The following is an 86,244-nucleotide window of genomic DNA, read 5'->3' as shown; positions in this document are numbered from 1 at the left end:
AGCCGTGGTCGAGGCGGCGCGCACGGGAAAGCCGGTCGAGGTCGACGGATCCATCGGCCTCATAGACAACAACGTCACCAAGCCACTGTCGATCGACGAGATGAACGAGGCCATCACCGAAGGCTGGGCGGGCGAGCGCTGAAGCTCAGCTTCAGCGCTCGCCCGACAGAAGCGTTGTGATTAACCGGGGATGCCCCGCACATGCGGGCAGCCGCGGCCAGGATCATCTCGGACATCCGGGCCAGTACGGATAGATGTCGCATATTCCGGGCGAGGCGCTCGACGTGCTCGGGGCCGGCACGGCACCGAACCCAATCGCAAGCAACATGGCAATGACGCAGACAAGAGAACGCAGAAGGGCTACACGCATACTGCGCATGATCGGCTTCCAATCCGACCTGCCACGTCGAGCGTTGTCCGTCCGGGCGACTCAGGGCCAGCAACTACCTGATCGGATAGCCAATGAATCGCGGCTCACGGGCAACCCCCCAATGAGCGAGCTGTTTGAGTAGCCTGATGCGCTGACAAGATCGGGGTGAGGGAGGTTCCGCGTGACCGCCGATTTGAAGTGGCCGGCCAGAGCGCTGCAACGGCACTTTGATGTCCTCCTCGCCGGGCTACTCGCGTCGCTGACGCTTGCCTTCGGCACGCAGCACGGCAATTGGGGCGCGGTCACCGTCGACCTGAGCGCCTTCCTTGCCGCAGCGCTCACCTCTTGCTGGCCACGGTGGGCGGGAGCCAGCCTAGCGCTTGTGCTTGCAGGGCTGGTCTTCATGCCGACCGGATGGCCATCGCTCGCGGAGTATGCGGCTCTGATCCCGATCTTGGGGACCGGCGTACGTGGCGAACGCCGAGAACGTCTCTGGATGACAGGCGCCTACGCTGCACTACTAGCCGCCCTGACATACAAGGATTCGCAGGGCCACCCGGCATGGCCCATCGCCATTGCCGCATGGGCCGTGCTGATCGGAACCATGTGGGTCATTGGCGATCTGTTCACTTCATACCGCCAGGCGCTCCAGCGAGCCCAAGCCGCCGCCATCCAGGGGCAAAGGATCGAGTTGGCTCGGGGTCTACACGACACCGTCGCACGCGAACTCGCCCGCGCCTCGCTCCGGGTACAGGCCGCCCGCAGTCGAACTCCTTCGCATGAGCTCGATGCCGCCGTCGAAGGAATCCAACGAGCCTCAACTGAACTGAGATGGATGCTCTCCCTGCTCCGCGACGCGACACAGGGTCAACTCGTCACCACCTCCGCGCCTGGGGCTCCCTCCAACCTTGTTCAAGCTGTAAATCAGCTCCGGGCACATGGCATCACCGTAGACAGCACGGTCGAGGGTGACTTCGACGCCATTCCAGGCACCCTTCTACCGACGCTTCATGCCGTTATCGGCGAGATGTGTGCCAATATTGAGCGGCACGCCGATGCCACGCGCCCCTGCGCCATCATCGTCAGCGCAGAAGAGCGCGCATTGGAGGTGGTGTTCATCAACTACCTACCCGCAGAACTGCCGATCACGTCGGCGACTCCCGGCCTCGGCCTTGCCGGCACTCAAGAACGGCTGGCACTTGTTGACGGCGAATTGATCACCGAGCGAACCGAGTCTCAGTGGATCAGTAAAGTCAGGATTCCCTTATGAGAGCATTCATCACGGTGATGATCGTCGACGACGACCTCCTAGTACGCCGCACCGTTCAACAGCTTCTGCGCGAGCACCCCGACATGCGCGTGCTCGCCACATTCGCCAACGGCCACGATGCCCTTGCCGCGCTGTCGACGAGCCAGCCCGACATTATGCTGGTAGATATGGCAATGCCATACCTTAGCGGCGGCGAGTTGACTCGCATGATCAAGAAAGACTACCCAGAGATCCACATCCTCGCCTACACATCGTTGTCTGATCAACAGTCGGTTGCGGACATGCTAACCGCAGGCGCAGCCGGCGTCGTCTACAAGGAGGCATCCATTGATGCCGTGGCGGATGCTATTCGTGCGACGTGCGCCGGCCTGGCGGTTCTTTCGCCGCGGTTCAGCCAGAAACTCAAACGACCCTATGTCGACACCCCACTTTCCGATACCGAGGTAGAAATCTTGCGCCTTCTCACCCGCGGCATGAGCAATGAGCAAATCAGCACCCAAGTGCGTCTAAGCGCTAACACGGTCAAATATCATCTCAATAGACTCTGCGAGAAGCTTGGTGCGCACAACCGGGTGACACTTGCCGTTGCAGCGACGCGTCTCGGCGTCGACACATAATCCGACCGACTGGGGGTCCGCACTCAAGCCAATGCCTGGGAGCGGCACTGATAGTCGCGGGTAAAGGCATGCCTGTCAACGACGACTCAGCAGCTCTTCAGCGCGCTTCTCCGCCTCCCGCTCCAGTTCTTGGAAGCGAAGGATTGTCCCCTCATTGACCCGACCCACAACTTCTTGATGCTCGTTGAGCAAGGATTGGTACAGCGGGCCGATGCCAAGTGACACCTCACATCGCGCCGAACTCGTCGCGACCGCGATCTCCCGTTCTTTGAGAGATCCGCTCTTCCCACCTTCAAGGTCGATGGCCTTGAGGAGCTCTTCAATCTGTTCTTGGCGGCTCTTGGCACCGTACCCAGCTTCCCGCATACATGAGGCCCATCCAGTCATGGCTTCGACGTACCGCGGATCTGACTCAACAGCCCGGATCACATCGTTGCGCATCGACTGCAGCTTGCCGTCAACCGCACTCCACTCGACCAGATCTCCTTCGACCGCCTGCCTTCCCGCCGCAATGCAGGAATCCTTACGAAAATAGACAACGCCATCCTCACCGTTGTCGATGACGACTATCGACTTATCTGCAGACTGACCATTGGCTATCTGCTGCGGGTCGATCCGGCGGCCAAAATATGCTTCCGTCCACGCCGCAGCCGCCGCGGGGCCGAGAGTTCTTAGTTCATCCGGCGATTGCGACACCAAGGGGGGCCCATCTGGCGACAATCCGAATCCTTCGCGGGTCGCATACTGTTCATCACCAATTCTTCGGGACTCTCTCAAAGGCTTGACGTAGTCTCGCGGACGATAGTCGAAACCACGACTCTTCATGCAGGCAGCCGTAGCCAACTCGCGCGCATCGTGGAGCTCGCGATCATGTTGATAACGGATCGCAAACAGCTCGTTGAACGGCTCAGCGATGACTGTGGCTGACGCACTGGCCGAGGACACAGACGAAATCGTCCCACTACTCGGACCTGTGGGCTCTGTGGAGCAGGCTGCCAAGAGAAGAGCAAGGGCCGCAACGACGCCGTGCAGCCTCGGCCCACGCCGGAAATTCAGTGCTGGCACCAGCGGTTCGACTTGCCATAGTTGCTTCGCATCAAAGACTGCCCTAGCAGGAGAATCGTAAAACTCCCTCCGAAGTCTGTATTGGCATGGATGTCGACATTGCATTGTGTGCCCATATTGTCGAAAACATCAGCGCGATTACCCCATCCCCCCGTCAGATTGGCCCAGTTGCGCACATTTCCGGGAATCCGCCCTCGCGTGCTCGTCTGAATATCGTAGATACACAGATCACCCGCGACACACGTGACGGCTGCATGAGCAGGCACAGCCGGACTCGCCACCAACCCGCCCGCAGCCAATCCCGCCACTGACACGCCTGCCACTATCCGCTTCAAACCCATCTGCTTTCCTGCTTCCTTGACCTAGATATTGAACGTGCCAACTATTTTGATGACTCGCGGCCGAGCCGTCCACGCCTGGTGCGTCAGCGTCCTCGCGATCCGCGCCCAACTGGCCAACTAGCAGGACGGCCGATTACCCGATCCGGTAGCGAGCGACTCGGACGAGATAGCGCCACAGACGAGGACGCGGAGCCTTGGATGCTGGATGCTTCTCGCGACACGCGCCTATCCGTTCGACCGCAACGTGTCTATTGGTTCGATGCGGCCAGCTTGAAGCGCGGGGTACAGGCCGGCGAGCAAGCCGATAACCGCACCAACCAGCGGACCTAGGATGGGTACTAGTGTCGGCATCGTTGGTGGCCACTGCTGAATAGTCGCCACGGTCGCAGTGACTATCATTCCGACACTGTCGCCAGCGAGCGCACCGATAATCGCCGTAGCTACGCTGGACAACAGAAATTGCGAGATAATATGGCGGCGACGTGCACCGATGGCCCTGCGTAGTCCGATCTCGGGAGTGCGCTCGAGAACAGAGACCAGTGTCATATTGGCGATACCAATGCCGCCGATGATGAGGCTGATCGCGCCGAGCGCGAGAAGCAGGTTCTGGGTATCGTCGGCGACCTGCTGCCGAGTGAGCTCTGGAGAGGGCGGCGCATCCGCTCTGATGATGTCCGGCTGGTCCGGGCGGATCGCAAGCCCCACCTGATCAGCAACAACTTCAGCCGCACCTACCTCGGTCTCTACCAATAACGTCGCAGCCCCAACTAGCCCTAGCTTGGACTCCGCGTACCCCTGCGGCACGATAGCCGCCTGCAGCAGGATTGAATGACGGGGAGCTGCGTCCAGGATCCCCGTGACGGTGACTGGCTGGCCGTTGATGAACACGACGGGCCGCCCGCTGACGTCAGCGATGCGCAGACGCTCCGCCGCACCGCGCCCGAGCACCACGACCGGCTGCTTCGTCGCGTCGTGCCAGCTGTTGAAATAGACTCCGCGCATCACCCCCTGTGCGATATCGACCATTGCTGGGCTGCTCGCGAACACCGTGATGTCGCTGCTCGCCGCAGCCGTTGGGTCGTAGCCAGGGGTCCCCGTGACTCGTGTGGCAGTAGTGATCTCTGACAGAGTAGCGGCGGCCACCGTGCCATGAATGCGCAGAACCCGATCAACTGCATCGACGGGAATCGCACTGTAGTGCTCAGGCAACGCAGATTTCGCGGCGATCTCCGTCGCAGAGAGTGCGTCGAATCGCGCCGCAATCTGCGCGTCAAGGCTGGCTGCCAGGCCGAGCGTGCTGACCAGCACAGCAATTCCGACCATAGTGCCCAGCGCGGTGAGTGAAGAGCGTCCAGGGCGTGCCTTTAGGTCGAGCCAGACCTCCTTCGCAATGTCACGGAAAGACAGCCGAGAGAGTTCAATCACAGCTACTCCATCAGGATGCCGTCCATCATGACGAGACGGCGTTCTGCCCGCCGGGCTACCTCCGGGCTGTGCGTCACCACCACCAAGGTGAGCCCGTCGGTGTGAAGTTCTTCGAACAAGGCCAAGATCCGATCCCCTGTCGCGGAGTCGAGATTCCCGGTGGGCTCATCCGCTAGCAGCAACTGCACGTCGGAAGCCAGCGCACGGGCGATCGCGACTCGCTGACGTTCACCACCTGACAGCGTCGCCGGGCGGGCATTCATGCGATGCTCGAGACCCACTCGGGCCAGCGCGCTCCGGGCTCGGTTGCGGCGTTCGGCGCGTGGGATTGATCGGTACATCATGCCCAGTTCGACATTCTCAGTGGCCGTGCGGCTGCCAAGCAGGTGGAAAGCCTGGAAGATGAACCCGATCGTGCTTCCACGAATGGCCGAACGCAGATGATCAGCTATTCCATCGACGGATTGGCCTGCGACCCGCACACTGCCAGCCGTGGGCCGATCAAGGAGTCCAACCACGTTGAGCAACGTCGACTTTCCGGATCCCGACGGACCAGTCACCGCCAGGTAGTCGCCGGCATTGATGATCAGATCGGTTGGGTGCAGTACGTCGAGATCACCAAACCGACGGCTCACCTGCCGCAACTCCAGCAGAGGATTACTGTCCGACAACGACCTCATCTCCCACCCCCAGTGCGCCACCTTGAACTGCTGCGATCTCGACGTAGCCGTCCGCAACAAGACCCGCGCGAACCACGATTTCGCTCATACCCGCCGGTGTGACCTTCTGAACTCGGGCGAGACCACTCGCTGTCCCCGATACTGCGGCCAGCGGCACCACCAGCACCTCACCAGCGGTTGAGCCGACCGTGATAGAGACCCGCAGGTTTGCACCCTGGTCGGCATGGTCGAAGGCCACCTTGGGCGTGACCTCGACTGTCGCCTGGCCATGATCGTCATTCATGGCGGTCACGGTTCCATGCAGATCCTCTGTGGCTCCATCAGCGCGGAAGGTGACCGGGGCACCCATCTGCACCAACGTGGCATCACTCTCGGTCAACTCGCTACGGACCAGCAGCTTGCCAGGTGCAAGCTTCGCCCAGACATCTGTCGGAGACGTCGTAGGGTCATCTCCCGAGTTGTTCGAGGCCCCAGTTTTGGTGACCGTCACCGGGAGCTTCCGAAGGAAGATGACCTCGCAGTACGGCACCGATACCCCCGTCGCGGCGGTTGCGGTGGCGAGATCCTGTTTGGCACTGAGACGAGCGGCTGTAGCGCTCCTCACGGCCGCCTTGGCCGCCGTGAGATCAGGACCCTTTCGGAGCTCTCGGTCCCTGGCTCGCGCGATCTCCAGCTCACGGAGGGCGAGCCTTCTGCCGTCCGCCGTCGCAGCCTTTCGAACCTGCTCTCTTGCTTGATCCACTGCCACTCTCGAACTCAGCAGTTCGCTGCGAGATGGCCCTGCCCGCAGATCACGTAGCGCGCCGGTTGCTGACTGGACCTGGGCATCGGCCTGACTGAGCGCATCGCGCGCCGAGCGCAATGCGGCCGATTCTTCGATCGTGGGCCCGATGACGGAGAACCCGGCCGCCGCGTACCAGCGCATCAATGCCCTCTGAGTGCTCGCGCCCAAGACGCCCTTCTTGTCACTGATCCGGTAGCCGAGACGCTTCAGGCCCGATTGGAGTTGCTGGACATCCACCCCAGAGACGCCCGGGCGCATCGTCCTGAAGGCTGCAGTCTTGCCGCGGAGCACCAGCACCGGGCGACCATTGACCGCCGCGAGCAGATCGCCCTCGCGTAGTGACGCTCCCTCTGTCGCCGGCTTGGTAAACACAGTCACGTCACTGCCGGCGGATACAGGCATACATGAAACCGGGGTGTCGCCGATCGGGCTCACCGTTCCTCGGGTGACGACACTAGACACCAGCGCTCGGCGTTCAACCGGTGCGGAAAGAACAGTTCGGTTCGGCTTTCGCTGCTCGGCCGTCTCTGGTGATCGAACAACTGCAATCGATGCGATGACCGCCCCCAGTGCAAGAAGAACGCAGAAGATGATCGACCACCGGCGCCAGGTCCAGCGCGATGCTGGCGGATCGGATGCCGATTCCGCTCCGGTATCGACTCCACTTGAGTTGGCAGCCCTGCGCCCAAACACGGCGCCGGCTACCATGCCCCGGCTGGGCACACATTGCAGTTTGACCCGAGAGCCAGCCAGACAGGACCACTCGCCACATGGGCGCCGCTCACAAAGCGCATGTACTGAATCATCACCTTCGGATCTCGTGACTCCTCAGGCATGACTCGCATGACCTGCCAAGCTGGGCAACGTATCCTTCAAGAACTACCCGTCCGGGTAGTGGTACTCAGCCAATTCTCACCGAGATCGGGTCTTCCGCCTCGGGGGATACGCACTCTGAATGACCCCATGACCAGCTCACGTAGCCAGCGACTGCCCGGCTCGTTGTCGAAGCGCGGATGCCAGTACTGGGCCACCTCGAACCGTTCGACCGGCAGCGGGCGGGGCCACAGCGCCAGATCATTGCCGTGGGCGAGCGTGGTGCCGATGTGCCGCGGCAGGGTCGCCAGCAGGTCGGTGCTGCCGATGATCGCGCCCAGGCCGAGGAAGCCGGGGAGTTCCAGGACGATCCGACGCTCGATCCCCTGCGTGGTCAGGGCGCGGTGCAGCAGCGTCGCGCCGGTGCCGGCGGTGATCGCCACATGCCCTTCGGCGACGTAGCGGCGGCGTCCGAGTCGTTCCCGGACGCGAGGGTGCCGGGGACTGGCCAGGCAGACCCAGTCCTGCTCGAACAGGGGCTGCGTCGCGATCACGCCACCCAGCCAGGGCGCATAGCCGGTCGCCAGATCGGCATCCCCAGTAGTCAGCGCCTGTTCGGTGGCACTGTCGACGCGGGTCACCTTCAGCCGGACGCCGGGCGCCAACGCCCGCACCCGCTCCAGTAGAGGCGGCAACAGGGTGATGTGACTGCAGGCCGACCGCGTACTGTTCGCGGCGTCATGACCGATCACTACGCCCTGTTCGGGCACCCCGTCGGCCATAGCAAGTCGCCACTCATCCACGGCTGGTTCGCCGAAGCCACCGGAGCGGATCTCGACTACCGCGCCATCGACGTATCGCCGCAGCCACCTGCGGCGTTCGCCGACGCGGTGACCTCGTTCATCAGCAGCGGCGGTAGGGGCGCCAACGTCACGGCGCCGTTCAAGCAGCAAGCCCTTACCCTCGCCGGACGAGCCAGCCGGACGGCGCGACTGGCCGGCGCCGCCAACGCGCTGCGTTTCGAGCACGGCACGATCCACACCGAGAACTTCGACGGTGCCGGATTGCGGCGTGACATCGAGAGCAACCTGGACGTCCCGATGGCCGGGTTGCGGGTCCTGCTGATGGGTGCCGGGGGCGCCGTCCGGGGAGCTTTGCTGCCGTTCCTGGACGCCGCTCCCGCCGAACTGGTGCTGGTCGAGCGCACCGTCGCGAAGGTGGAGGCCCTGGCCGCCGAAGTCGGGCACCCATCCGTCCTGCACGCGTGCGGCTACCCCGATCTGGATGGAATGGGCGACTTCGACCTGGTGGTCAACGCCACCTCAGCCAGCCTGTCCGGCGAGTTGCCACCGGTTCCGTCTTCCGTCTTCCGGGAGTCCGGGACGGCGTACGACCTGGTCTACGGCACGGGCTCGACGCCGTTCCTGACCCTGGCGCAGCGGGCCGGCGTCGGACGGCTCGCCGACGGCGTGGGCATGCTGGTCGAGCAGGCCGCCGACTCCTTCGCCTGGTGGCACGGCGTCCGCCCGCCCACGCGATCCGTCATCGAACGCCTCTCCGCAGCGCGATAGCCGATCGAGAACGTCCCCTCTGCTCGCCGCGAAGACCCGTCGCGTGACGAGCGCCAACCGTCGCCACTAGTAGAGTGTCGCTCCTAATGGTTTGGTAATGGGTGGGATTGGCTTGTCCTGATTGATGCTTGATCGGGAGGAGTCGTATCGTGCCCAGGCTGAAGGATCATGTCGTCGCGTTGACGGCTGAGGATCGTGTGAAGCTGACGAGGGTCGTGTGGGTCTGTCAACTTAACGGTGTAACTGGGGTTGTGTTGTTGGGTTCGGGCAGCGCTGCCGAGACTCCCATTCTCTGTCGAAATGCTGAGTCCGTTCTGGAAAAGTCTGGCCGACTCAATTCTTCACTCAGCATCGTGCCGAGTGAAGGCGTCCCCTTGCGATTGAACTCGCTCACGTAACACCGCCAGCTCCGCTCCAGACACCACCGCCGAGGCACTCACATTCGCGACGACCCACTCCAGACCGAGTGTGAGTGGGAACTCAAGCGGCTAAGGCACTCGGAAGTCAACCTCGCGGCGAAGAAGTTCGTCGTCTACAGTCGCATAGCCTCCTACAATCTCGACGGGAAGGTCAACCTCCGTCGCGCGCACCCAGATCTTGCCTTGCCGCGAGTCGTCTCCGTCTCCTGAGACATCAAAGAAGTCACTCAACTTCACGCGATTTGCGGGTGACATCAACAAGGTCAAACGACAACGCAAGCCACGCGCGTCAACGGTTCCTGCCGAAACATAAGCGAGCAGGATCCGGACGGTCAACCAAGACGGCGTCGAGGTCTGCCGTTGTCACTTCATGCATGCACTCCCCCAATATTCTTGTCAGCTATAGAAACATCTGGTGTCACTGCCACTACGGCCGTAGCAGGGTGAAGTCTTTGCACCATTTGACGCCGCGTTCGCGATGGTACTCAAGCGTCTATTGTGCATCTGCCGCCCCAGGGGTCTCCGACCTCGACAGTTCCTTAAGTGCGTCTGCCCATGATTGTCCATCTGTGCGCACGACCCACACCTGGAGATCATTGCCGGGATCCGCTTGTGCAAGGCTAACCTGAGTGGCGAAGAGCACAGAACATCCGATTACCAGTGAAACGAGACGGTATAATAGCTTCCGGTGCATCGCAGGCTTCCTCGTCGAAACCATGTCGGTGCCCGAAGTCCAGCCCAACCGAACCCTCATTGTCAAGTATCTTTGGGATCTTTAACTCACCGAGCAGCCGTTGCTGCTGTCCACCGCTTCGGACGCCGTCCCCGAGTCTCGGGCGCACGACGGACAGCGAATCGGCCACCCATCTGGACACCCGCAACGCCGACACTGCGCAGCACTGGGAGCAGGTATGACCGTGGTGTGGATGTTCGGCTGGGTGACTCTGGTGCTGGCCCTCGGGCTGTTCGGTTGGCCCCGCTGGCGGACGGATCGACCCAAGTGGCCCACGATCGCTTGCGCGGTGGGCTTCACTACTCTTCCACCGCTTGAGCAGTGGGTGATCTATCGCGTCGCCTATGTCGCCTCGGGCGAGCCTGTCGGAGGACTCATCGGGGGTTCGATCGTTGCCATGGCCATGTGGAAGTACTACGCGGCACCGTTCGTCGCACTGTGGGTTGTGTATCTGATCGTCTTGGTCCGACGACGCCGCTGTCGCGTGCGGTCCGGCACGGTGGGCGGCATCCGATAGGAGCCAAAAGTGAAAACATGGGACTGGCCACGAACTAGCGCACCGGCCACCGAAAGGGTGTTGTCGCATGTGTTGTCAAGAACAGCGTGAGTGTTGTCAGTTTCACAAATGCTCTCGATCCGCCCTTCGTCGGCTGAAATCTGTCAGAGCGGGTGCCTACCGTGGTTTTCATGAATCAGTCGATCAGTCTCGCTACGGGATTCATTCCCGGACGGCTGGTCGCGAAAACTGTCAGTGGCGACGTTTAGGGTCCAGGTATGAATATCGGAGCAGAAGTCGGGACGGCGGTGGCAGATTTCGCCACGGCCGTGGCCGCTCTGCTCGATCGCCTCGACTACGACATGGCCTTGTTGACGGATCGGAAGCAGTTGAAGCTGGTCGCTGATCTGCTCACGGTGCAGTCGCGGTTGTCGGGCGTGGTGCACACCGTGCTCGGCCAAGTCGACCGGGCCGAAGCAGCCATGACCGCCCACGGCATCCCCACCACCAGTTGGCTGGCAGCCGAGCTGCACTACACCCATGGCCAGGCTTCAGCGATGGTGCACCACGCCGCCGATCTGCACCGGTTCACCCAACTTGGGGACGCGCTACGCGACGGCCGCGCGAACGACCGGCAAGCCCAAGCAGTCACCCAGGTGCTGAAGAAGCTGCCCGCCGATCTGGGCGTCGAAGCCGAAGCAAAAGCACAAGTGACGATGGTCGGCCATTGCGACCAGTTCGACAGCCACTATCTGGCCGGCCTGTCCCGCCACCTGCTGGAGGTGGTCGCCCCCGAAGTAGCGGAAGAGGCGGAGGCGAAACGGCAGGAACGGGAACTGCGCGACGCCCAACAAGCCCGGCATTTGAACTTTTCCGACGATGGGCACGGTTCCACCACAATCAAAGGCAGCCTGCCTACTGCGGATGCTGCCCTGATCAAGGAACAGATCGAAGCACTCGCGCAACAGATGCACCGCACCGCCCTGGAACTCCGCGATCCAGGAGTGCCGCAACCATCGTGGCCGCAACGTCGCGCTGATGCGCTGGTGGAGTTGGCCCGCCGGATCGCGATCCACCGCGACGCTCCCCGGCATGGTGGCGACCGGCCGCACCTGACGATCCTGATCGACTACAACGACCTACTCGGCGACTGCCACGGCGCCGGACTGGCCGACGGCACCCGACTGACCGCCGGCCAGTTGCGTCAGTTCGCCTGTGATGCCGGTGTGCTACCCGTGATTCTGGGCGGCCCTTCCGGCGTGCTCGACGTGGGCCGCGAACACCGCCTCGTCACTCCCGATATCCGGCACGCTCTCCATGTCCGAGACCGGGGATGCGTGTTCCCCGGGTGCGATCGACCCGCGGCTGACTGCGACGCCCACCACATCGTCCCCTGGGCCCGAGGTGGAGCGACGGCGTTGTCGAATCTGTGTTTGTTGTGCAAACATCACCATAATTTGCTGGAACCCGACCGGAAACGGGTTCCCGGGTTGCAATGGGAGATCCAAATCTCACCCGATGGGACACCAGAGGTACTTCCACCCCGTTTTGTCGACCGACACCGGCGGCCTCGACGTCACCAACGGTACCGATCACCTGAACAGTCGGAGATATCAATCACTGCAACGGAGCCGCCGCACACCGCAGGCCGGGCAGGAATGGATGTCGGACGACTATCGGCCTCGTCGGAATCATAAACCGAAGAGCGCACAACCCGAGTCGCACAGCAATTTCGCAGCCCCCATTCGTGGTCGTTCCATGGCTGATTCCGAGCTCGCGTCACCGATCATGCGGATTCTCCGACCGGCCGCCTTGTGCCGCATGGCCGCAGTACGCGCGGCACGTGCATGCGCCTCACCTGACCGCCGGGCAGAGGCCCGTCGCGATGGCGCCCGGAGCGCCTCCTCGAATAGTTGCTGGCAGGGCATGGCCATCTCGCCTTCGCCTTCGAGTCAGCACACCTGCTGCTGCGAGCTTCGCTACCGCGCGCCAACCGGCTAGCGAGCAGGGCGACAGCCGAGGCCGGGCCAGCAAACCTCGCGGGCCGATTCAGAGGCCAGGCAACTCGCTCCGAGCCGCTGAGGACAGCGCCGGCCAACGCAACCACCGCTGGTTGAGCCAATCGAAACTCCTTGCCGGAGACGCATCTTTGAGGTCTCGACAGGCTCGACCAACGAGAATCAGCGACTCCTCAGGGCAGGGCAGCGCTGATCAACCAGACCCCCTTTGGTTGAGCGACGTCGAAACCCCTTGCCAGCCAGCACACGCCGAGGTCTCGACAAGCTCGACCAACGAAACTCAGCGCTTCCTCAGATCCCAGCCCGTCAACCGGGGCGACGCTCGGAAGCCTCGCGTCGACAACCTGCTTAACTAACCAGATGGTTCACAAACGACCAATTTCTATGCATACTGATCCCCACGACCTCGCGATTCACACTTGGGAGACGCACTGATGGCATCGACGACGAGCCAACCGAAGCCCCTGCGGCCCGAGCAGCAGCAGGAGCTCGACGACCTGCTGGCCAAAGCGCGCGCCGCGCAGAAGGTCATCGAGACCTACGACCAGGAGAAGGTCGACCGGCTCTGCCAGGCGATCGCCTGGGCGGTGGCCAACAAGGTGACCTTCACCCGGCTGGTGCACGAGGGCATCGAGGAATCCGGCCTGGGCGACCCGGTCAGCCGGATGGGCAAGCGGATGAAGATCCGCGGCGTGCTGCGCGACGCGCTGCGCCAGCCCAGCGTCGGCGTCATCGAGACCGATGAGGCGAAGGGCCTGGTCAAGTACGGCAAGCCGGTCGGCCTGATCGGCTGCATCGTGCCCACCACCAACCCCGACCTGACCCCGGCCGGCAACGCGATCTACTGCGTCAAGGCCCGCAACGTGATGATCTTCTCCCCGCACCCGCGGTCGAAGAAGACCACCTTCGAGACCGTCCGGCTGATGCGCGAAGCGCTCGAGCGCGAGGGCGCCCCGGCCGACATCCTGCAGTGCATCACCCAACCCAGCGTGGCCATGTCGCAGGCACTGATGGCGGCGTCCGACCTGGTCATCGCGACCGGCGGGCAGCCGATGGTGCGCGCCGCCTACAGCTCCGGCACCCCCGCCTACGGGGTCGGCGCCGGCAACTCGACGATGATCATCGACGAGACCGCCGATGTCGCGATCGCCGCCCGCAACAGCCGCATCTCGAAGACCTCCGACTTCGGCTCCGGCTGTTCGGCCGATGGCAACCTGATCATCCACGAGTCGATCTGGGACGACATGATCGCCGCGCTGCAGGCCGAGGGCGGCTACCTCGCCGAGGGTGAGCAGCGTGCGGCGCTGGCGAAGGTGATGTGGGACGACGAGGCGCACCGGCTGCCCGACACCGTTGCCATCGCGCCGTCCGAGCTGGCCAAGCACGCCGGCTTCGAGGTGCCCGAGGGCACGACGTTCCTCTTCGTCAAGGGCGACGGCATCGGCGACGAGTTCCCGTTCTCGCGCGAGAAGCTGACCACCCTGCTCACCGTGCACCGCTACTCCGGCGAGTTCGAGAACGCCCTGGACGCCATGCGCACCGTCTACGAGGTGGGCGGCAAGGGCCACTCCTGCGGCATCTACTCCCACGACGACGACCACATCCACCGCCTCGGCCTGGCCGCGCCGGTCTCCCGGATCATGGTCCGCCAACCGCAGTCGAAGGCCAACGCGGGCGCGTTCAACAACGGCATGCCGATGACCTCGTCGATGGGTTGCGGTACCTGGGGCGGCAACATCACCAGCGAGAACGTGCACCTCAAGCACTACCTGAACACCACCTGGGTGGCCCGTCCGATCCCTGAGGACAAGCCCAGTGACGAGGAGCTGTTCGGCGACTTCTACGACCCGGCCCTCGAGCCCGCGGACGCCTGAGGCACCCCGATGACCCAGTCCCCCGAGGAGTTGGTGGAGGCCGCCCACAACTGGTGGTCGACCGACATCATCGACATCCACCCCGGCACGATCGGCGTCCGGGGCTACCCGATCGAGCAGCTGATCGGCCGGATCAGCTTCCCGCAGATGATCTGGCTGATGCTGCGCGGCGACCTGCCCAGCGCCGACCAGGCATCCCTGCTGGAAGCCGCGCTGGTGGCGTCGGTCGATCACGGGCCGCACGCCCCGTCGATCGCGATCAGCCGGATGTCGGTCACCTGCGGGCTGCCGCTCAACGGGGCGATGGCGTCCGCGATCAACGTGCTGGACGACGTGCACGGCGGCGCCGGCCAGCAGTGCATGGAGCTGTACCGCGACATTGATGCCGAGCTGACCGACCAGGGTCACGGCCCGGACGCCCCGCTCGCCGAGGCCGACGCGGTCGCAGCAGCCACCACCGTCTGGGCCCGCTGGAATGAGCGCGGCGTCAGGTACGCACCCGGCTTCGGGCACCGCTTCCACCCACTCGACCCGCGCGCGTCGCGACTGCTCGGCCTGGTCGACGACCTGGCCGCGAAGGGCGCGGTGAGCGGCCGGTTCGCCACCATCGGACGCGCCGTCGAGGAGGCCATCTCGGCCGGACGCAGCCGCCGGGTCCCGATGAACATCGACGGCGCCACCGCGGTGATCTACTCCGAGCTCGGCTTCGCCCCCGAACTGGGCCGCGGCATCTTCATCCTGTCCCGCTCGGTCGGCATCCTCGCCCACGCCTGGGAGCAGACCGGCCAGGGCGGCCGGATCAAGGGCCCGATGACGCCGAAGATCCCCTACCGCTACACCGGCGAACCCCGCCGCGACCTGCCGGACGCCGACCCGAGCGGCACGGAGGGACGGTTCTTTTCGGTCCATTCCTCGGCCGCGTCGTCCGGCCCCACCACCGCCCAGCCCACCGAACCCGCCTGAGCACCCGAAACCAGGAGTCACCGATGACCACCGACCTGATCTCGCACCAGCTCGTCCGCTACCTCGAGTACCGCGACGTGAAGCACGTCTTCGGACTGTGCGGGCACACCAATATCGCGGTGCTCGCGGCCCTGTCGAAGTCGGGCAGCATCGAGTTCGTCAACACCCGGCACGAACAGCTGGCCGCCCACGCCGCCGACGGTTACGCCCGGGCCACCCACCGTGCCTCGGTGGTGCTCTCCCACCTCGGCCCCGGCCTGACCAATGCCGCCACCGGCGTGGCCAACGCCGCCCTCGATTCGGTGCCGATGGTGGTCATCGCCGGCGACATTCCCTCGCACTACTACGGCAAGCACCCGCACCAGGAGGTCAACCTGCACGCCGACGGCGCGCAGCACGAGATCTACCGGCCGTTCGTGAAGCGGGCCTGGCGGGTCGAGTCTGCGCACCTGTTCGCCGAGATCCTCGACAAGGCGTTCCGGCTGGCGCAGAGCGGACGCCCCGGCCCCGTCCTGGTCAGCGTGCCGATGGACATCTTCTCCGCCGAGGTGGACGTCGCCACCTTCGACAAGGCGATGGCCGGCACCACCGAACTGGCCAAGCCGGGCCTCGACCCGGCGGTCGCCGAGCAGATCGTGACCAACCTGCTGGCCGCTGAGCGTCCGCTGCTGCACGTCGGCGGCGGCATCGTGCTGGCCGACGCCGCGGACGAGCTGGCCGCGCTGGTCGACCACCTGCAGGTTCCGGTCAGCCACAGCCTGATGGGCAAGGGCGCGGTCGCCGACGACAACCCGTGCGTGCTGGGCATGACCGGCTTCTGGGGCACCGAATTCGTCAACGCTGCGACCCGCAACGCCGACTGGATCCTGGCCCTGGGCGTCACCTTCGCCGAAGCCGACAGCTCGTCGTGGGAGGAGAAGTACACCTTCCGCATCCCCGACACAAAGCTGATGCAGATCGACATCGACCCCGAGGAACTGGGCCGCAACTATCCGCTGCAGGTCGGCGCCGTCGCCGACCTCAAGCCGGCCATCGCGGCACTGGTCGAGGCCGCCAAGCGGTTGGCTCCGGACGGCGTCCAACGGCCGGAACTGCTGGCCGAGATCAAGCGGCAGCGCGACGACTTCCGCTCCCGAAACGCCGAGGCGGTGGCCAGCGATGCCTGGCCGATGCGTCCGGAACGGATCCTCGCCGAGGTCCGCGAGGTGCTGCCCGCCGACGCGATCATCACCACCGACGTGGGGTGGAACAAGAACGGGATGGCCCAGCAGATGGACATCCTCACCCCCGGCTCGGTGTTCACCCCCGGCGGCTTCGCCACCATGGGCTTCGGCGCCCCGGCCGCCCTCGGCGCCAAGATCGCCTGCCCCGAGCGGGTGGTGGTGTCGCTGGTCGGCGACGGCGGCTTCGGCGCCAACCCGAGCCTGCTCTACACCGCCCGCGAGAAGGGCATCGCCGCGGTCTGGGTGGTGATGAACAACAACGCGTTCGGCACCATCGCCGGGCTGGAGAAGGCACACTTCGACACCACCTACGGCACCGTCTTCGAGAACGCGGACGGCCCGGTGACGACCGACTTCGGCGCCATCGCCCGCGCCTACGGCGTCCAGGGCGTCACGCTGACCAGCGCGGACGAGTTCAAGCCGGCCCTGGCGAAGGCGATCGCGGCCGGCGTCCCGGTGGTGATCGACGTGTCGATGATCAACGTGCCGACGCCCACGTCCGGGCATTGGAACATCATGGACATCTACTCCCCCGGTGCCGGCATCCACCACGCCGCCACCTCGTGAGCGTCCGATCATGACCGCCGCGCTCAGCGTCGAGCAGCAGGCCCAGCAGTACGCGCTGGGGCACCTGACGATCATCGACACCCCGACCCCGGAACTGGTCCGGATCGCCGCCCGCACCGGCTACGACTACGTCAGCCCTCGGCTGATCTGCGACGGGCTGCCCGGCACGGACCACTCCCTGGCCCGCAACCCGGCCCTCCTGCACGCCACCCGCGAGGCGCTGGCCGAGACCGGTCTGCCGGTGCACGACATTGAACTTGCCCGGATCGCCGACGATGTCGATCCGGACAGCTATGAGGCCGAACTCGCCATCGGCGCCGCCATCGGCGCCGGCCACCTCCTGTCGAGCATCTGGAGTTCCGACCACGGCTACTCGGTGGACGCCTTCGGACGGCTCTGCCGGCTGGCCGCGCAGTACGGCTTGACGGTCAACCTGGAATGGCTGGCGCTGGCCGCCGTCACGACCATGGCCGACGCGGTCGCGGTGCTGCGCGAGGTGGACGAGCCGAACGCCCGGTTGATGATCGACCTGCACCACTTTCACCGTTCGCGCGAGCGGGTCGCCGACCTGGCCGCCATGCCGCGGGAGTGGTTCGAGTTCGTCCAGATCTGCGACGCCCCCGGCCCGATCCCCACCGACGTCGACGAGATGGCACGGATCATCCGCGAGGGCCGCAACTATCTCGGCGAGGGCGGCACCGACCCCGCCGCGGTGCTGGACGCACTGCCGCCGCTGGTCTATTCGGTGGAGATCCCCAGCGCCACCGATGTCGCACGGCTGGGCGCCGAGGGGCACGCCCGGCGCTGCCTGGAGACCTCGCGGTCCTATCTCGCCCGCGAATGCCGCACCGAACGAGAGGCCGTCCGATGACCGGAACCGAGTCGATCGGCAGCCGCCTCGATCAGGCACTGCTGACCCGGCGGCCCGACCCCGAGACCGGGGCCCCCTGGCCCGCGCCGGGCGCCGACCGGTGGCCGACGGTCAGCCGGACCACCGGTTGGGGCGCCGGCGCACGGCCCGCCGTCCATCGGCTGTTCCTGCTCGGCGAGGGCATCGGCGCCTCCCGGACGCCCGGGCTGCACGAATACGAGGGCCGGGAGCAGGGGCTGTGGTTGTCCTACCGGACTCTCGACAGCCTGGAATGGGCCATCACCGCGGCCGACCTGCCCGCCGTGATCGAGTGGGCGCGGGCGTCCGGATTCTCCGGCTTCAACGTCACTCATCCGTTCAAGCAGGCGATCATTCCAAGCCTTGACGAACTCTCCGATCGGGCGCGCGCACTCGGCGCGGTGAACACCGTGGTGCTGCGTGAGGGCCGCGCCATCGGACACAACACCGACTGGTGCGGCTACCAGACGCCCTTCGCCGACGTTCTTCCGGATGCCTGCCGGGGCACCGTCGTGCAAATCGGCGCCGGCGGCGCCGGCGCCGCGGTCGCCTACGCGACCCTGGATCTGGGCACGCCGCTGCTGATCATCCACGACATCGACAGCGAGCGGGCTCGGCAGTTGGTGGAACGGATGCGCGGAATCTTCGGTCCCGATCGGGTCCAGGTCGGGGTCGACCTGGCTCGCTCGCTGGCCGAGGCCGAGGGGGTGGTCAACGCGACTCCGGTCGGCATGGCGACCCACCCCGGCTGTGCGATCGACGCCGGCCTGCTGCGACCGCAGCTGTGGGTCTCCGAGATCGTGTACTTCCCCCTTCACACCGAATTATTGGTCCGCGCCCGTGCTGCTGGGTGCCGGACCGTCGATGGCGCCGGGATGGCGGCCGAACAGGCCGTCCGGGCGTTCGAGCTGTTCACGGGAGTCACACCCGACGCCCCGCGAATGCACGCTCGGGTACGGGCAATGGTTGCCTGAACCCCAACCTCCGGTGGGGCCGTCCACTACCTCGGGCGTTCACCGGCCACGCATCGAAGGCGATGCGTTCAACGGCCCTCCGGGCCCCTGAACGAGAGGTTCTCATGTCCGCAGTAACTACACACGAAAAACAAACCGGAAAAGCAACAGCCAGCGGCTGGATCGGCAGTGCCCTGGAGTACTACGACTTCTTCATCTACGCCCAGGCCGCCGCGCTGATCTTTCCGACCATCATGTTCGACAGCCGGGATCCCCGGATGGCGATCATCGGTGCGCTCGGCACCTACGTGGTCGGCTATGTGGCCCGCCCGATCGGCGCCTTCGTCCTGGGTGCCTGGGGTGACAAGCACGGCCGCAAGAACGTCCTGGTGCTCTGCATGCTGCTGATGGGCATCTCGACCATGCTGGTGGCGGTGCTGCCCACCTATCAGCAGGTCGGCATCCTGGCGCCCGCGATGCTGATGGCGCTGCGCCTGGTGCAGGGCTTCGCCGTGGCCGGCGAGATCTCGGGCGCGAGCTCGATGATCCTTGAACACGCGCCGTTCGGACGCCGTGGCTACTTCGGCAGTTTCACCCTGCAGGGCACCCAGTTCGGCCAGATCCTGGCCGCCGCGGTGTTCCTGCCGCTGGCCCACTACCTGTCCGAGGACGCCTTCCACACCTGGGGTTGGCGGGTGCCGTTTGCCCTCAGCGCCGGTGTGGTCGTCGCCGGGTACCTGATCCGTCGCAAGGTGGACGAGACCCCGGCCTTCCAGGAAGAGCAGGCAGAGGGCACCGTCGCCGAGTCGCCGATCAAGCAGGCGTTCCGGGAGAACCCGGGCACCATCGGCCGGGTGTTCTGCATGGCCCTGACCAACATCGTCGCCGTGACGACGTCCATCTTCGGCGCCACCTACGCCACCAACAAGAGCTACGGCATCGGCTTCCACCCCGACGTCTACCTGTGGATCCCGCTGCTCGGCAACGTGGTCGCCTGCATCGTCATCCCCTTGGTGGGCAACCTGTCGGACAAGATCGGCCGGCGCATCCCGATGATGCTCGCCCCGGTCCTCTGTGGCCTGATGTCGTACGGCTACCTGTGGTCGATCAGCCAGTCGAACGTGCCGCTGGCGATCGTCTTCTCACTGGTCATGTGGGGCGCGGTGTACCAGGGCTACAACGCCGTCTTCCCGGCGTTCTACCCCGAGTTGTTCCCGACCAAGACCCGGGTCACCTCGATGGCGATCGCCCAGAACCTGGGCACCGTCGCCTCCTCGGCCATGGTGCTGGTGTTCCCGCTGGTGGCGCCGCCAGGGTCGACCAACGTGGTGATGACCGTGGGCACCCTCACCCTCGCGCTCTGTGTGATCGCTTCGGTCGCCGCCTGGAAGTCTCCTGAGACCTTCCGGTTGCGTGGCGACGACCTGGGCGTGCCCGGGGCACAACCCGTGCCGGAGGCTGAATACAATCGCCTGCGCGAACAGGCCATCGCCGACGCCAAGGCCGCCAAGGCCGCCGCCTCGGCGTAGCGCCGGCGTCCCTATTCTGGGTGGGCGGCCACCACCGCCGCCCACCCAGTCAGGAGCTTGTGATGAAATCGAGCACCAGTCCCGGAATCGGCGTCGCGATGGCCGTCCTGCTGCTGCTGGCCGGTTGGTACATGGCCACCTCCGGAGTCGGCACAGCCCAACTGTTCGGCTGGCTCTTCCTCGGCGTCGGCGCGGTCTCGGGCCTGATCAACGTCGTACTGCTGCTGCGGCAGCGCCGATAGATGAACGCGATGTCGCACGAACGGCGCAGCGTACAGTGACGCTCATGTCGGCCGAGCCAGCGCCCCCACCCGCCCCCGCGCCCGAGCCTGCGGCCGCACCTGCACGCAAGAGACGCAGCGCCAAACGCTCCAAGAACGAACTGCTGGCGATCGCCACCGCCGAGTTCGCCCGGGTCGGCTACTTCGGGGCCCGGGTCGACGAGATCGCCGCGAAGAGTTCCACCACGAAGCGGATGATCTATTACTACTTCGGCGACAAGGACGGGCTGTTCACCGCCGTCCTGGAACGCGCCTACGCCGACATCCGGGCCGCCGAGAAGGCGCTCGACCTGAGCGGCCTGCCACCCCGCGCGGCCCTGGCCCGGCTGATCGACCACACCTTCCGCTGGCACGCCACCCACCCCGAGCTGGCCCGGCTGGTGTCGTCGGAGAACGCACTCGACGCCATGCACCTGCGGCAATCCGCACGCCAGGCCGGGACCAACCTGCCGATCTTGCAGACCACTGCCCGCATTCTGGCCCGGGGCCTCGCCGACGGCAGCTTCGTCCGCGAGGTCGATGCCGTCGACCTGCACCTGTACATGAGCGCGATCGCTCTGTTCAGGGTCACCAACGCACCGACCATCGCCGCCACCTTCGGCGTACTGATGAACACCGACGAATCACTGGCCGCCGCCATCGCCGACCTCACCGAGATGATCTGCGCGTGGCTCGCCACACCGGCGTAAAGTGGGACGTCCGGCAGAAATCGGCAAGCAGGAGCTTCCTTGACCCAGCCAGCCTCGGCTTTCGACCGCGAACTCGCCACTGAACAGGCGCACGTCGACCTGGTCTATGCCCAACTCGACAAGGCGACCGCCTCGGCGCGGCGCAGCGCCACCGCCGGCCGATCGATCTACACCTCCGATCGTGGCACCTGGATGCGCGAAGAGGACGGCACGGCGATGTTCGAGCGGGACGCCTTCGCCTTTCAGGCCGCCAAAAGGCTGGCCACCCTCGACGCCGAGCACGAGGGCCTGGTCTTCGGCCGGCTCGACCTCACCGACGGCGACATTCGCTACATCGGCCGGATCGGCGTGCGCGACGACGAGTACGAGCCGCTGGTGATCGACTGGCGCGCTCGGGCCGCCGAGCCGTTCTACCGCGCCACCCCGTCCGACCCGATGGAGGTCGCCCGCCGGCGGGTGCTGCGCTGTCGCAACGACCGGGTGATCGGCATCGAGGACGACCTGCTCGACGCCGCCGACGCCGGCGACCTGGTGATCATCGGCGAGGGCGCGCTGATGGCGTCGCTGCAGCGGGCCCGCGGCGCCCACATGCGCGACATCGTCGCCACCATTCAGGCCGAGCAGGACGAGGCGATCCGGGCCGACGTGCCGGGGGTCACGATCATCTCCGGGGGCCCGGGCACCGGCAAGACCGTGGTCGCCCTGCACCGGGCCGCCTACCTGCTGTACAGCAACCGGCGCCGGTTCGAACGGGGCGGCATTTTGGTGGTCGGCCCGTCGGCGCTGTTCATGAACTACATCGAGCGGGTGCTGCCGTCGCTGGGCGAAGACTCGGTCACCCTGCGCTCGATCGGCGCGGTGGCCTCCGACCTGCTTGGTTTCTCGGCCGACCGCAACGACGACGCGGCCGCGGCCACGATCAAGGGCTCGCTGCGCATGGCCCCGCTGCTGAAGCGGCTGGTCGACCTGCCGCTGGTGGACGGCGGCGGCGAGAGCACCCGGCTGCTGCTCACCGTCAAGGGCGAACCGGTGGGCCTCGACTCGGCCGCCCTGGGCCGCATTCGCAGTGAGGTACTGGGCCGGTTCACCGTGAACCGCGCTCGCGATGCCGCCGAGAAAGCCCTGCTCACGGCGCTCGCCGCCCAGGTGCCCGAGCACCTCGAACTCGATCGCGAGACCATCGACGAACTGATCACCGGCAGTGCCCAGTGGCGCATGTTCGTGAACGCCTGGTGGCCCACGCTCAGCCCCACCGAGGTGCTGCGCCGTCTGGACGACCCGGCGATCACCCGGCGGGTCGCGGTCGGGCTGCTCGACGCCACCGAGCAGCAACTGCTGACCGAGTCATTGAGGCACCAGAACTGGTCGGTGGCCGACATCGCGTTGCTCGACGAACTGGCGAGCCTGCTCGGCCCGGTGCCCGCCGACGCTGACGCCGAAGACCCGGTGTTCATTGAGGGCGGCGCGGTGGCCGAGTTGGTCACCGTCGCCGACCGGTTGTCGCACCGGGTGGCTGACGACCCCGACGAAAGCGCCCACGACGAGTTCGCCCACCTGCTGATCGACGAGGCACAGGACATCACGCCGATGCAGTGGCGCATGCTGCGCCGGCGCGGCGCCCACGCCTCGTGGACCATCGTCGGCGACCCGGCCCAAAGCAGTTGGCCCGACCTGGCCGAGTCTGAGCAGGCGCTGGCCGAGCTGATCGGGAACGCCGCGAGCCGACGGCACCGGCTGAGCGTCAACTACCGCTCCCCGGCCGAGGTATTCACCCTGGCCGCCCGGGTGGTCAGCAACGCCTTCCCGGGTGCCGACCTGCCCGAAGCCGTGCGTAGCACCGGCATCGAGCCCGACTTGGTGGGCGTCGAGCCGGAACAGTTGCTGGGGGCCGTCAAGCGCTGGGCGGCCCAGTTGCTGGGCGAGCTCCCCGGCACCGTCGGGGTGATCGCTCCCCCCTCGCGCCTGGCCGCCGTCGCGGCGACGCTCGCCCCCCTGGCCGACCCGCGCGTGGTGCTGGTCACCCCGTTGCAGGCCAAGGGCCTGGAGTACGACGGGGTGATCGTGGTCGCGCCCGACGACATCGTCGCCGAGTCACCGGGCGGCGAACGCGTGCTCTACGTGGCCCTGACCCGTCCGACCCAGCGGCTGGTCACCGTCGATCCAGACCCAGCCGGCGGAGGTTGGCGAGAATCGCTGACGTAGCCCGCGACCGGTTGAGTGTGAAGAACTGCAGCCCGGGCGCTCCGCCGCGCAGCAATTCGGCGCTGAACTCGGTGGCGATCTCGACCCCCACCCGTCGCACGGACGCCGGGTCGTCGGCCACCTGCTGCAACCGGCGTACCACCCGGTCGGGCAGTTCGGCGCCCGACAGCGCGGCGAACCTGCTGACCTGGGCCAGGTTGGTGACCGGCTGAACGCCGGCCACGATCGGCAGCGTGCAGCCGATGGCCCGGCTGCGTTCGACGAGCCTGAAGTAGGCACCGGCGTCGAAGAACAACTGGGTGACCGCGAAGCTCGCCCCGGCCTCTTGCTTGGCCAGCAGCAGCCGGGCATCCAGGTCGGGGTCACGGTTTTGTGGGTGCGGGTCGGGGAATGCCGCCACCCCGATGCCGAAGTCGAAGTTGTCGGCGATCAGCCGAACCAGTTCGGTCGCGTTCGCCAGTCCGTCCGGGTGCCGCACCCAGGGCACTGTGGGACCCCCCGGCATGTCGCCGCGGATCGCCAGAATGTGCCGTACGCCGGCCTCGGAGTAGGCCGCGAGGGTCTGCAGCAGTTGGTCGCGGGACTGGCTGGCGCAGGTCAGGTGGCCCACCGTCTGGGCCCGAGTCTGGGTCTTGATGAACCGCGTCGCGGTGATCGTGCGGTCGCGGGTGGCGCCGGAGGCGCCGTAGGTGACCGATAGCCAGTTCGGGCGGGCGTGGTCGAGCTCGACGATGGTGTTGCGCAGCACCTCGACCCCGGCCTCATCGGCGGGCGGGAAGAACTCGAAGCTGAACGTCGGATGGCTCGCATCGGCCAGCAACTCGGCGATGCTCGGCAGGTTCGCGCGCTCCGCGGGGGAGAAATCTGGGGCGCCGGGCCCTGCAGCGTGGTTCACAGACACGATCACCCAGCTTACGCCTGCCCGGACTGGCGCTGCCCCAAGGACTTACCGATCAACGCGACCGACCGCTCGATGAGCGTATCGAAACCCCTAGTGAGAGCACTCTATTCGAGGTCTCGCAGGTGAGATCGGTGCCGACCGGCGGGAATTCGTCCGGCGCCGGGCCAGGGACGCGCTGATCAATACGCCGAAGGCACCCTAGGCTCAGGGGGTGGGCATCTTCGCTATGGACGACCCGATCGGGGCACCCTTCCGGGAGGCGGTCGGGGGCGCACTGCAGAGCTTCGTCGCCGAACGGTCGGCCGGCCTGGCCCGTTTCGGGGGGCAGGCCCCGCTGCTGGGTGAGCTGGCAGCGGCGTTCACCGCCGGGGGCAAGCGGATTCGGCCCGCGTTCTGCTGGTGGGGGCACCAGGCGGTGGCCGAAGCCGCCGACGCAAAGGCCCTGCTGCGGGCCTGCGCCAGCCTCGACCTGCTGCATGTCTCGGCGCTGGTTCACGACGACGTGATGGACGCCTCTGACGTCCGCCGCGGGGTGCCCGCGGCGCACCGCCAGTTCGAGGCTTGGCACGCCGAGCACGCGCTGCTGGGCTCAGCCGAGGCTTTCGGACGGGCCGGCGCGATTCTGCTCGGCGATCTGCTGCTGGTCTGGTCGATGGAACTGTTCACCGCGTCCGGCCTGCCCGGGCAGGCACTGCGGCGTGGGCTACCGCTGCTGGATGCCATGCGCACCGAGGTCACCTGTGGGCAGTTCCTCGACGTGGTGGCCCAGGCCGAGCCGATCGGCGCTGTCGACCTGATGGACGTGGTGCCCCGGGTGGTGGAGTACAAGACCTCGCGCTACACCGTGATCCGTCCGCTGCAGATCGGCGCCGCCCTGGCCGGCGGGTCTGAGCCGGTGCTGGCCGCGCTGGCCGGGTACGGCTCGCCGCTGGGGCGTGCGTTCCAGTTTCGCGACGACGTGCTGGGCGTCTTCGGAGAACCTGGGGTGACCGGCAAGCCGGCCGGCGACGACCTGCGCGAGGGCAAGCGGACGGTCCTGGTGGCGCACGCCCTCGAACTGGCGTCCGAGACGGCGAAGGAGCGGCTCACCGGGCTGCTCGGCAACGCAGAGCTCGACGCCGCTGATGTCGCCACCGCGCAAGAGATCATCGTGGCTTCGGGCGCCTTGGCGGCCACCGAACAGCGCATCGCCGACGATCTCGACCGGGCACTGGCTGCGCTCAGCGGCGCCCCGCTGCGTGACGAGGCCGTAAACGCACTGCGCCGGCTGGCCGAGTTGTCGACCAGCCGGGCAGCGTAGACCTGGGGTCAGTGCCAGAGCCCCAAGGCGAACTCGGCCACCACCGTGGCCAGCACGAACGAGGCCCCGATGGCCACGATTCCCACGGGGATGATCTTCCAGCCGATCGTGCGCAGCATCGGCAGGTCCTTGCCCAGGCCCAGACCGGCAACCGTCAGCAGCACGGTGATCAGCGACAGCAGCTCGACGCTGCTGGCCATCTTGATCAGGCCGGCGGCGACCGGCGAGAACGGCGTGGTCGCCAGCGCGCCCAGGGTGATCACCGTGACGATGGCCGGCAGCTTGCCGCGGGTGACCTTGGCCAGCGCCACAGCGACCCACACGATGACCGCCATCACCAGGTAGATGAACACCATGTCGATCGAGAAGGACTTGGCGTGCACCATGCTGGCCAGCAGCCCGAGGCCGATGATCACCAGCAGCGAGACCGGCAACGGCACGGTGGTCGTGCTGTGCAGCAGCTTGGCCGCAGCCGACTCGGCCTCGGCCGACGAACCAGCCGTCTTCGTCTCCTGCCGGTGCTTATTGCCGGTCAAGAAGTGGTAGAATTTGTCGGCCAGCGGCAGCGCCACCCAGACCCCGACGTAAAGGCCGACAACGCTGGTGATCAGGTTCGAGGTGGCGGCCAGCGCCAGCACCTGATCCTTCATATCGGCATGCTGGGTGATGATCACCGACGCCGCCGCGGCCATCATCGAGCCCGAACCGACGCCGGCACCCATGGCCAGGGCACGCGCGTCGAAGATGCCGAGCGAGGTGGTCAGCGAGGCGATCAGGCTGACGATGATGGCGCCGAAGATGGTGCCGAACACGTACATCGAGAGCACGCCCTGGTACTGCGGCGAATCGGAGCCGTAGCGGTCGTTGACCATCGCGAACGAAGCCTCGCGGTCGATCGAGAAGGTGGCCCCGATCGTGGCCGGGCCCATCTTCAGCAGAACGGCCAGCGGAAGCGCCAGCAACAGGGTGCCGAACAGGTGACCGAGCTCTTGCAGCAGCAGCGCCGGGCCGGCCTGCACCACCGTCATGACGTTCGGGCCGATGCTGAACGACAGCCGGGCACCCAGAAACAACACGGCCACCCCCATGATCGCGGTCGCGCCCTCTTGCAGCGGCAGCGGCATCGGGCGCCAGCGCTGGCCGGACACGAAGATGCCGCCCAGCAGGCCCCAGATCATCGGGAGCAGGGTGACCGAGGCGATCCCCAGCGGGATCACCAGCGAGCCGATCAGCTCAGAGATAAGGCTCAGCACGAGGGCGAAACCGATGACGACCCAGAGTCCGCGGTCGCGGAAGGTCAACGTTGCGGGCCCGCTAACGGTGGCAGTGGCGCTTGGAGGGGACATGGTTGGCCTTTCTTAAGCCGGAAGGATTGTCGGTCTTAGGAGGTGAATGGAACCTGAGTGGCGCCGGGCGGACGGGCTGCGGTTCGACGCTTGAGGTCGGCGCGCAGGTCGGGGTCGAGGGCAGCGTCTAGCGCGGTCCAGGCCAGCAGCGCGGCACCGTCGAGGGCGGCGTCGTCGGCAGCCGGAGTGGCTGCCGAGATGGTGAAGGTGGGGCTGTGCGCCGGACCCACTTCGCCGAGAAAGGCGATCATCGGATGAATGGCGGGCACCACCTGCGACACGTTGCCCATGTCGGTGGAGCCGCCGCCGACCGATGACGCCGGTACGATCGTCCGGCCCCGGGCCACCAGGTTGGCGTCCCAGAATCGCGCCAGATCGGGGTCGCTGTCGACCATCGCGTACGGGTGTTCGGTGAGCTGCCAGGCCCAGGTGCAGCCGGTGGCGATGGCGGCGCCCTCGAAGCAGGCGAGGACCCGGCGCTTGAGGTCACGCCACACCTCGAGATCGAAGGCCCGCAGCTCGACCTGCACGACGGCGCGGTCGGGAATGATGTTCGTCGCCTGGCCACCCTCGGAGATGAAGGCGTTCATGTTGGTCGCCTTGGGCACGTGCTGGCGCAGCAACCCGAGTGCGACGAGCGCGACGGTGGCGGCCGCCGCCGCGTTGATGCCCTGTTCGGGCATGGCCGCGGCGTGCGCCGTCTGGCCGGTGAAGACCACCTCGAAGCGCTCCACGGCGGTGCTCCCCATACCGCCGGCCGAGCCGTCGACGCCCGTCATGCCGTGCACCATCATCGAGAAGTCGACACCCTCCCAGGCGCCCGCGTTCAGCAGCGACACCTTGCCACCGCCGTGCTCCTCGGCCGGTGTACCGAGCAGCCGGACGGTGAGGCCGGCCTCGTCGGCCACCGGGGCCAGGGCGAGCGCGGCTCCCACGCCGGCGGCGGCAATCACGTTGTGTCCGCAGCCGTGGCCGATGCCCGGCAACGCGTCGTACTCCGCGCACAGCACCACGGTGAGATCGCCGGACCCGATGCTGGCCTCCACCGCGGTCGGCACCCCGTAGGCGCCCCGAGTCACCGCGAAACCGGACGCCTCCAGCAGGTCGGCCACCCGGGCGGCAGCGCGATGCTCCTCCCACGAAACCTCGGGGTCGGCATGAATTGCATGGCTGAGCTCGAGCACGTCCGCGGCGCGTGCTTGCAGTTCGACGGCGGCGCGTTCCTTGAGCACGACCGCCAGGTCATTAACGGTTTGGGCGGTATGAGTCACCGATCTGGCCCCACTTTCTTTGATCGGGGCTCAGTGTGGACCAATACAGGGCGTCGCATGTTACGCCCACGAAACGAATTCTCGTCCAGCAAGGCCGCACGCTCTCAGCTCAAAGCCCCGCGCGCCGGTGGATCCAGCCGGTCCGACCGCGGTTCGGCGACGTCACCGGTCAGCGACGCGGGTTCAGCACGTCGATGACGAAGTCGTCCATGCCGTCGCCCCAGGCCGCCCGCAGCCGGTCGCCGAAGCTGCCGGCGGCAGCCTCGGGATCGTCCGCGGCGCTGATCGCCCGGCCCACCGCGACCCGCCGGGCACCGGCCTCAAGCACCTGATCGAGGGTGTCGAGCGTGATGCCGCCAATGGCGAACCACGGCTTGGCCCCGGCCGCGTGCGGCGGCGCGGCTCTGGCCGCGTGCCGCACCAGGTCGAGGCCCGGCGGCCGCCCGAACAGCGGTAACCCACCGAAAGCAGGCCCGACGCTCAGATAGTCGATGTCGTCATCGGCCAGTGCGGCGTCCACGTCTGCGACCGTGTAGCAGGATCGGCCCAGTTTGGCCCAGCGGTGCACGTAGCGACGCGCCTTCGCGGCGTCAGGGCGTCCCTTCGGCAGATGCAGCACGTCAGCGCCGAACTCGCGGGCCAACTCGGGGTCGGCGTACACCGACACCAGCCCCTGCCGGCGCAGCGCCGCCGTGCGCAGCACGTCGAGCGCCGAGAGTTTGTCACTGTCGGACGCCCGCTCGTCTCGCAACTGCACCACGTCGACCCCAGCACCCATGACGCCCGCCGCGAAGGCGCTCAGATCACCCGTGGTTCGCCGCGCGTCGGTGACGCACAGCAACCTGGCGAGCCGCAGCCGCACATCGATTCCCCGCAGTGCTGTCACGGCCGCCAGCCTAATCGGCCGCCATCGGCCGGCGCATGCTTGATCGGCCCCGCCTCACCGACGGCACGATCCGCTCCGCCCCGGCGGGTCGCCGACCGGTCGGCACTGGGGCCGACCTAGACTCACCGACAGGTCTGGACGGCCTGACTTCCCCTGACTTGTCCGGAGCGATGGTGACCACTGTGAGCACGAGCGACCCCTTGGTGGGGCAGCTTCTGGACGGCCGTTACGCCATTTCGCGCAAGCTCGCGCGCGGCGGCATGGCGACGGTGTACCTCGCCGACGACCAGCGCCTCACCCGCACCGTGGCGATCAAGGTGATGCATGAGGGGTTGGGTGACGACCAGGACTTCATCGGCAAATTCGACCGCGAGGCCCGCGCCGCGGCCCGGCTGTCGCACCCGAATGTAGTGTCGGTGTTCGACCAGGGCCTGCACCACGGTCGTCCGTACATCGTGATGGAGTACGTCGAGGGCTGCACGCTGCGGCACATGATCACCCGCGAAGGCTCGTTCAGCCCCGAGCGCGCCCTCGAATTGCTCATTCCGGTCACCAGCGCGGTCGCCGCGGCCCACGAATCGGGGCTGATCCACCGCGACATCAAGCCCGAGAACGTGCTGATCAGCGACCGCGGCCAGATCAAGGTGGCCGATTTCGGCCTGGCCCGGGCCGTGTCGGCGCAGACCGCCACGGCCACCGGCATGCTGATCGGCACCGTCAGCTACATCGCCCCCGAACTGGTCACCCACGGCAAGGCCGACCCGCGCTGCGACGTGTACGCGCTGGGCGTAGTGCTCTACGAGTTACTCACCGGCAGCAAGCCGCACACCGGTGACAACCCGATCCAGGTCGCCTACGCGCACGTGCACAAGGCCATTCCGGCCCCCTCGAGCGCAGTGAAGACCTCCTGGCGCGAGTCGCGCAATGGCATCCCGCCCTACCTGGACGCGCTGGTCACCAGCGCCGCCGCCCGTCAGTCGGCCGACCGCCCGACCGATGCCCGGGTGTTGCTCGACCACCTGCGCCAGGCCCGCGAGTCGCTCGATCGGGGCGTCATGGACGACCCGGCGCTGACCGCGCGCATGCGGCGCACCACGCTCGACCCCGAGAACCACATCACCGAGCCGGTGCCCGGCCTGCGCGAGGCCGGCGGCGACGACCGCACGCCGACTCTGCGGTTCACCCCCTCGACGCCGGTCAGCCCCGGCTTTCCTGAGATCACCGACGGCATGCCGTACTACGACGGCCCGGTCGAGCAGCCCGCGACCGCGGCCCGCCCACGGCGACGCTGGCTGGGCTTGATCACGGGGCTGCTCGCTCTTGTGCTGGTCGGCAGCGGGTTGTGGTGGGCGTTCGCCGGTCAGTACACCTCGACCCCGGTGCTGGGCCAGTTGAACCAGGCGCAGGCCAAGGCCGCGGCGACGCAGTCCGGGCTGCTGATCAGCTTCGAGAGCGAGTTCTCAGAAGACGTGCCGTCCGGCCTGGTGGTGCACACCGACCCGGCCGCCGGCGAACGCATCGTGCACGGCGGCACGGTCACGGCATACCTGTCGAAGGGCCCGGAACGCTACACGGTGCCCGCCCTGCGAGGCCTCGACCTACCCACGGCAACCGACAGCCTGACCCGGCTGCACCTGACCGTCGGCGCCGTCACCCAGGCCTTCGACGACGACGTCGAGACCGGCAAGGTGGTCAGCAGTTCGTACGCCGAGGGCACTCCGCTCAAGCCGGGCACCGCGGTCGATCTGGTGCTCAGCCAGGGCCCGGCCCCGGTCACCCTCGCCGACTGGACCCAGAAATCTGCCGCCGACGCCGCCAAGGCCCTCAAGGCACAGGGCCTTGTGGTGAAAACCACCAAACAGAACGACGCCGCGATCGACAAGGGCGATGTGATCAGTCAGACGCCGGCAGCCGGCGAGGTGCACCGTGGCGACACGGTCAATCTGGTGGTCAGCAAGGGCCCGGTGATGAAGGTGATCCCGCGCACCCGCGGTCTGTCGCTCGAGCGTGCCCGCGAGATTCTGACCAGCGCCGGGTTCAAGGTGCAGGTGAACCGCCTGATCAACTTCGGCTTCGACCTGGTGCAGAGCACCAATCCATCGGCGGGCACCAAAGTCGCCGAGGGCTCGACCATCACGGTCAACCTGGTCTAGGGAAGTGCTTTTTCCGCTGGTCGAACGTGTCGAGACCTCAAACGGAGTGCTCTGGCTAAGGGTTTCGACAAGCTCAAAACCAGCGAGGGTTGCTGAGCCCTCGGCCGGCTTGCTCGCTCACCCGTGCCGGGCAATGTCGTACCACTCCGGTGCCGCCGCGCGCGGCGACCCGGACGACGATGCCAGACTCATTGCGCCATTCACACCGGCGGGGTAGCAACGCGTGCCCTTCTGAGAAGATCGACTATGGGTTTTTGGGACTTCTTCTGGCTGTTGATCTGGGCCGTGCTGTTCATCGGCTACCTGATCGTGCTCTTCCAGATCGTGATCGACGTATTTCGCAACGACGGCCTGAACGGCATGGCCAAGGCGGTCTGGGTCGTTGCCCTGCTGGTGGTGCCCGCGCTGACCGGCATCGTCTACCTGATCGTGCACGGAAGCGGCATGACCGCACGGCAACGCGCCGGGAACCGACCGGCGCCCGAGCCGAGCGACGACTACGTGCGCATCGTGCAGGCCCCCAATCCAGCCGACCAGATCAGCCAGGCCAAGGCGCTGCTCGATTCCGGCGCGATCACCGAGGCCGAGTACGTCACGCTGAAGGCGAAGGCGCTGGGTTGAGCGGGTCTCCACGCTGAGCCGGCAACGACCGGCAAACGACGCGCTGGATCGGGCACCCAGGGTGGTGCACGATCCAGGTCGAGGTTGAGAGATTCCGCAGGTAGCGCTGACCTTTCGCCGGTCGAGCCTGTCGAGACCTCCTATATGAGGCTCTCACGAGGGGTTTCGACACGCTCAACCAGCGGTGGGTTGCGGTGATCAGCGCTTCCCTACAGCGTCCAGGGCTTGCCGGCGCGCAGGTCATGCATCTGCGTGGCGGTCATCGCCTCCAGGCGTCCATAGATCAGCTTCACGCCCCGTTCGTGCAGCAGTCCGTCGTGAATCGGAAAGCCGTCGGCCGCGTTCACCGCGCGGGCGAAATCGATCGTCTCTTTCATTGCTGCCCACGGGCCGTAGGCCGGCACCGCGAGCACGTCGATGCCCAGCGGCACCGTGGCCAGCGAGTCGCCGGGGTGAAACAAAGTCGGCTCGCCTGCGGCGCTGATCACCAGCCCGACGTTGCCGATCTGCGGAATATCGCGGTGAATGACCGCGTGCAGGCCGCCCACCGCGTCGACTCTCACCGCACCCAGGTCGATGCTGCCATCGGCGGCCAGCGGTTCGCCCCGCTCGCCCAGGTCGACAGCCTTGAGCACCTGCGGTTCGACGTGCACGGCCGCCTGTGGATTGTTGGCCAGCAGGCCGCCGACCTGCTCGGGGTCGATGTGGTCGGGGTGCTGATGAGTGACCAGCACGGCATCCAGATCGCGCAGGTTGTGCCAGGCACTGCTGAAGTTGCCCGGGTCGATCAGAATGCGTCGGTCGGCTACCTCGACGAGTACGGCTGCGTGGCCGAGATGGGTGAGCTGCATGCCTTCACCCTATGCATTCCCCTGCTCCAGGCAACAGCGTGCGGTCGCCCACGCACCCGGCGACGCCTGACTCCACCACACGACGGCAGGCGGCGGATCAGAAGTCCTCCACCCGGTATTCCTGCACCGGGTTGACCCGCTTGATCCGACCGTCGGTGAGTCGTTCGGCGATCTGAAAGGCCAACTCCAGCGACTGGTTGCGGTTCAGCCTCGGGTCGCAGGCGGTTTCGTAACGGTTGGGCAGGTCGGCCTCGGCCAGGGCGTCCGCCACCCCGCCCACGCATTCGGTGACGTCGTCGCCGGTCAGCTCCATGTGCACGCCGCCGGGCCAGGTGCCCAGTTCCTCGTGCACGTCGAAGAAGCCGTTCACCTCGTCGACCACCTGGCTGAACGCCCGGGTCTTGTAGCCGTTGGCCGCCTCGAAGGTGTTGCCGTGCATCGGGTCGCAGATCCACGCCACCTGGCGTCCGGTGGCCTCCACCGCCTCGACGATCGGCGGCAGCGCGTCACGCACCTTGTCGGCGCCCATCCGGGTGATGATCGTCAGCCGGCCCGGCTCATGGCCGGGGTCGAGCGCATCGACCAGCGCCACAGCGGCGGCCGGGCTGGTGGACGGGCCCACCTTGACCCCGAGCGGGTTGCGCAGGTGCCGGGCGAACTCGACGTGAGCCCCGTCCACCTGCCGGGTGCGCTCGCCGAGCCACACCATGTGGGCCGAGGTGTTGTAGGGGGTCTGGGTGCGTGAGTCGACGCGAGTCATGGCGTGCTCGTAGGGGAGCAGCAGCGCCTCGTGCGAGGAGTAGAAGTCGACGGTGCGAAACGCCTGCTTGTCGACGCCGCAGGCCACCATGAAGGCCAACGCCCGCTCGATCTCGTCGGCCAGCGCCTCGTAGCGCGCCTCGACACCGGTATTGCGCACGAAGTCCTGGTTCCAGGTGTGCACGGCGCGCAGGTCGGCGAACCCGCCGGTGACGAACGCGCGAATCAGGTTCAGCGTGGCCGCGGAGTGGTTGTACAGCTCCATCAGCCGGTTCGGATCGTGCGCCCGGGCGGCGGCGGTGAACTCCAGACCGTTCACCGCATCACCGCGGTAGGCGGGCAACTCGACGCCACCGCGGGTCTCGGTGTCTTTGCTGCGCGGCTTGGCGTACTGGCCGGCCAGCCGGCCCAGCTTCACCACAGGCACCTGCGCGGCGTAGGTGAGCACCACCGCCATCGACAGCAGCACCCGCAGCTTGCCGCGAATGTCGAGCGCGGTGCCGTTGTCGAACGTTTCGGCGCAGTCGCCGCCCTGCAACACGAACGCCCGTCCGGCCGCCACGTCGGCGATCTTGGCGCGCAAATCGTCGCACTCGCCCGCGAACACCAACGGCGGACGCTTGCGCAGCTCAGCGATCACCCGACCCAGTAGGTCGGTGTCGGCATAGGTCGGCTGCTGAAGGGGGTGGAGCGCGTGCAGTTGCTCGAGAGAGGGAATCGTCGTCGACACCCGGGTCACAATACGCGGTCGCGACGAACGCCCTGGAACCGGGCATCAGGGCTGGACGGCCTCGCCGTCATCCACTGACCCGCGGCGACTGCGCGAACCCAGCCGCACGTGCTGGCCGCGCTCATGACGCTCACCGCAGGCGCTGATCACCGCTGAGAAACGTGACCAACGCAACCATCGCTGGTTGAGGGTGGCGTCGAAACCCCTACCAAAGGGGTTTCAACACGTTCAAGTGGCGGCGGGCGCGTTGATCAGTACTTCCCCAAAGGATTCCGCAGGTAGGGCTGTCGAGCCCCGCCTGCGCGGAATCTCTATGCCGTCGCGGGCGGGTCGGGTCGCCGGGTCTTGATGCCCGGACGCTCCAGAATGCGCGCGTCCGCCTCGGCACCGGTCAGCGAACCGCTCTTCACCGAGGTGCCATAGGCCTCGATGTAGGTCTGCCCCGACAACGCGTGAATGCCGGCCATCACCTGGTCGGTCACCCAGCGCAGAACCCGGGGGTCGTCGCCTCGTTCATAGAACTCGCTGAAGTCCAGCGGTTCCCCCACCACCACCACCGGATGATCGATCCACGGCACGCCCGCCCTGCGGGTGAGCTCGCTGTTCTTCATGGCCACCGGCACAACGGGCACCTGCGCGGCCAGCGCCATGCGAGCCACACCGGTCTTGCCCTTGTACAGGCGTCCGTCGGGCGAGCGGGTGCCCTCGGGGTAGATGCCCACACAGCCGCCGTCGGCCAGCACCTGCAGCACCGGGCCGAGCCCGTCCAGCGACGCCCGGCCGCCCGAGCGATCGAGCGGCACCTGGCCCACCGCCTTCAGAAACCAGGCGACCAGCTTCGATAACGGCCCCCGGGTGCCGGCGAACAGTTCGGCCTTGGCGGGAAAGGTGAGCGGGCGCCTGATCATCGCGGGCAGCACCACCGTATCGCCGGCGTCCAGGTGGTTGCTGGCCAGGATCACCCCACCCGAGGCGGGAATGTTGTGTTCATTCTCGACCCGTGCGCGGTAGAGGTACTTGATCACGGGGCGGAACAACAGGTATTTGAACAGCGTGTAGAGCACCGCAACTCCTCGGGAACCGTCGTCGCGACAACCCTAGTGGTGCGCGCCGGCACCCGTCGCCCCGGCCCGGACGGGCGGGTATGCAGCTACCCCTACGATGGCGGCATGCAGGTGCACGAGTTCGCCGAACCGATCGTGCCGGAGGGCCCCGGCGCGGTCGGGGTGCTGTTTCTGCACGGCTTCACCGCCAGCCCCTGGACCCTGCGCGAGTGGGCCAAGCGCACGGCGGCTGCCGGGCACCGGGTGTCGGTACCGCGGCTACCCGGCCACGGCACCGCGTGGCGCGAACTCGAGGTCACCGACGGACGGGACTGGTACGCGGCGGCCGAGCGCGCCTTCCTCGACCTGCGGGCTGTGTGCCCCGTGGTCTTCGTGGCTGGCCTGTCGCTGGGCGGCGCCCTGGCCCTGCGGCTGGCCGAACACCACCCTGACGAGGTGCGGGGACTGATTCTGGTGAACCCGGCGCTGCACGGTAACCCGGAGCTGGCGCTGGTGCCGCTGGCCAAACATCTGGTGCGCACCACCAGCACCATCGGCAGCAGCATCAACAAGCCCGACGTCACCGAGCACGCCTACCCGCGCACCCCGCTGCGGGCGGTGCACGCGATGCTGCGGCTGTGGGGCGACGTGCGGGCCCGGCTCGACCTGGTGTACTGCCCGGTGCTGCTGTTCCGTTCGGCCGTCGATCGAGTGGTGCCGGGCACGTCCGCCGACACGGTGGTCAAACAGGTGTCGTCCGATGAGGTGGTCGAGGTCGTGCTGCACCGGAGCGATCATGTGGCGCCGCTCGATCACGACGCCGAGCTGATCATCGGCGGCACCCTCGACTTCGTGGCCAGGCACGGTGCGTCATGAACCCCCCAGACGCGGACGACACCCGCTTCGACGAGCTGATGGCCCTGGAGTTTCCCGAGGGTCTGGTGCCGACCGATCCAGGCCCGTCGCCGCCGCATGGCAACCCCGCAGGGGCACCGCGTCCGACGCCGCCGTCCGCCGATCCGGTGACGAACGAAGACCCTGCCCACGAGCCGGACGACCCGGCACCCACCGGGTTTCGCAGGTGGGTGCCGCCGGAAGAGCCCGACGAGCCATTCGTGCCGCCGCCCGCTCCCCCGGCCGGTCGTTGGACGCCGGCCGGAATCAGCGCGGCCGTGCTGGTGGTGCTGCCGGTGCTGCTGGTGCTCCTCTCGGCCGTGGGGGTACGGCTGCCGACCTTCGTCTCGGGCCTGGCCGGTCTCGGCTTCGTGATCGGCGTGGTGTTGATGCTGCACCGGTTGCGCAAACGTCCGCCCGTGGATGGCGACGGCGCGGTAGTTTAAGCACCGCTGGCCAGCACAACCACCGCTGGTTGAGCGTGTCCGAATCCCTCGCGAGAGCACTCCGTTGGAGGTCTCGACACGCTCGACCGGCGAAAAGTCAGCGCTTCCCCACTAGCGCAGCCGAGCCAGGGCGCGGTGATACCAGCCCAGTACCTGGGCATCGCTGATCGTGCCGGCGCCGGCGTTGCGCGCCTCGGCTTCGGCAAGCACCGCAGTCCAGCCCACCTGCTGCACCATCGCAGCGACCGCCACCTGTGCCAAGGCATAGCTGGCCGGGTCACCGTCAGCGGTGTCGGGCAGCGTGCCGGGCAGGGCACGTTCGGCCGCCTCACGAGCCAGCGTGGCGTTCGACGCCGCCACGTCCACGTGGGCCTGGGCGGTGAGTTCTTCGGCGATGCCCTCAAGCAGCCAGCCGGGCGTGCCAGTAAGCCGAGGGGAGCGCATGCCGGCGTGCACCGCCTCGTGGGTGATCGTTGCCGCGTCGGTTTCGGGCGCGGTCGGCGCGACGGGGTTCACCACCACCCGCACCCCTGCACTGTCTGCGGTGCCGGGCACCACGCTCACCGCGGCGGTCACCTCGGCACCGCTGCCGGCATAGCGGGCGAAGCCGGTCAATTCACCCGGCACGAGCACCACCAGCGGCGCCGGCAGCGGCAGGGCCGGGGGCCGCACCCGGCGCAGCGCGTCGAGACCGGCCCGGGCTGCCGTCAGCCAGCGGGTCGACCCGACAGCGGTCGCCGCGGCCAGCACCACCTCATCGGTGGCGTCGATCAGCAGCGGGCCGTCCAGCCATTCGGTGCCGGTGCTGGCCGGCGCCAAGTTCGCAACCAGCCCACCGCTGGCGCTGAGCACCGCCAGGCTGACCACCGCGGGTTCGGCCGGTAGGTTCCAGCGCACCTGCAATCTGTCGGGCTGGGGCGCACTGAACACGGCTCCGGTGCCGCCGAGGTGTGCGAACACGCGCTCGGCCAGGGACTGCGCCCCTGCGTCGGCGGCGAACAGGGCGAGAAAGCCGGCCCGATCGCGCGCCGCCAGCCGATCACCCAGGGCAGCCGCCCGCTCAGCAGCGGTGAGCCCGGACGCCGCCGAACAGGCGCCCAACAGCGGTGCGGCCAGCGCCAGCGGCCCGCTCAGCAGCAGGGCGCGGCGTAACCGATCAACCGACGACGCGGCGGGCACCCTGGTACGCCGGGTACGAGTCCAGCCGGGTGATCTCGAGGTCGTTACGGGGGTTGCGGGCGTGCACGAACAGTCCGTTGCCCATGTACATGCCGACGTGGTGGATCGGGTTGTAGAAGAACAGCAGGTCACCCGGCTTGAGTTCGCTGCGCGCAACCGGCCGTCCGACGCTGAACTGCGCCCGCGACGAGTGCGGCAGCGAGATGCCGACCGAACGATAGGAGGCGACCATCAGCCCCGAGCAGTCGAACGTGGTGGGCCCCTCGGAGCCCCACACGTACTGGCCGATCTTCACCTTCGAAACCGCGTACTTCACCGCCGCCAGCGCGCGGGCGTTGGCCGAGGCGTCGTCGATCAACGAGTCGCGCGCGTCGTCGCGCGACACCGAATCGTCGTCGGCGTTGAGCCGCTGGCGTTCCTGCTCGGTGAGCTGGTCGACCAGCCGCTGGCCCTCCAGGAGCTTCTTCTCGAGCTCGTCGTGCAGCGCCCCGAACCGCCGCTCTTCGGCGGCCAGGGTGGTGACCTGGTCGTTCGCGGAACGCTGCAGGTCGGACAGGTTCGCCTGCTGAGCCTGGTAGTCCTGCAGCAGGGAGTTCAGGTTGGCATCGACCCGCCCCATGGTGGACAGGTCAGACAGGAAGGCGTCGGGGTCGGGCGAGGTGACCAACTGAATGGTGATGTCGACGCCGCGGTTCTGAAACCGGCTCAGCGCCACCTGCTGCGCCTGGGAACGCAAGGCGTCAACCTTGCGCTGCTGCTCGGCGATGTCGGCGTTGAGGGTGGCCACCTTCTGCTTGCCCTGATCGAGCTGTAGCTTCAACTCGGCCCACTGCTCGCCCAGTTCGCTCTGCCGCTGTTCGATCTTGTCGAGTTGGGCCTTAGCGTCGTCGAGGGTGGGGTCAGCGGACGCCGGTCGTGCGCCCGGCCCGGCCAGTACCACGGCCAAACCGCACAAGGCCACCAGGCCACCACGAACAACTGTGCGCAGACGCACATCGCCTCCAGACGATCGAGAAGGTCAGTTGCTGTGGGGAAGGCCAGCAGAAACCAGACTGAGAAAAGGCTAAACGACGCCCTGATCAGATTCAAACCAGCGTTCGTTCGGCTCGATCGGTGGCCGTCGACCCACCGATCTGACCAATCGTAGCGGCGGCAACAAGCCCGCCTGCGTCATCGCCCGCAGGGCACTCACCTCGTCGCCCTCGAGTTCAACCACACCCTCGTTGGGCCCGAGCAGTGCGGTGACCATGCAATCGCCACAAGCAGGGCCGCGCACCGCGCACGAGCCGCATTCGATCCTCACCATGTGCATGGGCAACAGTCTGTGGCCCACCACAGACAGTTTTCGATCACCCGTTCGCACAGCAGGGTCGCACAGAACCGTCGGTGGCCGCCGCTAGCGTCCCGACCATGATCTCGCTGCCCGCGCAACCGACCATCGACGACCTGGGTACGCCTCTGGCCCACGTGACCTTCTGCGTGGTCGACCTCGAGACCACCGGCGGAGGGCTCGACGACCGGGTCACCGAGATCGGTGCGGTCACAGTGCGCGGCGGGGCGGTGCTCGGCGAATTCCAGACGTTGGTGAACCCTCGCACCCACATTCCGCCACTGATCGCCGTGCTCACCGGCATCACCGACTCGATGGTGGCCGACGCCCCGCGACTGTCGTCGGTGCTGCCGGGCTTTCTGGAGTTCTCGCGCCGGTGCGTCCTGGTGGCGCACAACGCCGGCTTCGACATCGGCTTTCTCAAGCGTGCGTGCGCCGAGTTCGGCTACGAATGGCCCAACCCGACCGTCATCGACACGGTGTCGCTGGCCCGCCAGGCGCTGCTCCGCGACGAGGTGCGCAACCACAAGCTGGCCACCCTGGCCCAGTATTTCCGCGCCGCGACCGCGCCTGATCACCGCGCGCTCACCGACGCCCGCGCCACCGTGACGGTGCTGCACGGGCTGCTGGAGCGGGTCGGCAACCTGGGCGTCCACACGGTCGAGGATCTGCTCGAGTTCACCCGCCGGGTGTCCCCGCAGCGCCGCGCCAAACGAACCTGGGCGGCCGACCTGCCCCGCACCCCCGGGGTGTACTGGTTCGTGGCCGACGGCCGAGACGCGGCCGGCCGGGCCAGACGTCAGGTGCTCTACGTCGGCAAGAGCCGCAATCTTGCGGCCCGGGTGCGCAGCTATTTCACCGCCGCCGAAACCCGTCCGCGCATCGACGAGATGGTGCGGGTCTCGACCGGCGTCGAACACCTGGAGTGCCGCACCGAACTCGAGGCCGAAGTGCTCGAACTGCGGCTGATCGCCGCGCATGCACCGCGGTACAACCGACGCTCGAAATTTCCCGAGCGGAGAGTCTGGCTCAAGCTCACCCGCGAGCCCTTCCCACGGTTGTCGATCGTGCGGCAGTGCCTCGACGACGGCGCCGACTACTTCGGCCCGTTCAGTCGCCGCAGCGGTGCCGAGTCCGTCCGGGCAGCGCTCTACGACGCCTTTCCGATTCGCCAGTGCACCACCCGGCTGTCACCCAGACGGCCCAGCAGCGCCTGCGTGCTGGGCGAGTTGGGCAAATGCCTGGCGCCCTGCCAACTGGCCATCACGCCGTCACAATACGGCGAGCTGGTCGATCAGGTGCGAGCCAGCCTCACCACCGACATCCGGCCCGTGCTCACCGCGGCGCAGGGTCGGCTGGCCACACTGATCCAGCGCGAGCGGTTCGAGGACGCTGCAGTGGTCACCGCGCGGCTGTCGGGCTTTGCCACCAGCGCGCTACGCCACCACCGCGTGGCCAGCCTGGCCAGATGCCCCCAGATAGTGGCGGCCTACCGGCAGGCCGGCAACTGGGAGATCCACGTCATTCGCTACGGACGACTCGCCGCAACGGCCCGGGCCCGTCCGGGCGACGTGCCACAAGCTGTGGCCCGCGCCGCGATCGCCGCCGCCGAACACGTTGAGGCGCCGGTCGCCCCGCAGCCGGCCGCCACCATCGAAGAGACCGAACGCATCGCCGCCTGGCTGGAACGTCCCGGCGTTCGGCTGATCGAGATCGAGGGCCAGTGGAGCTGGCCGCTGCACATCGGGCTGGCCGACGGCGAACTGGCGCGGCACGCCCTGCCCCGCGCGGCCCCGGCTGCCGGTGCTGAAACGTCGGAGCGCACGCCCGATCCGATCGTTGGGGAAAAGCCGATTCTCGCTGGTCGAGCCTGTCGAGACCTCAAATAGAGCGCTCTCATTAGGGGTTTCGACACGCTCAACCGGCGATAGCGCACGTCCAGTCAGCTACCGAAGCCCGGCGGAATCGATCTCGAGCCCGAACCAGCCGGAGCCGTGTTGAACCCGACCGGCGAGATCCGTCTCGACAAACCGGGCCAGCGGCCCGTGAGCTCAGGCGATGCTGACCGACTCGATCACGACCGGCTCGACCGGACGATCACCGTAACCTGTGCGCACCTGCGCGATCTCGTCGATCACCTTCTGACTGGCCTCGTCGGTCACCTCACCGAAGATGGTGTGCCGCCGGTTCAGGTGCGGGGTGGGCACCACAGTGATGAAGAACTGCGATCCGTTGGTGCCTGGGCCGGCGTTGGCCATCGCCAGCAGATAGGGCCGGTCGAAGCGGAGTTCGGGGTGAAACTCGTCACCGAACTGGTAGCCGGGGCCACCACGTCCGCTGCCCTGCGGGCAACCGCCCTGAATCATGAAGCCGTCGATGATGCGGTGAAAGATGAGCCCGTCGTAGAAATTGCCCGTGGTGCGGGCCCCGGAGGCGGGGTCGAGGTACTCCTTGGTGCCGGAGGCCAGGCCAACGAAGTTGTCGACGGTCTTGGGCGCCTGGTCGGCGAAGAGTTCGATCACGATGTCACCGTGATTGGTATGCAGGGTCGCGGTCTGCGCCACGTCAGGATTCCTTTCGTTCCGGCGTCCGCGGGCCATCACTGCCCCGCCGCCGAGCGGCTGATGCCGGACCATCCTGACATACCCGGGGCAGCGCCGCGGTTCAGCGCGACACCAGCAGACCGATCGCAATGGCCACCATCACCACCGCGATCGTGGCATCGAGCACCCGCCAGGCGCGCGGGCTCGACAGCCACGGCGACAGCAACCGGGCGGCCAGGCCCAGGCCGAAGAACCACACCACACTCGCCATCACCGCGCCGGCCGCGAACGCCCACCGACCCTCGCCGTGGCTGGTGGCCACCGAACCCAGCAGAAACACCGTGTCGAGGTAAACGTGCGGGTTGAGCCAGGTCAGGGCCAGGCAGGTGAGCACCACCGGCATCGCGCGGGTACCGACAGCCACCGGCACCGAACCGCTGCCGGTCGCGGCGGGGGTGGCGTCCACCGCGAGCGCCTCACCCGAAGGCCGCCAGGCCCGCCTTGCCGCCACCCCGCCATAGCCGATCAGGAAGACAGCCCCGGCCCACCGGACGGCGGTGAGCAGCCACGGCAACGCTTGCAACGCCAGCCCGACCCCCGACACGCCCAGCACGATCAGCACCGCATCGCTGGCGGCACAGATGGCTGCGGTGAGCAGCACGTGCTCGCGGCGCAGCCCTTGCCGCAGCACAAACAGGTTCTGGGCGCCGATCGCCACGATCAGCGAGAACCCCAGACCGAGACCGGCGAGAGCAGCAAGCAGCACCGTCCGACGCTACGAGGTTCCCTGTCATGCAGTCCAGCCGAGAACGCCGACGTCGGTGTCGAGCGGTGCGGGGACTCCTTCGGTTGTCGGCCAGGTCTCGAAAGGGCTCGAGCGGCGGCCGACACCACCTGCACAACCACCGCTGGTTGAGCTTGTCGAAACCCAGCTTGCCCCACCGGCACATCCGAGGTCTCGACAAGCTCGACCGACGATTGATCAGCACTGCCCCCACCGGGGAATGACGCGCAAGCCTGTTCGTGAGCGAGCACCGCCGGGTACGTTGGGTGCCACGCGGTATAGCCGCGACCGACCCAACCACTGGAGGAACAGTGAAGCGACCCAAGCCGCTGAAGGCCGTCGAATCGACCGCCGCGTCAGCCGCAGATTCCGGGCAGGCGATACTCGACGACGCGGTGCAGCGCATCACCCCGTTGGTCGAGCACGCCGGCGATTACGTCGAGGAGGCCCGCAAGCGTGGCGTCGAGTTCGCCACAGACACCTACGACCGTGTGCAGCCGGCCCTCGCAGAGGCCCGTAAGCGCAGCGCCGAGTTCGCCACAGACACCTACGAGCGTCTTGAGCCCATCCTGAAGGACGCCTACGACCGCGTCGAACCCACCTTCAAGGGCGCGGGCACGTTGGCCGCCGAGACCTACGAGCGGGTGCAACCGGCCATCAAGCAGGCCACCAAACGCAGTGCAAAGCTCGCGGCCGACACCTTCGACAAGGTGCAGCCGGCCCTGGACGACGCACTCGACCGGGTCACCCCGGCTGTCGACGACGCTGTGCAGAAGGTTCGTCCGGTGGTCGACGAGACCCTGCAGAAGGTTGCTCCCACCGTCGATGTGGCTCGCGATCGCGTGCAGAACGACTTTCTGCCTTGGTTGGCAGCGGCCCTGTACAAGGCGGCCGACCTGGTCAAGGAAGAGGAGGTGGCACCCCAGCCCAAGCAGCGCAGCGTGGCCAAGACGATCGGCCTGATCGCCCTGGCCGGTGCTGTCCTGGCAGGCGTGGTCTACGCCGTCCGGCGCCTGCTGGCACCGGCGGATTCGGGTTGGGAGACCCATGAGCCGTCGAGGCCCTACGTGGCCGATCCGGTAGCCGACGTGGTCGACAAGGCCAAGGACGCAGCCGCCAAGGCCGGCGACGCTGTGGCCGCGGGGGTGGACGACCTGAAGGACGCAACCGCCGACGCGGTCGATCACGCCAAAGCGGCCGTCGCTGACGCCGTCGACGCCGCCAAGGACACGGCCGAAGACGTGAAGCAGGCCGTAGCCGACGCAAGCGACGACGCCCTCGAGTCCGCCGGCGATGCGATCGACGACATCAAGAACGCTGCGGAGGACGCCAAGAAGTCGGTCGAGAACGCAAAGGGTGATGCCTCCCCTTTAGCTGACAGCCCCTACGGCGCGGGATCATACGTGGGGGCCGAACCACCCGAGGGGTTCATCATCAAGGGCAACGAGCGCTCGATGAAGTATCACGTGCAGGGCACCGGTGGCTATGAACGCACGATCACCGACGTGTGGTTCGACAGCGCCGAGGCGGCCGAGCGCGCCGGTTTCGTCCGCGCTCAGCGATAAGGAATCGCTGGTCGAGCTTGTCCAGACCCCGGGCACCTGCTCCGGCAAGGAGTTTCGACAAGCTCAACCAGCGGTGATCGCGTCCGCCAGCGCTCCCCTCGCAGCAACGGGGGTGGTCGCGTTTGCGACCACCCCCGTTCGCGCGCTCAGGGGCCCGCATTCCGGCGACCAGGAAGACAGCGGACTCGCCAAGCATTAGCGGTCGAGTTGGCCGAGGGTCGGCATTGATCAACGCAAGTTCCGCTGGGTGAGCATGAAGCCCCTTGTCAGAAGGTGGTATTCGAGGTCTCGATCAGCGAAATAGGCGTTCCCCGAGACCTCGAAGACGACTCCCGATCCACGTGCCCGACAGGTTCCGCGGGCACGCCTGGACGATCGGCATTTCATAACGATTTGATCACGTTCTCGTCGACGACTCACAAACCACCCCTCGAAAACTGCATTCAAGGGTGTGAAGGCACCTGATTGCGAACCGTCCAGCCAGCCACGGGCGCTGGCTCACCCCTGCGCTGCCGACGCTCACCGAGACTGGGTGCTGGCCGCACCGTTTCGCGCCCACGTCGAGCACACCATTGCCGAGGCCCACGTGCCCTGGCCTGCGTTCGCGGTCGCGAGCAACCTGCCCGTTCCCGCCGTGCACACCCTGCTCTTCGGCCGGGGCGGGCGCGCGCTGCGACGGCTCGAGCCGGGCGTAGCCACCCGCATTCTCAAGGTGGGGCCCGCCGACCTCACCCTGCTGCGGATCAGCCAGGTCACGGCCGACCTGGCAGCTGCACGATTGCGAGCCTTGCTTCGCTCGGGCGTGCCGGCCGATCGGGTGGCACGCTGGTGCGACCTCAGCACCGAGCAGATGCTCGCCTTGGCCGACGGCCGCGTGTCCATCTGCTCACGACTCACCGAGGCGCTCGCGGTGGCGGCGGAACGCATGATGTTCGCGCCGGCGCTGGGCCGGCGCGCGGCCTAGGCTGCCACGCATGACCTGGCAGTGGGCAGTGCCGATCGCCGTCGCGATCATGCTCGGCTTGATCGCACAGCCCCTGCTTCGCGCGCTGCCGCCACCCGTCGACGAGCCCGGCGGACGCCCCTACGAGCAGTTGGCCACCGGTGTCTTCGCGGCGACGGCTACGGTGTTGATCGCCCTGGCCGGGACCACGGTGCTGGCCCTCGCGCCCAGGCACGCCTTCGGCTGGGCCGGTCTCGGCACGGCCGGTGTGCTGGCAGCCATGATCGACGCCCGAACCGGCTACCTGCCGGCCCCCGTGATGCGGGCGGGGTGGGCGCTCACCATCATCGGCGCCCTGGCTACGGCAGGCGTCACCGCCGACTGGTCGACGGCAGCCAGGGCCGCCGCCGGCGCCACCGCCACCACGGCGTTGTTCTGGCTGTTCCACCGCTTCGGCGGCGGGTTCGGTTTCGGCGACGTACGGCTGGCGCCCATCGTGGGCGGTGCCGCGGCATCGGTGAGTTGGACGCTGCTCTTCGGGGCACTGATCCTCGGCGGCCTGCTCGGGGTGGCGTGGGGGCTGACCTGGCGAGCACTGGGTCGTGGCAAGGCATTCCCCTACGGACCGGCACTGGTGGCCGGCCCGTATCTGGCCCTGGCCCTGGTGCCGCCGTGACCGCTCAGGCCGGCGCCACGCCGTGGCCGCTCAGGCGGGCTGAGCGGCGTGACCGGCGGCCACTACCCAGGCGTCCAGTGCGGCTGCGGCGGCACCCGAGTCGACGGCGCGCGCCGCCACCTCGAGTTGCTCGGCCAGTTGCCCGGTGACGTCGGCGTCCAGGTCGGGCCCGGCGTGGGCCAACAGGGCGGCGGCGGCGTTCAGCAGCACGATGTCGCGCACCGGCCCGGCCTCGCCAGCCAACACCCGCCGCACCACTGCGGCATTGAACGCGGCGTCGGCGCCCAGCAGGTCCTGTCGTGAGGCCGCGGCCAGGCCAAGATCGGCGGGGTTCAGCGTGGTCGGCTGTACCCGTTTGTCGGCGAACAGCCAGACATCCGAGGTCGTGGTCGTGGTCAGTTCATCAAGGCCGTCGTCGCCGTGAAACACCAGGCCACGGGTGCCGCGGGCGGCCAGCACACCGGCGACGATCGCCGCCATCCGCGGGTTGGCCACCCCGACGGCCTGCGCGGCCGGCCGGGCCGGATTGGCCAGCGGGCCCAGAAAGTTGAACGTGGTCTGAATGCCCAACTCGCGCCGGGCCGTGCCGGCGTGCCGCAACGACGGATGGTAGAGCGGCGCGAACAGGAACACGATGCCGGCCTGCGCCAGCACGTCGGCCTGGCGCTCGGGCGGCACGTCGAGGGCCACTCCCAGCGCCTCGAGCACGTCCGCGGCCCCGCAGGCGGACGACGCCGACCGGTTGCCGTGCTTCACCACCGGGGCGCCGGCGCCGGCGGCGACGATCGCGGCCATCGTCGAGATGTTCACCGTGTTGGCCCGGTCACCGCCCGAGCCCACCACGTCGACAGCCTCGGCCGGCAGGGTGATCGGCGTGGCGTGGGCGAGCATGCCTTGCGCCATGCCCCCGATCTCGTCGATCGTCTCGCCCTTGGCCCGCAGCGCCACCAGAAAGCCGGCCAACTGCGCCGGGGTGGCGTTGCCGGCCAGAATCTCGTCCATGGCCCAAGTGGCGGTCTCGGCCGGCAGATCGGTTCCGGCGATCAGCCCGGTGAGCACGTCGGGCCAGGTGTGACCCACGCTCAGACCGCCTGGACGAGCCGGGCGCGCAGCAGTTCGGCCACCGCACCGGGCAACCGCACCGGGTCGACCGGGTACATGACGGTGGCGTCCGCCCGCGACCAGGTGGCCAGCCAGGCGTCCGCGACCCGAATGATCAGCACCAGGATCGGCGGGCACTCGGCAATCTCGTCCTTCAACTGCTTGGCCAGCCCCAGCCCACCCACCGGGGTCGCCTCGGCGTCCAGAATCAGCAGGTCGAGCCCCCCGGAGTCCACCGCGGCCAGCACGGCGGGCTGAGTGGCGACCTCGTAGAGCTCGAGTTCGGGAAGGTCGGCCGCGACCCGACGGCCGAGCGCCAGCCGTACCTGCTCGCGCGTCGTCCGATCGTCGGAGTAGAGCAGGATCTTGGCGGTCTGGTGACTCATGCGCGTTCCTCGTCGGCGGGCGGTTGGTGTGCATGGTACCCCGCTGCCGCGGCCCGGGCGGCCAGACGTTCCTCGCGGTCCAGTTGACGGTCGACGCGGGCCGCCTCGCGTTGTGAGTGCTGAAACCACTGCACGAAGAACACGGTCAGGATCAGCAGTGAGATCAGGTCGCCGGCCCCCCACATGATGCCGCCGGCGAGGTTCTGGTCCTGCAGCGGGCTGGGCGGCCAGGCCCGGTTGAACGCCAGGTACCAGTCCTCGGCGATCAGCTGCGGCGAGCCCATGATGATCACGCCCAGGAAGGCGTGAAACGGCATCGTGATGAAGATCAGGAAGATACGTAGAAAGTGCGGCAGCCGGTTGGGCATCGGGTCGATGCCGAGCAGCGGCCAGAAGTACAGGCAACCCGTGATCACGAAGTGCACGTGCACCCAGGCATGCACCAAGGGGTTGGCCAGGCTGACCTCATACAGCCCGGTCATGTACAGCAGGTACGGGTTGGCGATCATCATCGCGGCCCCCACCGGCGCCCAGGTCAGCACCCGCACCGGCCACAAGTGCAGCACCCGCATCACCAGACGGCGACCAGGGCCGCCCAGGTTGCGCAGCAGCAGGGTGACCGGAGCACCGATCGCCATCAGCACCGGCGCGACCATCGACAACAAGATGTGCTGCACCATGTGCACGCTGAACAGCACGGTGTCGTAGCTGCCCAACACGCTCAGCAGGGCGATTGCGATGGTGCCCACGCCCCCGAGGCACCAGGCCACGGTTCGTCCGACCGGCCAGGCGTCGCCGCGCCGCCGCAACCTCTGCACGCCCCACACGTACAGCCCCGCCATCAGCACCAACGCCACGATCACCAGCGGGTCGAAGGTCCACGCCGTCAGCAGGCCCTGGGGGGTCAGCGCCGGGGGTTGGTTCGCCGGGTCGGCGTGCAGCGGCAGCGTAACCATGGCTGCATTATCCTCGCTGCCGCCGGCGTTTTTCCCCGCCGGACGCCCTCACGCACCAGGCGACCGCTGGTCACAAGTCTGTGACAAGCAAGAATCGCATCTCGTCAGAGGGTGACCAATCGGCTCTGAGCAGCAATAATGACCGCGTGACACACTCTCACTCGAGCGCGGCAGCGGCAATGCCGCACGGGGCGGTGCACCCGATCGCCCCGGCCCGTCTGCATCCGGCCAAAGGACGACCCGACATGGTCGCGGTGGGCACCTGGATCTGGTTGGCCTCCGACCTGATGTTCTTCGCGGCGTTGTTCGCGGCGTACTTCAACCTGCGTTCGATCACCAATGCGGCAGCATCCGCGGCGGGCACCGAGTCGCTGTGGGAGTGGGGCTCCGCGCACTTCAACATGCCGTTCGCGGTCACCAACACGCTGATCCTGATCCTGTCGTCGGTCACCTGCCAGATGGGCGTGTGGAAGGCCGAGCGCGGCCAGGTGGGCCGCACCGGTTCGGTGCTCAACGTGGGCCAGTGGGGCCTGCGCGAGTGGTACATCCTCACCTTCATCATGGGCGCGATCTTCATCGGCGGCCAGGCCACCGAGTACGCCACGCTGGTCTCGGAGGGCTTCACCCTGTCGACCAACGCGTACAGCTCGGCGTTCTTCCTGGCCACGGGCTTTCACGGCCTACACGTCACCGGCGGCTTGATCGCGTTCTTGTTCATGCTCGGTCGCACCTATATGACCCGCACCTTCACCCACGAACAGGCCGTGCACGCGGTCGTCACTTCGTACTACTGGCACTTCGTCGACGCGATCTGGATCATCCTGTTCGGCGTCATCTACATTCTGCGCTGAACCCGACCGAGGAGGACTCCCCGTGCGATTCCTGACTGCCAAGCGGCGACACCGGGCTGCACGGCCCGCGCTGCTGGTGCTGGCCCTGCTGTTGATGGGTGCACTGTATGCAGCCGTCGCCCCGGCGGCCAGGGTTTCGGCCGACACCGGCAACAGCCAGCAGGTCGCCGAGGGCAAGGCACTGTTCCAGGTGACCTGCTCGTCGTGCCACGGCATGAACGGCGAGGGCAGCAGCCAGGGGCCGTCCCTGGTCGGCGTCGGTGCCGCGGCAGCCCACTTTCAAGTGAGCACCGGCCGCATGCCGATGGCGAACCCGGGCGCCCAGGCCCCTCGTAAGCAGAACACCTATACCGATGAAGAGATCCAGGCACTGGCAGCCTACGTCGCCACCCTGGGCCCCGGCCCGGCGATTCCGACCGAGGAGCAGTACAGCGGTGAGGGCCTGAGCGCCGAGGAACTGGCCAAGGGCGGCGAATTGTTCCGCACCAACTGCTCGGCCTGCCACAACTTCGAGGGCGCCGGTGGCGCCCTGCCCAACGGCAAGTACGCACCCAGCCTCGTCGGCGTCAGCGGTCAGCACATCTGGGAGGCTCTGCGCACCGGCCCCCAGCAGATGCCGGTCTTCAGTTCGGGCGCACTGCCCGACGAAAACGTCCGCGCGATCGTGGGCTACCTCGAGACGCTGCACGCTCAGCCGTCCAGTGGCCTCACCTTCGGCGCCCTGGGCCCGGTGGCCGAGGGCCTGTTCGCCTGGATCATCGGCATCGGCGGCCTCTGCCTGATCGCCGTCTGGATCGCCGCGAAGGGGGCACGGGCACGATGAGCATCGAAACCAAGCACGAGAACACTGATCTCGAGCGATACCCGGTGCCCGACCCCGGGCTTGAAGAGCATGTCGAGCGGTTCACCGACGTCGACGCGGCCGCGGGCGAACGTGTCTACCGGCAGGTTCTGCTGATGCTGGGCGCCGTGCCGGTATTGGCCATCGCCTTCGTCGTGATCTACTTCGTGGTGCCGCGCAACAGCTTCATCGTCCTGTTCGGCATGGAGTGGGATGCCATGACGTTCCTGCTCGGCCTGACCGGTGGCCTGGCCACCCTGCTGATCGGCCTGGCCTGTGTGCACTGGGCCAAGACGATCATGGGTGACGAAGAGGTCGCCGAAGACCGGCACGCTGCCGCCTCCAGCCCCGAAGACCGTGAGGTGTTCGCCCGCGAGTTCGCCAAGGGTGCCGAACAGTCGGGCCTCGGACGACGCAAGCTGATCGGCGGGGCCCTGGGTGGGGCGCTGGGCCTGATCGCCGTGCCGGCCGTGGTGCTGTTCGCCGATATGGGCCCCTGGCCCACCGCCGCGCTGCGCCGCGAGACCATCGAGCGCACCATCTGGGCTGAGGGCGTCAAGCTCGTGAACGACGTGACCCGGCGGGCGCTCAAGGCCTCCGACCTCGAGATCGGCCAGTTGGTGAACGCCCAGCCGGAGAACCTGTGGGAGCACGAAGGCGCCGAATTCCAGATCGAGAAGGCCAAGGCCTCGATCATCATCGTGCGGATGGACCCCGACCGGATCAAGATTCCCGAGTCGCGGCAAGACTGGCAGGTCGGCGGAATCCTCTGCTACTCCAAGATCTGCACGCATGTGGGCTGCCCGATCAGCCTGTGGGAGCAACAGACCCATCACCTGCTGTGCCCCTGCCACCAGTCCACATTCGACCTGGGCAACTCCGGCGTCGTGGTCTTCGGGCCAGCCGCCCGGGCGCTGCCCCAGTTGCCGATCACGATCGACGCCGACGGCTACCTGGTGGCCCGCAGCGACTTCACCGTGCCGGTCGGCCCCAGCTACTTCGAGCGTGACTCCTCCGGCGACTTCAAGGAAGGTGATCGGTGATGGCCAAGCCCGCTGACGTCTCCACCGCATCACTGGCTCTCGACACGGAGCGTCCCCCGGCGAAAGTGAATCTGCCACCCGCCCTGGTGAGCAAGGCCGTCTGGGCCGACGAACGCCTCGGACTGGCCTCGCTGCTGAAGAAGAACCTGCGCAAGATCTTTCCCGACCACTGGTCGTTCCTGCTCGGCGAGATCGCGTTGTACTCGTTCGTGATCCTGTTGTTGACCGGTGTCTTCCTGACCATCTGGTTCAAGCCGTCGATGGCCGAGATCGAGTACCAGGGCACCTACCAGTTGATGCGAGGCCTGTCGATGTCAGAGGCCTTTGCCTCGACCCTGGCCTTGTCGTTCGATATTCGTGGCGGTCTGCTGGTGCGTCAGATCCACCACTGGGCAGCCATGTTGTTCGTGGCGTCGATGACCGTGCACATGCTGCGCATCTTCTTCACCGGAGCGTTTCGCAAGCCGCGTGAGTTGAACTGGCTGATCGGCGTCGGGCTGTTCTCCATCTCGCTGATCGAGGGCTTCGCCGGCTACTCGCTGCCCGACGATCTGCTCTCGGGCACCGGCCTACGGTTCGTGGACGGCCTGATCCGCTCGATTCCGCTGATCGGCACCTGGGCAGAATTTTTCATCTTCAATGGCGAGTTTCCGGGCGATCTGGTGATCGCGCGCCTCTACATGGTGCACATTCTGCTGGTGCCTGCCGTGCTACTGGGCCTGATCGCCGCACACCTGGCCCTGGTCATCTATCACAAGCACACCCAGTACCCCGGTGCCGGCCGCAAGGACGGCAACGTGGTCGGCTACCCGCTGTTCCCGGTGTACATGGCCAAGGCGGGCGGCTTCTTCTTCGTGGTGTTCGGCGTGGCGATCCTGATGGGCGCCACCATGTCGATCAACCCGGTGTGGAACTTCGGCCCCTACAACCCCGCCCAGGTCACCGCCGGCTCGCAGCCTGACTGGTACATGGGTTGGGTCGAGGGCGCGATCCGCATCATGCCCAACGTCGAGTGGCACCTGGGCAGCACCACCTGGTCGTGGAACATCTTCCTTCCCGGTGTGGGCCTGATGACCGCCCTGTTCGTGCTGCTCGGAGCCTGGCCGTTCATCGAGGGTTGGATCACCGGCGACAAGGCCGAACACCACGTGCTGGAGCGTCCGCGCAACAACCCGACCCGCACCGGCATCGGCGTCGCCGGCATGACCTGCTACGCCATGTTCTGGCTCGCGGGAGGCAACGACATTCTGGCCACCCAGTTCAAGGTGTCGCTGAACGCGGTGACCGAGTTCATGCGGGTCGCGGTGTTCGTGGCACCAGTGATCGCCTTCATCGTGACCAAGCGCATCTGCATCTCACTGCAGCGGGCCGACGCCGAGCGGGTGCTGCACGGCAGCGAGACCGGCATCATCGAGCGGGCACCCGACGGCGGCTACTCCGAACCACATCGGCCGATTCGCGACGATGAGAAGTTCACCCTCACCCAGCATGCTCAGGGCACGGCTCTCGAAGCCGCCCCCGCTACCGACCAGAACGGGGTGCTCGAGAAGGGTGCCGGGGTCAGCCGCATGCGGGCACTGGCGTCGCGGTGGTTCTTCGCCGGCGTCATCGCCAAGCCCACGGCCACCGAAATCGCCGAGGCAGACCATCACGCCGAGGGTCATGATGCCGATGATCACGGGGACGGCGCGGGCGAATCGTCCGGTCAGATCACTCACTGACAGTGCGCGAACGATGCCGCCGGGTCTTCCCGGCGGCATCGTTCTGTGTTGAGCCCCCCACCCGGCCCGCTACGATCCCTGGGTGCGTCTTCTCCATTCACAGCCCGGCTACGACCTCACCTACGACGACGTCTTCATGACCCCGCGCCGCTCATCGGTGATCTCACGGCAAGACGTCGATCTGACCAGCACCGACGGGTTGGCCCTGCCGATGCCATTGGTGGTGGCCAATATGACGGCCATTTCGGGCCGGCGGATGGCCGAGACCGTCGCCCGCCGGGGAGGCGTGGCGATCATTCCGCAAGACCTGCCCACCGAGATCGTCGCGCAGACGATCGGCCGGGTGAAGGCGGCGCACACCGTGTTCGACACGGCCGTGCACGTCACCCCCCACACCACCATCGGCGAGGCGCTCAACCTGATGCCCAAGCGGGCGCACGGCCTGGTGGTGGTTGTCGCTGACGACGGCGCGCCGGTTGGCCTGCTCGGCCCCACCGAGGCCGCCGGGCTCGACCGTTTCGTGCAGGTACACGAAGCCATGTCGACCGACTTGACCATCGTCGACCCAGCCACCTCACCGGCCGACGTCTTCGAGTTGCTGAGCAGCCGGCGGCACCGGGTCGCCCTGGCCGTCGAGAACGGACGGCTGGCCGGCCTGATGACCGTCAAGGGCGCCCTGCGGGCCACCCTGTACGCCCCCGCCCTGGACGACGCCGGCCGGCTGCGGATCGGCGCCGCGGTGGGCATCAGCAAAGACGTGGCACGGCGGGCCTCCGACCTGGTCGACGCTGGCGCCGACGTGCTGGTGATGGACACCGCCCACGGCCACCAGGAGCGCATGATCGAGGGTCTGGGAGTGGTGCGGGCCATGCTGGCCGCCCGCGGCTCACGCGTGCCGGTGGTAGCGGGCAACGTGGTCACCGCCGAGGGCACCGCCGACCTGATCGAGGCCGGCGCCGATGTGGTGAAGGTCGGGGTCGGCCCGGGCGCCATGTGCACCACCCGGATGCAGACCGGCGTGGGGCGTCCGCAGTTCAGCGCGGTGCTCGAATGCGCGGCCGAGGCCCGCGAGGCCGGCAAAGCCATCTGGGCCGACGGCGGTGTGCGGCACCCGCGCGACGTGGCGCTGGCGCTGGCCGCGGGGGCCGGTGCGGTGATGATCGGCTCGTGGTTCGCCGGCACCCACGAGTCGGCCGGCGACCTGGTGACCGATCACGACGGACGCCCCTACAAAGAGTCGTTCGGCATGGCCTCGGCACGTGCCGTACGGGCCCGCACCGCGCAGCAGTCCCGCTACGAACGAGCCCGGGCGGCACTGTTCGAAGAGGGCATCTCGCAGAGCCGCATGTACCTCGACCCGGAGCGTCCCGGCGTGGAGGACCTGATCGACTTCATCGTGGCGGGCGTCCGCTCGTCGTGCACCTACGCCGGGGCCCGCACCCTGCCCGAGTTCACCCAGAACGCGGTGGTCGGCGTGCAGTCGGCATCCGGCTTCAACGAAGGACGCCCGCTACACGTGAGCTGGTAGGCGCCGGCCTGGCCATTGGGCCAGCCGGTCAGGCCCTGTGTCACCAGTGGTCGGCTATCAGCGTTGGCAGTAGCCCCGGCAGTGCGGGAACCTACGGCCACCGATCAGCCGACGATCAGTGCTGGTAGTCGCCGCGGTAGTACTCGAACACCCAACCGCTCAGTGCCCAGATGCCCAGGCAGACGGCCAGGATGCTGATCCACCAGCCGAACACCGGCCCCAGCGCCAGCAGTTGAATGGTGAGCGCCAACCAGAACGGCCAGATGCTCTTGGGCGGAAAGAAACCCAGCGGGCCGGCGCCCTCGATGATCTCGGCGTCCTTGCGGTCTTCCAGCCGCTCGTCCATCTTGCGGGCGATGTTGAACAGGTACACCGCCACCATCGAGAACAGCAGGAACGCCATGATCAGCGCAACGGTGCCGATGATCTCGTGCGACATGAACCAGTACACCGGCGTGACCACGACGAGAAAGATCGCGATCGCCGCGAACATCCAACCTTCGACCTTCATGGCTTCACTCCCCCTTGGGGTTCTCGATCGATGACGGCCGAGGCCCGTTGCTCGATGATCCGGTCAGCAGCACGTCAAGCTCTTCGGCGCGATCGACCCCGTGGATCTCGGGGTGGTGCAGGTCGAACGCCGGCGATTCGGAACGAATGCGCGGCAGCTTGCTGAAGTTGTGCCGCGGCGGCGGGCTGGACGTGGCCCACTCCAGCGAACGCCCCCAGCCCCACGGATCGTCCACCTCGACCTTGGGGTCGTTGCGGGTGCTCCAGATGTTCCAGAAGAACGGCAGCATCGAACTGCCCAGCAGGAACGCTCCGGCCGTCGACACCTGGTTGAGGAACTGGAAGCCCTCCGACGGCAGGTAGTCGGCGATGCGCCGCTGCATGCCCTCGATGCCCAGCCAGTGCTGCACCAGGAAGGTGAGGTGAAAGCCGAAGAACAGCGTCCAGAAGTGAATCTTGCCCCAACGCTCGTTGAGCATGCGGCCGGTGATCTTGGGCCACCAGAAGTAGAAGCCGGCGAACATGGCGAACACCACGGTGCCGAACACCACGTAATGGAAGTGCGCGACCACGAAGTAGCTGTCAGAGACGTGGAAGTCGAGTGGAGGTGCCGCCAGGATCACGCCGGTGAGGCCCCCGAACAGGAAGGTGGTGAGAAACCCGATCGCCCACATCATGGGCGTCTCGAAGGTCAACGACCCACCCCACATGGTGCCGATCCAGTTGAAGAACTTCACCCCGGTCGGCACCGCGATCAGGAACGTCATGAACGAGAAGAACGGCAGGTTCACCGCGCCGGTGACGAACATGTGGTGCGCCCACACGGCGACGCTGAGGCCACCGATGCAGAGCGTGGCGGCCACCAGCCCGACGTAGCCGAAGATCGGCTTACGGCTGAACACCGGCAGAACCTCGGTGATGATGCCGAAGAACGGCAACGCGATGATGTACACCTCGGGGTGTCCGAAGAACCAGAACAGGTGCTGCCACAGCACCGGGCCGCCGACCCCAGGATCGAGAATGTGGGTGCCGAGCCGGCGGTCGGCCTCCAGCACCAGCAGGCCCGCGGCCAGCACGGGGAACACCAGCAGCACCAGCATCGAGGTGACGAAGATGTTCCAGGTGAAGATCGGCATCCGGAACATGGTCAGGCCGGGTGCCCGCATGGTGACGATCGTGGTGACGAAGTTGACCGCGCCCAGAATGGTCGACAACCCCATCACGTACAGGCCCATGATCCACAGGTCACCGCCCACCCCGGGGCTGTTGAGGGCATCAGACAACGGCGCGTAGGCGAACCAGCCGAACGCGGCAGCACCCTCGGGCGACAGAAAACCCGAGCAGGCGGTAACCGAGCCGAACAGGTACAGCCAGTAGCTGAACATGTTCATTCGCGGGAACGCCACATCGGGGGCGCCGATCTGCAGCGGCATCACCGCGTTCGCGAAAGCCGCGAACATCGGGGTGGCGAACATCAGCAGCATGATCGTGCCGTGCATGGTGAAGAACTGGTTGAACGTCTCGTAGTGCAGGTACTGCAGACCGGGCCAAGCCAATTCGGCACGAATGGCCAGGGCCAGCAGTCCACCGAAACCGAAGAATGCGAACGCGGTGACGAAATACAGGTTGGCGATCACCTTGTGGTCGGTGGTCGTCATCCAGGTCATCGCCTTCGCGCCCCAGTTGGAGCGCCGCACCGCCCGGCGCTCGGCCGAGGTCAGGGTGACTCGTGCAACACTCATGGGTGCTCCTCCTCGGCTGGGGCGGACGGCACCGTGTTGACCCACACCGGAGCCTTCCACTCGCCGGTCTGGCCCTTGGCGGCCAGCCCCTTCAAGTAGGCGTTGTACTCTTCGACGCTCACCACGTGCACATTGAACAACATGACCGAGTGGTAGGTGCCGCACAACTCGGCGCACTTGGCCAGAAAGGTGCCGGTGCGATTGGGCGTGACGTCGAAGCTGTTGGGATGCCCCGGAATCACGTCGAGCTTGAAGTAGAACTCGGGAATCCAGAACGAGTGAATGACGTCGGCCGAGGCTAGGTTGAAGCGCACCGACTCGTTGACCGGCAGGTACAAGTCGGGGATCTTCTCGATCGTTCCGCCCTCATGCACCACCGCGCCCACGGCCGGGTTCTGCTCCTCCATGTAGTTGAAGGTCCACGACCACTTCTGGCCCAGCACGTTGACGGTGTGCTGTGGCTGCGCGTTCTTGGCGAGCACGTTGTCTTGGCTCTGCACGGTGAAGTAGAACAGCACGCCGACGATCAGGAACGGCACCAGGGTGTACAGAATCTCGAGCGGCAGGTTGTAGCGGTTCTGCTTGGGCACCTCATTATCGCTGCGGCGGCGATAGCGGAACATCACCCAGAAAATCAGGCCCCAGACGAACACGCCGATCACCAACGAGGCGATCCACGCGCCGTTCCACAGGTTGCCGATCCACGGCGCCTGCTCACTGGCCGACACCGGCATGCCCCAGCGTGTCCACTGGGCCATGGTCTCCTGGCTGCACCCCGACAGCGCGGCAGCGGCAACCACGCCACCACCCAGCACCAGCCCTCGCCTCAGGTGCGTGCGGTTCTTCACCACAGACGTCCCGCCTTCCCACACCGGAGGCCACCGGGCCCTGGGGCGGCGGCAGGCTTCCGAGTCGTCAGATTCCTTGGCGCTCACCCTAACCCACAAACACGACGGGACGCCTCCCCTGAGGCGTCCCGTTGTTTGGGTTTTTCAGATTGTTACCCGTAGTCCCGGCAAGAGCCGGGGCCGGCGCGGCCGATCAATGGAAGCTGTCGCCGCAGGCGCAGGAGCCCTGCGCGTTCGGGTTGTCGATGGTGAAGCCCTGCGCCTCGATGGTGTCGACGAAGTCGATGGTGGCGCCGATCAGGTAGGGCGCCGACATGCGGTCGGTGACCACCGGCACACCGAACCATTCCTTGGTGACGTCGCCCTCAAGCTCGCGCTCGTCGAGCGAGAGCTGGTAGCGCAGCCCGGAGCACCCGCCCGGGGCGACGGAGATGCGCAGCACCAGGCCCTCGTCGGGCTGCTGCGAGACGAGGTCCTTCACCTTGGTGGCCGCGGCCTCAGTGAGAATGATGCCGTCGGTGTCGATCTGCTGGTCGAGAGACATGTGCGCTCCCCTTCGTGGGTGTGCTCGCGATGGGTGTACTCGCCAGGAGGAACAACGCCGCCCTGACCGGGTATTCCCCTCAGTGTAGAACACGCCCTATCGCGAGCCGAGACCTCCGGCTCGCCGTCGCCCTGCAAGCCGGTCGCGCGAATGCGTTTCGGGTGGCCGGCGAGCCTGCCCGGCGCAACCACTGCGCGCTTGGGGACGTGATGCCGCCACAACTCGGTGGATCGGGGGCCGGGGAAGCGCTGATCGGTGCAACCACCGCTGCTTGGCCGACGTCGAAACCCCTTGCCAGCGACGGGCCGCCGCTTCGCACGGACCGGGATGGGGGATTCGGTGAAGCTCCGGGTCAGAGCGGCACATCCGAGGTCTCGACCAGCTCGACCAGCTCGACCAGCTCGACCAGCTCGACCAGCAACAATCAACGCGGCCCGGACGGGTACCAGCCCTCGGCCAGCCGGCACGCCGTCGCCGTCAGCGCGGCGGCCGTGCCCAACGCCGGCGGCAGCGGGTGCGCGGACTCGACCCCGAAGGTGCGCATCTCGCGGCCTGACACCTCCACCACCGGAGAAACCACCACCAGCGGCACCTCCGACGCCTCGCACCGCGCGGCAAGCTCGGCCACCACCCCGCCGCCCCGAGTGCCGAAGTCGAAGGAGTCACAGGCCGTCACCACCAGGTCGGCCGCGGCCACGGCACGGTCGATGCCGCCCAGGTCGGCACCCAGTGCGGCACCCGAGGCCAGCCGTCCCCCCAGCGCGAGCACCGCAAAACCCAGCCCGCCTGCCGCCCCGGCACCGTCGGCCCTGGCCAGCGCGGGGTCGAGTGTTGCGGTGAACCGCTCCAGCGCGGCGTCAACGGCCAGCATGCGCTCGGCGGAGACGGCCGCGGCTCGGCCGCGCCGCGAGGTGACCCCCCGCAGGCCCAGCAGTTGATCGTGCTGCTCGCCGGGCGCCACCACCGCGGTCAGCTCGCACCCGGCCAGCACGGCCCGCTCGGTATCGCCAAGTTCGGCCAGAAAGCCCTGACCGGCGTCGTGACCGGTGGCGCCGGTCAGGTCGAGCACCACCCGCTGCGGCGCACCGCCGGCCAGCGCGTAGCAGAGCAACCGGCCCAGCGCCCCGGTGCCGCCGGTCAGCGGCGCCGGGGCAGGTTCGTCGGCGACGCCGAGCACCAGCAGGTCGTCACGGCGGGCGACCCAGCCGCTGTGCAGCAGTTCCAGTTCACCGCCCGGATCGGTGAGCGTGGCACCCAGCGCCACTCCCCCCTCGGCGAGGCCGATCACGGCGGCGTCGGCGCGCGGAGCGAACCCCTGCGCCAGGGCGACGGCCGCCTGGCGCGGCAGCACGCTGCCGACCGGACCGCTGGCGAGCAGCACCCGGGGCCGGCGCGCACCCGCCGTGCCCCGGCTCACCGCAGGTTCTCGCCCGTCTCGGCCGGCGCGCTGAGGCCAGGGGCCGGCGGTTGTTCAAAGGTGGTGCTCGCGGGGAGTTCGCCCTGCGCCGCACCGGAACCGCCCGGCAGAGCCGCCTTCAACGCGGCCAATTCGTTGTCGACCTGCGCGGCCGAGGCCAGGGCGTCCAGTTCGCGGGTCAGGTCGTCGCGACCCAGGCCGGTGGGGTCTTCGAGCGCGCCGCTGGCCAGCAACTCGTCGACCGCCGCGGCACGGGCCTGCAACTGAGCCGTCTTGTCTTCGGCGCGCTGGATGGCCTGCCCGACATCGCCCAGCTCTTGGCCCAGCCCGCTGAACGCCTCGCTGATCTTGGTCTGCGCCTCGGCCGCGGTGTAGGTGGCCTTGATCGTCTCTTTGCGGGTGCGGAACGCTTCGACCTGGGCCTGCAACTGCTGGCTGGCCCGCACCAGCCGCTCCTCCTCGGCCTGCAGTGCGGCGTGCTGGGTCTGCAGTTCGGCAAGTTGCTGCTGCAGCCCGGACTTGCGGGTGAGCGCCTCGCGGGCCAGGTCTTCGCGACCGGCCTCGAGGCCGCGCTTGGCCGCGAGGGTGAGCTTGTCGAGCTGTGCGTTGAGCTGGCCGGCCTGCAACTCGACCCGCTTGCGGCTGGTGGCCACCTCGGCCACCCCCCGACGCACGTGCTGCAGCAGCTCCAATTGCTTGGTGTAGGAGTAGTCGAGCGTCTCACGGGGGTCTTCGAGCTTGTCGAGCGCCTTGTCGGCCTTCGCCGAGAAGATGGCCTTCATGCGTTGGAACAGCCCAGCCATTACTTCGTGCCTTTCGTCGGCTACCTGGTGGAGTTTCATCCAGGGTATCCCGACGAATCGACGGGGTAGCATGAGGGGTCACCGATCCACCGACATTGAGGTTCGCCGTGGGACTCTTCTCCCCCAACAAGAACAAGGAATCCGCGCCGGAGCAGGCTGCCCCGGTGCAGCAGGTTGGGACGCCGTCCGGGGGCAAGAGTGCGCCCACGCCCCGGCGCAAGGACGCCGAGGCGGCGCGGCGCCAGCGGGTGAACCCGCAGTTGAGCCCCAAGGAGGCCAAGCAGCGGGCGCGACAGGATGCCGCCGCCGAGCGGCGCAAGGCCGCCGAGGCGCTCGACAACACCCCCGGCAAGAAGCTGATGCGGTCGTGGATCGACACCCGGTTCAACCCGGCCGAGTGGGCGATGCCGATCTTGATGACCCTGCTGGTGCTGACCCTGGTGGTCACCCCGGTGATGCCGGCGATCGTCGAGCCCGTCACCTACGCCACCTGGGCCTTCATGGGGCTGATCGTGGTCGACATCGTGCTGATGTGGCGCGGGTTCAAGAAGCTCGCCGCGCAACGCATTCCCAACGAGCCGCTCAAGGGCCTGCTCTACTACGGCTTCAACCGCGCTCTGTCGCTACGCCGCATGCGCATTCCGCGGCCGGTACTCAAGCGCGGCGACACGTTCTGATGGCTTGGCACTGGCGGGCCGACGACGGGTTCGAGACCGGCCCAACGGTGACCTCCGTAGCCATGGGCGGCACCTTCGAGTCGCAACCCGAGGCCGAGCACTGGCTGACCGGGGCCTACCAGGACCTGGCCGACCACGGCGTGCGGACGGTCAGCCTGTATGAAGAGAACCGGCTGGTCTACGGCCCGATGAGTCTCGAGGCCGACTGAGCCGCGCGCTGACCGCGCCACAGCACCAGGGCGAAACCGGTGACCGCCACCCCCACCACGCCCACCACCGGACGCGCCCACTGCGCCGCGCTGTAACGCTCTTCGTAGGTCTGCACCTTGGTGCCCTGCGCGTTGACGCACACCTGACCGGCATGCATCACCTGGTCGCGGCACCAGATCGTCGGGTTCGCACCGAGCAGCACCGCCCAGAGCACTGCGGCCAGCCCGGCCGCCGCCAGGGCTAGCTGCGCCCAGCTTCGCCAGCCCCGGTTCACGATGCGCGCACACCCGTGGTGACGAAGGGCGGCTTCACCACTTCGAACGGCTCCTCGCGACCGCGCACCACCACCGACACTTGCGTGCCGGGCGTCAGTGCGGGCGGCAGCAGGGCCAGCGCGATGCCCTTGGCCAGGGTCGGCGAAAAGGTGCCCGAGGTCACCTCACCCACCTCGGCGCCGTCGTACAGCACGCTCATCTGCGGCCGGGGAATGCCGCGGCCCAGCGACAGCAGCCCGATGAGCCGGCGGGCCGGGCCCGCGGCCCGCTCCGCCCGCAGCGCCGCGTCGCCCCAAAAGGCGTCCTTGCGCCACCCGATCGCCCACCCCACGCCGCACTGTCCGGCCGACAAATCGGGTCGCAGGTCTTGGCCGTGCAGCGGGTACCCCATTTCGGTGCGCAGCGTGTCGCGCGCGCCGAGACCGGCCGGGACGATGCCGTAGGGCTGACCCGCGGCCAGCACCGCGTCCCACACGGCGCCGGCCTGGGCCGCGGGTACGACGAGTTCGTAGCCGCGCTCGCCGGTGTAGCCGGTGCGGCAGACGGTGAGCTGCACACCGTGCCAGGCGCCGGCGTCGAAGCGCATGTAGTCGTGGCCGACCGGCAGCCCGAGCGCGGTCAGGGTCTCGTCCGATCGGGGGCCCTGCACGGCCAGCACGGCGTAGTCGTCGTGCTCGTCGGTGACGCTCAGCCCTTCAGGTGCCGCCGCGGCCAGCAGCCGCACCACCTCGGCGGTGTTGGCCGCGTTGGGAATCAGGAACACCTCGTCGTCGGCCAGCCAGTACCAGATCAGGTCGTCGACGACGCCGCCCTCGGCGTTGCACAACACGGTGTACTGGGCCTGCCCGACGGTGATCTTGGCGGCGTCGTTGGTGATCGCCGAGTTGAGAAATTCGGCCGCACCAGCCCCCTTGAGGCGCGCCTTGCCCAGATGGCTGACGTCGAAGACGCCGACGCTGCTTCGGACGGCCTTGTGCTCGCCGACAATGCCGGCGTACTGCAGCGGCATCGACCAGCCGCCGAACTCGGCGAACCTGGCACCCAGTGCCTCGTGCCGATCGTGCAGCGGGGACTTCTTCAACTGCGACATATGTGCGACTCCTCCGCCCACCGGTTCGGGCAGCGCTCAGCCTAGTGCTGCCCGACCGCAGCCTTTCCAGGGTCTTTCGGCGCCAGGCGACACCCCGGCGGCGTTCTGCTCAGTCATCAGGCCGCCGGGAAACGCTGACTCTTGCTGATTGGGCACCAGCGCGGCGATCAGCTTGGCGGCCTGATCTCGTCGAGTTCCGGCTCGCCGGCCACCGGCCAGGTGCGCCCCTGCGGGAGGCCGGCCAGCAGCCCGCCGAAACGCGCCGGGTCGGCGCCGGTGCAGACGAACGGGCGCGCACCGAACTCGGCCACCAGCGACGCCAGGCCGGCCGATCGTCCGGCGCCGAACACGATGCGCTGCGCGGTGGCGAAACTGAAGCCGGTCACGATGGCCACGATGACACGGCGCCGTCGAAGCCCTGAGGAACGAGGCTAAGGTGACCGTGTTGTGCCGCAACCTGGGTTCGCTTGTCGATTGGATCGTTCGTGACCTCCTTCACTCTGCCGCCACTCACTTTGGCCACTTCCTGCCCCAGCGATGCCGATGTGGTGGTGCTCGGCTTCGCCGACAGCGCCGGACGTGCGGTGCTGGTCGGGTTGCCCAAAGACCTCGACAAGCGGGTCACCAAGCAGTTCGGCAGGCCGCTGCTCGACGTGGCCCGCTCGCTGGGAGCCACCACCAACCCGGGCGCCACCGTCACGCTGCCCGGCGCCGACGGGCAGCGGGTGATCGTGGTCGGCCTCGGCGAGATCGACGTAACCCCCGAGCAGGTGCGGCGGGCAGCGGGCAGCGGCCTGCGCACGGCGGCGAAACTGGGCGGCGACCGGGCCGTGAAGGTGGCGGTCTGCCTCGACGCGGTCGAGCCCGAGGTGATCAGGGGTGCCGCCGAAGGTGCCTTGCTGGGCAGTTACTCGTTCGTCAAGGTGAGCGGCGAGCAGTCGCCGGTCGCGATCGCGTCGATCACCGTGGTGAGCTCGTCGGGCAAGCCCGAGGCACGGCGGGCGGTCGAGACTGCTCGCACCGTGGCCGCAGCGGTCTGCCTGGCCCGCGACTGGGTCAACACCCCCGCCAACGTGCTCTACCCCGAGACCTTCGCCGAGGCGGCCCGCGGCGCGGCCAAGGGTTTGCGTCTCGACGTTGAAGTGCTCGACGACAAGGCCCTGGAGCGCGGCGGGTACGGGGGCCTGACCGCGGTCGGCGGCGGGTCGTCGCACGGCCCGCGGCTGGTCCGGTTGTCGTACGCCCCCCGCGGCGCCAAGACCCACATCGCACTGGTGGGCAAGGGCATCACCTTCGACACCGGCGGCCTCAACATCAAGCCGGGCGAGGGCATGTTCACGATGAAGAACGACATGGCAGGCGCCGCCGCGGTGCTGGCCGCCACCCGGGCGATCGCCGAACTTGGCCTGAAGGTGAACGTCACCTGCTACGCGGCGATGGCCGAGAACATGCCCTCGGGCACGGCGTATCGCCCCTCGGACGTGCTGACCATTTTCGGTGGCACGACGGTCGAGAACGTCAACTCCGACGCCGAGGGCCGGCTAGTGATGGCCGACGCGCTGGTGCGGGCAGGCCGCGACAACCCTGACCTGATCGTCGATGTGGCCACCCTGACCGGCGCGGTCGTGGTGGCCCTGGGTGAGCGAGTGGCCGGGCTGATGGCCAGCGACGACGCGGCCGCCGACCGGGTACTGGACGCCGCCGAGACCGCCGGCGAGGCGTTCTGGCAGTTGCCCATTCCCGACGGCACCCGGGCCAAGCTCGATTCGAAGGTCGCCGACCTGCGCTCGGGCGGCAACCGAGCCGGCGGCGCGTTGACCGCCGCGGCATTTCTGCAAACGTTCGTGCCCGAGGGTGTGCTCTGGGCGCATCTCGACATCGCCGGCCCGGCGTTCAACGAGGACGCCCCCTACGACTACGTGCCGACGGGCGGCACCGGCACGGCGGTACGCACCCTGGTTGCCCTGGCCCAGTCGCTGCAGGACTGAGTCGTCGTGCACACCGACGTGGTCGTGGTCGGCGCCGGGGCGGCCGGGCTGCTGGCGGCGGTGGCCGCTCGCCGGCTCGGCCACCGAGTGCTGGTGCTGGAGCGGTCGGACGAGCTCGGCGGGTCTACCGCAACCACCGACGGCGCCCTCTGGCTTCCGGCCAACGACCTGATGGGCCGCTCAGGCTTGCCCTCCGACTCCGCGGACGAGGCACTCGCCTACTTAAACGCCCTGGACCCGACCGGCTCGGGCGTGATCGCCGCACGACGCACCGCCTTCACCCGCACCGCCGCCGCGGTCGGACGCTGGCTGGTCACCTCGCGCATCGCGCTGGAGGCGATGAAGTCGCTGCCCGACTGCAGCCCGGAGGTGACGGGAGGCAAGCCACAGGGTCGCTCCGTTCGGGTACGCGCCGTGTCGCCGAAGCTCGACCCTGAGTGGGCCGCGCGGATGCGCGGCAGTTCGACACGGTCTGAGCCCGGCCTGTTCGCCCGGCTGGCCAGCCCGTTTCGCGACCCGGGCCAGCTGACCGGCGGGGCCGCTCTGGTGGCCGAAATGCTCCGCCGGGCGGTGGGCAGCGACGTGGAGATCTGGCTCGAGTCGGCGCTGCACGAACTGATCGTCGAGGGCGGCGCGGTCACGGGCGTCCGGGTGACCCGCAGGGGCGCGTCGGTCGACGTGACGGCGGCGGTCGGAGTGATTCTGGCCTGCGGCGGCTTCGAGGGCGACCAGTTGCTGCGCGACGAGCACCTGCCGGCACCGACCCAGGCGGACTGGTCGGTGACTGACGGCGCCGACGGCACGGCGCTCTCAGTGGGCCACCAGGTCGGGGCGGCGCTGTCCGGTCTCGATCAGGCCTGGTGGACGCCGGTGCTGCTCGCCGAAGGTCGCGCGCACCCGCTGGACGCGGCTCGGGTGGCCCCGCACGGGCTGATCGTCGACCAGGCCGGAGACCGCTACCTCAACGAGGCCCAGCCGTCGGTGCCGGCCGTCCGACGCATGTATGAGCACAACCTCGGCATGCGCTCGGTGCCCTCGTTCCTGATCGTCGACAACCGCCACCGCAAGACCCACCCGCTGGGCCCATGGCCGGCGGGCACGTCACCCAAGGCGGCGATCGAGTCGGGTGAGCTGGTGCGCGCCGCCACCCTCGACGAGCTGGCCCAGGGCCTGGGCATCGACCGGGCCGGCCTGATCGGCAGCGTGGTGGCGTTCAACCAGTTGGCCAAGCGCAGCAAGGACACCGATTTCGGCCGGGGCGACAGCGCGTGGGACCGACACTTCGGCGACCCGATGCTGCGCCGCAACCCGTGCCTGGGTTCGGTCGATCGGCAGCCGTTCTGGGCGGTGCGGGTGTACCCGGGCGACGCCGGCACCAAGGGCGGCCTGGTGGTCGACGATCGGTCGCGGGTGCTGCGCACCGACGGCCATCCGGTGCCGGGGTTGTGGGCGGTCAGCGGCAGTGCCGCCAGCTTGTTCGGCTCTGCGCAGCCGGGGCAGGGCGCCGCCCTGGCCGCGGCGCTGGTTGAGGCCTACCGTGCGGCGCTCGATCTGTCGGGCCAACTCGATCAGGTCGACGCAGCGCTGGCCTGAGCGGTTGTGGAGAGTGCTGAATCAACGCGGCCCACGGCTGGTTGAGCGTGTCGAAACCCCCTCGGGCAAGCACTGATCTCTCGCCGGTCGAGCTGGTCGAGACCTCGATCATCACGCTGCCGCGAGAGGTTTCGACACGCTCAACCAGCGGCAGGCGCATTGATCGGGGTCAGAGCGGCGTATCCGAGGTCTCGACGGAACTCGACCAGTGAAATCAGCGTTCCCTGGGCCGGCCGGAGCGGTCTTGCCCGGCTGACGAGCCCGCCGGGATTCAGTTGCCGCCCTTGTGGCGGGCGTTGTAGTCGCGCATGCGCTGGGGGTAGCCCACCACCGCGGCATCGTAGATCGGCAGCGCGTGCCGGCTGGCGAATTTGCGGCCCCAGGCCGGCGACTCGATCGAGCGCCGCGTCCATTCGCCGTCGAAAGCGACCAGCAGCAGGCTGGTGCGGGTCATGGTGGTCTGCGGTTCGAGATAGGCCTCGACGCCGCGACGGGTGGCCACGAAATCGTCCAGGTGGCCACTCGTGGCAGCGTCGACGCTGCGCTGGCCCGGCTGCGAGCGCCAGAAGTCCCACCGAATTGCCACGCAGCCATTGTGCCTCGCGCACAACAGTGGCCATCAGATGGTCGCGACGAAGAGGTACTGCTCAACGGGCGCGACAACCGGATAGGGTGAGGTCTGGTTCTGGCAGTCCGTCGAAGGAGACCACACTCATGTCAACGCCCGTCCCTTTGCCCGCACTGGGTGAAAGCGTCACCGAAGGCACGGTTTCGCGCTGGTTGAAGCAGGTCGGCGACACCGTCGAGGTGGACGAGCCCATCGTCGAGGTCTCCACCGACAAGGTCGACACCGAGATCCCCTCGCCGGTCGCCGGCGTGATTCTCGAGATCTTCTTCGCCGAAGACGATGTCGCCCCGGTAGGCGCCGTGCTAGCGCTGATCGGCGACCCGAGCGAGGCTGGCGGCTCCGCTGCCGACCCGGCCCCGGCTGCGCCTGCGACGGCAGAGAGCGTGCCCGCCCCGGCGCCCGCCGCCCCGGCCGCCGCCGCCGCCCCGGCCGGTGGCGGCGCAACGGGCACCGAGGTCGTCCTGCCGTTGTTGGGCGAATCGGTCACCGAGGGCACCGTGTCGCGCTGGCTGAAGGCGGTGGGTGACACCGTCGAGGCTGACGAGCCCATCGTCGAGGTCTCCACCGACAAGGTCGACACCGAGATCCCCGCCCCCACCGCGGGCGTGCTGCTCGAGATCCGGGTCGGCGAAGACGAGGTTGCCGCCGTCGGTTCGGTGATCGCCGTGATCGGCGAGCCGGGTGCCGCACCGGCCCCGGCCGAGGTGCCGCCGGCTGCCCCGCCGGTGGCCGCAGCTACCCCGGCTCCGGTGGCCTCCGCTGCTCCAGCTCCCGCCGCCCCAGCTCCGGCAGCGCCCGCCCCGGTCGCCGCGGCAGCGCCGGCCGACCAGGGCGAGGTCGGTTACGTGACCCCGCTGGTGCGCAAGCTCGCGACCCAGCACGGCGTGCAATTGGCCGGGCTGAAGGGCACCGGCGTCGGCGGACGCATCCGCAAGCAGGACGTGCTCGCCGCCGCCGAGGCTGCCAAGAAGGCCGCCGAGGCCCCGGCGCCCGCCGCTGCCCCAGCACCCGTCACCGCAGCAGCGCCGGCAGCCAAGCCGTCCGCACCGGCGGCGCCGCCCGAGGGTTCCAAGCGGGGCACCACCGAGAAGATCAGCCGCATGCGCTCGGTGATCGCCAAGCGCATGGTCGAGTCGCTGCAGATCGCGGCGCAGCTCACCGGCACGGTCGAGGTCGACCTGACCAATATCAGCCGGCTGCGCGCCCGGGCGAAGGATTCCTTCAAGGCCCGCGAGGGTGCCTCCTTGTCGTACCTGCCGTTCATCTGCAAGGCGGTCGTCGAGGCGCTGAAGCAGTTCGACAAGGTGAACGCCAGCATGGATGTCGAGGCCGGCACCATCACCTACCACGACGCCGAACACCTGGGCATCGCGGTCGACACCGAGCGTGGGCTGCTGGTACCGGTGATCCGCGACGCCGGCGATCTCAGCCTGGCCGGCCTGGCCAGGAAGATCGGCGACGTGGCGGCCCGTTCACGCAGCAACAAGATCGCCCCCGACGAGCTCAGCGGCGGCACCTTCACGATCACCAACTACGGCTCGGCCGGCACCCTTTTCGACACGCCGATCATCAACCAGCCGCAGGCCGCCATTCTGGGCACAGGTGCGCTGGTGAAGCGTCCGATGGTGATCAAAGACCCGACCCTCGGCGAGGTGATCGCGGTGCGCGACATGATGTACCTCTCGCTCAGCTACGACCACCGCCTGGTCGACGGCGCAGACGCCGCGCGGTTCCTCTCGGTGGTCAAGGCTCGGCTCGAGGCCGGCGACTTCGCCGGTGAGCTCGGGCTGTAGAGCGGTAGCCGTTCTTCAGGCCGACAGGTCCTCGCGACGCCCGTCACCCGGCTGGGTGGCGGGCGTCGCGGCGTCTCATTCGCCGGTGATCGTTCACCGGTGACCGCCGGGCATAGACTCACCGGGTGCCAGAAGTGCGAGCCGCCGACCACCGTCCGGCCCAGTTTCAGTACCTGGGGCTGACCGAGCATCCACCGCAGCTCAGCCCCTACCTGCCCACGTGGGACTACCAGCGACAGATTCACGCCAGGGTCGCTGCCGGCGAGTTGCCGCCGCAGGTGCTCTTCGTCGAGCACGAACCCGTGTACACCGCCGGACGCCGCACCGAACCGCACGAACGCCCCTTCGACGGCACCCCGGTGGTGGACGTCGACCGCGGCGGCAAGATCACCTGGCACGGGCCCGGCCAACTGGTCGGCTACCCGATCGTGTTTCTGCCCCGCGGCATCGGCGTGGTCGACTATGTGCGCCGGGTCGAGGAGGCGCTGATCAGGGTGCTGCTCGACTACGGCATTCACACCGGACGGGTGGACGGCCGCACCGGCGTCTGGCTCGCCGCGACCGGCACCCGGCCCGAGCGCAAGATCGCCGCCATCGGAATTCGGGTCAGCAAGCAAACCACCATGCACGGCTTCGCGCTCAACGTCACCAGCCAACTCGGCGGTTTCGACAACATCGTGCCGTGCGGCATCGCGGACGCCGGCGTCACCTCAATGGCCGCCGAACTCGACAGCGCGCCACCCACCCTGGTCGAGGTGGCGCGCGCCCTGGAGCCGCACCTGCGCGAGCTGCTCGCCTTGGGTGACTATCGCCGCACCGGCGCCCATCAGGATTCAGCGGGTGACAGCGCCGGAGTGCTCGCCCACGCCTGATCTTCCCTGGTCGAGCTTGCCGAGACCGCACGTGCGCCAATCTGGGTTTCGAGTAGCTCGACCGGCGCTAGTCTCGCCGGTCGAGCTTGTCGAGACCGCGGCCATGGCGCCTTGGCAAGGGGTTTCGACGCTCAAACCAACGGTGGTTGCATTGCCGCTTGGAGTGAGCACGTGACCGGCGAGATGAACTGAGGCCCCCAGATCGTGCGCGGGCGTATCGGGTGCTGAACATCGTCGCCGGGGCCCGGCCGGGGCGTCCAGAAGCCCGCCCGCGTGCTCATCTGCCGAACAGTTCGCCCACGGCTGAGGTCACCCACTGAAGCTCGGGGTGCAACCGGGCTACGATGGGCCGGTGACGCTAGCAGACGACGCAGTCAGCCCCGCGGCCAGCGCCCCACCCGCCGGCCGCAAGCTGTTGCGCCTCGAGGTGCGCAACAGCCAGACCCCGATCGAGCGCAAGCCGCCGTGGATTCGCACCACCGCGCGGATGGGCCCCGAGTACCGCGGGCTGATGCAGTTGGTGAAGGACGAGAACCTGCATACCGTCTGCCAAGAGGCCGGCTGCCCGAACATCTTCGAGTGCTGGGAAGACAAGGAGGCCACCTTTTTGATCGGTGGCGACTCGTGCACCCGCCGTTGTGACTTCTGCCAGATCGAGTCGCGCAAGCCGTCCGGCTACGACAGGGGCGAACCGCTGCGGGTGGCCGAGAGCGTCCAGACCATGGGGTTGCGCTACGCCACCGTGACCGGGGTGTGCCGCGACGATCTCGAAGACGAGGGCGCGTGGCTGTATTCAGAGACGATCCGGCAGATTCACGCCGTGAACCCAGGCGTCGGCGTCGAGATGCTGGCCCCCGATTTTTCGGGCAAGCGTGAGTTGCTGCAGCAACTGTTCGACACCCGGCCCGAGGTGTTCGCGCACAACGTCGAGACCGTGCCACGCATCTTTCGCCGGATTCGGCCCGGGTTCAGCTACGAGCGGTCGCTCGAAGTGCTGCGCTGGTCGCGCGAGGAGCAGTTGGTCACCAAGTCGAATTTGATCCTCGGCATGGGCGAGACCCGCGAAGAGATTTCGCAGGCCCTGCGCGACCTGTACGACGCCGGCACCGAGTTGATCACCATCACCCAGTACCTGCGACCCTCGGCCCGGCATCATCCGATCGACCGCTGGGTCACCCCGGAAGAGTTCGCCGAGCTCGAGTCCGAGGCCACCGAGATCGGTTTTCCCGGCGTGCTGTCCGGCCCGCTGGTCAGGTCGTCGTATCGGGCCGGACGCCTGTACCGTACGGCGCTGGAGGCTCGTCGGCGCCGGGCCCGCGACACCATCACCACCGGGAGCACGAATGGCCAGTGAGAAGGCGAAAGCCCTCGCTCAGCAGCAGAAGGCCGAGCGCAAGGCCGAGAAGCTGCGCAAGAAGAACTCCGACGACCCCCGCGACTGGGGGCGGGTGCGGCAGATCATCGAGGCCTATAAGCGCACCAGCGAGCTCGATCCCCAGTTGAAGTGGTGGACCCTGGTCGCCGTCGCCGGCCCGATTCTGCTGTTCGTCGGCATCGGGGTGTGGCTGCAGCCCTGGTGGCTGTGGCTGATCACCGGTCTGCTGGTTGCCCTGGTGGCCTGCCTGTACGTACTCACCTGGCGGGTGAAGAAGGCCAACTTCAAGCGCTACGAGGGCCAGGCGGGCTCGTCCGAGGTGGCATTCCAGTTGCTCAACAAGCGCAAATTCACCTACGAGATCGGCATAACCGCCACCCGGCAGATGGACGTCGTGCACCGCGTCCTCGGCGCCCCAGGCATCGTGCTGGTGGGCGAGGGCAACCCTTCGCGCACCCGTGCCCTGCTGGCCACCGAGACCAAGAAACACGAACAGGTCGCCTACGGCGTGCCGGTCACCAGCGTGCTGGTCGGCAAAGACCAGGGTCAGGTTTCGCTCGATGCCTTGCAGAAGCACATCGAGAAGCTGCCCAAGTCGTTGCAACCGCATCAGCTCACCGAGGTCAAGCAGCGACTCAAGGCCCTGGACGCCATGCGCCCCAAGATTCCGGTGCCACGCGGCCCGATGCCGTCCACGAAGGGCATCAACCGCGCCATGCGCGGCCGCTGACCCCGCCCCTCACTCCCCACCCTCACTCCCCGCCCTCACTCCCCGCCCCCACGTTTCCGCCTTTCGACGTCCTTTCACGGGTTCAAACCCCGGAAAGGACGCCAAAGCCCGGATACCTGGTACGCCGGCGCCCCGGGGGGGCCGAAGGCCCGGGGGGCCGGTGCCCGAGGGGGCCGGTGCCCGAGGGGGCCGAGTGGACGGGAGGGGACGTTTCCGTGTTATGGCGTCCTTTCACGGGTTCAAACGCCGGAAAGGACGCCCAAGGGCGGAAGGGTGCACCACGGAAGACGGACGGGCCATATTTGAGGGCGGACGGGTGTACGACGGAAGGCGGGCGTCGGACGCTCACGCGGAGCGGTACAGCGCGGGGCGGAGCAGGCGCTCCAGCGTCGTCGGGTGCATGGCCTCCTTGTAGGTCCAGCGAACCACCCACCAGCCGGCAGCACGTAGCGCGGCCTCGCGGCGCTTCTCACGCATGACCGCGTCGGCCGCGGTCTCACCCGGGCGTAGCAACTCCCCGTACTTCACCTTGCCGTCGAACTCGCCGAGCACCCGAAACTCGGGCCAGGCGAAGTCGGCGCGGTATCTCGTACCACCGATCACAATCTCGAATTGCAGCTCTGGGGTCGGCAGGCCCAGCCGCCACATCGCCACCCGGCTGAGCGACTCGCCCGGCGATTCGCTGCGCGCGTCGGCCAACTCGACCATCGTGCGGGCCCGCCTGATCCCGTACCGGCGGATGACCTGGAGTTGCGTGGCCAGTTCGTCGGGAGCCAACCCACGCCGTAAGGCCGCATCGGCCGCAGCAACGGCGAAGCCGAGGTCACCGCAGCGGCCCACGTCGACCACCGTCCGGGCCAGCCTCGTTCTACACAACCCGTCCACCGATTCAATGTCTGCCTCTGGCAGCGGCGTGCGATAGCGATGCAGATACGGCCCGAGGGCTGCGCCGCCGGTTCCGGGCTTGGTCACCGTGACCAGGCCCAACTCCCCGGCGTCCACGGGCAGTCCGTGCAGCCACGCCGCCGAGGTATGGCTGAGCACATGCCCCGGCCTGAGCCGGGGAATGGTGGCATCGATCAACTGCCGGTGGTCGAGGCTGACGCCGTCGTCGACCGCAAGGAAGGCGCCCCGTCTGACCCGGGCGAGCTGTTCGCCTCGCACCATACGCCGAATGGTGTTCGAGCCGAGGCCTTCGGCATTGAGATCGCGGGTCAGACGGACAGCCATGGCGACGAGTCCAGCACCCCTGAACCGCGTTCCCCAGCCCATCCACAGAACTACCCGGACTTCTTTTCCCCATCCACAATTTCGCCGCCCAACTCACAATGCCCGCCCCTGCTCCCATCGTCCCCCCGCCCCCCATCCCCCGCCCCCAGCCCCGCGGCGCCACGTTTCCGGGAGTCGGCATCCATTCCGGGGTTTGAACCAATGAAAGGACGCCGGAACACGGAAACGTCCCCCATGGGGCGCTTGGGGCCGCGATGGGGCGCTTGGCCGCCGCCATGGGCTACTCGATCAGTTCGGACAGTTCCAGCCAGCGTTCCTCGACCTGGCCGATCTCGGCCTCGGCGGCCTTGAGCCGGGCGTCGAGCGACGCCAGGCCCGCATAGTCGGCATGGTCGTGTTCGGCCAACTGGCGGTGCAGCTCCGCGACCTGACCAGCCAGCCGGTCGAGCTTGCGTTCGGTTGCTGTGAGCTCCTTACGGACGGCTCGCTGCTCGGCGGCGGACGCCTTGGCCGCACCCGTCCGCACCTCCGACCCCGGACCGGCCGCCGCACCCGTCCGCACCTCCGACCCCGGACCAGCCGCCGCTGGGTCGGCGGCCCGCAGCAGCAGGTATTCGTCCACGCCGCCGGGCAGGTGCCGCAGTCGCCCGTGGATGATCGCGTACTGCTGGTCGGTCACCCGCTCGACGAAATACCGGTCGTGCGACACCACGATGAGCGTGCCCGGCCATGAGTCGAGCAGGTCTTCCAGGGCCGCGAGCATGTCGGTGTCGACGTCATTGGACGGTTCGTCGAGAATCAGCACGTTCGGCTCGCTGAGCAGCACCAGCAACAATTGCAGCCGCCGTTTCTGGCCGCCCGACAGCTCCCCGACCCGGGCCGCCAGGTGTTCGCGGGCGAACCCGAGCCGCTCCAGCAGTTGCGCCGGGGTGAGCTCGCGGCCGTCCACCACGTAACTGGTGCGAGCCCGGGCCAGTACCTCGCGCACCCGGTCGCCGGCGATATCGGCCAGTTCGCGAAACTGCTGGTCGAGCACCGCCAGCCGCACGGTCTTGCCGCGCTTCACCCGACCGGCGGTCGGGGCGAGCACCCCGGCGATCAGAGCGAGCAGCGTCGACTTGCCGCTGCCGTTGGCGCCCAGAATCGCGCTGCGCTCCCCCGGCGCGATGCGCCACTCGACCTGCCGCAGCACCTCGTGCTCGCCGAACGACACCCCGGCGTCGTGCAGGTCGATCACGTCTTTGCCCAGCCGCGCGGTGGCCAGCCGTGACAAGGCAAGCTGGTCGCGCGGCGGGGGCACATCGCTGATCAACTGGTTGGCGGCGTCGATGCGAAACTTCGGCTTGGACGTGCGGGCCGGGGCGCCACGGCGCAGCCACGCCAGCTCCTTCTTCATCAGGTTCTGCCGCTTGGCCTCCACCGCGGCAGCCTGCCGGTCGCGCTCCACCCGTTGCAGCACGTAAGCGGCATAGCCGCCCTCGAACGGCTCGACCAGTTGGTCGTGCACCTCCCAGGTGGTGGTGGCCACCTCGTCGAGAAACCAGCGGTCGTGGGTCACCACCAGCAGAGCGCCGGCGCCGCGGGCCCAGCGGGTCTTCAGATGCCCCGCCAGCCAGGTGATGCCCTCAACGTCGAGGTGGTTGGTGGGTTCGTCGAGCATCAGGACGTCCCACTCGCCGGCCAGCAGCGCGGCCAGCGCCACCCGACGCCGCTGACCGCCGCTGAGCGAGCCGACGGCCGCGTTCCAGGGCAGGTCCGCGACCAGCCCGGCGATCACGTCGCGCACTCCTGCGTCGCCGGCCCAGACGTGCTCGGCGACCTCGCCGACGATCGACTCCCCGACGCTCAGGTCATCGGCCAAGGTATCGGCCTGGTCGAGCACCCCGACCCGGACGCCGCCGCGGGTCAGCACCCGGCCCCCGTCGGGGGTGATCCGTCCGGCCAGCAGGCCCAGCAACGTCGACTTGCCGTCGCCGTTGCGACCGACGATGCCGATGCGGTCGCCCTCGTTGATGCCGGCCGTCACCTTGTCGAACACCACCCGGGTCGGGTACTCCAGGTGCAGCGCCTCACCGCCCAGCAGAAATGCCACCGGGCAACCCTACGGGTTGGGGCCGAGTGGCACCCAACGGGAACCGCTTGCCACAATGACCAGAGTGACCCCCCTCACCCAGGCGACCCCGTTCACCGGCACCTACCGCTTGCAGGTGCACGCCGACTTCACCCTCGACGACGCCGCCGCCGTGGTGCCCTACCTGGCCGACCTGGGCATCAGCCACATCTACCTCGCCCCGATACTGGCCGCGGTGCCCGGTTCGAGGCACGGCTACGACGTGCTCGACCACACTGCGATCAACCCCGAGATCGGCGGACGCCCCGCGCTCGAACGCCTCGCCGGCGCCGCCCACGACCACGGCCTGGGCATCGTGGCCGACATCGTGCCCAACCACATGGCGCTGGTGGCACCACTGTGGCGCAACGCCCCGCTGTGGGATGTGCTGGCCCACGGCCGCGACGCCGCCCACGCCGACTGGTTCGACGTCGACTGGCAGCACCTCGACGGCCGATTCGGCCTGCCCATACTGGGCGCGCCGCTGGCCGAGACCCTGGGCGAACTGCACCTCGATATCGGACGCCCCGACGAGGGCCGCGCCGCCGGCACGCCGGTGCTGCGTTACCACGACCAGGTGCTGCCGCTGCGCCCCGACGGCCCCGACACCAGCGACCTGACCGAACTGCTGGCCGGCCAGCATTGGCTGCTCGCCTCGCACACCGAGGCCGCCGACGTGCTCAACTACCGGCGCTTCTTCGACGTCGACCAGTTGGTGGCGATCCGGGTGGAGCGGCCCCCCGTGTTCGACGCCAGCCACGCGCTGCTGCTCGAGCTGCACCACGCCGGGGTGATCGACGGCTTTCGGGTCGACCACCCTGACGGCCTGGCCGACCCCGCGGGCTATCTGCAGCGGCTGGCCGACGCCTGCCGTCCGGGCACCCCGATCTGGGTGGAGAAGATCCTGGAGGGCCCGGAGCGGCTGCCCGGCTGGGCAGCAGCCGGCACCACGGGGTACGACGCCGCGGCCGCGTTGGACGCCGCCCTGGTCGACCCGGCGACCGTCGCGACCCTCAATGCGGCCTGGGCGGCGACCGGCGGCGAGCCCTGCCTGGCGGTGGTGATCGAGCAGAGCAAGCGGCAGGTGCTCGACCAGGTGCTGCAACCCGAACTGAACCGGCTGCACCGCGCCGCGGTGGCCGCCTTGCCCGATCACGACGTCGCCAGTGTGCGGGCGGCGCTGGTGGAACTGTTGGTGCAGTTGCACGTGTACCGCGCCTACGTGCGTCCCGGCACCCCGCCCGACCCCCAGCTTGTCGCCCCGCTGCACGACGCACTGGCTCGGGTGCGCACCGCCCGCCCCGACCTGGGCGAGATCGCCACGACGCTCACCCAGGTACTCCAACGCCCCGAAACCGCTCCCGGCGACCTCGATGCGGCTGCCGATCTGTGCCTGCGGTTTCAGCAGACCACCGGGCCGGTGATGGCCAAGGGCATCGAAGACACCACCTTTTACCGCTGGCACCGCCTGTGCGCACTCAACGAGGTGGGCTTCGACCCGGCCACCGGTGAGCACCCGGGCACCGGCGACCTGCACGACTGGGCCGAGCACCAGGCTCGTCTGTGGCCACAAGGCATGACCGGGCTGTCCACCCACGACACCAAGCGCAGCGAGGACGTCCGGGCCCGGCTGATCGCCCTGGCCGGCGACGCCGCGGCCTGGGAACGACTCTCGGCCCTGGCCCGGCAGGCCGCCCACCGGCACCGTGTCGACACCCCCACCGCCCACCTGGTCTGGCAGACCGTCGCCGGCGCCGGCGCCATCACCCCCGACCGGCTGGACGCCTACTTGACCAAGGCGGTGCGCGAGGCGAAACAGCAGACCGGCTGGCTGCACCCCGACCACGATTACGAGCGGCGGGTGCTGGCCCTGGGCCGATCGGTGCTGGCCGGCAACGAGCTGGGCCTGGCGATCGAGGCGGCCGTGCAGGCCAACCGGGCCGCGATCAGGGTGGTCACACTGGCCCAGAAGCTGGTGCAGCTCACCCTGCCGGGGGTGCCCGACACCTATCAGGGGGCCGACCGGCTGAACCTCACCCTGGTCGACCCCGACAACCGCGCCGGCATCGATTTCGCCGCCCACCGCGACGCTCTGGCCCGGATCGACGGTGGCGCATCGGTCGAATCGCTCGACGACGAAATCCTGCTGGTCACCTCGCGCACCCTGCGGCTGCGCCGCGACCGCCCGCACCTGTTCGGCGCCAACCACCGCCGGCTCGACCTGGGCCCGGCGCTGCTGGGGTTCGCCCGCGGCGACGATGTGGTGGTGCTGGCCCAGCGCGCTGCGCACGCCGCGCCGTCCGCGACCGTCGAGCTGCCCGAGGGCACCTTCACCGATGTGCTGACCGGCTTTCGCTACGCCGGCCCGGCGCAGGCGGTCGCCCTGCTGGCCAGGCTGCCGGTGGCGCTGCTGGTGAGGGAATCCTGATGCTGCAGCTCTACACCGTCTGGGCGCCCGAGGCCGAGCGTGTCGACCTGGTGCTCGGCGCCGGGGGTGACCAGGTATTGCCGATGAAGGCCACCGGCGGCGGTTGGTGGGCGTTGGATGCCGAACCCGGCGACGGCCGCTACGCCTTCGCCCTGGACGGCGGCGATCCGCTGCCCGACCCGCGCAGTCGCCGGCAGCCCGACGGGGTGCACGCACCCTCAGCACTGGTCGACGTCGGCACCTTCACCTGGACCGACGACGACTGGTCCGGACGGCAGCTCAAGGGCTCGGTGATCTACGAGCTGCACGTCGGCACGTTCACCCCCGACGGCACCTTCGACGGCGCGATCGAACGCCTGCCCCACCTGGCCGACCTGGGCGTCGACGTGATCGAGCTGATGCCGGTGGCGTCGTTTCCCGGCCGCAGCGGCTGGGGCTACGACGGCGTGGCGCTGTACTCGGTGCACGAGGCCTACGGCGGCCCCGAGGGCCTGCAGCGGTTCGTGGACGCTGCCCACGGCCACGGCCTGGCGGTCTGGTTGGACGTCGTCTACAACCACCTCGGCCCCGACGGCAACTACCTGCCCCGCTACGGCCCTTACTTCACCGACCGGCACCAGACGCCCTGGGGGCTGGCGGTGAATCTGGACGGCCCGGGCAGCGACGACGTGCGCGCCTTCTTCACCGACAACGTGCGGCAATGGTTCACCGACTACCATCTCGACGGCCTGCGGCTCGACGCCGTGCACGCCCTGCACGACGACCAGGCTGTGCACCTGCTCGAAGAGCTGGCCCAGTTGGGCGATGAGATCGGTGAGGCCAGCGGCGTGCCGCGGGTACTGGTGGCCGAGTCCGACCGCAACGACCCTGCGACGGTGACTCCGCGCGGCATCGGCGGGGCCGGCGGCATGGGCCTGTCGGGGCAATGGGCCGACGACGTGCACCACGCCCTGCACGTAACCCTTACCGGCGAGGCGCAGGGCTACTACGCCGACTTTGCCGACCCGCAGGCTCTGCCGAAGGTGCTGGGTCACACCCCGTTCTTTCACGACGGCACTTATTCGTCGTTCCGGGGGCGGCGGCACGGGCGTCCGGTCGAACCGGCGATCACCCCCGGCTGGCGATTCATCGTGTCGCTGCAAACCCACGATCAGGTCGGCAACCGGGCCACCGGCGACCGGCTGGCCCATGTGGCCGGCATCGGACGAGCAGCGATCGGGGCCGCCTTGCTGCTCACCTCGCCCTACACGCCGATGCTGTTCATGGGCGAGGAGTTCGGCGCCTCGACGCCCTGGCAGTACTTCACCGACCACAGCGAGGCCGCCCTGGCCGAATCGATCCGCGAGGGCCGGCAGACCGAGTTCGCCGAGCACGGCTGGTCGGCCGAGGTGCCCGACCCGCAAGACCCGGGCACCGTCGAGGCGTCCACCATCGACTGGGCCGAACTGGACCGTTCGCCGCATGCGCAACTGCTCGACTGGTACCGCACGCTGATCCGGCTGCGCCGCCGGCTGCCGGACGTTAGCGAGGCCCGGCTGGGTGAGGGCGCCGTGGCCCGGGAGGGCAACCTGCTGCTGGTGCGGCGCGGCGAACTGAATGTGGTCGCGAACCTCGCCGATGAGCCCGGACGGCTGCCGGTGGCGCCGGCCGCCGAGGTGCTGGCCGGCTTCGGCGAGGTGAGGCTCGAGGGTTCCGAGGTGCTGCTCGGCCCGGCCAGCATCGGGCTGCTGCTGGCGCCCCCGCCCACCGGAACGATCCCGGTGATCAGCGGCTAGAGACGCTGACCTTTCGTTGGTCGAGCGTGTCGAGACCGTGGTCATCACGCTGCGGCAAGGGGTCTCGACACGCTCGACCAGCGGTAGGCGCATTGATCAGTGTTTCCCTTGAGACGTGCCGATCTACCCAGCCACCGCTGGTTGAGCCTGTCGAAACCCCTCACCCGAGCACCACACCCACGGTCTCGACACCCTCGACCAACGAAAATCGGCGACTCCTTAGCCGGCGGCCGGCTCGGGCTCTTCGGCAACGGCGCTCACCACGTCGCGAAGTTGCAGCCACCACTGGTCACGCGGCCTGCGCACGGTGAGGTCCATCAGGGTCATCATCTGCTCGACCGGAACGTGATTGACCCGCGAGCCGGTGAGGCCGACCAGGTAGCTGCCGTCCGACCCCGCGGCGAACTGTTCGGCGACCCGGTCAAGCGCATACCCGGCCAGCCGCGTGGCCATCATTCGGTCGAACGGGCTGGGCGAGCCACCCTGCTGCTGGTGACCGAGAACCGCCTGTCGCACGTCGTACAAGCCGTCGCCCTCGGCCCGCAGCATGCGCGCGATCACGTCGGTGGTGTATTCCTCGTCGGCCCGCTCGTTGCGCACCGCCAGAAACAGCGACCGTCCGCGCTCGAACGAGCCGCGGAGCCACTGCACGTCGGCATCGAGCTGTGCCAGCCTGATGCCCTCTTCGTGCAGGTAGACCCGCTCGGCGCCGCCCGCCAAGCCCCCCATCAGGGCAAGGTAGCCGCAGTAGCGGCCCATCGTCTCGACCACGAAGCAGCGCCTCGTTGCCGAGGCCGACTGCTTGATCCGGTCGATCGCCTCGACGACCACGTTCAGCGCGGTGTCGGCACCGATGGCCAGCTCTGAGCCGGGCAGGTTGTTGTCGATGCTGGCGGGCACGCAAATCAGCGGAATGCGGAAGGCCGGGTAGCGATCCCGTTCAGCGTGGATGCGGTAGATGGCCTGATAGCCGTTCCAGCCGCCGATCATCACCAACGCGTCGATGTGATGATCCTCCAACCGCCGGCCGATCGGGTACAGGTCCTCAATGGTGGGTATGGTCCGGCGCAGCCCCAGATTGGCGCCGCCATCGCTGGTCCACGCCTCCACGTCGCCCCAGCCCAGTTCACTGACCCGGCCATCACGCAGGCCGGGAAAGCCGTCGCGAACGCCCAGCATGGTGTAGCCGCGGCTGATGCCCAGCCGCACCGCCGCCCGCGCCGCGGTGTTCATTCCGGGCGCCAGCCCACCGGCATGGATCACCGCGATGCGCTTTGCTCCTTCGGTTACCGACACCCGCGCCGGCTCGGTGAGTTCGGCGAGCAGACCGGCCATCTCGCCGAAGGAGTTGCCGCGCTGCCGCATGGCACCCGCATAGTCGCCAGCGGCAATCAGCTGCGGCACCTCGCGGGTGTCACGCACCGCCTGCATCAATGGCACCGCCGCCACTCGGTTGCCACGAATGCCGAAGACATTGCCCTCGCTGCCCGGCTCTGCCTTCAGCAGCGATCGGACGGCCTCGAAACCCAGCCAGGTGGAACACCAGCGGTCGAACGCGCTGGGCCGGCCACCGCGCTGCACGTGGCCCAGAATCGTCACCCGGGTGTCTTCGCCCAGCCTCTGCTCGATGATCTGCCGCACCTGTTCGGACGTGATCGGGTTGCCGTCGCGATCGGTGGCACCCTCGGCGACCAGCACTATCGAGTCGCGACGTCCGGCCGCCCGGCCCCGGGCCAGTTCGGCGCACATCCGGTCTGGCCAGCCCGGCGCTGGCGGGTTCTCGGGGATCAGCACGTAGTCGCAGCCGCCGGCGACGGCGGCGATCAGCGCCAGGTAGCCGCAGTGCCGGCCCATCACCTCGACCACGAAGCTGCGCTGGTGGCTGGCCGCGGTGCTGGCCAGGTCGTCGATCGCGTCGACGATGCGGTGCAGCGCCGAGTCGGCACCGATCGTCATGTCGGTGCCCACCAGGTCGTTGTCGATCGAGCCGACCAGCCCGGCGATCATCAGTACCGGGTGGGCGTCGGCCACCGCCTGGTCGAGTTCACCGGCCGCGACCAGTTCGGCCAGCAGTTCGGGCCACTCGGTGCGAAACGCGTCCAGGCCCGAGAGGCTGCCGTCGCCGCCGATCACGACCAGGCGATCGATACCGTGTTCGAGCAGGTTGCGGGCGGCGGTGCGCCGGCCCTCGCGTTGCCGAAAATCCTTGGAGCGAAAGGTGCCGATCACAGTGCCGCCTCGATGCAGCACGTTGCCCACATCGTCCCAGCCGAATCGGCGAATGCCGTCGCCGCCGTCGATCATGCCCTGGTAGCCCTCGAAGACGGCGTACACCTCGGCGCCCAGGGTGATGGCGGTGCGCACCACCGCCCGCACCGCGGCGTTCATGCCTTGGGCATCACCGCCGCTGGTCAGAATGCCGATGCGCTTGCCGATACCGATCTGTTCGATCATGGATCCATCCTGGCGAAGGCCAGCCCCCCGCGACCGGAAATCCAGGAAGTGTTTACCCGATCGTCGCCGACTAATCCTCGCGAGCGCCACCGGCCGAGCCTTTTGAGACCCTGGTCTCGGCTGTTGAGCCAGATCTCGACAGGCTCGATCAACCGCCGGCGGACGAGCTTGTCGAGGCCCGGGCGACCACGATCTCGATCAGCGTTCGGTCAACTGACGATGTGCTGCTGTTCGATGATCGCGTCGCGCAGTTCGCGCCGCCGCTTCTGCTCGGCCGGGTCGGGCACCGGCACCGCCGACAGCAGCCGCTGGGTGTAGGGGTGCTGCGGGTCGGTGACGATCTCTTTGGTGGGGCCCACCTCGACCAGGTAACCGTGCCGCATCACAGCGATTCGCTGGCTGAGCATCTCGACCACCGCCAGGTCGTGGCTGATGAACACACAGGCAAAGCCGTACTCGGCCTGCAGGTCTTGAAACAGCTTCAGCACCCGCGCCTGCACCGACACGTCGAGCGCCGAGGTGGGTTCGTCGGCGATCAGTAGCTTGGGTTGCAGCGCCAGCGCCCGGGCGATCCCGATCCGCTGCCGCTGACCGCCCGAGAGCTCGTGCGGGTACCGGTTGCGCATCGCCCGGGGCAACTGGACGCTCTCGAGCAGGGCCTCGACCCGCTTCGACAGTTCCGAGCCCTTCAGCCCCAGGTGCAGCAGAATCGGCTCGCCGATCGACTCGCCCACCGGCAGCCGCGGGTTGAGCGACGAGCCCGGGTCTTGAAACACGATGCCGACCTCTTTGCGAAACGGCTTCAGTTCGGACGGCTTGGCGTTGGTGATGTCGCGGCCGTTGACGCTCAGCGTGCCCTCGACCACCGGCAGCAGGGCCACCGCGGCACGTCCGATGGTGGTCTTGCCCGAGCCCGACTCGCCGACCAGGCCGATCACCTCACCGGGGTCGACCCGCAGGTTGATGTGGTGGGCGGCCCGGAAGGCGGGTCGGCGCCCCTGCTTGGGGTACTCGATGGCAACGTCCTCCATCAGCAGTGCCGGGGTCACCGAGGCGTCACTGGCCATCAGCGGCACACCGGTCTTGTCGCCCTGCGCCACCAGCGAAAGCCGGGTCGTGCCCAGAGTCTCGTCGACGGTCGCCGCACCCAGGTGCGGCACCGAGGCCAGCAATTGCTTGGTGTAGGGGTGCTGCGGACGGTTGAAGATGTCGTCGGACGTGCCGTGCTCGACCACCTGCCCGTCTTTCATCACCACGATGCGGTCGGCCATGTCGGCCACCACCCCCATGTCGTGGGTGATCAGAATGATCGCGGCGGTGACCCGTTCGCGCAGGTCGCGCATCAGCTTCAGGATCTCACCCTGCACGGTGACGTCGAGCGCCGTGGTCGGCTCGTCGGCGATTAGCAGCCCCGGGTCGCAGGCCAGCGCCTGGGCGATCATGATGCGCTGCCGCTGACCGCCCGAGAGCTGATGCGGGAATTTGTCGAAGCTGTCGTCGGGGTCGGGAATCTCGACCAGCCTCATCAGGTCGATGGCGCGGGCCTTGGCAGCCGCCGGCTGCATCAGGAAGTGGGTCCGCAGCGTCTCGACGATCTGAAAGCCCACGGTGTAGACCGGATTCAGTGCGGTCATCGGCTCCTGGAAGATGACCGAGATGTCGTTGCCGCGAACGTGCTGCAACTGCCGCAACGACATGCCGATCAGTTCGGTGCCCTTCAGCTTCGCCGAACCGGTGGCGCGTCCGTTCTTCGGCAGCAGACCGATCAGGCTCATCGCCGACTGGGTCTTGCCCGACCCGGACTCGCCCACGATGGCCAGCACCTCGCCCGCCTTCAGGTCGTAGTTCAGGCCCTGCGCGGCGGTGAACCAGCCGTCGCTCACCCAGAACCGGACCCCGAGGTTCCGAACCTCCAAGACCGTGTCTCCACGTTTGACCGCGCCGCCGATCTGCTTGGAGAGGCGCTCCGCGCCGGCGAGTCCTTGATTGACCACCTTGGGTTCCTTGGCGCTCACTTCACGTCCTCTCTCGTCAACGGAGCGCTCGCCTTGTTCATCTGTCGCTGGGACGGGATCTTCCTGGTTCGCGGGTCGAACGCATCCCGCAAGCCGTCACCGATGAAGTTGACGCTGAGCGCGATCAGAATGATGAAAAGACCGGGCCACCAGAACAGCCACGGGCGAGTAGCGAAGGCACCCTGGTAGGTGTTGATCAGAAAACCGAGCGAAATATTGGGCCGGTTGATGCCGAATCCAAGGTAGCTGAGCGCTGTCTCGAGCACGACCGCCGCCGACATCAGCAGTGTCGTATTCACAATGATCACGCCGATGGAGTTCGGCAGCATGTGTTTGGTGATGATCCGCCAGTCGGACGCCCCCGCGACCCGGGCAGAGTCCACGAACTCACGTTCCCGCAAGGTCAAGAACTCACCACGAACCAGACGAGCAAGGCTTGGCCACAAGATCAGTCCGAGGGCGATCGCCAGCAGCAGCGGCATATTCGCGGTGAGCGAGTCGACGACGTCCTGCGAGGCGCCCATCTTCACCGGAAGGGTGTTGACCAACCGGCCCAGCACGGCGCCGAGCACGATCACGGGCAGAGTAATGACGAGGTCGGTGAGGCGCATCAGGGATTGATCGACCCAACTGCGGTAGTAGCCGGTCAGCGCACCGACGAGAACGCCGATGACCAAGGCGACGAGACCCATCACGACCATCACGAACATGGACGTCTGAACGCCCTTCATCACCAGCGCGAAGTTGTCCGACCCGAGCGAATCCTGCCCGAACGGATGGTCGCCGATCGCGAAGCCCGCACCACCCAGCCACTGGGGCAGGGAGAGCGTCGGTGCCCCACCGTTGACCGGTGTTCCCGACGCCAGGTAGTCCTGATACTTCCACCAGCCGCGGATCGGCCCGATGCCCATGGAAGTGAAGGACAGCAGGCAGACCAGAAGCAGGATGATCACCCCGGCCATCGCGCCCCGGTGCCGGAAGAACCGGGCCAGCACGATCTGCCCCTGGGTCAGCCCCTGCACCTCGCGTGCCTCCCCGACGCCCTCGCCCCGGCCGACGGTGTCGGCCGAGTCGTCATCGACCGGGCCAGGTGCGAGGCTCGGCAGATCTTCGTTGGGAGACTTCTCGTCGTTGCTCATGCTGCCACCTGAATCCTCGGGTCAAGCAATGCATACAGGTAGTCGGCGACGAGGTTCGCGACGATCGCGAGCGCCCCCGTGATCATGACGTAGGCCATCACCGGGTCCACCTCGCTTTGCCGCAACGAGACGACGAACAATCGGCCCATACCCGACCACCCGAAGATCGTCTCGGTGATCACGGCTCCACCGATCAGGGTGATCACATCCACCGGGACGACCGAAGCCAGCGGCAGCAGAGCATTGCGCAAGGCGTGGCGCACGACCACGATGCGTTCACTGAGGCCCTTCGCCCGAGCCGTCCGGATGTAGTCCTGGCCGAGAACCTCGAGCATCGAGCCGCGCTGGTAGCGCGTGTAGGACGCGAACGAGATCAGCACCAGGGCGATGGTGGGCAGCAGCAGGTGGGTGAACCTGTCCAACTGCTGCAGCCAGAAGTCCCCCTCGAAGCCAGGGGTTCCGGCGCCGATCGTGGCAATCGGACGGCCCTTGATGCTCGGGTGATCGAAGTACTGCTGCCAACTCTGCATCACCCGGTCGACGAACGTCAGGGCGGCCATCAGCAGCGCCGTCACCACCGCTCCGCGCATCGAGACTGCCCGGTCAGGTCCGCCGAACAGCCAGCCGGCCAGCACGCCGACTCCGACCGCGACCAACAGCAGGACGAACAACCAGCCCCAGTTCATCGGCACGTAGTAGAACAACCATTGGACCGAGATATAGCTGACGATGCCCACGACCGCGGTGGTCAGCGCCGAGTACAGAGCCCGCCTGTTGCTCATCCCGGCGAAGATCGCCGTCACGGCCAGCGCGATCGCGATACCGAGGACGCCGACGCCGACGACCCCCAGCGATGGTTGCTGCAGCCATCCCGATCCGAGCACGAATGCGGAGGTGCCGAAAGTGACTCCGGCAGCCGCCGCGAAAATGATCAGGCCACGCTTGAGCCCGCCACCCAATGCGCCCGCCCAGAAGAGCCCGGCCACCACCGAAACCAGGGTGACCAGTAACCAGTTTATCGAGGGACTGTTGAGGAAATCGTTCACGCCGATGGCCATGAACTGCTTGAGCAGCACGGCCACCCAGAAGACCGGCAGCGAGTAGAGGACGAACGATACGAACGTGATCGCGTAGTCGAAGGCCGTGTACTGACGAAGCGCGCTGATGATGCCGACCAGAACGCCGAGTGCGATCGCGATCAAGGTGGCCGCGAGCACTAGCTGAATGGTGGTGAAGATCGCTCCGCTCAGCAGCCTGTTCACCGACTCCTGGGTTCGCCATGCAGTGCCCAGATCGCCGGTCACGAACTGGCGCAGCCACAAGAGATAGCGATTGAACCAGGGCTGATCGAGGTGCAACGCATGGATCCGGGCGTCCATGGCTGCTTCCTTGTTGGGCGCTGTGCTTGTGCGCAGGTCGTCCAGCGGGTCCATCGCCAGGTCGAGCATGGCGTACATGATTACCGACAGCACCACCAGGATGCCTACGCCGAGACCCAAGCGTCGCGCCAAGAATCTGACCATGGATCACCCTTCCCCTTACGAATGAGAACTAAGAATTCCAGCGGTGGGGAGCCGG

Annotated in this window: 73 protein-coding genes and 1 pseudogene; 38 read left to right on the top strand and 36 right to left on the bottom strand. The window is 67.9% G+C overall.

What is annotated here, in order from left to right; translation table 11 throughout:
• Positions 1-551 precede the first annotated feature (551 nt).
• Positions 552-1,640, top strand: a complete 1,089-nt coding sequence (locus QM721_RS12515) for a sensor histidine kinase (RefSeq protein WP_415122473.1) — start codon at positions 552-554, stop codon at positions 1,638-1,640.
• The gene (locus QM721_RS12510) at positions 1,637-2,257 is read left to right on the top strand and encodes a response regulator (RefSeq protein WP_415122471.1); all 621 of its coding nucleotides are present in this window, start codon (positions 1,637-1,639) and stop codon (positions 2,255-2,257) included. Before QM721_RS12515 ends, QM721_RS12510 begins: the two co-directional genes overlap by 4 nt.
• A 75-nt stretch (positions 2,258-2,332) precedes the next feature.
• On the opposite strand, the gene QM721_RS12505 is transcribed toward QM721_RS12510, so the two are convergent.
• The 6 genes from QM721_RS12505 to QM721_RS12480 form a co-directional block, all read right to left on the bottom strand.
• Positions 2,333-3,202: a hypothetical protein gene (locus QM721_RS12505; protein ID WP_415122469.1), complete on the bottom strand. Its 870-nt coding sequence runs from the start codon at positions 3,200-3,202 to the stop codon at positions 2,333-2,335.
• Between the two features lie 107 nt (positions 3,203-3,309).
• The gene (locus tag QM721_RS12500; RefSeq protein WP_415122467.1) at positions 3,310-3,663 is read right to left on the bottom strand and encodes a hypothetical protein; all 354 of its coding nucleotides are present in this window, start codon (positions 3,661-3,663) and stop codon (positions 3,310-3,312) included.
• 225 nt (positions 3,664-3,888) lie between these two features.
• Positions 3,889-5,088, bottom strand: coding sequence for an ABC transporter permease (locus tag QM721_RS12495; RefSeq protein WP_415122465.1), 1,200 nt, complete (start codon positions 5,086-5,088; stop codon positions 3,889-3,891).
• A gap of 2 nt (positions 5,089-5,090) precedes the next feature.
• On the bottom strand, positions 5,091-5,723 hold the full coding sequence (locus QM721_RS12490) for an ABC transporter ATP-binding protein (protein WP_415122485.1): 633 nt from the start codon (positions 5,721-5,723) through the stop codon (positions 5,091-5,093).
• A 22-nt stretch (positions 5,724-5,745) separates the two neighbouring features.
• Positions 5,746-7,275: a hypothetical protein gene (locus QM721_RS12485; protein WP_415122463.1), complete on the bottom strand. Its 1,530-nt coding sequence runs from the start codon at positions 7,273-7,275 to the stop codon at positions 5,746-5,748.
• 149 nt (positions 7,276-7,424) lie between these two features.
• Positions 7,425-8,060, bottom strand: coding sequence for a LysR substrate-binding domain-containing protein (locus QM721_RS12480; RefSeq protein WP_415122461.1), 636 nt, complete (start codon positions 8,058-8,060; stop codon positions 7,425-7,427).
• A gap of 45 nt (positions 8,061-8,105) precedes the next feature.
• On the opposite strand from QM721_RS12480, the gene aroE reads away from it, so the two are divergent.
• The 12 genes from aroE to QM721_RS12420 all read left to right on the top strand — a co-directional run bounded on the left by aroE (position 8,106) and on the right by QM721_RS12420 (position 23,772).
• Positions 8,106-8,936, top strand: a complete 831-nt coding sequence (gene aroE, locus QM721_RS12475; RefSeq protein WP_415122459.1) for a shikimate dehydrogenase — start codon at positions 8,106-8,108, stop codon at positions 8,934-8,936.
• 1,330 nt (positions 8,937-10,266) lie between these two features.
• On the top strand, positions 10,267-10,605 hold the full coding sequence (locus QM721_RS12470; protein WP_415122457.1) for a hypothetical protein: 339 nt from the start codon (positions 10,267-10,269) through the stop codon (positions 10,603-10,605).
• 308 nt (positions 10,606-10,913) lie between these two features.
• On the top strand, positions 10,914-12,281 hold the full coding sequence (locus tag QM721_RS12465; RefSeq protein ID WP_415122455.1) for a DUF222 domain-containing protein: 1,368 nt from the start codon (positions 10,914-10,916) through the stop codon (positions 12,279-12,281).
• A gap of 755 nt (positions 12,282-13,036) precedes the next feature.
• The gene (locus QM721_RS12460; protein WP_415122453.1) at positions 13,037-14,476 is read left to right on the top strand and encodes an aldehyde dehydrogenase family protein; all 1,440 of its coding nucleotides are present in this window, start codon (positions 13,037-13,039) and stop codon (positions 14,474-14,476) included.
• Between the two features lie 9 nt (positions 14,477-14,485).
• Positions 14,486-15,439 (top strand): citryl-CoA lyase, encoded by a 954-nt coding sequence (locus QM721_RS12455; RefSeq protein WP_415122451.1) that lies wholly within the window; start codon positions 14,486-14,488, stop codon positions 15,437-15,439.
• A 23-nt stretch (positions 15,440-15,462) separates the two neighbouring features.
• The gene (locus QM721_RS12450; RefSeq protein WP_415122449.1) at positions 15,463-17,229 is read left to right on the top strand and encodes a thiamine pyrophosphate-binding protein; all 1,767 of its coding nucleotides are present in this window, start codon (positions 15,463-15,465) and stop codon (positions 17,227-17,229) included.
• Positions 17,230-17,239: 10 nt separating this feature from the next.
• Positions 17,240-18,100, top strand: a complete 861-nt coding sequence (locus QM721_RS12445; RefSeq protein WP_415122447.1) for a sugar phosphate isomerase/epimerase family protein — start codon at positions 17,240-17,242, stop codon at positions 18,098-18,100.
• Entirely contained in the window at positions 18,097-19,092 is a 996-nt protein-coding gene (locus QM721_RS12440; protein WP_415122445.1) for a shikimate dehydrogenase, read from the top strand. Before QM721_RS12445 ends, QM721_RS12440 begins: the two co-directional genes overlap by 4 nt.
• A gap of 104 nt (positions 19,093-19,196) precedes the next feature.
• Positions 19,197-20,600, top strand: a complete 1,404-nt coding sequence (locus QM721_RS12435; protein ID WP_415122443.1) for an MFS transporter — start codon at positions 19,197-19,199, stop codon at positions 20,598-20,600.
• Positions 20,601-20,662: 62 nt separating this feature from the next.
• Positions 20,663-20,842 carry a hypothetical protein gene (locus tag QM721_RS12430; RefSeq protein WP_415122441.1) on the top strand — a complete coding sequence of 60 codons (180 nt, stop codon included), beginning with the start codon at positions 20,663-20,665 and terminating at the stop codon, positions 20,840-20,842.
• Between the two features lie 44 nt (positions 20,843-20,886).
• Complete coding sequence (locus tag QM721_RS12425) at positions 20,887-21,570, top strand: TetR/AcrR family transcriptional regulator (RefSeq protein WP_415122439.1); 684 nt, start codon at positions 20,887-20,889, stop codon at positions 21,568-21,570.
• A 39-nt stretch (positions 21,571-21,609) separates the two neighbouring features.
• Positions 21,610-23,772 carry a HelD family protein gene (locus QM721_RS12420; protein ID WP_415122437.1) on the top strand — a complete coding sequence of 721 codons (2,163 nt, stop codon included), beginning with the start codon at positions 21,610-21,612 and terminating at the stop codon, positions 23,770-23,772.
• Here QM721_RS12420 and QM721_RS12415 read toward each other — a convergent pair.
• Complete coding sequence (locus QM721_RS12415; protein WP_415122435.1) at positions 23,720-24,673, bottom strand: methylenetetrahydrofolate reductase; 954 nt, start codon at positions 24,671-24,673, stop codon at positions 23,720-23,722. The two genes, QM721_RS12420 and QM721_RS12415, sit on opposite strands and share 53 nt — an antisense overlap.
• Before the next feature lie 226 nt (positions 24,674-24,899).
• On the opposite strand from QM721_RS12415, the gene QM721_RS12410 reads away from it, so the two are divergent.
• Positions 24,900-25,973 carry a polyprenyl synthetase family protein gene (locus tag QM721_RS12410; protein WP_415122483.1) on the top strand — a complete coding sequence of 358 codons (1,074 nt, stop codon included), beginning with the start codon at positions 24,900-24,902 and terminating at the stop codon, positions 25,971-25,973.
• A gap of 8 nt (positions 25,974-25,981) precedes the next feature.
• On the opposite strand, the gene QM721_RS12405 is transcribed toward QM721_RS12410, so the two are convergent.
• From QM721_RS12405 to QM721_RS12395, 3 genes are all read right to left on the bottom strand, one after another.
• Complete coding sequence (locus tag QM721_RS12405) at positions 25,982-27,226, bottom strand: DUF3100 domain-containing protein (RefSeq protein ID WP_415122433.1); 1,245 nt, start codon at positions 27,224-27,226, stop codon at positions 25,982-25,984.
• A 128-nt stretch (positions 27,227-27,354) separates the two neighbouring features.
• A complete protein-coding gene (locus QM721_RS12400) occupies positions 27,355-28,590 on the bottom strand; it encodes an amidohydrolase (protein WP_415122431.1) in 1,236 nt (411 codons plus the stop codon).
• 169 nt (positions 28,591-28,759) lie between these two features.
• Entirely contained in the window at positions 28,760-29,476 is a 717-nt protein-coding gene (locus QM721_RS12395; protein ID WP_415122429.1) for a thiamine phosphate synthase, read from the bottom strand.
• Positions 29,477-29,658: 182 nt separating this feature from the next.
• On the opposite strand from QM721_RS12395, the gene pknB reads away from it, so the two are divergent.
• Together pknB and QM721_RS12385 are read left to right on the top strand one after the other, a co-directional pair.
• Positions 29,659-31,629 (top strand): Stk1 family PASTA domain-containing Ser/Thr kinase, encoded by a 1,971-nt coding sequence (gene pknB / locus QM721_RS12390; RefSeq protein WP_415122427.1) that lies wholly within the window; start codon positions 29,659-29,661, stop codon positions 31,627-31,629.
• Positions 31,630-31,875: 246 nt separating this feature from the next.
• Entirely contained in the window at positions 31,876-32,250 is a 375-nt protein-coding gene (locus QM721_RS12385) for an SHOCT domain-containing protein (RefSeq protein WP_415122425.1), read from the top strand.
• 209 nt (positions 32,251-32,459) lie between these two features.
• Here the strand turns inward: QM721_RS12385 and QM721_RS12380 are convergent, their stop codons facing one another.
• From QM721_RS12380 to QM721_RS12370, 3 genes are all read right to left on the bottom strand, one after another.
• Positions 32,460-33,101: an MBL fold metallo-hydrolase gene (locus QM721_RS12380; RefSeq protein WP_415122423.1), complete on the bottom strand. Its 642-nt coding sequence runs from the start codon at positions 33,099-33,101 to the stop codon at positions 32,460-32,462.
• A 97-nt stretch (positions 33,102-33,198) separates the two neighbouring features.
• Entirely contained in the window at positions 33,199-34,590 is a 1,392-nt protein-coding gene (locus QM721_RS12375; RefSeq protein ID WP_415122421.1) for a class II 3-deoxy-7-phosphoheptulonate synthase, read from the bottom strand.
• Positions 34,591-34,901: 311 nt separating this feature from the next.
• Complete coding sequence (locus tag QM721_RS12370) at positions 34,902-35,654, bottom strand: lysophospholipid acyltransferase family protein (protein ID WP_415122419.1); 753 nt, start codon at positions 35,652-35,654, stop codon at positions 34,902-34,904.
• Positions 35,655-35,693: 39 nt separating this feature from the next.
• On the opposite strand from QM721_RS12370, the gene QM721_RS12365 reads away from it, so the two are divergent.
• Positions 35,694-36,509 (top strand): alpha/beta hydrolase, encoded by an 816-nt coding sequence (locus tag QM721_RS12365; protein ID WP_415122417.1) that lies wholly within the window; start codon positions 35,694-35,696, stop codon positions 36,507-36,509.
• Entirely contained in the window at positions 36,506-36,973 is a 468-nt protein-coding gene (locus QM721_RS12360; RefSeq protein WP_415122415.1) for a hypothetical protein, read from the top strand. Before QM721_RS12365 ends, QM721_RS12360 begins: the two co-directional genes overlap by 4 nt.
• A gap of 111 nt (positions 36,974-37,084) precedes the next feature.
• Here QM721_RS12360 and QM721_RS12355 read toward each other — a convergent pair whose 3' ends face one another.
• Together QM721_RS12355 and QM721_RS12350 are read right to left on the bottom strand one after the other, a co-directional pair.
• On the bottom strand, positions 37,085-38,152 hold the full coding sequence (locus QM721_RS12355; protein WP_415122413.1) for a hypothetical protein: 1,068 nt from the start codon (positions 38,150-38,152) through the stop codon (positions 37,085-37,087).
• A complete protein-coding gene (locus tag QM721_RS12350) occupies positions 38,130-39,146 on the bottom strand; it encodes an NlpC/P60 family protein (RefSeq protein WP_415122411.1) in 1,017 nt (338 codons plus the stop codon). The genes QM721_RS12355 and QM721_RS12350 overlap by 23 nt, the downstream gene beginning before the upstream one ends.
• Positions 39,147-39,562: 416 nt before the next feature.
• Here QM721_RS12350 and QM721_RS12345 point away from each other — a divergent pair, with 416 nt between their 5' ends.
• Positions 39,563-41,371 (top strand): DEDD exonuclease domain-containing protein, encoded by a 1,809-nt coding sequence (locus tag QM721_RS12345; RefSeq protein ID WP_415122409.1) that lies wholly within the window; start codon positions 39,563-39,565, stop codon positions 41,369-41,371.
• A gap of 162 nt (positions 41,372-41,533) precedes the next feature.
• On the opposite strand, the gene QM721_RS12340 is transcribed toward QM721_RS12345, so the two are convergent.
• Positions 41,534-42,046, bottom strand: a complete 513-nt coding sequence (locus QM721_RS12340; protein ID WP_415122407.1) for a peptidylprolyl isomerase — start codon at positions 42,044-42,046, stop codon at positions 41,534-41,536.
• A 100-nt stretch (positions 42,047-42,146) separates the two neighbouring features.
• Positions 42,147-42,791, bottom strand: coding sequence for a LysE/ArgO family amino acid transporter (locus QM721_RS12335; protein WP_415122405.1), 645 nt, complete (start codon positions 42,789-42,791; stop codon positions 42,147-42,149).
• Between the two features lie 329 nt (positions 42,792-43,120).
• Here QM721_RS12335 and QM721_RS12330 point away from each other — a divergent pair, with 329 nt between their 5' ends.
• The 3 genes from QM721_RS12330 to QM721_RS12320 all read left to right on the top strand — a co-directional run bounded on the left by QM721_RS12330 (position 43,121) and on the right by QM721_RS12320 (position 45,993).
• Positions 43,121-44,374, top strand: a complete 1,254-nt coding sequence (locus QM721_RS12330) for a hypothetical protein (RefSeq protein WP_415122403.1) — start codon at positions 43,121-43,123, stop codon at positions 44,372-44,374.
• 532 nt (positions 44,375-44,906) lie between these two features.
• Positions 44,907-45,338 (top strand): hypothetical protein, encoded by a 432-nt coding sequence (locus tag QM721_RS12325; RefSeq protein ID WP_415122401.1) that lies wholly within the window; start codon positions 44,907-44,909, stop codon positions 45,336-45,338.
• 10 nt (positions 45,339-45,348) lie between these two features.
• Positions 45,349-45,993, top strand: coding sequence for a prepilin peptidase (locus tag QM721_RS12320; protein ID WP_415122399.1), 645 nt, complete (start codon positions 45,349-45,351; stop codon positions 45,991-45,993).
• A 30-nt stretch (positions 45,994-46,023) separates the two neighbouring features.
• On the opposite strand, the gene trpD is transcribed toward QM721_RS12320, so the two are convergent.
• The 3 genes from trpD to QM721_RS12305 are packed head-to-tail and all read right to left on the bottom strand — an operon-like array spanning position 46,024 to position 48,436.
• Entirely contained in the window at positions 46,024-47,073 is a 1,050-nt protein-coding gene (gene trpD / locus QM721_RS12315) for an anthranilate phosphoribosyltransferase (protein WP_415122397.1), read from the bottom strand.
• Positions 47,074-47,075: 2 nt separating this feature from the next.
• Positions 47,076-47,480, bottom strand: a complete 405-nt coding sequence (locus QM721_RS12310) for a hypothetical protein (protein WP_415122394.1) — start codon at positions 47,478-47,480, stop codon at positions 47,076-47,078.
• Positions 47,477-48,436, bottom strand: coding sequence for a cytochrome c oxidase assembly protein (locus tag QM721_RS12305; protein WP_415122392.1), 960 nt, complete (start codon positions 48,434-48,436; stop codon positions 47,477-47,479). The genes QM721_RS12310 and QM721_RS12305 overlap by 4 nt, the downstream gene beginning before the upstream one ends.
• Positions 48,437-48,690: 254 nt before the next feature.
• Between QM721_RS12305 and QM721_RS12300 the strand changes: the two genes are divergently transcribed.
• The 5 genes from QM721_RS12300 to QM721_RS12280 all read left to right on the top strand — a co-directional run bounded on the left by QM721_RS12300 (position 48,691) and on the right by QM721_RS12280 (position 54,420).
• Entirely contained in the window at positions 48,691-49,287 is a 597-nt protein-coding gene (locus QM721_RS12300; protein ID WP_415122481.1) for a cytochrome c oxidase subunit 3, read from the top strand.
• A 22-nt stretch (positions 49,288-49,309) separates the two neighbouring features.
• Positions 49,310-50,110, top strand: coding sequence for a c-type cytochrome (locus tag QM721_RS12295; RefSeq protein ID WP_415122390.1), 801 nt, complete (start codon positions 49,310-49,312; stop codon positions 50,108-50,110).
• Positions 50,107-51,171 (top strand): Rieske 2Fe-2S domain-containing protein, encoded by a 1,065-nt coding sequence (locus tag QM721_RS12290; RefSeq protein WP_415122388.1) that lies wholly within the window; start codon positions 50,107-50,109, stop codon positions 51,169-51,171. Before QM721_RS12295 ends, QM721_RS12290 begins: the two co-directional genes overlap by 4 nt.
• Positions 51,171-52,892: a cytochrome b gene (locus tag QM721_RS12285; RefSeq protein WP_415122386.1), complete on the top strand. Its 1,722-nt coding sequence runs from the start codon at positions 51,171-51,173 to the stop codon at positions 52,890-52,892. The genes QM721_RS12290 and QM721_RS12285 overlap by 1 nt, the downstream gene beginning before the upstream one ends.
• Before the next feature lie 82 nt (positions 52,893-52,974).
• A complete protein-coding gene (locus tag QM721_RS12280) occupies positions 52,975-54,420 on the top strand; it encodes a GuaB1 family IMP dehydrogenase-related protein (RefSeq protein ID WP_415122384.1) in 1,446 nt (481 codons plus the stop codon).
• Positions 54,421-54,535: 115 nt separating this feature from the next.
• Here the strand turns inward: QM721_RS12280 and QM721_RS12275 are convergent, their stop codons facing one another.
• From QM721_RS12275 to QM721_RS12250, 6 genes and pseudogenes are all read right to left on the bottom strand, one after another.
• Positions 54,536-54,931 (bottom strand): cytochrome c oxidase subunit 4, encoded by a 396-nt coding sequence (locus QM721_RS12275; protein ID WP_415122382.1) that lies wholly within the window; start codon positions 54,929-54,931, stop codon positions 54,536-54,538.
• A 4-nt stretch (positions 54,932-54,935) separates the two neighbouring features.
• A pseudogene (gene ctaD / locus QM721_RS12270) lies at positions 54,936-56,591 on the bottom strand (cytochrome c oxidase subunit I); the annotation flags it as partial.
• 77 nt (positions 56,592-56,668) lie between these two features.
• Positions 56,669-57,430 (bottom strand): cytochrome c oxidase subunit II, encoded by a 762-nt coding sequence (coxB, locus tag QM721_RS12265; RefSeq protein ID WP_415122479.1) that lies wholly within the window; start codon positions 57,428-57,430, stop codon positions 56,669-56,671.
• Between the two features lie 283 nt (positions 57,431-57,713).
• A complete protein-coding gene (locus tag QM721_RS12260) occupies positions 57,714-58,064 on the bottom strand; it encodes a HesB/IscA family protein (RefSeq protein WP_415122380.1) in 351 nt (116 codons plus the stop codon).
• A 424-nt stretch (positions 58,065-58,488) separates the two neighbouring features.
• A complete protein-coding gene (locus tag QM721_RS12255; RefSeq protein WP_415122378.1) occupies positions 58,489-59,481 on the bottom strand; it encodes a glycerate kinase in 993 nt (330 codons plus the stop codon).
• Complete coding sequence (locus QM721_RS12250; RefSeq protein WP_415122376.1) at positions 59,478-60,284, bottom strand: PspA/IM30 family protein; 807 nt, start codon at positions 60,282-60,284, stop codon at positions 59,478-59,480. Before QM721_RS12250 ends, QM721_RS12255 begins: the two co-directional genes overlap by 4 nt.
• A gap of 107 nt (positions 60,285-60,391) precedes the next feature.
• Between QM721_RS12250 and QM721_RS12245 the strand changes: the two genes are divergently transcribed.
• Positions 60,392-60,961, top strand: a complete 570-nt coding sequence (locus QM721_RS12245; RefSeq protein ID WP_415122374.1) for a DUF3043 domain-containing protein — start codon at positions 60,392-60,394, stop codon at positions 60,959-60,961.
• Positions 60,961-61,170, top strand: coding sequence for a hypothetical protein (locus tag QM721_RS12240; protein WP_415122372.1), 210 nt, complete (start codon positions 60,961-60,963; stop codon positions 61,168-61,170). Before QM721_RS12245 ends, QM721_RS12240 begins: the two co-directional genes overlap by 1 nt.
• Here QM721_RS12240 and QM721_RS12235 read toward each other — a convergent pair.
• The 3 genes from QM721_RS12235 to QM721_RS12225 form a co-directional block, all read right to left on the bottom strand.
• Positions 61,140-61,445: a hypothetical protein gene (locus tag QM721_RS12235; protein ID WP_415122370.1), complete on the bottom strand. Its 306-nt coding sequence runs from the start codon at positions 61,443-61,445 to the stop codon at positions 61,140-61,142. The two genes, QM721_RS12240 and QM721_RS12235, sit on opposite strands and share 31 nt — an antisense overlap.
• Positions 61,442-62,536: a glycine cleavage system aminomethyltransferase GcvT gene (gene gcvT / locus QM721_RS12230; protein ID WP_415122368.1), complete on the bottom strand. Its 1,095-nt coding sequence runs from the start codon at positions 62,534-62,536 to the stop codon at positions 61,442-61,444. Before gcvT ends, QM721_RS12235 begins: the two co-directional genes overlap by 4 nt.
• A 167-nt stretch (positions 62,537-62,703) precedes the next feature.
• Positions 62,704-62,922: a hypothetical protein gene (locus QM721_RS12225; RefSeq protein ID WP_415122366.1), complete on the bottom strand. Its 219-nt coding sequence runs from the start codon at positions 62,920-62,922 to the stop codon at positions 62,704-62,706.
• Positions 62,923-63,021: 99 nt separating this feature from the next.
• Between QM721_RS12225 and QM721_RS12220 the strand changes: the two genes are divergently transcribed.
• Together QM721_RS12220 and QM721_RS12215 are read left to right on the top strand one after the other, a co-directional pair.
• Entirely contained in the window at positions 63,022-64,524 is a 1,503-nt protein-coding gene (locus QM721_RS12220) for a leucyl aminopeptidase (protein ID WP_415122364.1), read from the top strand.
• Positions 64,525-64,530: 6 nt separating this feature from the next.
• Positions 64,531-66,117 carry an FAD-dependent oxidoreductase gene (locus QM721_RS12215; protein WP_415122362.1) on the top strand — a complete coding sequence of 529 codons (1,587 nt, stop codon included), beginning with the start codon at positions 64,531-64,533 and terminating at the stop codon, positions 66,115-66,117.
• Positions 66,118-66,388: 271 nt separating this feature from the next.
• On the opposite strand, the gene QM721_RS12210 is transcribed toward QM721_RS12215, so the two are convergent.
• Positions 66,389-66,703 (bottom strand): hypothetical protein, encoded by a 315-nt coding sequence (locus tag QM721_RS12210; protein ID WP_415122360.1) that lies wholly within the window; start codon positions 66,701-66,703, stop codon positions 66,389-66,391.
• A 128-nt stretch (positions 66,704-66,831) separates the two neighbouring features.
• Here QM721_RS12210 and sucB point away from each other — a divergent pair, with 128 nt between their 5' ends.
• From sucB to QM721_RS12190, 4 genes are all read left to right on the top strand, one after another.
• A complete protein-coding gene (sucB, locus tag QM721_RS12205) occupies positions 66,832-68,538 on the top strand; it encodes a 2-oxoglutarate dehydrogenase, E2 component, dihydrolipoamide succinyltransferase (RefSeq protein WP_415122358.1) in 1,707 nt (568 codons plus the stop codon).
• Between the two features lie 125 nt (positions 68,539-68,663).
• The gene (lipB, locus tag QM721_RS12200; RefSeq protein ID WP_415122356.1) at positions 68,664-69,410 is read left to right on the top strand and encodes a lipoyl(octanoyl) transferase LipB; all 747 of its coding nucleotides are present in this window, start codon (positions 68,664-68,666) and stop codon (positions 69,408-69,410) included.
• A 352-nt stretch (positions 69,411-69,762) separates the two neighbouring features.
• Complete coding sequence (lipA, locus tag QM721_RS12195; protein WP_415122354.1) at positions 69,763-70,764, top strand: lipoyl synthase; 1,002 nt, start codon at positions 69,763-69,765, stop codon at positions 70,762-70,764.
• Positions 70,754-71,515, top strand: a complete 762-nt coding sequence (locus tag QM721_RS12190) for a DUF4191 domain-containing protein (RefSeq protein ID WP_415122352.1) — start codon at positions 70,754-70,756, stop codon at positions 71,513-71,515. Before lipA ends, QM721_RS12190 begins: the two co-directional genes overlap by 11 nt.
• 345 nt (positions 71,516-71,860) lie before the next feature.
• Here QM721_RS12190 and QM721_RS12185 read toward each other — a convergent pair whose 3' ends face one another.
• Both QM721_RS12185 and QM721_RS12180 read right to left on the bottom strand, forming a co-directional pair.
• A complete protein-coding gene (locus tag QM721_RS12185) occupies positions 71,861-72,745 on the bottom strand; it encodes a hypothetical protein (RefSeq protein ID WP_415122350.1) in 885 nt (294 codons plus the stop codon).
• Positions 72,746-73,025: 280 nt separating this feature from the next.
• Positions 73,026-74,837 (bottom strand): ABC-F family ATP-binding cassette domain-containing protein, encoded by a 1,812-nt coding sequence (locus tag QM721_RS12180; RefSeq protein WP_415122348.1) that lies wholly within the window; start codon positions 74,835-74,837, stop codon positions 73,026-73,028.
• Between the two features lie 64 nt (positions 74,838-74,901).
• Between QM721_RS12180 and treY the strand changes: the two genes are divergently transcribed.
• A complete protein-coding gene (treY, locus tag QM721_RS12175; protein WP_415122346.1) occupies positions 74,902-77,283 on the top strand; it encodes a malto-oligosyltrehalose synthase in 2,382 nt (793 codons plus the stop codon).
• Positions 77,283-79,058, top strand: coding sequence for a malto-oligosyltrehalose trehalohydrolase (treZ, locus tag QM721_RS12170; RefSeq protein WP_415122344.1), 1,776 nt, complete (start codon positions 77,283-77,285; stop codon positions 79,056-79,058). Before treY ends, treZ begins: the two co-directional genes overlap by 1 nt.
• Positions 79,059-79,277: 219 nt before the next feature.
• Here treZ and QM721_RS12165 read toward each other — a convergent pair whose 3' ends face one another.
• The 4 genes from QM721_RS12165 to QM721_RS12150 form a co-directional block, all read right to left on the bottom strand.
• A complete protein-coding gene (locus QM721_RS12165; RefSeq protein WP_415122342.1) occupies positions 79,278-81,512 on the bottom strand; it encodes a 6-phosphofructokinase in 2,235 nt (744 codons plus the stop codon).
• A gap of 209 nt (positions 81,513-81,721) precedes the next feature.
• Complete coding sequence (locus QM721_RS12160; protein WP_415122340.1) at positions 81,722-83,527, bottom strand: ABC transporter ATP-binding protein; 1,806 nt, start codon at positions 83,525-83,527, stop codon at positions 81,722-81,724.
• On the bottom strand, positions 83,524-84,666 hold the full coding sequence (locus tag QM721_RS12155) for an ABC transporter permease (RefSeq protein WP_415122338.1): 1,143 nt from the start codon (positions 84,664-84,666) through the stop codon (positions 83,524-83,526). The genes QM721_RS12160 and QM721_RS12155 overlap by 4 nt, the downstream gene beginning before the upstream one ends.
• Entirely contained in the window at positions 84,663-86,189 is a 1,527-nt protein-coding gene (locus QM721_RS12150; protein ID WP_415122336.1) for an ABC transporter permease, read from the bottom strand. Before QM721_RS12150 ends, QM721_RS12155 begins: the two co-directional genes overlap by 4 nt.
• Between the last annotated feature and the right edge of the window lie 55 nt (positions 86,190-86,244).

Origin of the sequence: Micropruina sp. (assembly GCF_047602085.1) — a bacterium.
Classification (GTDB): Bacteria; Actinomycetota; Actinomycetes; order Propionibacteriales; family Propionibacteriaceae; genus Micropruina.
This window is presented reverse-complemented; position numbering and strand designations above follow the sequence as displayed.

Bases quoted from the DNA above. Each gene is read 5' to 3' on its own strand.
- QM721_RS12510 (WP_415122471.1), top strand. From the start codon at position 1,637: ATGAGAGCATTCATCACGGTGATGATCGTCGACGACGACCTCCTAGTA.
- QM721_RS12500 (WP_415122467.1), bottom strand. From the start codon at position 3,663: ATGGGTTTGAAGCGGATAGTGGCAGGCGTGTCAGTGGCGGGATTGGCT.
- aroE (WP_415122459.1), top strand. From the start codon at position 8,106: ATGACCGATCACTACGCCCTGTTCGGGCACCCCGTCGGCCATAGCAAG.
- QM721_RS12470 (WP_415122457.1), top strand. From the start codon at position 10,267: ATGACCGTGGTGTGGATGTTCGGCTGGGTGACTCTGGTGCTGGCCCTC.
- QM721_RS12460 (WP_415122453.1), top strand. From the start codon at position 13,037: ATGGCATCGACGACGAGCCAACCGAAGCCCCTGCGGCCCGAGCAGCAG.
- QM721_RS12455 (WP_415122451.1), top strand. From the start codon at position 14,486: ATGACCCAGTCCCCCGAGGAGTTGGTGGAGGCCGCCCACAACTGGTGG.
- QM721_RS12450 (WP_415122449.1), top strand. From the start codon at position 15,463: ATGACCACCGACCTGATCTCGCACCAGCTCGTCCGCTACCTCGAGTAC.
- QM721_RS12445 (WP_415122447.1), top strand. From the start codon at position 17,240: ATGACCGCCGCGCTCAGCGTCGAGCAGCAGGCCCAGCAGTACGCGCTG.
- QM721_RS12440 (WP_415122445.1), top strand. From the start codon at position 18,097: ATGACCGGAACCGAGTCGATCGGCAGCCGCCTCGATCAGGCACTGCTG.
- QM721_RS12435 (WP_415122443.1), top strand. From the start codon at position 19,197: ATGTCCGCAGTAACTACACACGAAAAACAAACCGGAAAAGCAACAGCC.
- QM721_RS12430 (WP_415122441.1), top strand. From the start codon at position 20,663: ATGAAATCGAGCACCAGTCCCGGAATCGGCGTCGCGATGGCCGTCCTG.
- QM721_RS12425 (WP_415122439.1), top strand. From the start codon at position 20,887: ATGTCGGCCGAGCCAGCGCCCCCACCCGCCCCCGCGCCCGAGCCTGCG.
- QM721_RS12410 (WP_415122483.1), top strand. From the start codon at position 24,900: ATGGACGACCCGATCGGGGCACCCTTCCGGGAGGCGGTCGGGGGCGCA.
- QM721_RS12385 (WP_415122425.1), top strand. From the start codon at position 31,876: ATGGGTTTTTGGGACTTCTTCTGGCTGTTGATCTGGGCCGTGCTGTTC.
- QM721_RS12380 (WP_415122423.1), bottom strand. From the start codon at position 33,101: ATGCAGCTCACCCATCTCGGCCACGCAGCCGTACTCGTCGAGGTAGCC.
- QM721_RS12360 (WP_415122415.1), top strand. From the start codon at position 36,506: ATGAACCCCCCAGACGCGGACGACACCCGCTTCGACGAGCTGATGGCC.
- QM721_RS12345 (WP_415122409.1), top strand. From the start codon at position 39,563: ATGATCTCGCTGCCCGCGCAACCGACCATCGACGACCTGGGTACGCCT.
- QM721_RS12320 (WP_415122399.1), top strand. From the start codon at position 45,349: ATGACCTGGCAGTGGGCAGTGCCGATCGCCGTCGCGATCATGCTCGGC.
- QM721_RS12310 (WP_415122394.1), bottom strand. From the start codon at position 47,480: ATGAGTCACCAGACCGCCAAGATCCTGCTCTACTCCGACGATCGGACG.
- QM721_RS12305 (WP_415122392.1), bottom strand. From the start codon at position 48,436: ATGGTTACGCTGCCGCTGCACGCCGACCCGGCGAACCAACCCCCGGCG.
- QM721_RS12290 (WP_415122388.1), top strand. From the start codon at position 50,107: ATGAGCATCGAAACCAAGCACGAGAACACTGATCTCGAGCGATACCCG.
- QM721_RS12285 (WP_415122386.1), top strand. From the start codon at position 51,171: ATGGCCAAGCCCGCTGACGTCTCCACCGCATCACTGGCTCTCGACACG.
- QM721_RS12275 (WP_415122382.1), bottom strand. From the start codon at position 54,931: ATGAAGGTCGAAGGTTGGATGTTCGCGGCGATCGCGATCTTTCTCGTC.
- coxB (WP_415122479.1), bottom strand. From the start codon at position 57,430: ATGGCCCAGTGGACACGCTGGGGCATGCCGGTGTCGGCCAGTGAGCAG.
- QM721_RS12260 (WP_415122380.1), bottom strand. From the start codon at position 58,064: ATGTCTCTCGACCAGCAGATCGACACCGACGGCATCATTCTCACTGAG.
- QM721_RS12250 (WP_415122376.1), bottom strand. From the start codon at position 60,284: ATGGCTGGGCTGTTCCAACGCATGAAGGCCATCTTCTCGGCGAAGGCC.
- QM721_RS12240 (WP_415122372.1), top strand. From the start codon at position 60,961: ATGGCTTGGCACTGGCGGGCCGACGACGGGTTCGAGACCGGCCCAACG.
- gcvT (WP_415122368.1), bottom strand. From the start codon at position 62,536: ATGTCGCAGTTGAAGAAGTCCCCGCTGCACGATCGGCACGAGGCACTG.
- sucB (WP_415122358.1), top strand. From the start codon at position 66,832: ATGTCAACGCCCGTCCCTTTGCCCGCACTGGGTGAAAGCGTCACCGAA.
- QM721_RS12190 (WP_415122352.1), top strand. From the start codon at position 70,754: ATGGCCAGTGAGAAGGCGAAAGCCCTCGCTCAGCAGCAGAAGGCCGAG.
- QM721_RS12185 (WP_415122350.1), bottom strand. From the start codon at position 72,745: ATGGCTGTCCGTCTGACCCGCGATCTCAATGCCGAAGGCCTCGGCTCG.
- treZ (WP_415122344.1), top strand. From the start codon at position 77,283: ATGCTGCAGCTCTACACCGTCTGGGCGCCCGAGGCCGAGCGTGTCGAC.
- QM721_RS12165 (WP_415122342.1), bottom strand. From the start codon at position 81,512: ATGATCGAACAGATCGGTATCGGCAAGCGCATCGGCATTCTGACCAGC.
- QM721_RS12155 (WP_415122338.1), bottom strand. From the start codon at position 84,666: ATGAGCAACGACGAGAAGTCTCCCAACGAAGATCTGCCGAGCCTCGCA.
- QM721_RS12150 (WP_415122336.1), bottom strand. From the start codon at position 86,189: ATGGTCAGATTCTTGGCGCGACGCTTGGGTCTCGGCGTAGGCATCCTG.